This is a genomic window from Bacillus sp. CDB3 (assembly GCF_002081505.1).
GTDB classification, from domain to species: domain Bacteria; phylum Bacillota; class Bacilli; order Bacillales; family Bacillaceae_G; genus Bacillus_A; species Bacillus_A cereus_AT.
Genome location: NZ_ALBR01000015.1, coordinates 57,672 through 171,910, shown reverse-complemented (window position 1 = coordinate 171,910; position 114,239 = coordinate 57,672). Strand labels below are relative to the sequence as shown.

Sequence of the window (114,239 nt, the reverse complement as noted above, 5' to 3'; positions counted from 1 at the left end):
TAACACGGGTGCTACCGGTATAGGAGTTACCGGACCTACTGGACCTTCTGGTGGGCCTCCTGGACCTACCGGACCTACCGGACCTCAAGGTACTCAAGGTAACACTGGTGCTACCGGTGTCACCGGACCTCAAGGTACTCAAGGTAACACTGGTGCTACCGGTGTCACTGGACCTCAAGGCGCTCAAGGTAACACGGGCGCTACCGGCGCTACCGGTGCTACCGGACCTAGAGGTAACACGGGTGCTACTGGACCTCAAGGTGCTCAAGGACCAACGGGTGCTACTGGTATAGGAGTTACCGGACCTACTGGACCTAGCTTCCCAGTAGCGACAATTGTTGTAACAAATAACATTCAACAAACAGTACTCCAATTTAATAACTTTATTTTTAGTACTGCAATTAACGTAAACAATATTATCTTTAACGGCACAAATACAGTTACTGTTATTAACGCTGGTATTTATGTAATTAGCGTATCTATTTCTACAACTGCGCCAGGATGCGCTCCACTTGGAGTAGGAATTTCAATTAATGGAGCAGTTGCTACTGACAACTTCTCTTCAAATCTAATAGGCGACTCACTTTCATTTACTACAATCGAAACATTAGCTGCTAGAACAAACATTTCTGTCCAATCTACCTTAAGCGAAATTACAATCCCCCAAACAGGCAACACTAACATCCGACTTACTGTATTTAGAATCGCTTAAATTTCACCACTTATTGTTTATGACAAATAAAAAAAGAGCGAGAAATTCGCTCTTTTTTTGCTATGTACAATAATTCATTACTACTCTAGTTCAATCGAAACATTTTTTTGTGGTACAAATGTAGAAATTGCATGTTTATAAATAAGCTGTTGCTTACCTTCTGTCTCCAGTAGGACTGTAAAATTATCAAATCCTTTAATTAATCCACGAAGCTGGAAACCATTTAATAAGTACAGCGTAACGAACGTATTCTCTTTACGGAGTTGATTTAAAAACTGATCTTGAATATTGATTGATTGCTTCATGTCGAATCCTCCTCTTTTTCTCTACTTAAATATTATTCGACTTTAGTTGTAACTTTCCTTCTATGTATCGTAAAATTTCTGACGTTTTTTCACCATCTGTAACATCAAACCATGTGACATCCATTTTATTGCGGAACCATGTTAATTGACGTTTGGCATAACGGCGTGAATTCGTCTTTAATTGTGACACCGCTTCTTCTAAAGAGACACGATTCTCAAAATAACCATATATCTCCTTATACCCAATCGCTTGAATAGATTGACAATCTCGCATCCCTCTACTATACAGCCCTTCTACTTCCTCTAATAAACCTTGTTCCATCATTAAATCCACTCGCAAGTTAATGCGATCGTATAGCATTTCTCGATCCATTGTCAAGCCAATTAATGAAACATCATATAATAACTCGTTTTCTTGTTTTTCAAGTTGATCACTCATTTTTTCGCCCGTCGTATGGAAAATTTCTAACGCACGAATGACACGTCGCACGTTATTTGCATGAATACGCTCCGCGCTTTCTGGATCTACTTCTTGCAATTTTCCATGTACATATTCCACACCACGTTCTAAAGCTAACTTTTCCATTTGTTCTCGGTATGTAGCATCACCAGCATCATCTGTAAACTGATAATCGAATAAAACAGATTGTATATAAAGACCGGTTCCACCAACTATAATTGGTAATTTACCACGCTTTGTAATTTCTCGAATATGTTTACGAACACGTTCTTGAAATTCCGCAACGGAAAATGATTCTTCCGGATCTTTTATATCGACCATATAATGTGGAATTCCATCCATCTCTTCTGTTGTTACCTTTGCAGTTCCAATATTCATCGTGCGATAGATCTGCATGGAATCGCCACTTATAATTTCACCGTTCAACGCTTTTGCAAGATCGATACTTAACTTCGTCTTCCCAACAGCAGTGGGTCCAATTATGACAGCAACTTTTTCACGTTGCAATTCTCCCATATCATTCAACTCTCTTTATGTAATGTACTCCATCTATTGATTATACCCAATCTTACCAATTTTAACGACATGATTGCAAGTTCTTTCATTTCGGTAAATGAAATTATAAATAAAAAAAGAACATAGTTTGTCCAATTCTGCATATACATGATAAAAATCGCTCGGAGAGGATGGGTTGACTATGAAACAATCCACTATCAATTTTTCAACACTAACAAATGACCTCATTTTGGCTACAGCTACAAAAGAACAAAATTGTTCACAAGACGAATTGTACTTCGCCTTAAATTGTTTACTACGTTCTTTTCATTCTACTCTTCAAGAAACAACGTTACATTCGGAAAACACACATACAGAGTATATGCAAACTCAATTTTGCAGCGCATATAAAATTATTACAGGTAAAACAATTTATCCATTTCAATAACCATTTTTTGAGGCGATATTGTTATTACAAAATGATAAAAAGCGGTTGCTTACATATTTTCAAGCAACCGCTTTTTTACATTAATAAAGATAAATTATTTTATAACTTTCACTTTAACGGATTTACGACCCCAACTATCAGCATTGCTATTTGAACCAACTAAAACATCAATACGGTTTCCTTTGATCGCACCACCAGTATCTCCAGCAATCGCTTCTCCATATCCTTCCACCCACACTTTTGATCCAAGAGGGATTACTTTTGGATCCACAGCAATAACTTTCATATCGGGATTCGCTGTTAAATCATGCCCCATCGCAGTTAACACACGTCCACCATACGTACCATTCTCACCTGGATTCGCTGTATATGCTGTCGCTTCTACTGTTATTTCACGCCCACCAGCAGGTGCACTAGTTTCAGTAGATTTCGCAACTGGTTTCGCAGTTGACTTTGTTTTTTCTACAGGTTTACTTGAATCTACACTCTTAACAGCTTCTTTACTCTTAACTGTCGTATTATTTTTAACCGACGTTTTCACTCTAGCCGGTGCTTCTTCTTGAGTTACCACTTCTTTCGTTTCAATCACAGGTGCCGTTCCTGTTAAAAATGGAACGTGAGCATATGCTGTTTTCCCATTATATTCGAATTGTAACCATTCATTTTGAACTTGATTTGTCGTTTCAATCACATCATCTTTATTTAGTTTACCAATAATTTCAGAGTCAGTATTCGCTCCAGCACGAACATTTAATACGTTCGCCGCTACATAATAAGTACTTTTTGTAAATTCAGCACTTACAAATGCTTCTTTACCATTTAATTTAATTTTTGTCCATCCGTTTTCTGTATTTATAACATCTAATTTATTTCCACTTAACATTTTACCTACAAGCTTTGACTCGACAGTTGGGTTTTCTCTAACATTTAATACGTCCGTTGTTACAATCGTTTCCGCTTTCGCAGAACCTGCAAAAATCCCAAGACCAAAAACTGCTGCTGTTGCTATACCTAATAATTTTTTCATGAATAGCCTCCATTTGCTTTGTTTTCGTATTTTCATTATAGCAACAGATTTGGGGGATTTTTAGAAATCACACAATTACAAAGCATTCGTAATACACCATTAATGAGCTGTAACATAAATTTCCATATTCATAAAGTGCATTTCCAATAGAATCCCCAATAGTTTTCATATATTTTCCACATAGAAGCGTGAGAATTTTTTCCAGGAAAAATTACAGTATTACTGTTTTGTTACAAAAAAATCACGTTTCATTACATCTTTTACCAAAATTCATCATTCTCCAACTATTAACCTACTTTTTTGTAATAAAAAAGGAACAACTCCTATTAGCTGTCCCTTTTATCATTTATTTAACTTTCTTTTTCCAAACACCAATCATAACCGCTGAAACAATCGTTCCAATTAATATAGAGAAAATATATAGCAACGGTTTATTTACTAATGCTATAACAAATAACCCACCATGTGGTGCTGGTAATGTAATTTGGAATAACATCGATAACGCACCTGCAATACTTGAACCAACAACACAACTTACAATTACTCGAATCGGATCTGCAGCTGCAAATGGAATTGCACCTTCTGTAATAAACGATGCGCCCATAATATAATTTGTTAAACCTGATTTACGTTCCGCTTCAGTAAACTTCGATTTAAAGAATGTAGTTGCGAATGCAATTGCAAGTGGCGGTACCATACCACCAGCCATAACAGCAGAGTGCACTCCAAAGTTCTGCGCTTCTATTGCAGCAATACCAAATGTAAATGCAGCTTTATTAATTGGACCACCCATATCAATTGCCATCATACCACCTAAAATAAGACCTAGTAATATAGCATTTGTACCGTTCAAACCATTTAACCATCCTGTTAACATTTCATTCAATGCTACTACAGGCGGAATTACTACTTTTTGCATTACAACTCCTGTAATTAACAATCCAAAGACTGGATATAACAAAACAGGTTTAATCCCTTCTAACTGTGCTGGTAATCCTGAAAATAATCTTTTCAATCCTAAAACAACATATCCAGCTAAGAAACCAGCAATTAATCCACCTAAAAACCCAGCATTCGCATGTGCCGCTAAAAACCCACCTACGACACCAGGCATAAAACCAGGTCGATCAGCAATAGAACTCGCAATAAATCCAGCTAAGATTGGTACTAGGAATAAAAACGCACCTGTTTTTCCGCCTCCAATAGACATTAGCAATTCAGCGATAGGACCTTCCGCCTTAATACCACCAACCCAAAACGCTAGCGCAATTAAAATTCCGCCACCAACAACGAATGGAAGCATATTACTTACACCGTTCATTAAGTGCTTATAAATTCCTAACCCTTTTTCTTTCTCAACACTTTCTATCTTCCCATTCTCTTTGACACCTTTAAAGATTGGTGCATCTTGTTTTACAGCACGATTAAGAAGATTTTCAGTTTTTCTAATCCCATCAGCGACTGGCACTTGAATGACATGCTTCCCAGCAAAACGGTTCATTTCTACTTGTTTATCTGCCGCAACGATAATAGCCGTTGCACGTTCAATGTCCTCTTTCGTTAAACCGTTTTTTATACCTGTTGATCCATTCGTTTCAACTTTAATTGCTATTCCTAGCTCTGCTGCTTTTGCTTTTAAACTATCCGCAGCCATATATGTGTGAGCGATTCCAGTTGGACAAGCTGTAACAGCTAATACGTATGGTTCATTTCCTTCTGGTTTTGCAACTTCAATGTCAGCTTCTTCTTTTTCATTTTCTTTATCATCAAATAAACGAAGAAGTTCCTCTTCATCCTTCGCTTCTAATAATTGCTTGCGAAACCCTTCATCCATTAATAATGTAGAAAGACGAGACAACGTTTCTAAATGCGTATTATTCGCCCCTTCACTCGCAGCAATCATAAAGAATAAATGTGCAGACTGTCCGTCCAGCGATTCGTAGTTGATACCGCTTACACTTCTACCAAAACAAATCGCTGGTTGCTTAACAGCTTTCGTCTTCGCATGAGGTATAGCAATACCTTCACCAATTCCAGTTGTACTTTGTGATTCCCGCTTTAAAATAGCTTCTTTAAATTCAGCTTTACTATTTAAACGATTTGCCCCGCTTAACTTCTCAACTAATTCATCTATGACAGCTTCTTTATTTGAAGCTGTCAAATTCATAATGACTGTATCCCTTTTTAATAGTTCTGTAATTTTCATATGTTGCTTCCCCCTATCGCTTAACTACAATTACTTGCGACAATAATTCTTCTACTTTTTCCTTTTCACATAAATCAGCTGAAAATGCTGTTGCACTCCCTGTAGCAACACCATATTGAAATGCTTTTTCAATATCTTTTGTCTGTTCATATTTACCTACAAATCCAGCAACGAGAGAATCTCCTGCCCCAACCGAATTAATAACGACACCTTTCGGAACAGTTGCTTCATATATACCGTCTGCCGTAAATAATAACGCTCCATCTCCTGCCATTGAAACGATGACATGTCCTACACCTTGTTCAATTAATTTTCTTCCATACGGTAAAATGTCTTCTACGGTTGAAAGCTCCACTCCGAATAACTCACTAAGTTCGTGATGATTTGGTTTAATTAAAAATGGTTTATTTTTAATTACATGCTGCAGCGCACTACCACTTGCATCTACTACTACACGAATACCTTTTTCTGCTCCAAACGCTGCGATTGATTCATAAAAGGTAGTAGAAATAGAAGCTGGTACACTTCCAGCTAATACAACACAATCTCCAGGTTGCATACTTTCAATTTGTTTCATTAATTGTTCGAATTGCTCATTTGTCACAATAGGGCCTTTACCATTTAATTCTGTTTCTTCTTGCCCTTTTATTTTCACATTAATTCGAGAATCTCCGTCTACTTGGACGAAGTTTGTTGTTACACCTTCCGTCTGTAATACATCTTTAATAAATTGACCAGTAAATCCACCAGTAAATCCAAGCGCTACATTTTCAACACCTAAACGATGTAGAACACGAGAAACATTAATCCCTTTCCCCCCAGGAAACTTCATATCTTTCTCTGCTCGATTTACTGTTCCTAAATTGAAAGAATTAACTTGCACTACATAATCAATAGATGGGTTTAAAGTAACTGTATAGATCATTGTTTATCAGCCTCAATTACATTGGTTTGTCTTTTATATTTTTCTAAATCAATTTCTAAATGGTTTGTAATAATATTTGCATCTTCAACATTTGCAATTTTCGCAAACGCAACTTCTGAAAATTTACTTTCATCAATTAAAAAATATCCTTCATTCGCTAATGTTAATGCCATTTGTTTTAAAAGTGCCTCTTCTGGATCTGGCGTTGTAAAACCAAGCTGTTCATGTACACCATTCGCTCCTAAAAAACATTTATCAAAACGATATTTCCGCATACTTTCCTGCGCCATTGCACCAATTAAAGCTTTCGTCCTACTCTTCATCATCCCGCCTAGTAAATATGCACGAATATTATTTTCAACTAAAGCTTCAATATGCATAAGTCCATTCGTAACGACTGTAACATCTTTATTTATTAAAAATGGAATCATTTCAAATGTTGTACTTCCTGCATCTAAATAAATACAATCACCTTGTTCAACAATGCTAGCGGCATAGTTAGCAATTTGTTGTTTTATATGAATGTTTTTGGATGATTTTTCAACCATCGTTGGCTCTTGCCCTTTTCCTGTTAAAACAGCCGCACCACCATGAACTCTTTTTAATAACCTTTGTTTTTCCAATTGTGCTAAATCACGACGAATTGTTGATTCAGAGCTTTCTGTTCTTTCCACTAATTGTTGTAATTTAACAACCTTCTGCTCTTTTACAAGTTGCAATATCATTTGATGACGTTCAGGAGTTAACATTTTATTCACCTCTTCTTTGATTACAGTATAATGAACACGATCACAAAAATCAACCAAAAACATTCATTTATAATCACTAACAACCAAAAACAATTATAAATAACCAAAAAGAAACCTATTTGATACAATAATCAAATAGGTTTCTTCTTTCGATCCACTTTATAGAGAAGCTTTATATATATCTAGAACATCATCTTTATTTAGTTTTTTAAAGTTACCAAATTCCCCATAGGCCATCGCTTTATCCGCCATTAAATCAATTTCATTTTCTCCAATAGCGTAATCAGCTAATGTTACTGGCGCTTCAATCGAAGTCCAAAATTGACGTAACGCCTCAATTCCTTCTAATGCAACCTCTTTATCTGTCTTCCCATCTGTTTCTACATCGAATACACGAATAGCGAACTGTTTAAAGCGGCTTACATTCTCATCTACAACATGCTTCATCCAGTTCGGGAATAAAATCGCAAGGCCACCTCCATGCGGTATATCATGAACAGCAGAAACTGCATGCTCAATATTATGAGTTGCCCAGTCTCCTTTTACTCCCATCGCTAAAATGCCGTTTAACGCCATCGTGCCGCAATATAAAATTGTTTCCCTATGCTCATAATTTTCTAGATCACTTAAAAGCTTAGGAGCTGTTTCAATTACTGTTCTTAAAACAGATTCACAATAACGATCTTGTAGTTCTGTATTTGTTCCATGATGGAAATATTGTTCTAATACGTGTGACATAATATCTACCATACCGTAAATTGTTTGATCTTTCGGTACAGACGCAGTATGAACTGGATCTAAGATTGAAAACTGTGGGAAAGTAACTGGGCTACCCCAGCCATATTTTTCATTCGTTTCCCAGTTTGTAATTACAGATCCTGCATTCATTTCAGAGCCTGTCGCCGCAAGTGTAAGTACAGTACCAAATGGTAACGCCTCGCTAGCAAATACTTTTTTCGTTACAATGTCCCATACATCTCCATCGTACTTACTACCAGCGGCAATTGCTTTCGTACAGTCGATTACACTTCCTCCACCAACAGCTAAAATAAAGTCGACTCCATTATCTTTACAAATTTGAATCCCTTTCTTTACAGTTGATACACGAGGATTCGGTTCAACACCTGTCAACTCAAACACTTCTGCATTTATATCCTTTAAGATAGAAATTACATTATCATAAATACCGTTTCTTTTAATACTTCCTCCTCCATATACGAGAAGAACTTTTTTACCGAACTGTGGAATTTCAATTTTTAACTGCTCTAATTGTCCTTTACCAAAAATAAGTTTTGTTGGATTACGAAATACAAAATTTTGCATATCCCTTTACCATCCCTTCTATATGAAAAGCAACTATACTTTTATATACCATATTTTTTTCATATCACAAAAATATTTGCTTTACAAAAAAATCCCAGCCTAAAGGCTGAGACTTTTTATTGATAATAAGGTGATATCATTAAGTAAACAATAACACCAGATAAACTTACATATAACCAAATTGGCATCGTCCAACGTACAATTTTACGGTGACGTGTTAATTGATTTGTAAAACCAAATACAAGTGCGAACAATGCAAGTGGTACAATAATTGCTGCAAGGATAATATGTGTAATTAAAATGATGAAATACACATATTTAATGAATCCTTCTCCGCCAAAATGTGTTGCTGGCGCTAAGTAATGGTACGATAAATACGACACACAAAATAGTAAAGTCGTTGTAAATGCTGCCAGGATGAAGCCACGATGCATTTTTACATTCTTTTTAATAATAGAGAATAACGCTGCTAATAAGAATACGAACGTAAAGCTATTAAAAATTGCATTTAACATTGGTAAGATTGTTACATCAAAATGTACTTCTCCTTCATAGCCAACAGGTCCAAAGAACAAAAATAAAATAATCGCATTTACAATTACAGAAAGCGTTATCACAATAGGAGCATAGCTTTTCTGATTAGTTGATTGATCCACCAAAATGGTCACTCCTCTTCCTTCAAATATGTATACGTAACCTCACTATTTTAACATATTATTCACAGTGTAAATGTGACAATAGTTTGACACAGTAAGACAGAGCAAAGAAAAAAATCCTTCTTAATAAAACTTCTTAAGAAGGATTTTATCGCTTTATTATTTAAATAGCAATGTAATTAGTTTTTGTTGAAAAACGTATTGCTATATGCTTGAAAAATTTCAGACACTTGATATCCCATTAAAGAAATTGCTGTTAATGAAAAGAAACCAATCATAAGAAATCGAAACCACATATAAATCTCCTCCTTGTATTTAGCCTATAAAGCAGTTGCTATATTACAAGTTGAGTGGCACTCTTCATCGTCACTTTCCTTCTTCTTCACAATCGCTGTTATAAATCGAATCATAAAGAAAATAACAAAAGGAAATTGTTCGTAATTTACATTGGCATAGTTTTGCAACGGCTCATGTTGCAAATCGGACGGGGATGAGAAGGAATAGAACATACCTTGCTCTTCCATATATACAATTACAATTTTCATGCAAAATAATATCCCAAGAAACGAAACAATATCTTGCCATTCTGTCGTATATAACAGGTTATACAGCTCTAATACGTACTCTTCCATCATCATCCCCCCTTCCTTTTTTATCATTCTGCTCTCCTTCGTATAAAAAGTCAAGAAAAAAGTTTATATTCACTATGACAATAGTAATTACTCTTTTCTTTACTTATATATGAATCTTTTCTAGCAATGATTGGATATACCTTTCTTCGAAAACAAGAAATTAGAATTGAACGGGTTCTTTATCCTCACCTTTAGGATTCAAAACCGAACCATTTTTATTTTTATTTCTTAAATAACTATTTACAAGACTTAAAAGTAATTTCCCACCAACCAACATCGCACGTTCATCAAAATCGAATTGAGGATGATGATGTGGATATGTTGCTCCTATTTCTTCATTACCCGCACCTGTGAAGAAAAATGCTCCTGGAACATGTTCTAAGTAGTACGCAAAATCTTCTCCCCCCATAATCGGTGGTATTTCAATGACCCTTTCTCTTCCAAGATCTCGTTTCGCAATCTCCATAAAATGACTCGTTTCATCTAAATGATTTATTAATATCGGATAGCCGCGTTTATATTGAATATTAACTTCAGCATGAAGAGATTGACAAATCCCCTCAACAACTCTTTTAAATTCCTTCTCCATAAATTCTCTCACTTCAGGATCCATCGTCCGAATTGTCCCTGTAAATATAGCAGTATCCGCAATAATATTATCTGCTTGACCAGCATGGAATGTACCAACTGTTAAAACTGCTGATTGAAGTGGATCAACTTTTCTACTCACTAAAAGTTGCAACTGATTAATAACTTGTGTTGCAACGATAATGGCATCTACAGTATGATGCGGCATACCTCCGTGACCGCCTCGTCCTTGAATCTTCACTTCAAAAGTATCAGCTGCCGCCATCATTGCTCCCGCTTTCGCACCAACAATTCCTACAGGCATTTGAGAAGATAAATGTGTGCCAAAAACAACATCTACTTCCTCTAAACAACCATCCTCAATCATAGCAATTGCTCCGCCAGGCTCTTTCTCTTCTGCATGTTGATGAATAAGGACTATTTTTCCTGAAAGTTGGTCTCTGTTATCGCTTAATACTTTTGCAACTCCTAAAAGTGTTGCTGTATGGCCATCATGGCCACAAGCGTGCATTACGCCAGGAACCTTTGATTTATATGAAACTTTCTTTTCATCTTGAATAGGTAGTGCATCAAAATCAGCGCGCAACGCGATCGTCTTCCCAGGTCTTCCTCCTTCAATTACGCCGATTACCCCTCTTCCCCCGACATCTGTTTTCACATCAATATGAAAACTTTTTAAAATTCTAGCTATTTTTTTCGGTGTTTCTATTTCTTGAAACGATAGCTCTGGGTATTGATGAAAATCTCTTCGCCACAAAACCATTTGGTTATATAAACTTTCCAATTCTTTATGCCATGTTTCTATCATAGAAATGCCCCTTTCTTTTTTAACACTTTAAATAAAATTTATACAATATTCTGTGTTTAATCAATGAAAAAAGAGAACTTTCTCTGAAAGTCCTGCTACTATTCTAGTAATAGTCTAGTTACTATTTTGCTTCAATACAAATACTGAAAGTTCAGGTACACTCCAAAATCTAACAGGCATTCGGGTTGTCCCAATACCACGATTTACGTATAAATGTAATGGCTTACTCTTCCCTTCTAATTCATACATACCTTCAACATGACTCTCAGCTAGTTTTGTAGTAATTAATGGACCTATAAAAGGAATTTGAACTTGTCCTCCGTGACTATGGCCTGACATTTGAAAATCAACTGGGTAACGTGCTACTTTGTCTACAACATCCGGCTCATGTACTAAAAGCATATTGAATTCTTGTTGCCTTATATGTTTTAAAGTCGATTCTATTTGCGGCTTCCCTAATAAAAAATCATCCAAACCTGATATTGTAATATATTTACCGTTTTCCGCTTTAATTTTCTGCACTTCATTTACTAACACAGAAAAACCAGCTTCCTCCATGTACTTTTTGTAAAATAAACTACCGCCCCCACCTCTATCATGATTCCCAAACACAGCATATTTTCCTAGGGGAGCTTTAATTTTCTGCAAAATAACCTTTGCTTCTTCTCTTTCCGCACTATAGGATCCAAACTTATCTATTAAATCTCCTGTAAAAACTACTATATCTGGATGTAATTCATTCATCTTCTCCACCAAATTTTCTAGTTGTTTCAATGTAAAATCTGGTCCTAAATGTACATCTGAGAATTGCAATATTTTTTTATTATTAAACTCTTTAGGAATTGTAGGAGCTTCTATTTCATTCCACGTAACTGTTACTAGTCTTCTTTCTATTTCTGTCGCATAGAAATACAAACTTACTGGTATCATTAATATACTTATGAAACTAATAATAAATATCTTTACAATTGGTTTTTTCCGTTCTTTTTTTACATGATGCGTATTCATGTTTTCACCTCTAAAATCACTTTAAAGCCTTATTGTTACATTAATGTGACAACATGAACAATGTTCGTTATATCCAATTTTATCCCCACTACCTTTGACAAATTTATACAGAAGTCATAACATATTTTTATAATACATAGATTCTTTAAAATGTTTCTTCTATTCATTCCATCATTCTATTAAGGAGAGGTTATTCATGTCTGTATTTACACCAGAAGAAATTACGGAACTTGCTGCTAATTCTGGAAGAAAAAAAGCTCATTTATCATTGCTCCCTATGCTAATTCTCGGTTTTTTTGGTGGTGCTTTCATAGCATTAGGATATTTACTTGATATCCATGTTATCGGAACAATGCCAAAATCTTGGGGATCATTTTCTAGTTTTCTAGGTGCTGCCGTATTCCCTATCGGTCTTATACTCGTTATCCTTGCAGGCGGTGAATTAGTAACTGGCAACATGATGACCGTTTCAATGGCATGGCTTCACAAAAAAATCGACTTATTTCACTTCATACGAAATTTAGTTATTGTTACGTTTAGCAACTTCATAGGTGCTATATTCGTCGCTTATTTTTTTGGTCATATCGTCGGCTTAACGGAGGGAGCTTTTTTAGCAAAAACTGTTTCTATTGCACAAGCTAAACTACAAGATACACCACTGCAAGCCTTCATTTCTGCAATCGGGTGTAATTGGCTCGTTTGTTTAGCTGTTTGGCTCAGTATGGGAAGTAAAGAATTTATCGGAAAGATTGTCGGTATTTGGTTCCCTGTTATGACTTTTGTCGCGATTGGATTTCAACACGTTGTAGCCAATATGTTTGTCATCCCAGCTGCAATTTTTTCTGGTCATTTAACTTGGGTTGAATATTTTCCAAACTTCATTTTTGTTTTCTTCGGAAACTTAGTAGGGGGTATGTTATTTGTAGCATTACCTTATTTCATATCTTATAATAAAAAACTACCTTCCAATAAAGAGAAAACTACATTAAAGAAAAAATCTGTATCCGCTTAAATTGAATGTCTATAAAGTGGTCCTAAAAAATATTACAAATTTCATTTTTTTTGCGAATATATGTACGTACACTTGTTCTCGAATGTTTTATACGTTATAATAACAACTTAAATAGCATTATTTACATATGAGGTGAAAAACATGAATAAAACAGAATTAATTAAAAACGTAGCACAAAATGCTGAGATTTCTCAAAAAGAAGCTACTGTAGTTGTACAAACTGTAGTAGAATCAATCACTAACACTTTAGCTGCTGGTGAAAAAGTACAACTTATCGGATTCGGTACATTTGAAGTTCGTGAAAGAGCTGCTCGTACAGGACGTAACCCACAAACTGGTGAAGAAATGCAAATCGCAGCTTCTAAAGTACCTGCTTTCAAAGCTGGTAAAGAACTTAAAGAAGCTGTAAAATAATGAAAAAATAGCCTTCTCGTTTATGAGAAGGCTATTTTTTTCATTACATAATTAATAAAAATTTGACCATTATGCTGCTTTTTTTGTTCCTTTAAGCAAATATAACCGTTTCTTTCAAAGAAAGGTTTTGCTGTAATACTCGCCTCAGTATATATCTCCCTATGCTGCAATTTCACTGCTTCTTTTTCTAACTTTTGTAGTATATAAGAAGCTATGCCTTTTCCTTGATAACCTTTATGTGTAAATAAGCGATCTACGTAATGCTCATCATTATAATCCCCAAATCCCACTATTACTCCTTTATAATCGGCAACATAACAAATATTCTTTTCTAAAGACTCTAACCATCTTTCTCTATCTAGTCGATCTGGTGCCCATGCCTGTAGCTGTAACACGTTATAATCTTTTGCATTAACCGTATGAACTGTTTCATAGAACAACTGTAATACTTGCTCTAAATCCTCTTTCTGGAATGTTCTAATTATAATATCCTTCAACATATGTAAATCTCCTTATCAAACTAACACTTAGTTTTTCTACTATCTACAATTCAATATTTTTGCTTTATTATATCTTTTTATTTTCTATACGAACAAAAACAATACTTTGAATAAGTATTGTTTTTGTAATAATCATATGCAATTATTTAATGAGCTTTTTAAGATTTTAATTTAACTCTTTGTAATCGTAATGCATTTAATACGACTGATACAGAACTAAATGCCATCGCCGCTCCTGCAACCCAAGGCGCTAAGAAACCGAACGCCGCAATCGGGATTCCTAAGCCGTTATAAGCTAGTGCCCAGAATAAATTTTGCTTAATATTTCTTATCGTCATCTTACTCATAAAGATTGCATCAGCAATACTATTTAAATCACCACGGATTAACGTAATATCCGCTGCTTCCATCGCTACATCAGTTCCTGTTCCAATTGCCATACCGATATCCGCCGTAGCAAGAGCAGGAGCATCATTTATTCCATCCCCAACCATCGCTACTTTCTTACCTTTTGCTTGAAGTTTTTTCACTTCTTCTGCTTTTCCTTCTGGTAATACTTCTGCAATTACGTGATCAATACCAACTTGCTTAGCAATTACGTGAGCAGTTTGTGTATTATCCCCTGTAATCATAACAACGTCTAAATCCATTTTCTTAAGTCTTGCTATAGCTGCTTTTGAAGTATCTTTTACAGTATCCGCAACAGCAACAATTCCAGCATATTCCTTATCTATCGCAATAAGCATTGCTGTTTTTCCTTCTCGCTCTAGTTCTTCCATTGATTTAGAAACTTCTTCAATATCAATATTAAACTTCTTCATTAATCGGCGTGTACCAATTAATAATTGTTTTCCTTCGACAACCGATTCAATACCAAATCCCGGAATTGCTTCAAACGTTTCTGAACTTGGGATATCAATTCCCTTTTCTTTAATTCCTGCAACAATCGCTTCTGCAAGTGGATGTTCAGAATTTCTTTCTGCTGCACCGACTAATTTTAATATTTCCTTCTCTTCAAATCCGTCTGCTACAATAATATCTGTTAATACCGGTTTTCCATTTGTTACTGTACCCGTTTTGTCTAAAATAATCGTATCTAATCGATGCGTTGCTTCTAAATGCTCTCCACCTTTAAATAAAATACCATACTCAGCTGACCTTCCTGATCCAGCCATAATAGATGTAGGTGTCGCAAGACCTAAAGCACATGGACAAGCAATCACAAGTACTGCTATCATTTTCTCAAGCGCTCCGCCAAAATCACCAGGTGTAACAAATATCATCCACACCGCAAATGTAATAATAGCAATCACAACTACAACTGGTACGAAAATACCAGAAATTTGATCAGCTACCCTTTGAATAGGCGCTTTCGATCCTTGAGCTTCTTCTACTACTTTAATAATTTGAGCTAATGCAGTATCTCTACCTACCTTAGTAGCCTTAACTTTTAAAAATCCATTTTTATTCATTGTAGAACCGATTACTACATCCCCAATTGTTTTATCAACTGGAATACTTTCACCCGTTAACATCGATTCATCAATCGCTGACTTTCCTTCTACAATCTCACCATCTACTGGTATTTTTTCACCAGGCTTTACATAAACGATATCACCAGCTACTACTTCTTCGATTAAAATTTTCATTTCCGTTCCATCTCGCACAACTGTAGCTGTCTTCGCTTGTAAACCCATCAACTTTTTAATTGCTTCTGATGAACGTCCTTTTGCTTTTGCCTCAAATAATTTACCTAAAATAATTAATGTAATAAGTACTGCGCTCGTTTCAAAATATAAATCTGTCATATGTTCCGAAGAACCCATTGATTGAATGCTTAAATACACACTGTAGAAATACGCTGCAGAGGTTCCAAGTGCTACGAGAACATCCATGTTGGCACTTTTATTGCGTAACGCTTTATAAGCACCAATATAAAACTGGCCTCCAATTATAAACTGTACTGGAGTTGCAAGGGCTAGCTGCACCCAAGGGTTCATAAGCATATCAGGTAAATAGATAAACGATGTAAATGAGAAGTGGCTCACCATTGCCCATAATAATGGGAATGATAAAATAAACGAAATAATAAACTTCTTCTTTTGTCGTTCAATTTCTTGTAATCGATGATCCGTTGATGCATCTTGCTCATCTGATTTCACTTCTAATTGATATCCTAGCTTTGTAATCGCACTCTTCATTTCATTTACATTGACTTCATCAGGATTAAAGTCTACTGTTGCCGATTCTAAAGCGAAATTTACTGTCGCTTTATTCACACCCCCCAGCTTATTTAAACGTTTTTCTACTCTATTCGCACAAGCTGCACATGTCATTCCTGAAACAGTAAACTCAGCTTTATCACTTACAATTCCATATCCTAACGATTCAACCTTTTCTTTAAATTGTTGTGGATTTGTTTTTGTCGGATCGTACATTATTTTTGTTTTTTCCAGTGCAAAGTTTACATTTGCATCATGAACACCTTCTACTTTTTTCAGACCTTTTTCAATTCTATTTGCACATGCCGCACATGTCATTCCTGATATTTGAAGATTGGCCTCTTTTTGTTCATTCATGTCTCTCACCTCTATATACCCTTATGAGGTATAATTATTAGCAAAATAAATCGTACTTCGTTTAAAGTACGATTTATTTCCATATCTAAAAATAATTATTGAACATCGTATCCTTGATCTTCGATTACAGCAACGATATCTTTTAGTGTTACGGCAGACGAGTCGATAGTAACTTCAACAGTTCCTTCTGCTAATTGAACCTTCACTTGTTCAACACCGTTTAGCTCTTTCACACTGCTTTCGATAGAATTTACACAATGGCCACAAGACATACCTTCAACTTTTAATGTTAACTGTTCCATTTAAAATCCTCCTCTTGTTCATTCATTGTTTGTTAATCACAACCCTATCTTACCATACCCCCCTAAGGTAATCAATGGTTTTATATCATGATTTTTCAATTATTTTCTAAAAATTTATTTTATACACAATTTTTCACATCAATACACCTAAGTTCTATATGCGGATAAACAAAAAAACAAGCCAGTTAAATACTAGCTTGTTTTTACGCTTTTGAAAAACGTTCAAATACTGTCATTAATTCTTCAATTGCTTCGTCACCATTACCATCTTTAATAGCTCCTGAAACACAATGACTTGTATGATTTTTGAGAACACCCATTCCTACTTTTTTCATCGCTGCATTAATCGCTGAAATTTGCACTAAAATATCAACGCAGTACCGATCATTTTCAATCATGTTTTGAATACCACGGACTTGCCCTTCAATTCGCTTTAATCTATTTATAATTTGTTCTTTTTCTTTTTCTGATCTATGTGTTACTGATTCATGCTCTTTATGATCCATATTATCACCTTCTCAAAGTTTTTCTTCAACCAATAAAACAATTACTTTTACGAGTATACCAATTATAGCATCAAACATCTATGTATGATACCCCACACGAGTATATTTCCACTTTATGATTATTCTTAACAATTTATTGGCTTCTCAGTCCCCATTATCATTATACCCTGTCCTTTTTTTAAAAAAATCATTATATCTTCCATCAAAACTCAATAAAGAAAAACTTTAATCAGAGGGAGTTTTGTCCATCCCCCTCTGATTATTTTCCCTAACCAATCGGGCTTTTACGGGCAGTTAATGCGGGATAAAATGAAACATTAATAAGCGGGGATTGTCCATCCCCGCTTATTATTCGCCCACAAATGTAACAGTCTCAATCTTCACATATTTAAATTGAAACTTTTTTCTTCCTATATATAATTATTGTTGATCACATACTTTTGTATCCTTCACTACAGAAGTTCCTTCAACGGTTACCGTATGAAAACAATCATTTACTCGGACAGTAACAACATTGTCTTGTCGATCAATGATATGATATTCATTAAAATTTTTATTCAGAGCACTGCGAATTTGTTCTCCTTCATAAATTGGAATACCATGTGATAAAACCCAAATAAGCCCAGCGATAGCAAGAATAGTTTTCATACGATCTACCTCCTTGAGAATATAGTGAACTTTTAATCCGCATTTTTTTAGCTCTACTAATTATGAATTAAATTAACCAAGCTTTTTTGGAAATAAGTTCATTTCGTCTATATTATGTTTATGCTAATTGTGACTGAATTGTGACAACTTTTTGTCTCTTTAGACGAAAAGTTGAAACAAAACTTTCAAAAAGGACAATTCTACTTACAAAAACAAAAGGCTATGAGGAATTTCCCCATAGCCGTTTCTTTGCATTTTTTAAACAATCATTACATGGACGCTTAATGCATCTAATCCCGAAGTAATTGTCCCAATATGAAGATTATGTATATCGCGTACACCTTCTACACATGACTAATAAATCGTAACCCCTTACTTAAAGAAGTCGGCACAACAGATGCATGATTCTCCCCTTCAGCCTCATAGAATTTAAATTTAAACTGATCGTGTTTTACTAGGAGAAGGCGCTCTGATAATTCATTTGCCCCTACAACCATGTGCTCTCGTTCTAATGACCCTACTGTAAGGAATACGCCTGTTTCAAACTTAGCATTGTTTAATTCATTTATGAGGTTCTCTTCTTTTTCAAGCACAGATTGATTATTCCACCAAATAGATGGACTACTAATAAAATAATTTTGAAAAACATTTACGTTTGTAAACAGTATATGTAAAGCAAATAGACCACCTAAAGAATGTCCAAATAACGTTTGCTTTCCTTTATCGATCGCAAAACTTTTTTCAATTTGTGGTTTCAATTCTTCTTCAATAAAAGTAAAGAAGTTATGTGCTCCCCCCGTTTTAGGCCACGGTTTACCGTCCGGTTTTAAAGGAGCATCTTTTGAAATTACGGCAGGTGTAAAATCATAGCATCTTTCTTCTCCTGAAAATGCCCCTTCAATTGGATATCCAATACCAACTATAACAGCTGGTGAAACACCTGTTTTTTCTGCTCTAACTGATTGTATTTTAACCGCTTCGTGGAATGTTTGAAAAAAGGCATTGCCATCTAAGACATATATGACAGGATATCCTGACTGTGGTGCTGGTTGCTTCGGCTTTGAAATATGAATTTGATATTCCTTACCTTCTAATTTTGAATACATTTTCCACTGTTCTGTATTAGATGTAATAATCTGCTGTTTTTCAATAGTAGCATTCATTGTAGATCCCCCTTTTTAACTTGTTACATACATTTCTACTTTTTCTTCTTGCGATACAACGCTATCGTAGCCGAAACAAACCGGAGAGCCGTTATACGGATCAATCATGACACGCGCATCAATATGAAATACTTCTTTTAATACTTCATTTGTGATGATTTTTTCTGGGCTACCAATTGTAACGATTTCCCCTTCTTTCATTGCGATAATTTCATCTGAAAATCTCGCTGCATGGTTAATATCATGCAATACCATTACAACCGTACAATTATGTTCTTTATTTAATTTCTCTACAATTTGTAATACATCTAATTGGTGGGACATATCAAGGTATGTAGTCGGTTCATCTAATAGCAACACTTCTGTCTCTTGTGCTAAAGCCATCGCTAACCATACCTTTTGTCGTTGACCACCCGATAAATTTGCAATTTGTCTCGTTCGAAATTCAGAAGTTTTCGTTATATCTAGTGCCCAATCAATCATCTCTTTATCTTTTGAAGTTAACTTATTTACGTTATTTCGATGAGGATAACGTCCATAAGAAATTAATTCTTCTACTTTAAGCTCTCCTGGTGCAATTGGAGTTTGTGGAAGTAAAGCTAACTGCTTTGCAATTTCTTTCGTTGGAATTGTATTTAAATCTTGCCCTTGCAAATACACTTTACCGCTTTTTTGTTTTAAAATCCGTCCCATTGTTTTTAACAATGTCGATTTACCACACCCGTTTGGCCCTATAATTGTCGTTACTTTTCCTTCTTGTATTTCCACATTTAAATCGCGAAACACTGTAAGCTTTTCATAACTCGTTTCTAAATTTTTTGCACTTAAGATACTCACTTTTATTCCTCCTCTTACGCTTTCGCCTTATAAAGTAAATATAAGAAATACGGTACACCGACAATAGAAATAACAATTCCAACTGGTAACTCTACAGGTGTGAAAACTGTTTTTGCAATAAAGTCTGAAGCAATTACAAGGAACACTCCGATTACTCCGCACGTAGGAATGATATGCTTATGCTGAATACCGACAAGTCTTTTCGCTATATGCGGTGCCATTAGTCCAATAAAACCAATACTCCCTGAAACAGCAACACATGCGCTCACAAGTCCGATACTACTTAATAGTAAAATCGATTTCTCTCGTTCTACTGAAACACCTAAACTTGTAATACTCGTTTCTTCCAATTGAAATAAATCTAATAAATAAGCTTTCTTTTGTATAAGCGGAATTAATATGATAAGCCACGGTAACATAGCAACAATATACTTCCAGTTTGCACTATATATACTTCCGGACACCCAAACTGCAGCCATTTCAAAATCAGTCGACTTCATTTTAAGTGATAAATACATAGAAAAGGCTCCAAATCCTGATCCAATTGCAATCCCTGTTAATAAAAGTCGCTGCGGGTCTAACTTACCGTTTTTCCAAGAAAACAGATAAATTATTATCGCTGCACCTAACCCGCCGACTAGGCCAAACATCGGCATCATCATAATAGAAACCCAGTCTGTACTCTTTAATTGCCCTTGAAAGAAAAACATAAAAATTACGATTGCTGTTCCTGCTCCGGCATTCACTCCTAAAATACCCGGATCCGCCAATCCATTTCTTGTAATCCCTTGAATAACAGCACCCGCAACGCCGAGACCTAATCCTACTAATCCAGCAATTACAATGCGCGGAAGACGAAAATCAAAAATAACTAAATCATGCTCTGGTACTGGATCAATTCTAAAAAGCGTTTTAAATACATCTGTAATCGTAATATCAAACGTACCATTCGTTAAACTAATATAAATGGCACCAAAAATTAAAAGTATAATAATCCCCATCGTCATTCCAAAACGTTGACTTGAACTTTTAGGCATGTCTCTCTCCTCCTCTTGTACGGATTAAATAAAGGAAGAATGGAATTCCAATTAAAGAGGTAACGACTCCAATTGGTGTTTCAAATGGATAGTTTACCAATCTACTTAATACATCACATAACGCTAAGAAAACTCCACCAATAACGCCTGCACATGGCAAAATCCACTTATAATCTACCCCAATTATAAAGCGAGTAATGTGTGGAATAATTAAGCCTACAAAACCAACTTTCCCCACTAAAGCAACTGCTGTTCCTGTTAAAAAAATAACTGATAAAATTGCCATCGCTTTAACTAATTTTGTACGCTGCCCTAGATTAATAGAAACCTCTTCTCCTAAAGAAAGAATGGTAATAGATTTTGATATAAACAGTGCTAAAATTATCCCAATTATCCCAAAAGGTATCGTGATTTTAATTATATTAGGGTCTACTTGGTCTAACTTTGCATTAAACCAAAAACTAACATTTTGAGAGATTTGGAAATACGAAGCCATCGCAGCCGATACACTGCTTAAAAATGTTCCAATAACTGTCCCTATAATTGCTAACCTAACAGGGGATAAGCCATTTTGAAGGAGTGAGCCAAAACCAAACACGATACCGGCTCCTAGTGCCGAACCAATCATTGAGCATAAAACCATACCGATTGATGACATTCCCGGAAGAAAAATCATACTAAGTGTAATAACAAAGGCTGCACCATCCGTCACACCCATAATAGAAGGGGATGCAAGATAGTTTCTTGTCATCCCCTGCATAAGTGCTCCTGATATGGCTAGAAATGCTCCAACTAAAAGAGCTGCAACTACCCTTGGTAAACGTGAAGTAATAATAATATTATGATCCACATCGCTTGAATCAAAATGAAATAATGCATTCCACACTGTTTCAACATCAATACTTTTCGCCCCATACAAAATAGAAAGTATAACTGTAAATAAGATGAGTATGGGTGCTATACATAATATGGTTATTGGTACTGCATTCGTTTTCTGCATATCATTCAACGCACCTTACTTATTGTATTATTTAGATAAATTTTTCACTGCTTCTTTTAAGAATGCTGTTTTACTCCAAGCTGTACCACCTTGTGCCATTGGATCTACAACGTTTACAAATACTTTCTTTTCTTTCGCAGCATTCATACTTTGCCAAATTGGATTTTTTTCAATGTCTTCTAGCACTTTCGGTTTATTATTTTCGCTTGCTTCATATTGTAAGAAAACATAATCCGGATTAATTTCTGCTAGTTTTTCTAAGGAAATCTTTTCTTGTGCTTTTACAGTTTTAAGTTGTTCTGGAGCAGTTAGTCCAAGATCTTTATAAATTACAGGATTAAAGTACACTCCTTCTGGATATAGGAATAGGTCGTTTGCTCTTAATCTAATTACAAGTACTTTTTTATCTTTTAATTTATCTCCAAGTTTTGCTTTTGCTTTTTCAGCGTCCACATTGTAATCTTTAATAATTTTTTCTGCTTTATCTTTTTTACCAGTTAGTTCTCCCATTAACTTTAAGTTATCTTCCCAATTTGTTGAAACGTGTGATACTGGAAATGTCGGAGCTACTTTCGTAAATTTTTCAGCTGTTTCTGCTGGGAATTTCGTACTTGATGTAATAACATCTGGTTTTAATTGAAGTAATGTTTCGAAATTCGGTTCCATTTTCTCACCTACAGATTTTGCACCTTCTAAATCTTTTTCAAGATACTTTGGTAATTTACCACCTACAGTAATCGCCCCGACTGGCTTAATTCCAAGCACTGCCGCATCTTCCATTGACTCTAAACTAGCTGTCGCAATTTTATCTACTTTTGCTGGTACTGTATATTCTTTACCTAAATATGTAATTTTTCGCTTTTCATCTTTTTTCGTTTCTGTAGCTTTTGTCTGTTGTTTTTGCTCCCCAGAAGTTTTGTCTGCACTATTACATGCCACTAAACCTACACTTAAAACTGTAACCATCCCTAATGTAAATAATTTCTTGTTCATCTTTATATATCTCCTCTCGAAACCTTTAAAATATATTATTCCAACAATGAAATTTAATTATATGAAACATAATCCTCATCTATATTTCACATCATTAACAAATCTACGTAAAATGGAGAGCCATTCTCGTTCACTTCCCCTAGTATTAAATTCTTTTCAACCTTAATTTAACGATAATCATTATCAGTGATAATGATTATCGTTATTAAGTATATATTTAATATCAGATTATTTCAAGAATGATTTGAAAAATTTTAACAAACTGAATCAAAAAAAGAAGTATCCCCTAATGTTAGGGAGATACTTCTTTTTTTATAATTTTATATGTAATTCAACTGGGCAATGGTCTGATCCCATCACTTCACTGTTAATTTTCGCCTCTGTTATTTGCTCTTTCATTCTTTCCGAGAGAACAAAGTAATCTAAACGCCATCCAATATTTTTCGCTCTTGCTCCCATACGATAAGACCACCACGAGTATGCTCCTTCCTGATTAGGATAAAGATAGCGATACGTATCAACAAATCCTTCTTCTAAAATGCGTGTAAACTTCTCCCTTTCCTCATCAGAAAATCCAGGGTTTTTACGGTTACTTTTTGGATTTTTTAAATCTATTTCTTTATGAGCAACATTTAAATCGCCACAAAAAATAACTGGTTTCTTTTCATCTAATCGCTTAATATAGGCCCTGAAATCGTCTTCCCATTCCATTCTGTAATCTAAACGTTCTAATCCTCGTTTAGAATTTGGTGTATACAGCGTTATCATATAAAAAGCATCAAATTCTAACGTAATAACTCGTCCTTCTTGATCATGCTCTTCAATCCCTAAACCATATGTAACAGAAATCGGTTCTTTTTTCGTAAAAATAGCAGTTCCCGAATATCCTTTTTTCACAGCGTAATTCCAGTATGTATAGTATCCTTCTAAATCTAAATCGATTTGTCCACTTTGTAATTTAATTTCCTGTAAACAAAATATATCTGCATTAGATTCTTCTAGATACTCTAAAAATCCACCTTTTGCAATAACTGCTCGCAAACCATTTACATTCCATGAAATCAACTTCATTTATGTTCCTCCTCTTGATGTGCATTTTCAATTTTCATGCTAACACAAAATAGAAAAACAAGCATATTTCCATCTTTGTAATCTTGCTCTTACATCCGTAATTGCGTACATACGTACTTTATTCAGGTTATACTAATCTCAGAGGTGACATTCTATGAACAATGAGAAATTACAAAGATACGAATTAACAGATGAGTATTGGCAAGCAATTATTCATAATGACTCTTCCTATGATGAAAAATTCTTTTATGCTGTAAAATCGACTCGTATTTTTTGTCGTCCATCATGTAAATCACGAGTACCTAATAAAGATAATGTGAAAATATTTCTTAATGTACAACAAGCGTCACATGAAAATTTTCGTCCGTGCAAACGTTGTAAACCAAATGGAGTTACTTTACCTAATGAAGAGTGGATAGATCAAATTAAAGAATATATTCAAAAACATTATTGTGACGCATTAACTCTCAACTTACTCGCAGAAATGTGCCATGGTAGCCCTTATCATTTACAACGCACATTCAAGAAAATTGTAGGGATTAGTCCAATTGAATATATACAACAATTCAGAATTACAAAAGCGATAGAATACCTTTCGCATACAAATCAATCTATTATGGAAATTAGTATTGCTGTTGGGATAGAAAATCCAGAGTATTTTGCGACTTTATTTAAAAAGAAGACGGGATTTACCCCTACTGAATATCGAAAAAAGAACGGAACAAAAGAGGTATGAAATAATGAAACCATATGAAAATAAAGCTATATATTGGACATTGCTTATTCATAAACAATGGCGTATGCATATTGCAGCCACTTCAAATGGATTATGCTTTATCGGATCGCAAAATGAAACTTTTGAAGAACTAAATACGTGGGCTAGCAAAAAACTGCCACAACATACATTCATCCAAAATCCAGATTATCTACAAACATATACAAAAGAACTTATCGAGTATTTGGAAACCAAACTAGAAACCTTTACAATTCCTATCGATGTTTACGGAACTGCATTTCAATTAGCTGTTTGGAATACGGTACGTGAAATTCCTTATGGAGAGACACATTCTTATTCAGAGATTGCGGAAAGAATTCAAAAACCTAACGCTGTACGTGCCGTTGGGACTGCCGTTGGGGCAAACCCTCTGCTTATCACTATTCCTTGTCACCGCGTTATTGGGAAAAATGGTAAACTTACCGGTTTTAGAGGTGGTTTAGAAATGAAAAAAGAATTGCTCAAATTAGAAGCGCTTCGGGGGGAGTAAATATGACAGAGGGTTGTAATGAAATATTGTCTTTAGTCGTTCCAAAAGAATTTAGTTTTCAAGAAAACTTACGCTATCTATCGCGTTCTAAAAATGAATGTATGTTTCATATTGAAAACAATAAAATCTATAAAGTCATTCCTATTCAAGACGTAAATCCTTTCGTTGAAATTGGTTTGAATGCCGATAGTAATATTCAAATACGTTTTTTAGAAGAATCATACATCTCTGAAAAACGAGTCCGCGATGCTGTAGCTAACTATGTAAAAGAGTGGTTTGATTTAACTACTGATTTAGCACCTTTTTATCAATTAGCAAAACATGATCCGCTCCTTCAAAAACCCCTTGAAAAGTATTATGGGCTTCGCACTTTAGGTATTCCAGATTTATTTGAAGCACTGTGCTGGGGGATTCTAGGTCAACAAATCAACCTCACATATGCCTATACTCTAAAAAGAAGATTAGTCGAAAATTTTGGCGATTATGTAGATTGGAACGATAGAAAACATTGGATATTCCCCTCACCTGAAGTAATAGCAAATCTACGTGTAGAAGATCTCGCAATATTAAAAATGACTACAAGAAAATGTGAATACATAATTGACATCGCACAGCTCATTATAGAAGGTAAATTTTCAAAAGAATCTCTATTACAAATACAAGATGTGAAGCAAGCTGAAAAACAATTAACTAGCATTCGCGGTATAGGGCCATGGACGGCTCACTATGTTTTAATGCGCTGCTTACGATTCCCTTCAGCCTTTCCAATTGATGATGTCGGCCTGCATAATGCTATCAAATTTATTACAGGTGCCGAAAAGAAACCTACTAAAAACGAAATAAAAGAATTTGCAGCAAATTGGACAAGTTGGGAGTCTTACGCGACTTTTTATTTGTGGCGGGTGCTATATTAAAATTTCCTAATAAAAAATAGATAGGCAAACCTATCTATTTTTTCACATGTAAAAACTTCACACATACTGGTTCTGGAACATTTACGTCCGTCTGTACAAGCGTTAACTTACCTGTAGATTCATTCCTAGTAAATAAAGTCAATGTATTAGATTTTTCATTCGCTGCAATTAAAAATCTTTCTGTCGGATCTAAAGAAAAGTCCCGTGGCCAATCTCCTTCTGTCGATACCGTTTCAATAAAAATGAGCTTCCCATTATGCTCATTCACTTGAAAAACTACGATACTATTATGTCCTCTGTTTGCTGCATAAACGAATTTGCCATCAGAAGAAATATAAATTGCACTTCCATAACTATCTTCACTATACTCTTCAGGTAATGTCGAGATGTATTGTTTTTCTTTAAAACTGCCACTCTGTGCATCATACTGCAGTACAATAATTTCTGAACTGAATTCTGTCATAACATATGCATACTGCGCACTTGGATGAAATATAAGATGCCTTGGACCAATACCATGTTTTACAGATAACCGTGCAACTTCTATTAGTTCTCCATCACTTTCTTTATATGTAATCACCTTGTCTATTCCTAAATCAACTGCTACTACATGTTTTTCATCAGGAGTAAAATCCATATAATGAGCATGTGCCTTTTCTTGTCTTTCCTTATTTGGTCCTGACCCTTTATGTTCTACAATTACCGTAGCAGCATTTAAACTTCCATTTTCCTTTTTCACTAAATAGGACTCTACTGTTCCTTTATGATAATTAGCTGCTACTACTATACTATTCTCCCGATTCACACTTACATAGCACGGCGATGCCCCTTCTAACACTTGCATGTTAATCGAATTTAGATTACCCGATTTATTATGAATGGAAAAACTAGCAATTCCACCTAACCCATTATCTTTCGCAACAGAATAAAGGTACTCGTTGTTATGACTAATCGTTACATATGTCGGACTTCCTATATGAGCTACTAATTCAATCCCTTTAATTTCTCCGCTGTTCGTATCAAGTATAAATTTATAAATCCCCTTACTCTCTGCTTTTGTATATGTCCCTATATAACCATGAAACTGATTTTCACTCATAACATTTCCCCCTTTTACAAATGTCTTGTAAACAAGTTTCACCTTCTATTTTTTACTATGGAAAAGAACCAAGTAGTACTTCATTACTACTTGGTTCTTTTTTAAGCTTGTTCTTCAAATCGTCTTGCGATTTCTACGATAACTTGAACAGCTTTTTCCATCGTATCTACTGAAACATACTCAAATTTACCGTGATAGTTTTCACCACCAGTGAAAATATTCGGCGTTGGTAATCCCATATATGATAATTGTGATCCATCTGTTCCTCCGCGAATTGGATGAATATTTGGTTCAATGTCTAAACTTTTCATTGCTTCATAAGCAATATCAACAATTTCTCTCACCGGTTCGATTTTTTCAAGCATATTATAGTATTGATCATTCATTTCTAAAACGACTGCATCTTGTCCATACTTCTCTTGCATTTGTTTCACAATATTTTCAATGGTATTTTTACGTGTCTCAAAATTTTCACGATCAAAATCTCTAATAATATAATATGCTTTACTTTGCTCAACATCACCATTTAAAGAGAGTAAATGGTAGAACCCTTCGTATCCTTCAGTATACTCTGGTGCCTCTTCTACTGGTAAATGCCCATTAAACTCCATAGCAAGTTTAGTTGCATTACGCATTTTATTTTTCGCTGTCCCAGGATGTGTATTTGTTCCGTTAAACGTTAACTTAGCACCTGCAGCATTAAAGCTTTCATATTCTAAACCACCTAATGGACCTCCGTCCATCGTATAAGCAAACGATGCACCAAACGCTTCTACATCAAAATGAGCTGGCCCACGACCAATCTCTTCATCTGGTGTGAATGCTACTCTTATTTTTCCATGCTTAATTTGCGGATTATGTATTAAATAATTCATTGCGACCATTATTTCTGTAAGACCAGCTTTATCATCTGCTCCAAGAAGTGTTGTACCATCAGTTGTAATAATTGTATGTCCTTTATATGATGGTAATTCCGGGAACTGTTCAGGTGTTAACACAACATTTAATTCTTCATTTAACGTAATCGCATTACCATCAAAATTTTCATAAATTTGTGGTTTTACGTTTTTCCCTGTAAAATCTGTCGCTGTGTCTAAATGAGCTAAAAATCCTATTACAGGAACATCCTTATCTGTATTAGCAGGCAGTGTTGCCATTACGTAACCATTATCATCCATCGTCACTTCTGATAACCCAATCTCTTTTAACTCTTCCACTAATAACTTACCAAACTCAATTTGCCCTGGTGTTGTAGGCACTGTATGACTTTCTTCATTTGATTGTGTATCAATCTTTACATATCTCGTAAATCTTTCAATAAGTTCTTGTTTCAAATTCGTTCACTCCTTTTATAGTTCTCTCTCTATTATAATCCTTAAAACGAAATATTTTAACTTTTTTGACTGTAAAAATATATATCCATTTACATTTTTAATAAATCATAAAAAGACATAATATTTGTACATTTAAATTCAAACATGTAATATACATCATTATATATTGGGAGGTTTTAAAGATGAGGCTAACTCTCTTTCGCTATTTTCTTTTTTTCCTAGGATTAATTTTCTTTGGACTTGGAAATGCTCTTGCAGTCAAAGTTAAATTCCTCGGTTTACACCCTTGGGAAGTTTTAAATATGGCTCTCTACCAACGATTTGGGTGGACAATTGGTACTTGGAGTGTCATATGTGGATTATGTCTCGTTCTTATCTCTTTGCTAGTAGATCGAAAATATATAAACGTGGGCACATTTTTAAATGCACTACTTATCGGTCCTATTATGGACTTTTTCTTACAATCAAAAATCCTTCCAAACGCTAGTGATTATTTATGGATAAACTTACTCATTTTATTTTCTGGTATTGCAATTACAGGAATTGGGGGCGGCATGTACGTTGCGGCTGGCATTGGTGCTGGCCCCCGCGATGGATTCATGCTTACCATTTCTGACAAAACTGGGTTATCTATTAGCCGTGCTCGAATCATTGTAGAATGCTTTGTACTAGTCATTGGATACATGCTAGGAGGTCCTGTTTTTATCGTAACTTTTCTATACACTTTTATTCAAAGTCCAATATTCCAGCATTCATTTAATGTATTTCAAAAACTCTTACATACTTTAAATAACAAAAACAAAGAACATATTAGTGAAAATATTTAAAACTCAACTTAATACAAAAGAGTGTGTTTTAAAAGTAATTTTTAAAACACACTCCATATACCCCATTTCATTCTTCTTTCCATAATCTCTCTACATTCATTAATTGCTCTTCTTTAAATTCTAGCTTATATATATCCGGTTTGGATGTATTCATTAAAAATTCAAGTCCATATTGATTATCAAAAGAGTTCATCATTAGTGTCATTACAAGCCCATGTGTACCAATTACAATTTTATGTCCTTGAAAATTCATTAATATTTCTTTTAACACTCTCACTACCCTTCTCTGACAATCCGCATATGACTCTCCATCCGTCAGTGCATATTCTGGATTAAAAAACATCTCCTTTACAAGTGGGTACACTTCCTTATCCGATATAATTTTATCTTCATTTGAAAACTTACACTCTTTAAGATTTTCATATACTAATATTTCTTTTTCATGGAAATTCGCTGACTCTTCTATCGTTAACATAGCCCTCTTATACGGACTTGAAATGAAAGTATTAATTCCCTCTGTTTCTAATATCTCAGTTACTCTTTGAGCATCTAAAATTCCCTTCTCAGTTAATCCACGTGTTCTTTCATTTCCTTCTAATTTTGGCGATTCACCATGCCTAACCATATAGATATATGTATTCATAATTCCTCCTTAAAAATATTTATAAGTTAATTACTTTAATCTTTTCCATATCAAAACTTGAATACAATCAAAATATTAATTTATTCTTTTTTATGAACTTTGCTGAGCAGTTCGTCTAACCCACTCCGAAATTAAACTCTCAAATAATTCAGGCTGTTCAATTTGCAAATTATGTCCCGGCATATCATAAAAAAACCTCCCTATTTTTATATTCACCTTTAAAAACAACCCTCTCAAACTCAAAAGAATACACGTTCTCATTTTATATCTTTTCAGAAGTTAATTTCAAATCTTAATTTTCAGATTACAAACACAAAAAGCTTCCCTATGATTTATCTCCTCCAAGGAAACTCTTTTATATTTTCTTATACTCTATCAAAATTCGAGACTTCTCTAGCCTCATTCTTCTATTTGCATCAATACAATTCTCCAACCATCTGGGTCCTCTATAGTAATCCCCTTTTCTTTCCAATATGGATTTTCTGGTTCTACTTCATCGTATCCCATTGTATGCAGCCTTTTACTCACTTTTTCTATTTCATTATATTCTCTTATATAAAACACAAGTAAATTATCTTTTGTTGGGGCTGGACATGAGCTTCCATCTATATGTCTTGTAAATTCTAAATGATATTCTTCATCCGGTAGACCAAACATGACTCCATCATAGCCATCATGATCGCAAAACTCACCTATACGTTTTAAGCCTAATCCTTCTTCATAAAACGCTATAACTTCTTCAAACTTATCCGTTGGACGTGCTATTCTAAACTTCACCCATTTCATCATGATTTTCCCTCCATATTAAAAATTAATTACTGTATTACATATTATTGTATATAATTAACACGTTTATTTAATCCCTCATTAGTATGAGAATAGCTAAATACAAAGGTCTTAATTAATACTCTATAATAGTGAAAAACTTCCCTCATCTAGAGAGAAGTTCCCATCACTTTATATGCAATTTTACATCTCCTCTTGCAAATCACTAAAAAACCTTTAAAATCTAAAGGATGACTAAATATACAAATTCTATCTGCATTCCTTATAAACTAAAAATTATTGCACTCAATACTTTTTCAATTTTAAGAAGTATTACATTCTTCATTTTTTTCTCATAGGCATGCTTTTTATAAGGAAATCTGATACAATCCTTAAGTAATATTAATATGTATATATATTACGAATATAGCGAGCATTTTAAGAAGGTGATTTTATTGAAATTAAATAAAAATTTACAACTATGTATATTAATTACAACACTAATATGCTATTCAATCTATTTTATGTTTTTCTTTCTGTTCCCTACTCGTTTTTCAAATTTCAATGTACGCTTCGCTTCACTCATCGTTGAAGCCATTACATTTGTATCACTAATATACTCTATATATTCTAAAAAAGTTAGTTCAAATCCTTTTTGGATATGTATTACAATAGCAATTGGGAGTTTTTTATTAGGAAAAATAGTATATACGTATCAAGATAACTTTTTCGAATTTCCAATACATCGTTTTACTGTTTCTGATGTATTTTACATGTTTTTTCTATTCTTCTGCCTTATCGCTTTCTGCTATAAAATCTTAAAAGAGTGCAATAAATGGGAAAAAGCGTTCTTTATTTGTGATATATGTATAGTACTTACTTCCATATTCACATTAGAATGGTATTTATTTAATCAGCCAAATTTAAATATATTTTCCCTTTCACTGGGAGATATTTTTCTTTCCTTTCTTTATCCAATTGCAGACCTATTATTTCTTCTACTAGGTGTTAGTCTCTTTTTCCGTCCAACTGTTTTTAATTCCAAACGGAAAATTTATATTTTTATTTTTGTATTAATAAGCTCTGCAACTTTTAACTATATTTATTTTTACTTACATAACCATTTATCAACTGACACGATAACATTATTACGTCTTTTATATAGAATACCTATATTACTTATCGCAATAGCTGGGGCTATTTCCGAAGATTATAATAGTCATAAAAATTATTTCATTGTAAACCATATACTAGGAAAAAAAGTATTAGTCGTATTTCCATATCTTGCCGTTGCAATACTAATCGGGTTTACATTAAAAGAACAAACAGCATCTTCAACTCTCATTACAGGAAATTGTATTACTTTTGTTTTCGTACTCATTCGTCATTCTATTGTACGTATGCAAAACAATTCCCTAACAAAACGTCTACAAGCATTTAATGCTCAACTAGAAGAAAAAGTTACTTTAAGAACCTCTGATTTAGTCCAAAAATCAGATGCTTTATCTCAAAAACAACAAAAATTCAAATCTTTATATGAGTATCACCCTGATCCTATTTTTACGATTGATTTAAATGGAATATTCTTAAATGCAAATAAAGCAGGAAGTGTATTACTCGAAGCACCAGCGAACGAGTTACTCGGTGAAACATGTTTTTCGATTATTTTAGATGCAGATAAACATAAACTAGCATCTGCATTAGAAAAAGTTAAACAACAAGAATCAGCATCTTTACAACTTAGTTCTCAATATAAAGATGGCTTTACTTATTCCTTATACGTTACCATCGTTCCTATTATGATAGACGGACAAATTTCAGGAAGCTATATTATGGTAAAAGATATTACCGCATTAAAAAAACAACAAGAAGAAATAAAATATTTAGCATTCCACGATACTGTAACGAAAATTGGGAACCGATCCTTTTTCCATAAAAAATTAAGAAAAATTATAAAGAATGCTCAAACAACACAAAGTGAGTTTGCATTATTATATTTAGATTTAGATCGCTTTAAAGTAATTAACGATACACTTGGACATTCGTCAGGTGATTACATATTAGAAGAAGTAGCAAAACGTTTCCAATCATGTCTTCCATCACATACTCATCTGTCAAGAATCGGTGGCGATGAATTTACAATTTTAATCGAAAACTATACGGACCATGATTGCTTATTCAAGTTATGTAACCAATTATTTGAATGCATGAAAAAACCGTTTGTCATACATGAGCATAAATTAACTTTATCACTGAGTATCGGCATCGCTATTTATCCACATTCCGGAATCGATACCGCTACACTTTTGAAAAATGCTAATGTTGCAATGTATGATGCAAAGACAAAAGGGCTTAACTCTGTCTCTATTTATGACGATGTAATCGCTAAAAAAATTGAAAGACGATTACGATTAGAAAAAGATTTACCAAACGCAATACAAAATGAAGAATTGTTCCTTTTGTATCAACCTCAAGTTGATAGTGAATCTAATAAAATTATCGGTGCAGAAGCTCTAATCAGGTGGAATCATCCTGAATTAGGCGTTATTTCTCCATACGAGTTTATTCCGATTGCAGAAGAAACACTACAAATTATTCCAATAGGAAAATGGACATTACAGCAAGCCTGTCAGCAAATGAAGCACTGGCATGCATCTGGCTATTCTCATTTAAAAATAGGGGTAAATTTATCTGCTAAAGAATTTGAACAAAAAGACTTTGTAAAATCTATTTCTTCTACTTTAGCAACTACAGGCTTACAAGCAAGTTCCCTTGATCTAGAATTAACAGAACGAATTGCAATGATGGATGAGAGAGAAACATTGATAAAACTGCGCACACTAAAAAGTTTAGGGGTTCACATTTCAATCGACGACTTTGGTACAGGCTATTCTTCCCTAGCCTACTTACCTTTATATCCAATCGATACTTTAAAAATCCCGAGAGAATTTATTACAATGTCTGAAACGTGTGAAGATGGAATGGAAATCATTAAAACGATCATCACATTAGCAAATACATTAGGAATGTCTGTCATTGCTGAAGGTGTAGAAACGAAAGAACACGTAAATTTCCTTCAAAAAAATAAATGTCAGTTTATTCAAGGTTATTATTTCAGTAAGCCTATTCATGCCGATTCATTTTCTATTCTGCTGAAAAAGGGAATTCACACATAATAACTTTACATTATAGTTTCTAATACAAAAAAGGAAAGAAGAGTCCGCCTCATCTTTCCTTTTTTCTATACTTTGTAACTTTTCATTTCCCTCGCATATCATTTATTTAAGCAATTATTAATACATTTATGATAACAGACTTGAATAGGAGGGAATGATATGTACCAAGATAACCGAAATAATAAACTTTACAAAAACATCCCTCTGTCCCTCTTCTCTATAAAAACAGAACTAAAACAAAAATGTATTAACGCAAATAGCTCCCCTTATACTCTTTCTAAAGAGGAAGAAATATTAATCTCTACAATTAAAGAACGAACTAAATTATTAAATCAAAACAACGTTACAAGAACTCGTGCTTACTATCAATTTTACAAAAGATATCCTGAAATACATTGGGCACTACTTGGACATATGGTATCGCGTAACGGCGGTTGGAACATGACAGATTTAAAAGGTGACTTATATACGAAGTTATTATCTGAGAAAGATCAATTTACTTTCTTTTCTTTTTTAGAGCGAGGAAATTGGCTTATTTTTCAAGATGTGTATCCACAATTTTTGTTATACGAGCAAAGTTTAAAAATATCCCGAAACCTCTTTCACCTTCTACCGTCCCTTAATGTTTCAACATTTATGGAAACGATGTGGAACTTTTTTTGGAAAACTGGAAATAAAAAAATATTAGCAATTGCGACGATTATTAATGAACAAAACTACTTAGAAAAAAGAGTGATTCAAAATACACACTTCAAAAAAACAGTACTAAATAGTATTGGTTTCAAACTTTTTGATTTTTTTCAATTTAATCATATCCTTTTTCCTTTCTATGAAGAAAGTTCCAAACAGAAAGCAATATTAATTGGTGATACAATGACACATTTTACTTCCTTACACGAACGACTTTTGCTCGGAAAAAGATTATATGCATTATTATTTCATGATGAGCATGCGTTAGCTCGTATACTACAATGGGTTGATACTCATCCACACACTGGCTCACGAAAAGATTATTGGCCACATTTATTTTCAAGTGTAAATGAATCTTTCTCAAGAGAGTTTTATAAACGAAGAATAAAGAAATGCCAATTAAAAAATGATTCCTACCGTATATATAGCCCTGCACTTATGTACGCATGGAAAAATATAAAACATGAAGAAACAGAAAATGAGGATTGGTTTAACGACTGGCAAGTCATACATTATTTAACTGATAAGGAGGAAAGAATACATGGACAAATTACAGAAGAATACTGTAAAACACTCGAAAAAATTGAACTCGCAATTCTTGCAAAAAAAATGTTCTCCTTCGAGAAGAAGAATGATTTTCTAGTATTGGTAGTTACAATCTTTCTCTCTTCTATTATTGGAACTTGCTTAGATGCTTTCTTTATTCATAAACAAATATATTCCTTTCCAGCTAGGCCCTTTCCCTCCACATTTTCGGTTAATATAGCTTTTACATTGTTCGTACTGCCAATTTTAACAGCTACCTTTATACACATTTCAAAAAAATTATCTAAAGTCTCTAGAATTCTATTTATTATTTCAATAGGTATTTGCGCTAGTATTTTTGAACAAATCGCGGAAGGTTTAGGTTTATTTGTACATAGTGCAGATTGGAACCATATATATTCTTTATTTGGTTATATGATTTTCTTTTCTTTTATTTGGAAAGTGTATAATTTAATACAAAAATAAAGAGACCATTATAGGTCTCTTCTTAAGCATAATCTTCAGTTATGGCTAATGGTGCAAGAGTTTGAAGACTTTTAGAGCGCAAACGATAGGCAACGACTTTCTTCTTATATTGCTTTATTACATCAACATGTTCCTCATAGCTATATAGAGAAAATCTAATCTCTTTATTCCCTTTTTTCGTATCAATGACTATTGGTGTTCCTTCTCCGTGCGGCGGAAAATAATGTTTATCCAAAAATAAGGCCTCATTAAATTCGTTAATAACTTGTAGTTTCATTTCTCCCTCTACATTTTTTCCATCTATCGATATAGAGGTATTCTCCTCCTCAAGTTTTTGATGTAATTCAAATCTACTAATAATAGATTCTACAACAGAAGTTGGCATACTAGAAACTAGTACTTTAAGAGCACCAAAAATAAATAATGTAACTATAAACCATGTTGTCATTTTAATCATCTCCATTACACTCTAAAATGAGTAGTGTTATGCTCCTTATTACGATTCATTAATTTTCAAAATAAAAATTTCATTCCATAAGGTACTAATATGCTAATAAGTATCCCTGTTACAATCATCGTTACCGAACCGATAGTTGCTTCTTTCTCTCCTTCTTTCACTAGACGACTCACACCAATGATATGCGATGCGCAGCCCATCCCAACTCCTTTTCCAATTGTACTTGTTATACGGAAAAGTTTAAGTACTGTCGGTCCTATGATAGCACCTGTTATTCCCGCAACAACTACAAAACTAGCAGTCATAGATGGAATACCCCCAATTTGTTCGGCTAATGAAATTGCAATAGGCATCGTCGCTAATTGCGGGATAGTTGTTAATATAAGTTCCTTATCTATATTCAACATTTCCCCAATCACTACATTCAAACTTATTAAAGCCACTATACCGATTACTACCCCAACAAGTATCGATAAGAAGTTTTTCATAAGTATTTTTCGTTCCTTAAATAGTGGTATTGCTAAAGCTACAATCGCAGGGCTCAAGAAACTGGAAAGAATATCTCCCCCATTTTCCTTATAATCTTGATGAGAGATCCCGAAAATAAGGAATATGCAAATCATAATTGCCGTAACTGTTAACACCGGTAAAGTAAATGGAAACGTAAATTTTTTATATAGCTTTGTCGCCAATAAATAAATCACTACAGTAATAAAAATTAAGACCATTTGAATAGCGCACCTTATCAATTTTATTTTTTAGATGTTATTAATAATTGACTTACATAACCTGAAATAATCAATGTTACTAAAGTACTTACAACAACTAGAAAGAACATAATACTACCCTTACTTAAAAGAAATGAACCGTATTCCATTAGCCCCGTCGTTGAAGGAATTAAAAATAAAGGTAAAAATACTATTAGCTTTTCTGCACCTATCTCAAACCATTTTAATGGCAAAATGCGAGTAGAAAGAAGCAGAAAAAGAATTAACATTCCTATTAAACTTCCTGGCATAGATAGATGAAATACTTCCTGAATCCATACACCAACCAAACTAAACATATATAGGACTCCTACTTGAAGTAAAAGCTTCAAAAACTTCAATTGCTACTCCCCATTTCAATACCAAATCCCCACAATTTATTATTGAATCTGGTTTAATGTCTCTGCAAATCTTGTAATTCCAAGCTGAATTTGTTCGACATTCGCTCTGCCAAAAGTAAATCGTATATATTCACTTTTCGAACCTAGGACGCTTCCTGGGACAAATGCTACACCATTGCGTATAGATTCACCTAATAAATGGTATTCATCAAACGTTCCTTGCACTTTACACCATAAATGTATTCCGCCCTCTGGAACAAAAAATTCAACCTGGTCCCCTAATATTTCTTCAAGCTTTCTAATTAACTCATCTCTTCTTTGCTTCAGTTGTCCACGAAGCATCGTAATATGCGTATGAAAATCCTCAGATTCTAAAAATTGGTTCGCTACCCACTGTGTAAATACACTATGACCAAAATCAACTTGCTGCTTCGCATCTGCCAATCGCTCAATTACGCGCGTGGGGCCAATTACCCAACCAATACGTAATCCTGATGCAACAATTTTTGATAATGAGCTTACATAAAGAACATTCCCATTTTGATCCATCGATTTCAATGTTGGATTCACTTCTCCATTAAAAGAAGTCAAACTATACGGATCATCTTCTACAATCGGTATACCAAATTCAGAAGATAGTTCCAAAACTTTTTTACGTCTTGCCAACGAAAGTACCGTTCCAGTTGGATTTTGATAATCTGGATTTAAAAACACCATACGAATGCGATGCTTTTTGTGCAAATCGATTAAGTCATCGGGATTCATTCCATGCTCATCAACTGGTAAACGGAATATGTTTAAACCTGCTGATTTAAACATCGGAAGTGAATAACAATAGGAAGGGTCCTCAATTGCAATCGCATCGCCAGGCTTTAACAGACATTGAACGATAAGATTAAGTGCCTGCTGAGCTCCAGATGTAATAAGAATAGAACTTGCATCTGCTTCTATTTGTTTATATTGCTCGACATGTGCCGCAATTGTTTTTCGCAACATTTCATTTCCAAGTGGATGGTCATAACCGAGATTTTCCATAAATGTTTTCTCCGACAAAATTGTTCGAAATCTATCACTCGGAATTAATTCTGGTGACAATTCACCACTCGCTAAATTGATTAAATCATCTTTTTGTGTTTCCGTTCGAATTTGTTGAACAAGTGGTACATTAGGCAAGAACGATCCATCCTCAACGTACCTACCCCAGTTCGGTATTCGTTTATGTGACACACCCCATATGTCTGTATTCACCCGGGTGCCGCTTCCTTTTTGCCGTTCTACTACCCCAAGTGATTTTAATTCCTCATAAGCAGCTACTACCGTACTCCGGTTCACTTGTAACTCCTGTGCTAACATACGCTCAGAAGGTAATTTTCTATCAGAAGGGAATTCACCGGTAGAAATGCCTCTTTCAATGTAATCAGCAATTTGTTTATAAACTGGTATCTTATTTTCACGATTCGGTTGCCATTCCATTTAGTTCCCTCCTCTCCAAGCAGGTGTCCTGAATTCATTAATAATAGTATTCACTGTGAAAATGGTATTAATCAAGCGCATGATTTAAAAATGTCTCAACCGTCACATTAAAACTAGTAGGCTGTTCTAAATAAGGCAAGTGCCCACTATCTTTCAACTCAACGAAAGTCACGTTTCTCAGGTGTTTTTCAAATTCTCTCACATACTTTTCCGGAACAAAATAATCATTCTCTCCTCGTATTATTAATGCAGGACATGCAATGTTAGAGAGGTATGGTCTTTGATCGTAATCAACTAATTCAGCGAATAGCCTTTGAATATGCATTGGATTAATAGTTTGTAGGGATTGATGAAATCCTCGGACAATTGCATCATTATCTTCTACTCCCATTGCGCTCAATAACGTATCCGCCCAAGTTTTCCCTTTATCATGCAAGCTAAGTAAATCATATACTTCAAGTCGTTCTTTACGATCGGCCGGTTCTAAATAGGGAAATGCATTTACAACAATTAATCTAGAAACAAAACCTGGATATTGAATAGCAAAATCGATACCAACTCTAGCTCCCTTTGAAAGACCGCAAATTGTTACTGATTTTAGCTTTAAATGACTACATAACTCATATAAAACATTTGAATATTCTTTAAAGCTAATCTCCATCCCTTCAGATTTCCCATGCCCAGGTAAATCGAGTGAGATTACGCTCCATTTCTTCTTGAAGTATTTTCTTTGATATAACCAATTATTCGAATTCCCTCCAAGACCGTGCAAAAATAATATGACAGGACCCGATCCTTCTATATTGTAAAAAACCTTTCGATTCTTATATTCAAAATACATATTCATCACCTTCAGATGTAGCATCACATATTTTTATCTTTGAATGAATATATCCAAAACGGTTCTCTTTCTAACCACTCAACTGTGCCTGAAATACCGTCTTCATACTCTCTTTCCAGCTCATCCACTTTAGTTGTAAATTGTGATGCATGTGCTCGTAATGCCTCCAATTTTTTCGGAACATATTTTTTCACTCCATTTTTAAAATCTGGAGGTCCTATTTCGTCTTCATGATTTTTCGAAAAAGCTACAGCATAAAAGGCTGGTCGTTTACTTTCCGAAATATTAGCTAAGGCCTCTACTACTGCTTCCCCTGTTGCATCATGATCTGGATGAACTGCATAGCCAGGATAGAAGGAAATAACTACAGAAGGATTCAATTCTTCAATACAGTTTTGAATCAAGCTTCTTAATTTTCCAGGCTCTTCAAATTCAAGAGTTTTATCACGATATCCCATCATACGTAAATCTTCAATCCCTAAAATATTTGTAGCTCGCTTTAACTCTTTCTCTCTAATAGTATATAAAGATTCACGAGTTGCAAAAGGTGGATTCCCCATCGCTCTCCCCATTTCACCAAGTGTTAAGCAAACATAGGTAAGAGGGATTTTCTGCTCAGTATAAGCCAAAATTGTGCCAGCCACACAATACGACTCATCATCTGGATGCGGGAAAACAACTAAAACATGGCGCTCATTTTTCATCAATGCATTAACTCCTTCATCATATACAAACTCTATAAAATAACGACCGCATACCAAGTAACTCCCACAAGAAGCCCTAAAAGAAGAATGATATAGATAGCAGATAAGTTTTTTACATTCCTCTTTGTAGACTTACCGTAATTCTCTTCTACATTTCGTGCGACTAGTACGGTCCCAAACAGCGATACGATTACAATAATAACCACTAGTGAAATTGCAAAATTCATTGTCTTTTCACCTCTCTAAGGCCAGTCTATTTTTATTAAGAACTTCCTCTTTAAAACGTTAATAACATACTACCTTTCTTCTCTTATCATAATAGATGTTTGCCAAAAACGGACCAACCAATTTTGTATTTTTTTGCTCATCCACTTTGAAAATAAAAAGCAATTGATCTCCTAGGATCAGTTGCTTTTTACAAGGCTAATCATATTCAGCTTCACTTAAAATTAATGCGATTTAAAAGTTTAGTCTTTTCACAATGAAACATCGATTGAGATAACTCAAAAATGATTAAAGATTCCTCTTTTGCATCTTACATATCATATGAAAACAAACACATTTATCCTCTCAATCGACATAGCTAGTTCCTCCCTTCACTAATTTGTTATACACTAAGAAAATAACAAACAAACTATTCGTTAGCAGGTGAAAGAATATGTATGATGTTACAATTATCGGCGCTGGAGTAAGTAGCATTTTTATGGCTTATTCACTAGCTAAAAGTAACAAAAAGGTTTTAATTCTTGATAAAGGTAAAGCGCTAGAAGATCGCCATTGTCCTTTAGACGAAGGAAAAGCGTGTAATTGTACTACATGTGATAAATATTTTGGATTTGCTGGTTTAGGAAAATCTGAAGGGAAATTTAATTATACAAACGGATTTGGTGGAGAACTTGAGCAAAAAGTTGGTAAAGAAAGCTCTATACAACTCATGGCTGAAGTAGATGAAATTCTATGTCAGTTCGGAGGAAATTCAGTTTCAAAATATTCTACAGAAAATCCAAATCTCAATAAGAGAGCTGAATCGTGCGGTTTACAAATGCTAACAACCGAAGTAAGACATCTTGGTACTACACTTTCAAGTAACATTTTTCAGCAGCTCTATGAATTTTTACTTACGAAAATAGATATCCAATTTCATATAGATGTAGAGGATATCATGAAACAGAAAAATCATTTTAAAATAGAGACAAATCAAGGAATAGTTCAATCTAAGCAAATCGTATTTGCAACAGGACGTTCCGGGGCGGATTGGTTAAAAGAAATGTGCACTTCTCTAAATATTTCTCAAGAGCAAACTCGTGTAGATTTAGGTATTAGAGTAGAGATGAAAGAACACCAATTACGTTCTATATTAAAAGATACATTTGAGACGAAGCTTTCTTATGAGCATGAACTTTTCACAGCAACTACGTACTGTATGAATCCAAAAGGACGCATTATTCGAAAGTACGAAGACGGCTTGATTATGCCTGACGGTCAAAATTTCCGAGAGCAAGAAACTGGCACTTCTAACTTAAATTTCACTTTATTTATCCCGCGCTATTTTCCAACTCTCAAAGAAGCAAATGTATACGCAAGTTCAATTATTAAAAGCATTAACCAAGGACGAGATCGGATTGTTATACAGCGCTTAGAGGACTTAATAAAGAAACAACCTACTACAGAAAAAGATATGAAACATAATCGTATACAACCTACACTACACGGAGATTATGGAGACTTGAATAAAGAAATTCCTCCATTATATATTGAAGGACTCAAAAAATTTTTATTACGTTTAGAACAATTTATCCAAGAACCTATCGATCAAGATACTTTATTATATGGAATTGATGGCAAGTTCTACGCTCCTACAATAAAAATCAATAACCATTTTGAAACAAGTATGAATGGGCTATTTTTAATTGGAGATTGTTCAGGCGTCACTCATTCATTATCTCAAGCAGCCGCAAGCGGTCTGTATGTCGGAAAACACTTGTCTGACATTTAATCGCTATAATTTAAATACCAATCAAACATTTTGAGTTTCACCAGTACTCTACTTATGTAGTAATAGCATGAATAAAATACTTCCCGCGCTACTGATTAACCCACAAAGAATCGAGATTTTACAAGATACATATTTAATATAACCATGTATGTAAAACTATTGACATTTAATTCTAACAAATTGAATGTCAATAGTTTTAAAAGTCTCTATTCATTTTCACTTTTATTTGTTCGATATTTTGTAACATCGCCGTAGTGTTTAATATGTTAGGATGTCTATAAGTATTTTTTACTACAACTATGACTTTTTCTGCTCCGTTTCTAAAAAATTAGATTTATGTTACTTCGCTTTAAAATTCTCCATTGTATGTATATGAATACTTCAAATTATTACCTTTAGAAAAATATAATCTAAATGGTTCACCAAACTCTAATAGTTATAAAAATATAATATATAACCTCAGTTAAATAAACTCTATAAAGAAGGTGTAAAAATGAAGAATAAAATAAATTTACAAATGCAAAATATAAGCTTTGTTATAATAATTGCTTTAGCAGTATGGTTAAAAACATATCTTATTACGCGATTCAGTTTTGATTTAAAAATTGAGTCTTCTACACAAGAACTTATTTTGTTTATTAGCCCTCTCGCTGCATCGTTAGCATTTGTTGGATTAGCATTATTTGCAACCGGTGAAAAGAGAAATTATATAGCGCTATGTATTAATCTCTTATTAACAATCGTACTTGTTGGGAATGTAATGTTCTATGATTTTTATAATGATTTCGTTACGTTACCAGTACTTGGACAAACATCAAACTTTGGCCAATTAGGCGGCAGTATTATAGAAATATTGAACTACAAAATTATGCTCGCATTCGTAGACATTATTTTCTTCTTTATTTTATTAAAAAAGAAAGCAATAGTCTTTAAAACAGAACGTGTAACTCATTCTGCACGCTTATTATATTTTCTTTTAACGATTGGTGTATTTTTTGCGAATCTACATCTTGCAGAAAAAGAACGACCTGAATTATTAACGAGATCCTTCGACCGCGTAATGCTTGTGAAAAATTTAGGACTATACACTCATCAAGTATATGATTTAACACTCCAAGTAAAAGCAGGATCCCAAAAGGCACTTGCAGATAGTAGTAAATTACAAGAAACTGAAAACTACGTAAAAGCAAACCAAAGTGAACCAAATCCTAATATGTTTGGTGCAGCGAAAGGAAAAAACGTAATTGTCGTTACTCTTGAATCCTTGCAAACCTTTTTAATAGGTGCATCCGTCAATGGTCAAGAAGTTACACCGTTCTTGAATGAATTCATAAATGAAAGCTATTACTTTGATAACTTTTTCCACCAAACTGGGCAAGGAAAAACATCAGATTCTGAATTTCTAATAGATACATCGTTGTATCCATTAAATCGAGGAGCTGTATTCTTCACGCACGGTAACAACGATTATACTGCGACTCCAGAAATTTTACGTCAGCAAGGCTATTTCACTTCTGTATTCCATGCGAATAACGCAACATTTTGGAATCGTAATATCATGTACTCTGCTCTTGGTTATGATCGTTACTATAATGAACTTGATTACAAAATTACGCCCGAAACAAATTTAAATTGGGGATTAAAAGATATTGAATACTTTGATCAATCAGTAGATATATTAAAAACTGTTGATCAACCATTTTACGCTCGTTTCCTTACTTTAACAAACCATTATCCATTTACGTATGATGAAGATACAAAATTCATTGAACCATATAACTCTGGTAATGGCGTATTTGATCGTTACATCGTAACAGCTCGTTACTTAGACGAATCAATTAAAAAATTTATTGAGCGTTTAAAAGCTGAGGGGCTTTATGATGATTCTATTATTGTGTTATACGGTGATCATTATGGCATTTCCGAAAAACATAATCGCGCAATGGCGCAGTTTTTAGAAAAAGATCAAATAACAGAATTTGATACTTTAAATTTACAACGTACACCTTTATATATTCATGTCCCTGGACAAACAGAAGGTCAAACTATTTCAAAGCCTACGGGACAAATCGATATGAAACCTACTATTCTAAATTTATTAGGGATTGATACTACTAACGATATCCGTTTTGGCCATGATATGTTTTCAGATGAATATACCGGTTTTGTTGTTTTACGTGATGGTAGCTTTATTACAGACAAGTATGCATACAAAAACAACACTTTCTATGACCGCATAACAGGTGAAATTGTAGATTTACCAAAAAAAGAAGCACAAGCACTCATTAACCGTGCACAAAATGAGTTACGAATGTCTGACAAAATTATTGAAGGCGATTTATTACGTTTCTCAGAAAGTAATAAAATTAAAACTGGTGAAGTACAAACTAAAATTAAAGAGACTGAAAAATAATCTTAATATGAAAAGGGAGCAACTCATTACAGTTGCTCCCTTTTACTCTCTTATAACACATGATTCAATTTCATATAAAAAACCTCATATATTTTACTTTTATTCTGCGCTTGTTTCTAAAGTTACATCTGTATAGGTATTATCATCACCTATATTTAAAATTACTTCACATTGACGTAATCTCAATTCAAAGAGCTTTATAGGATCATGGTAAACTTCAGGGGTTGATTTCATTTTATGCAGTTTATCTTGTTTTTCTTTTATTTCTAAATGAGTGTTTTTTACAGCTTGTTCCAACGCGCCAAATGGATTTCTAAAGAACATATTAATATCCCGCTCTTGTGTATTTTCAAACAGCTCAAATTGCAAGAAAAACTTCTTCATAATAGAAGCCGTTACATCGGTATAATCTTCATTTTCTAAATACTGTTTGTATTTGTTATATAGCATAGCTTTATTTTTAGGAAGAACTCCAAATAATTTACCGGCACTTTTCAGTAAAAATTGCGCTGGTGTAAATCGACGTAAAATATTTACCTCTTCCATTTGTATTCTAGTTGTCATTCTATCAGTATCTCTGCGCCAGTCATCAATTACTTTAAAGTCACATTCTAACTGTATTCGATTTTCTCCAAATAAAGAATTAAGCCCTTCACTGGTTTCTTCTAAGTACAATTGACTTTGAAGGAGCTCGTTATTAGAAGTTGCAATCCAATTTTGCATAGAGCGAGTAATATTAGGTAATACAGTTTGTTCTAGATATTGTTGCACTCTTTCATTCATCGCTGTGTTTAGTTCAATATCAATGTGACCAAAATCGCTTTCTTCACTAATTAAATCGGAACAACTCTGCAATAGTTTCGGAATATGTTCTGTAAGATCATTAGTAATTTCGTTTTTCATCGTACGATATGATTCTGTAATTAAATGAATTTTTTCCTTCTCAAAAGCAGTAAGGTTATTAATACAACCATTAAGTTTAACTAACATATCTTCATTCCAATTAATAGAATCCACTAGATTATTTTCCCTCTCGACGCGTTTATCCAAAAGATATGTAATTGTTTTTCGAATGAAAAACAATAGCTTTTCAGTACGTTCTGCATCGATATTTTTATAGTTAAAGTTAAAATGAATAAACTCAGTTAAATCGTTTAATTGTTTACTATTTGTATATAACGAAGAATAAGGGAAAACTCTTGCATTAGGGAAATATGTATTTATTCTCACTTGCGTATCTTGTATAACTCTTTTTGCTTCTGCTTCATTGTAAATGTTATCGATTTTATTTAATAGGAAATGAACTTGTAGATTTGGTGTATGTTCTTGAATACTTAATAGAATGTCACGTTCTTTGTCAGTAAAAGGTGAATCCGCATTCAATACGAATAATAATTCATCTACAGAATTTAAATATTCAAACACCTCATCTCTCGCATCATTGTTCCTATTAAAGCTAGGTGTAACAACGAATGTAAGTTTGTTTTTACTTAAAAATCTGCATGGTAATTTAAATTCAACACATGCTCTATCTCTATATGTTTGACGGTGCACTGCCATCATGTTATGGAAATCAGAGAAATTCTCAGTTGTTGTAATTTCCGAATCTGTTATAGCGTTAATTTCTGTATAAGCGTCATTTTTAAAAACAACCACATTTGAGATTGAGTTTTCTAATATATTTTCTCCTAAAATAGAGTTAATAAACGACGCTTTTCCGTTTCCTGAAGTTCCAGTTACTAATAGGCGATTTGTTCTTAAATCTGCAAGCTCGCCAACTAACCAGCTAAATCGGTGACCCATTTCTAAATCATGTTCTTGTGCCCAGTGTGTAATAGATTCAAAAAGATGTAAACTATACTCTAAGCCATTCACATGATTAATAGAATATGACAGTAGGTTTTCCGCGTCTTTTATATCCGCTGAATCTATTTTAGAAGGAAAAATCTCATCCCATGCCAATACTGCTGCAGATGGAAATACAGCATGAGAGGGATTGACTACTTTTAACCAATTTGTTAACAGATTTGGAATGATATCGTGTAATTGTCTAAGCATATATTGACCTTGAATTAATTCAAAGTATGTTTCTTCGTAAAGTGAAGAAATTTTGTCCCATATATCGGACGAATGTATTTCGATATGTATAAAAAATTCATTTATTGTGTTAAGCCATAATAAGTAATTTTGTTCATCTTTATAGCTGCGCCAAAGTGATGAAACTATTTGCGTAAATTGTACTTGATCTACATTATTTAATGTTACTAATACTTTATAAAAATAATCTGGTGAAATATTTTTAGTAAATCCTTTATCGATATATTCTTTTAGAACCTCAAACCATGGATAAGATTCTGTTCGAATTAACTCGTTCACAGCCAGCTCTACTGCACTATCAAAATCTTGCTGTTCTTCATAAAAGGAACGTGCAATTGTTGTGACGTTTGGATAATCGGGATTTAAAGAAACCGCTTCTTTTATAACAGCGAAAGCTGAATCAAAATTATTTTGCTCGATGTAAAGAGACAGTAATTGCAGTACAATTTCGGTCATAAGTATTTTGTTATCAGTAGTAATGGAAGTATACACATTTTCAGCAACTGATAATTGGTTAAGTTCGAAGTAAGCATCCGCAATATTTTTTTGTGCCCATGGCGCTAATTCATTACTAACTTTCTCCCATTTAAAAATAGCTGCTTCAAAATCTTGATGGTGATAATAAAATTCACCTTGTGCAAAACGAATATAAGATCCATCAGAAATCTCATTTTTTTCTTCGTTTACATAAGCTTCTCCAAGTACTTGAAGAGGTGGATGTGTTTCGTTCTCCATTAGGAATGTTTCATAATACATCTTTTTTATTAATTGTTTTCTATTCTCATCTTTTCCCCCACTATATCTTAAAAATGCATTTTTAAGATATGTCAATACTTTTTTTATGTATGCTTTTTATCTTAACAAAGAATTTCTTTTGGAAAATTTCATTTTCCTTTCATTTTTCAAGTAAGATTGAATTTTTATGAGAAAAGTTTCAGTTCTTTTTCAATTCCCTTTCAGTTGTGAAACAACATTAAGTGTTCCTAATAACCTAATAACACTATAATATTCCGCATTATATTATCAGGAAAATCCTATATAAGTCACATTATAAAAACAATCTATAACGAATATATATGCATTGTTTGATTCGCTGACAAACAAAAAAACCTCACATAATAGTTGTTAAATGAACCTATATGCCACGTTTCTTCAGAATTTCAGATACATCACAAAAACTTAAAAAACAACAATATTAGTCAACGGCTTTTCATACAATATCTTTCTCGAATTGTTTTTCTATAAAATATTCCAGTAGTTATGTAATTAAATTCCATTAACCTATATAAATAACTAGTCCAAAAAAATATATATGCATATCATGTTATAGTAAAGAATTTAGGAAACCCTAAAAAGGAGGCATTTTCATGTTTGAAGATAAATCTAAAATAAATTACCCATATGAATTTACCGAAACTACAACAATTCCTCTAAAAAACCCCATTGATAAAAAATTCAAAAACGGTACAGATACACATAATTTCCCCATTAAGAAGCATTACAAAGAGCAAGTTCTATATACTGAAAAAATTAATAATAATAATAAAAATAAATAATCGTATAGATCCTTATTTCGCCCCAGCATAGTTACGTTTTTAGCAATGTATAGATCTTTATTATACAATTCACGTACCTTTTAAAAAGTGCTGATCTACAGCGCTTTTTTATACATAGATAAATTTAAGCTAACGTAGCCAAGAAATAAACTACTTACAATCTTAAGTATGATATGCTCAAATTTAAATAAACTGCAAAATTACTCCGCCATATTCTCGTTTAACAATTAATTCTACATATTAAAAGGGAGCAACAGTAAATGTTGCTCCCTTTTGAAACCTAGTTTTATTATCCCTACATAACCCTCTTAAACATCTTCTCCAATTCATAAGTAGAATGATGCACAAGAATCGGTCTCCCGTGCGGGCATGTGTAAGGATTTGTTGTTGTACGTAGTTCTTCAAGTAAAGCAAATATTTGATCGTTCGTTAAATATTGATTTGCTTTAATCGATGCTTTACAGCTCATCATGATGGCTGCTTCTTCACGTAACTTTTTAATATCAACTTTTTTTAGTTTGACGACTTGTTCCATCATTTCATCGATAATTTCTGTTTCTTGACCTTTCGGGAACCACGTTGGGTGCGAGCGGACGATAAAGGATTGATGGCCAAACTGCTCTAAAAATAGTCCAACTTTTTTTAATTCTTCTAACTGCTCTTCGACACGCAAAAATTCAGTAAGAGATAAATCAATGCGGTACGGTACAAGTAACTCTTGTACTTCTTGCGTAACTCGTCCCACTTTATCACGGAAATATTCATAATTGATGCGTTCCTGCGCTGCGTGCTGATCAATCATATATAAGCCTTTATCATTTTGAGCGAAAATATAGGTTCCGTGCATTTGTCCAATTGGATAAAGCGGTGGTAAGTCATTACCGTTCATTTCAATCTCTTTTATTTCGTAAACTTCTTCTTCCAATTCCTCTAATTCAAAATCGTCATCGTTGCTGTTCCATGATTTCTCTTCTCGAATTGGTTCTTCAATTATCGGTTTAGTAGATGGCTGCCAACTTTGTTCTTCTCTTATGAGCGATTGTGGTGGCTGCCATTCTTGTTTCGGAGGTTGCCAAAGTTTTGCTGGCTGTTTCACAGTTGTTGGTTCTTCTTGTTTCTCATCCATGCCAGTCGGTAAAACGATGTTTGGCATGGATGGTTCTTTCGGCTTCGTATGCTCAAACTGGAATTGTCCTTGCACACTTTCATCTTTTTCTTTTTTCTTCGTTGTTACACCTGCATCTGGAATGAGCTGTATTTTTTTGAATGCAGCTTGCAGTGTTTCTTCGATGAGCTTTAGCAATTCTTGTTCTTTACTAAAACGAACTTCTAATTTCGCTGGATGTACGTTAACGTCAACAAGCATTGGGTCCATTTCAATCGATAAGAAGCCGATTGGGTATCGTCCAACTGGCAGTAATGTATGGTATCCTTGCTGAACTGCTTTCATTAATACGAAATTTCGAACGTAACGACCATTTACGATCGTTGACATATAATTACGAGACGCTCTCGTTACTTCTGGTAATGTTACATACCCTTTAATTGTGAAGTCTAAAGATTCGGCTTCAATTGGAATAAGCTTCTTCGCAACTTGAATGCTGTAAATCGATGCAAGTACTTGTCTTACATCACCATTTCCTGACGTATGAAGCAATTTCTTTTCATTATGAAACAGTTTTAGCGATACTTCTGGATGAGACATTGCAATGCGATATACAATATCTGTAATATTCCCAAGCTCTGTATGAATCGTTTTCATATATTTAAGACGTGCTGGTGTATTAAAGAATAAGTTTTGAACTGTAATATCCGTTCCTTTTCGGCTCGCTGTTTTCTCTTGTTTTATAATGTCTCCACCTTTAATAATAAGGTGTGTACCAGGCGCATCACCTGTGCTTGTAATTAATTCCAATTCACTTACAGAGGCAATACTCGGTAGGGCCTCTCCGCGGAAACCGAGCGTTCTTATACGAAATAGATCATTTTCATCTTTAATTTTGCTCGTTGCGTGGCGTTCAAATGCAACGATACAATCTTCTTCTGCAATGCCATCTCCATTATCAATGATGCGAATTTTCGATAACCCAGCTTCTTCTAAGTGGATTTCAATAGATGTACTATTCGCATCGATGGAATTTTCCACGAGTTCTTTTACAACTGAGGCAGGGCGCTCTACTACTTCCCCTGCCGCAATTAAGTTAGAGAGTTGATCATCGAGTTTGCGAATTTTCCCCATCTACTTACTCATCCTTTCTTTAACTTTTTTTGTAAACGATACAGTTCGTTCATCGCTTCTAAAGGTGTCATATCGAGTAAATCAATTTTTTTAATTTGTGCAAGTACTGCCGTTTCTTTTTGATCTAACACAAGCTTGTCTTGTTTCTTCGAAGACTGTTCTCCTCCAAAGAAAGATAGTTGCGATTCTTCTTCAGTCTCTTCTTGCTTTTCTTGTATTTCTGCTTGTTCTTCTTTTACAACTACAGGTTCTGGAGCAACTTCTTGCACTTGAACGTTCACTTCTGTGCGCTTTGGAATAATAGTTTCTTCCTGTCCTTCTAGTTGTGCTAACACTTCTTTCGCGCGAGCGATTAAGCTATCTGGAAGCTCAGCAAGTTGAGCAACGTGAATTCCGTAACTTTTATCAGCCGCTCCATCTTGAATTTTATGAAGGAAAACTACTTTTCCATTCTCTTCAATTGCTGAAACATGTACATTTTTTAGTTGGTCTAAACTTTCTTCTAACACCGTTAATTCATGATAATGTGTAGAGAATAATGTTTTCGCACCAATTTGGTCATGAATATGTTCAATGATTGCTTGTGCAAGTGCCATACCATCATACGTAGATGTACCGCGTCCAATTTCATCGAATAAAATTAAACTTCTTTCTGATGCATTTGCAATTGCATTTTTCGCTTCTAACATTTCAACCATAAATGTACTTTGACCTGAGATTAAATCATCCGCTGCACCAATTCTCGTAAAGATTTGATCGAATACAGGTAATACCGCTTCTGTTGCTGGTACGAAACAACCGATTTGCGACATAACAGTTACAAGTGCTAATTGTCTCATATACGTACTTTTACCAGACATGTTCGGTCCTGTAATTAAAAAGACATCCATCTTCTCCGGCATAATACAATCATTCGGTACATACAATTTCCCGTTCAATACTTTTTCAACGACAGGATGACGGCCATCTTTAATAAAGATTTCGCGCTTAGTTGTTAAAACAGGTTTTACAAACTGCTCTTCTTCACTAACTGTCGCAAAACTTTGCAGTACGTCTAGTTCACTAATTACTTTCGCTAAATGCTGTAATTTCGGAATGAATACTTTGACTTCTTCGCGAAGTGCTGTAAATAAATCGTATTCTAATTGTACAATTTTCTCTTCTGCTTCTAAGATTAATGTTTCTTTTTCTTTTAATTCATCTGTTATGAAACGCTCTGCATTTGCAAGTGTTTGTTTTCGCTCATAGCGCCCTTCTGGAAGTGCTGCAAGATTCGCCTTCGTCACTTCAATGTAGTAGCCGAAAATACGGTTGTACCCGATTTTTAACGATTTAACCCCTGTAATATCACGTTCTCGTTTTTCAAGCTCAGCGATCCACGTTTTCCCGTTTTTACTAACGTAACGATATTGATCAAGCTTGTCATTATAACCGTCTTTAATAATATCTCCATCTTTAATAGAAAGCGGTGGGTTTTCTTGAATACTTCTTCCTAGCAATTCTGTTAAGCTCTCACATGGATCTGCACCTTGAATTAATCTAGCTGCATAAGCATTATCTAACAGACTAATCGCTTCTAAAATAGCTGGCACTTGAAGTAAAGAGCGTCTTAACTGTAATAAGTCCCGTGCATTTACATTACCAAATGCAACTTTCCCTGCTAAACGTTCTAAATCATATACTTCTTTTAACTTTTCTTTTAAATCTTCACGTAAGAAGTAATCATTTACAAACGTTTCAACCATTTCTAAACGCTCTTCAACTTTTTCTTTCTGAATAAGTGGGCGTTCCATCCACTGTTTTAACATCCGACCACCCATAGCTGTTTTCGTTTTATCTAATAGCCATAATAATGATCCTGTTTTTTCTTTTGTTCGAAGTGTTTCTGTCAGTTCTAAATTTCGCTTTGAATGCACATCAATTTTCATAAACTGGTTCGTATAATAAATTTCCACTGGTTGCAAGTGATCTAATGAACGTTTTTGTGTTCTTATCACATAGTTAAATAAGCGTCCAATTGCTTTAATTAACTTTGCTTGTGAAACATTTTTCACAAGGTGTTCTAATCCTTCAGGAATAGTTGTTGCATCTTCATACGAAATCGTCATTTTTAATGTTTCAGTTAATTTATTTAATTCATCTTTTGAAAATGTAGAGTCTACAACAATTTCTTTTGAACCAGTTGCATACACTTCTAATAAAATATCTTCTACTGAACCTGTTAACAACGTCACTGTATTTTGTCCAGTCGTTAAGTCATTACAAGCTAGCGCATAAGATCCATCTTCGAAATGTGTTAATGCTGCTAAGAAGTTATTCTCTTTCTCGTCTATTGTACGCCCTTCCATCATCGTTCCTGGCGTAATTAGTTGTACTACTTCACGACGTACTACACCTTTAGCTGTTTTTGGATCTTCCACTTGCTCACAAACAGCTACTTTATATCCTTTTTCAACAAGTTGTTCAATATAATTTTTAGCTGCATGATGCGGTACACCGCACATTGGTATACGATCACTACTACCACCATCTCGGCTCGTTAATGTAATTTCAAGTTCATGAGCTGCTTTAACCGCATCTTCAAAGAACATTTCATAAAAATCACCTAATCGGAAAAATAAAAAGGCATCTTGATAGTCTGCCTTAACCTTTAAGTATTGCTGTATCATAGGGGTATATTGCGTCATGTCTTTCCTCCATAATTCTTACATAATAATCTATATTCATATATGTCACACTTCACGGACACCCATATCTCCTATTTCAGGAGTCTTTCCTCATTATAGCACATTTCATAAGAAATCATGTTCATTCAGCACCACTTATGTAATGTAAAAAGCTAGGAAGAACTTCTCCCTAGCTTTCTATTACTCTTCTTCTGCATCGACGATAAAGTTCGGATCTAATTCTTCAAACTCATCATCATCGATTTGAAAATCCTCGTCTGATTCTACGCAACCTTCAGGATTTACACTTACACAAATTTTCGTTTCTCCAACTACTTCTGTTACAAATTCACGTTCTACCGTCACAACAATTTTATTACCATTTGGTGATACAAGAGCTTCTAAACAATTTGGCGGTTGAATTACACGAGCAATAATTTCTAAATCGTCACCCGAGAAGTTTTTATCACGATACCCAATGCTTACTTCGTCAGTGTAGTTAACACGTTCTGTTACAACTTCGGTCTTTGTGTTTCCATCAAATGAATACCAAGTGTTTACATCATAGAAACCTTCAATTTCCACATGTTTTCCATTCTTTCTCGCTTCGTACGAATGGTTAATTACCCAGCACCCTAAAATACTTGTTGGCTCATTATTCGATTCACATGTATGCGTTGACTTTGTATACTTACGTCCTTTTCCAACCACTGCTTTTGTAATAATCTCTCTAAATTCGGACATTCGTAACCCTCCTCAATCACTATTCACTTAATCATATGCGTGACAATAGCGGAATGTGTCATTCTTTTTTTGAGAAGAATTTACGTTATAACCCATAAAAAAAAGAGATGTCAATAAGACATCTCTTTAACAACCACAATTTCCTTTTTTACTTTCTACTGCTGCACCAGTTTCACCCTTCAACACATCGCCACCAGTTGAAGCTAATACTTCATCTGTTACATTGTTAGAAATCGTACTAGCAACTAGCTGCAGTAAATCATTTACATATGTTTGTGAAGATTTAAACTCCTGTACAACTGGGATACTATCTAAATTATCTTGAAGCGCATCAATTTCAGCTTCTACTTTTTTCAAAGCTTCCCATTTCCCATAATGTTGCAAGTTTACTGCTTGTTTTTGCAAAGCTTTAATTTCATCAATTGCTCGCTTTACATTTTCATTTTTATGAATTTGTGCTTCTGCTCGCTTAAAGAAGTCGACTTCTTCTGTTTCAGAGATCATTTTCGCTAATTCTTTCGCTTGCTCAACAATTTCATCTTTCGTATATACTTTCATCTATTATTTCACCTCAATCGGCTCCTTAACCAATTCCCCGTTAAGTGACCAAGTTTTTGCTTCTGTTATTTTTACTTTCACAAGCTGACCAATTAAAGATTTTGAAGCAACGAAGTTTACAAGTTTATTCGTACGTGTATACCCCGCAAGTACTTCAGGATTATTTTTACTTTCTCCATCAACTAATACTTCTACAATTTGCCCTATATAACGCTTATTCTTATTAACAGCATATTCATTCACTAGTGTATTTAAGCGTTGTAATCGCTCTTTCTTCACTTCCATCGGCACATTATCTTTCATTTTTGCAGCTGGTGTACCCTCGCGCGGGGAATAAATAAATGTAAATGCCGTATCAAATCCTACTTCACGATATAGCGACATCGTTTCTTCAAATTGCTCATCCGTTTCATTTGGGAAACCAACGATAATATCCGTTGTTAGGACTGCATTCGGAATCGTTTCTTTAATTTTTCGTACAAGCTCTAAATAATGCTCACGCGAATATTTACGCGCCATAATTTTAAGCATATCTGTACTACCAGATTGAACTGGTAAGTGGATATGTTCTACGAGGTTACCACCTTTTCCAAGAACATCAATTAAATGATCGTCAAAATCACGTGGATGACTTGTTGTAAAACGAATACGTGCGATATCGATTTTACGAAGTTCATCCATTAAATCGCCAAGACCATATTGTATATCTTCAAAGTCTTTACCGTATGCGTTTACGTTTTGTCCAAGTAACGTAATTTCTTTATAACCGTTCGCTGCTAAATGGCGAATTTCTTTAATAATATCTTCTGGACGTCTGCTGCGCTCTTTTCCGCGTGTATACGGTACAATACAATATGTACAGAACTTATCACAGCCATACATAATATTTACCCAAGCTTTAATATCACCACGACGTACTTTCGGAAGGTTTTCAATTACGTCCCCTTCTTTTGACCAAACTTCAACCACCGTCTCTTTTGAGAACATTGCGTCCTTTAAGATATACGGTAATCTATGAATATTATGTGTACCAAACACCATATCTACATGCTGATTTTTTTGCATAATTTTATTTACAACAGATTCCTCTTGAGACATACAACCACATACACCAATTAAAAGATCCGGGTTTCTTCGCTTTAATGATTTTAAATGACCAAGTTCACCGAACACTTTATTTTCAGCATTTTCACGGATTGCACAAGTATTTAATAAAATGATATCGGCCTCTTCAGTTGAAAAAGTTGGCTCATATCCAAGTGTTGTAAAAATCCCCGCCATTACTTCAGTATCATGCTCATTCATTTGGCAGCCATATGTACGAATGTAAAACTTTCTTCCTGCGCCAAAATTGCGGAACTCTTCAGGTAAGCCAAAATCTCGTTCAATTTTAACTTCTTCTTTCCCACGCTTTTTTGCATCTTTCAAGGAAGGTGGTTGGTATACACTTTCAAAGTATTTACTATAATCTTTCTCTTCTTTTTTCGTAGAGGAATTTGCTTGTCGACTTGCTAATCGTTGTTGCTCGTTCATCGGTAATCTCCTTTCACCCTTAACTATACACACTCTGTAGTCCATTTTAATGCGCTTAGACCCATCTCAATGATGTTAGATAGCTTGAGAGATAACTTGCCCTTTGAAACTTGAGTAATCGATCTAATCATCCGTAAGAATGAAGTCTTCCCCACACCAATAGACATTCCCTTTTTAGTATTTCATCTTGTCCTACCCAAAAGCATATTGCTTTATCCCTATACACATTATCATAGTATAGAGCCTTTAGCCAATTTTAACGAAGAAGCACTCTTATCCTATTTTACATTCTACAGTTAATGAACATGCTATTTCTATACAACGATTTATATATTATTTTATCATTCTGAATTTTCTAAGTAAACAAATCTATTCATTATTTTTATTCACTCAAAAAAGGTTGCCAAGTGGCAACCTTTTCTTTTAGCATTACATAAATTCAGCAACAAGCTCATCAAACATTTTCTGATCCATATTCAAATCAGCTTGCACTAAAGGCTTTTCGCTATAGTCTTTTACAAGCTCTTGGTAAGAAGGCTGCTTTGTATTTTGATAAATTAAACCAGTTACTAACCCGTTCTTTTCCATTAATGTTTGCATAGCCATCATGCGGTTAGATGGATCATATCCTTCTACTGTACTTAGTTTCGTTAAATTCTCTTTAAACCAATCATAAGTATTTACTTTATTGTAAGTAACACATGGACTAAATACGTTAATTAATGAAAATCCTTTATGATTAATACCAGCTTCAATAATTTGTGTTAATTCTTTTAAATCACTTGAAAAACTTTGCGCCACAAATGTCGCACCAGCTGTTAAAGCCATTTCCATAACATTTAGTGATGGTTCAATTGAACCTTGTGGTGTACTTTTCGTTTTAAATCCAGCTTCACTACGTGGTGAAGTTTGACCTTTTGTCAATCCGTAAATTTGGTTATCCATTACGATATACGTAATGTCAATGTTACGACGGATAGAATGGATTGTATGTCCCATACCAATCGCAAAACCATCACCGTCACCACCTGATGCGATAACTGTTAAATCACGATTTGCCATCTTCACACCTTGTGCGATTGGAAGAGCACGTCCATGAATACTATGCAAACCGTATGAATTAATATAACCTGAAATACGACCTGAACAGCCGATACCAGAAATAACAGCTAGTTCATCTGGATTTAAACCAACGTTAGCTGCCGCACGCTGAATCGCAGCTTGTACTGAGAAGTCTCCGCAACCTGGGCACCAGTTCGGTTTTACACTGTTACGAAAGTCCTTAAATGTTGCCATTTAATACAACCCCTTTTTTGCATTCGTTGTAAATCTCTTTCGGTAAGAATGGGTTTCCGTCATATTTTAAAAGACTAGAAATTTTCTCACCATTACCAAGATTCATTTTCATAATGTTAGCAAGCTGACCAGTTGCATTATTTTCTACTACCACTACACGCTTCGCTTTTTTCACAAGTGGATCGATTTCAGCTGTTGGGAAAGGATGAATTAAACGTACATGAGCATGGTTTACTTTCATTCCTTCTTGTTCTAAACGCTGCATTGCCTCTTCGATCGCACCACGTGTTGAGTTAAAACCAACTAGCAATACGTCTGCGTCATCATGCTTAACATTTTTATAAACAGGGGTATTAAACTTTAAGTTCGCCATTTTACGGAAACGTTTGTCCATTTGATCTTTACGGTTTATTGCTGATTCAGATGGTTTACCCGTTTCATCATGTTCTACACCTGTAACATGGTGAATACCATTTTTCATACCAGGTAAAACACGTGGTGAAACGCCGTCTTCTGTTACTTCATAACGTTTGAAGTATGCTTTATTCTCACGTTCTGGTAATTCTACTTCTAAATCAAGCTTACCACGACGAATTTCCACTTTATCTAACGTAAGTGGTTCTACAGTTTGTTTCCCTAAGGAAAGCTGTAAATCTGTTAAGAAAATAACAGGTACTTGGTATTCTTCAGCTAAGTTAAACGCTTCTACAATATCATAGAAAGCCTCTTCAACTGTGCTTGGCGCCATTACGATTTTTGGAATTTCACCATGCGTTCCGTAAATCATAGCCATTAAGTCAGACTGCTCTTGTTTTGTTGGTAAGCCCGTACTTGGACCACCACGTTGTGTATCAATGATAACTAGCGGTGTTTCAGTAATACCTGCTAAACCTATTGCTTCCATCATTAAAGAAAGACCAGGACCAGCAGATGCAGTTAATGTACGAACACCAGCGTAGTTTGCACCGATTGCCATTGTACAAGCTGCGATTTCATCCTCAGTTTGGATTACTGTCCCGCCGACTTTCGGTAACTTTTTAATTAAGTATTCCATAATTTCAGATGCAGGTGTGATTGGATATGCAGACATAAAGCGAGCACCACCAGCTACTGCACCAAATGCGATTGCGTCGTTTCCAATCATAAACATGCGTTTCTTACCGTCAGCTTTTTCAAGCTGCATCATATTTACTTTTTCACCAAGCAATTCTTTCATATATTGAGAGCCGCGTTTAATGGCTTCCATATTCTTTTGAACGACTTGCTCTCCTTTACGACCAAAGATTTCTTCAACAACCTCTAAATACGCTGTTTCGTCTAATCCTAATACCGCACTAGATGCCCCAACAGCAACCATGTTTTTCATTAATGATGTGCCTAATTCTGAAGCAATATCTGTAAACGGTATCACATATAGATTTACATCTGTATTATCAGGTATTGTTGGATTAAATTTCGCATCCGCAACTACAATTCCGCCCGGACGTAGTTCGTGGAAGTTAAAATCAATTGTTTCTTGATCAAAAGCAATTAAAATATCTAAATCATCTGAGATCGCGCGTACTTCTGTTGTACTTACACGAATTTTATTATTTGTATGGCCGCCTTTAATACGTGATGAGAAGTGGCGGTAACCGTATAGGTAATATCCTAATCGGTTTAATGCAATACAGAAGATTTCCCCTGTACTTTCAATTCCTTCACCTTGTTGGCCTCCAACTTTCCATGAAAGTTGACTAATCATCTCCTACACCCCTTTTGGCTGCATTCATTGTAGTGTATTTTTTTACAGTATTAGTTTAGCATTTTTTATACAAATAAACTACAATGGACGCAAATTATGCCTCTTCTGATTTCCCTGAATCTTTAGTATAAAGCTATTTCGTTTACCATTCTAGTATTAGGTCTTAAAAAAATCAATAAATTCAAGTGAATTTATTTTAATTTTTCTGAATTTTTAAAACACAATCTTTAGAACGTTACACCGTCAACAAAATTTTTATACAAAAATCGATCTACAGTTGATTCACTATACTTTTTACACAGGTGATTAATTATATTTTCATAATCCCTATATGCTTCTACACCTACAACAGTTTCTAAAATCCCATCAAAATCAGAACCGAATCCTATATTTTTTTCTCCACCTAATGAACAAATATATTCCACATGTCTTAATATATCTGCTATATTCGCTTGTCTTTCATTCGTTAAAAACTGCGGTACGAATGTAATACCAATAATGCTATTTTTCTTTATGAGAGCTCTTATTTGTTCATCGGTTAAATTGCGTGGATGCCCACAAAGTTGATAACAGTTTGAGTGAGATGCAATTGGCTTTTTAGCTATTTCTATAACATCCCAAAAGCTTCTTTCATTTAAATGAGACACATCGGTCCATAAATCTAACATATTAAGTTCTTGTACAACTTGTCTACCAAATGTAGTTAAGCCTGCACCACGTGTCTCTAGCGCCCCATCAGCTAATAAATTAGCATAGTTCCATGTTAATCCAAAGGAACGTACACCTAAGCGATAAAACAAACGTAATCTCATCGCTTCTTTTCCAATCGCTTCGCATCCTTCTAATGTTAATAACGCTCCAATCTCGTCCTGTTTTAGCATGTTAATATCGTTTTTTGTCTGAATAAACTTCATTCCTGGTAGCGATAGAATTTCACTATGAAAAATATCTATCATTTGCAGTGCAACTTCAAAGCGCTTTTCATACGCTACTGTTTCTGGTACATATATCGCAAAGCATTGTATACTTCCTTTTCTTTTCTTTAATTGTTCAAATGTAATATGTAATTGTGAATCGTTTTGAAAGTCTTTTTTTCCCTTTGCACTCCATAACTGAAAGAGTACATCGCAATGAGCATCAAAAATTTTCATATTCATTCCTCCACTATAAAAACAACCTGTTTGCATAAATGCAAACAGGTTGTTTCAACTTAACGAGGTTCTACAATTAATTTTATTGCTGTACGCTCTTCGCCATCGATCATAATATCTGTAAACGCTGGGATACAAATCAGATCCAAACCACTAGGCGCTACAAATCCTCTTGCAATTGCTACTGCCTTTACCGCTTGATTCAATGCACCTGCACCAATAGCTTGAATTTCTGCTGTTCCGCGTTCGCGAATAACACCTGCAAGTGCACCAGCTACAGAATTAGGGACCGACGTTGCTTTAACTTTTAATATTTCCATTCCGCGTTTCCTCCTCGTTTTTATAAAAAGTAATAGCAATTATTTCACTTTAACTTATATTCACGAGGAATGGCACGTATTCCTGCTAAATTTCTGTAATTTTTCTAAAAAATTAAAATATAATGACTTCTCTAACTTTTCGTTAAAAATTACTCAAAAAACGGCTGATCATCATTAATTAAAATGCGTTCAATTTTCTTCGCTTTCCCTGTATTTGGATCCACATCGATTAAAACTGCACTTAATTGCGTTCTGCCATTCGTTACTTCAAAACGTACTGGTAAGTTCGTTAAAAACTTCTTCAATACCGCTTCGCGATCCATACCTAAAATACCATCATACGGTCCTGTCATACCAACATCTGTAATATAAGCTGTTCCGCTTGGTAATATACGATTATCAGCTGTAGGAACGTGTGTATGTGTACCTACTACAGCTGTAGCACGACCATCTACGTACCAACCTAACGCCTGCTTCTCACTTGTTGTTTCAGCATGAAAATCAACAAAGATAATATTAGTACGTTTTTTTGCAATATTGATTAATTCATCCACTTTACGGAATGGACAATCAATTGGAGGAAGGAAAGTACGTCCTTGTAAGTTAATTACCGCAACTTCTGTTCCGTTACAGTTCACAAAGATAAGACCTTTTCCTGGCGTTCCTTCTGGGAAATTAGCTGGTCTTGCAAGATATTTAGCATCATCAATAAATTCAAATACTTCACGATTATCCCAAGCATGGTTTCCAAGCGTAACTGCCTGTGCCCCGCACTCCAAAAAGTTTCGATATATTTTTTCCGTAATTCCACGTCCACCCGCAGCATTTTCTCCATTAATGATTGTTACTGTAGGTGTATATTTTTTCTTTAATGCCGGTACGTACTGTTGAATCATGTCTCTACCAGGAGATCCTACTACATCCCCAACAAATAATATTCTCATATGTCTTACCCTTTCTATGTACTGCATTTTTTATTACCTTACTCTACAAGCAATTTCCTTATAATATTAAAAGTTTCTTTCACTTGCATATTTCTCATAAATAATTTTCTTTATTTTACCCAATTCCAACACAAAAAAATAAAGTGGTGTTTCACCACTTTATTTTGCGTATTCCACTGCACGTGTTTCACGAATAACAGTAACTTTAATATGTCCTGGATAATCCAGTTCATTTTCGATACGTTTTCGAATATCACGAGCTAAACGATGAGCTTCTAAATCATCAATTGTATCCGGTTTTACCAGAATACGAACTTCACGTCCTGCTTGAATTGCGAAAGATTTTTCTACGCCTTCATAAGACTCTGAAATTTCTTCTAACTTTTCAAGACGACGAATGTAGTTCTCAAGTGTTTCACTACGAGCTCCCGGTCTTGCAGCTGATAATGCATCTGCTGCTGCAACTAGAACTGCAATGATAGAAGTTGGTTCTGTGTCACCATGGTGAGATGCGATACTGTTTATTACAACAGGGTGCTCTTTATATTTCGTTGCGAGTTCAACACCAATTTCAACGTGGCTACCTTCTACTTCATGATCAATTGCTTTTCCAATATCATGTAATAGACCAGCACGTCTTGCTAGTTTTTCATCCTCACCAAGCTCCGCTGCCATAAGTCCAGTTAAATATGCAACTTCCATAGAGTGCTTTAAGACGTTTTGTCCGTAACTTGTACGGTATTTTAAACGACCTAAAATCTTAATTAAATCTGGATGTAAGCCATGAACACCCACTTCAAACGTTGTTTGCTCTCCGACTTCACGAATATACTCGTCCACTTCACGTCTTGATTTTTCGACCATCTCTTCAATACGCGCTGGGTGAATACGTCCGTCCTGTACTAGTTTATCAAGAGCGATACGAGCTGTTTCACGACGAATCGGGTCGAATCCAGATAGAATTACCGCTTCTGGTGTATCATCGATAATAAGGTCAATACCTGTTAACGTTTCTAGCGTACGAATATTACGACCTTCACGTCCGATAATACGTCCCTTCATTTCGTCGTTTGGAAGATTTACAACCGAAACGGTTGTTTCAGCAACATGATCAGCTGCACATCTTTGCATTGCAAGAGATAAAATCTCTTTTGCTTTCTTATCCGCTTCTTCTTTCGCACGAACTTCACTTTCTTTTACCATAACGGCAATTTCATGAGAAACTTCACTTTCTACTTTACCAAGAATAATTGCTTTCGCTTGTTCGCGTGTCAGATTGGAAATGCGCTCTAATTCTGTTTGTTGCTTTTGAACTAACTCTCCCACTTTGCTTTCCAACTCTTCAATCTGTTGTTGTTTCGCTACAAGAGAATCCTCTTTCTTTTCCAACTGTTGCTCGCGCTTATCGAGCGTTTCGTCTTTACGATCAAGGTTCTCTTCTCTTTGCATTAAACGATTTTCTTGTTTTTGTAATTCGCTTCTACGGTCACGAATTTCTAATTCAGCTTCTGTACGAAGTGTATGAATTTCATCCTTTGCTTCTAAAAGCGCTTCTTTTTTAAGTGCTTCTGCCTCACGATTCGCTTCGTCTAGAATACGTTTCGCTTCATTAGTTGCACCATTAATCTTCGCTTCAGCAATAGACTTTCGAACAAAAAAGCCAACAACTGCACCGACTGTTGCAAGCAAAATGGAGATGAGTATCCAAACTGTACTACTCATGATTTCACCTCCCCTTGCTATGAATGAAAAAAGACTGTCGGCATGTACATTGAATTTCAACGTACAGCAAAGACCGTCGTCCCGCTTTTTTAAGGGACTTTCTTCATTTCACAATTAAAATGTCATATTATTATTTCGGCAAGATTTAAGTCTTACTCCGAATATTACTTCTCTTCTTGAGAAGAGTGTATCGTATATAAGAAAAAATATACATTCTCATTGTATCTATCGCAATTTTCATTGTCAAGCGTTGTCTACTTTTACTTTCTTTACCTTCAGCTCTGAATCTTATATGGATTAAAAAAACAGACGGCATATTATCCTGGAAAACCTTAGCAAATCCCAATTTATCCCCTTAAAATATATGAATATTCCCTTATACACATTGCCTTTTGAATAGAATAAATATTTTATCTCCAGCTATATACAACGCTTTCATAAGACATTAAAAATAAAGACACGGGAGCGTGTCTTTATTTTTTAATCTTGAATAGTTGAACCTTCCGTGTCTTCAACACCAGAGTCTTCACCAATTCCGTGATGTTCACGAACAAAGAAGGCAATCTCTTCTCTTAAATCCGTATTCTCTTTTAAGAATTGCTTCGAATTTTCACGACCTTGTCCTAAGCGTTCTTCATTATAAGAGTACCAAGCACCGCTCTTTTGAACGATATCAAGTTCAGAAGCCATATCTAAGATTTCACCTTCTCTTGAAATACCTTCTCCGTACATAATATCAACTTCAGCAACACGGAATGGTGGTGCTACTTTATTTTTAACTACTTTTACCTTCGTTTTATTACCAACGATGTCGTTACCTTGTTTTAACTGCTCAGCACGACGCACTTCAAGACGGACAGTTGAATAGAATTTCAACGCGCGACCACCTGGAGTTGTTTCTGGGTTCCCGAACATAACCCCAACTTTTTCACGAATTTGGTTGATAAAGATTGCGATTGTTTTTGATTTGTTGATTGCACCTGAAAGTTTACGAAGTGCTTGTGACATTAAACGTGCTTGTAAACCAACGTGAGAGTCACCCATGTCTCCTTCGATCTCAGCTTTCGGTACAAGAGCTGCTACAGAGTCAATTACGATAATATCAACCGCGCCACTTCGTACAAGTGCTTCTGCGATTTCTAATCCTTGCTCCCCTGTATCAGGCTGTGATAATAATAATTCATCGATGTTAACACCTAATTTTTGTGCATATACAGGATCCATCGCATGCTCCGCATCAATGAACGCCGCTTGTCCACCTTGACGCTGCACTTCCGCGATTGCGTGTAGTGAAACTGTTGTTTTACCTGAACTTTCAGGTCCATAAATTTCAATAATACGTCCACGTGGGTATCCGCCTACCCCTAGTGCCACATCAAGTGCTAAAGAACCACTTGAAATTGTAGAAATTCTACGCTCTGCTTGTTCTCCTAATTTCATAATTGAACCTTTACCGAATTGCTTCTCTATTTGTTTTAACGCCATATCTAATGCCGCTTGACGATCACTCATTCAAAATTCCTCCTTAGCTGAATTGCTAATCTTATTATACCTATTTTCAATTCAATTTGCCAACAAAAATCGAACATTTATTCGATTTTTTTATTTTCCATCAAATAAAACTCGATTTCCCCACAAAAAAAACTAGAAGAAATTTATATCTCTTCTAGCTTTTTATATAAATGATAAAATCCATATTTTGCAGAGCGTTCTCTAATTTGTTGACGACTTCCACTTAAATTAAGAGAGAAGACTTCAGTCGGTTCATCCTTAATCGCCAATCCAACAAATACTGTTCCTGGTTCTTTATACTCTGAAGCATCAGGTCCTGCCACCCCAGTAAAACTAATTCCGATATCTGCTTTTAACAGTTTCTTTACATTTTCAGCAAGATAACGAGCACACCGCTTACTAACCGCGCCGTCAGTACGTAACACTTCTTCAGGTACATGTAAAATTTGTTGCTTTACTTCATTTTGATAACAAATGACACCGCCTTTAAACACAGACGAAACACCCGCATTTTCTGTTACTTGATTTCCAAAGAGACCGCCTGTTAAACTTTCTGCACATGCTAAAGTTAACCCTTTTTGCTTCAATAACTCTATTGCCTTGTACTGAAGAAAATCTTGGTTATATCCGTAGAAAAATTCTCCTACTCTTTCTAAAATCAAATTTTCCACATGTTGAATTAGTTTCTCCGCCTCATTCGCATCATGATGTTTTGCAGTTAAACGTAATGTCACTTCTCCATCATTTGCGAGTGGTGCAATGGTCGGGTTCGTTTGTCCATCAATTAAATCTTGAACTTTTACCTCTAATTGAGATTCCCCAATACCGAAAAAGCGAAGAACGCGAGAATAAATATTTTCCCCTGTTGTAAAGTTACGTAAAAAAGGCTCTACGTAACTTACATACATCGGCTTCATTTCTTTTGGTGGCCCTGGTAATAAAATATAAACTTTTCCGTTTTTATTTAACCCCATGCCAGGCGCCATACCGTGATCATTCGCAAACACAGTCGATCCACTTAGAACGAGCGCCTGCTTTTTATTATTTTCCGTAAATTCACGGCCTGTACGCTTAAAATAATCGCTTATAGATGTTAATGCTGTTTCATCATACACAAGCTCTTCACCTAAGCTAGACGCTATTGTTTCTTTCGTCAAATCGTCTTTTGTCGGCCCTAATCCGCCTGTAAAAATAAGCATATCAGCGCGCTCTTCAGCCAATTCAATTGCCTTTTGTAATCGCTTGTTATTATCACCCACAACAGTATGATAGTACACATTTATTCCAATTGAAGCTAACTTTTCAGATAAAAACTGGGCATTTGTATTTGCAATTTGTCCAAGTAACAATTCAGTTCCAACCGCAATAATCTCAGCATTCATCCCAATTCCCCCATAAAACTTCTATTTTGAGTTTACAAAAGCAGCCCTATTTTTCCAGAAATAATCCCATCCTGAAATAACAGTAAAGATTAATGCAATCCATATGAAAATATCAGCAACTGGGATATGGATTAAATTTAAAGGTACATCGTGTAATAAATACGCTGCAATCGCAATAATTTGTGTCCATGTCTTAATTTTCCCTAACTGATTTGCTGCCACTACTTCCCCTGTCCCAGCAAGTACAAGGCGTAAACCTGTTACTGCAAACTCACGGCTTATAATTACAATAACGATCCAAGCAGGTACATATTGCATTTCTACCAATGTGATAAGTGCTGCCGAAACAAGTAATTTATCTGCTAACGGGTCAAGGAATTTCCCTAAATTCGTTACAAGATTATACTTTCTTGCATAATGTCCATCAATCCAATCTGTAGCCGAAGCAATAATAAAGATAAGTGCCCCTACTAAATGTTGAATTGGTAACTCTACATCACCAATTATAAATGAGCCCCACTCAAAGGGCGCTAACATAATTACCATAAAAATTGGAATTAAGAAGATTCTAGATATTGTAATTTTATTTGGTAAATTCACAGCTATTCCTCCATCATATCAAAAACATTTGTTCATTGAAAAAAGTCATCGAAGCGATGACTGTTATTGTGCAGGTTGCCCTATCCCTTGGTTTTTTATCACCAATCTTTGGTGAAGTTCTTTTTCTGGATCCAATGGGAAAGCAACCACTTGACCATTCAGTTTAACTTCAACATTCGTTGCATTTCCAATATTAAGTCGCACTTCTTTTACTGTTGATAAATCACGTTTTTCTATTTGGCCACCTTGTACTGTAGTGTTTAGAATTTCGTTCCCAGCATCATCTTTAACATCTACATAACTCGCACCTTTACCCGATATTTCCAGTTCTAATGTTTTATTATTATGAATTTCCAAAGTAGATACCTTACCAGTTGTTCCAACTACTTTAATTTCTTGTTGTCCCGTTGGTTGTTCCTCTTTCTTTGGTTCTTCTTTCTTTGGCTCTTCTTTCTTTGGTTCTTCTTTTTTTGGCTCTTCCGCTTTCTCTTCATCTTTCTTCGTATCTAGCGGAGAATTTTTTGCTTTTTGAACTTCAATTTTCTCACTTTGAGCATTTGGAACTTGCCTATCATCTTTTCCAGTTAACGCTTGAATAACAAACCAGACTACCACTCCAAATGCAATTACTAATAACGCAATCAAAATTTTTGGCATATGATCTGCAATTGGCCATGATGAAGATTTTTGCATTGTTTCTTGTGTTTTCTGTCCAGTTGATACTTGTGGAACATCGTGTTTTTCAGATTGTGGTATCGTACTCTGATATTCTACAAGCAGTTCCTCTCCATTTAATCCAACCGCATCTGCGTATTGTTTAATGAATGCACGCGCATAAAAAGCCCCTGGCAATACATCATAATTGCCTTCTTCAATCGCTACTAAATGGCGTTTTTGAATTTTTGTAATTTCATGCAGCTGATCAATAGACAAGCCTTTCGCTTCTCTTGCTCCTGTCAGCTTTTGTCCTAATTCCGTCACTACTAACACCTCAATATTTCTTTAAAAGTCAAACATAGAGAAATTATTTTGCGTACCTTGCTCAATTTCATCTACTAAATTATATTGAATTTCTTCATCATAATCGTTACGCAATTCGATAATATAATCAAAATCATCCAATGTGTATTCCGACTGACTCACAAATACATCTGGATGTTCCACAACTTTCGTTGCAGGTAACCTCATGATTTCACGAACAAGCTGCCAATGTCTTTCATTTGCACGCTTTGTTGATACAATTCCATCTAATATGAAAATATTATCGTCGCTATACTCATCTTCAATCAATTGGCTACGAACAGTTTGCTTAATAAGAGTCGATGATACGAATAGCCATCTCTTATTTGCACAAACACTTGCGGCAACAATGGATTCTGTTTTTCCGACACGAGGCATTCCTCGTATCCCAATTAGCTTATGACCTTCTTTTTTCATTATCTCCGCCATAAAGTCTACAAGTAATCCTAATTCATCACGTACAAATCGAAATGTCTTCTTATCATCTGCATCTCGTTGTATATACCTACCATGTCTAACTGCTAGCTTATCTCTAAGCTTTGGCGGACGATATTTCGTTACCGTTATATTATCCATCGTATTTAGAATTGATTCAAGTCTAGAGATTTGCTCTTGATTATCACACATAAGTAGAAGTCCACGTCGTGCATTATCTACACCATTAATTGTGACAATATTGATGCCAAGCATACCGATTAACGAAGAAACGTCACCAAGTAAGCCAGGTCGGTTTTTATGTATTTCATATTCAAAATACCATTCAATCATCCAAGATCACTCCCCCACGCTTACTTTACACCTACGTACTATATTATATGATTTCACCTTAATAGGGAAGCTAAATGTATAATCTATCCCTCTTAATTATTATACAAAAAAAGTAGAGAGGAGTTTCTCCTCTCTACTTTTACTTATGTTGTACAAACTTCACCATTAAATTTGCGATTGTATGTTGCTCTTGTTCATCAGCAACTTTCCAAAGCTCAGACAATAATTTTTCTTGATCGTTGCGTGCTTCTACTTCATTTGCTAAATAATCACCAACACGAAATGCCATATCTGATACGGCACCACCATCAAGCCCTTTTCCTCCCGCTTGTTCTAAACGTTCTCCTAAAAAGCTCTTCCACTGATCAAAATTATCTAACACTGACATGTTTAAGCACCTCACTACTTAGTAATAGAATCATGCTTAATTTGTACATTTTTTTATTTTTTATGTAAGAAATTTTTAACAATGCCAACCGCCATTCACTCCGATAATTTGTCCAGTTATGTAAGATGCTCCTGGTGATACGAGGAATGATACCGTTTTTGCTACCTCTTCTGGTAATCCCAATCTACCTAATGGAATCTCTTCAGCAATTTCATTCTTATCCTCTTCTGAAAATACACTTAACATTTCCGTTTCAATTGCTCCTGGTGATACTGCATTAACACGTAATCCACTTAATGAAACTTCTTTTGCTAAAGCTTTTACATAAGAATTTTGCGCACCTTTTACCATTGAGTAAAGCACTTCACATGATGCGCCAATTTGTCCCCATATAGACGAAATAAGTACAATGTTACCGCTTTTTCGCTGAATCATTGGCGGAAGTGCCATTGATAGTAGTTTATAGATGCTCTTCACTTGAAGTTCCACCATATAATCCAATTCATCGTTTGTTACATCTGTTACTAGCCCAAAGATACTCTTCCCAGCTGCGTATACGATAACATCAATGGGATGTTTAATTTGTCCCCACAACTGCTCTGCTCCATCACTAGAAGCTAAATTTGCTTGAACAGGAATCACTTCAGCCCATTCCTTCTGTAACTCATTTACCTTCTCTTCACTGTTATTGTAATGAACATATACTGTATATCCATCCTGAATTAATTGTTTTGAAATAGCAGAGCCGATTCCTCCGCTCCCTCCAGTTACTAATGCATACTTTTTCATAATTTCCCTCTCTTATCTCTACAAGCTCATTTTTCATACAACTAAATAATACCCTCATCTTATAATTTATCAATGATAAGATGAGGGTATTATTATGAAACCTTTTATTTTTTCGGTAAAACTTGACAAACACTCATTTTTTCTTCTGATAATAATAATTTTGCTACTTCTTGTAAATCTTGAACAGTTAGACCTTCTAATACAGTCAATGCATCAAACAAGCTAGATTCATTAAACGCATATCGTGTAAATTGATTTGCAATATATTCCGGTGAATTCAACGACCGTAAAAAACCACCAATTTTCTTTTTCTTTACTCGTTCTAATGCTGCCTCATCTAATTGATCATAATTTGTGTTTAATAAAATACCTTTCAAACGCTCTTCCAATTCATCAGGTTGCTTCGTATCACCGCCAACCATTGCAAAACCGAAGTTATTCTCTTCCGTATAGTCATATGAGAACGAATCATCAATAAGCCCTTCATTATATAAAGCTTCGTAATGAACAGAACTTTTTCCAAATAAATAATCTAAAAGTAACGTAAGCGCAATTTCTTGTTTTAAAAGGGCTTTCCCTTTTTCTTTTAAATTCGTCGCTTTAATACCAACTAAACATTTCGGTGTTTGTACAGGCATTGAAATGATTTTCTTCTTTTCATTTACTTCATCTGGTTCTTCTTCAAATGAACGTACAATTTCTGGCTGGTTTTTATAATCTTTTTTCGCTTGATTTTCACGTACTAAATCCATTGTTTTCTCTGGATCGATTGCACCCACAACAAATAATAACATATTGCTCGGATGATAAAACGTTTCGTAACATTCATATAATAGGTCTTTCGTAATTTTACTAATAGACTCGATTGTCCCTGCAATATCAATTTTAATTGGATGCTTTACAAACAAGCTATCAATTAATCCAAAGTATAAGCGCCAATCTGGATTATCTTGATACATTTGAATTTCTTGCCCGATAATCCCCTTCTCTTTTTCAACTGTTTTTTCAGAGAAGTAAGGCTCTTGTACGAAGTTTAACAATGTATTTAAATTTCGTTCTACATTTGATGTACATGAAAAAAGGTAAGCTGTTCGTGTGAAGGATGTGAAAGCATTTGCTGATGCTCCTTGTTTACTAAACAATTGGAAAGCATCGTGATCTTCTTTTTCAAATAATTTATGCTCAAGAAAATGAGCAATCCCATCAGGCACACGAATCATTTCTTCTTTACCTAATGGTACAAATGTATTGTCCACAGAACCATATTTTGTCGTAAACGTTGCAAATGTTTTATTAAATCCTTGCTTCGGTAAAATATATACATCTAATCCATTAGGAAGTTTTTCATAATATAGTGTCTCTTTTAATTGCTCATACACAATTTTCTCCATCTATTCTCCCTCCGTTCCATGTAAAAAGTAAATTGTATCTAGTTCAATATTTTTAGCAACTTTCACAATCTCTTCTTTCGTCACACTTTCTATACCCGTAAGCCATTCTTCAACTGGACGTGTACGATCTGAAATAACGCCATGATATAGCATTTCCACAAATCCACGCGGTGTATCAATTGCCTCTAATACTTGATTTTGAATGACACTTTTTGTTTGATGCATCTCTTCTTCAGAAAAATCACCATTTTGCATCGCTAGCATTTGTTCTTTTATAATTTCAACTGCTTTTTCATAATTTTTCGCTTCGATTCCTGACATAACAAACAACAAGCCTTTATGACTTTCAAAGCGTGATGCTGCATAGTACGCTAAACTATTTTTTTCACGCACATTTACGAATAGCTTCGAATGAGAAAAGCCTCCAAATAACCCATTGAACAATTGCAGTGCGAAATAATCTTCATCTTTATATGTGACAAACGTACGATAACCGATGTGTAATTTACTTTGTTTTAATTCTTGTTTTTCAACAACTTCTTTTTCTTCATTATTTCGCTTATGAAGGAGTACATTTCTTTCTCTCACAGGACGCGCTGAAATAGAAAAATACTTACTTACAAGATCAACTGCACTTTCTGAAATATCACCAATAATATATAGATCCATTTCATCTTCTGCTAACACTTTTTGATAATATTGATACAGACTTTCATTTGTAATAGAAGCAACACTCTCTTTTTTTCCATTTGCACTTAATCGATACGGTTCTACTTTGCACATTTCTTCGATTAAACGCTCGTTTGCATAGCGCATTTTATCATCATAAGTAGCTTCAATTCGCTGCAAGAGCGCTCTTTTTTCACTTTCTACGATAGAAGGTAGGAAACTATTCCCCTCTGTTGCTGGATGTAAAACAATATCTGATAACATAGAAAGCGCTTTTTCAAATAACGGTGGTGCATCATGTAAATATACTTCATTTGCGATATCTACATAAATAGAGATGATATGGTCTTCCCCTTTTTTACTTACATCTACCGCTAAAGAAGATCCATATAATTCTTCTAAATATTGACGAAGACGAATTACAGAAGGCAGTTTTTCTGTCGCACTTTGCAATACGTATGGCAATAGGGCACGCTCTGTCACCGTCTCCTCATTTAAAGGTGCTTTAAAACGAAATACAAATGTATTTGTTTTATATTTATCAGTCGGAATAATATGTACCCGCAAGCCACCTAATTCATGTAGTTGCTGTTCCATTAGTTTCATTAATAGCCCTCCTTTACGTATATAGGAATATTCCTCTTCAATATACAGTTTTTAGAAATAAAAAATCAACTTTTCTTCCTTATTATGCTTACATTTAAGCCTTTCTAAAAACTTTAATATGTAAGGAACAGAGTAAATTTCCGTATTAAATATATTCTATGTAGAAAAGCCCGCACTAATGTGCGAGCTTTTCTTATACTTTCTAAATACTCATCGTTTCCCTTTTTCATAAGGCGTTCCTAATGCTTTCGGAGCTTCAGATCGGCCTACAAAACCAACAAGTGCTAATATTGTAAATACATACGGTAATATCGTTAATAAAACACTTGGAATCTGGTCTAATACAGGAATTGTTCCGCCAGTTACACTTAGAGACTGAGCAAAACCAAAGAATAGAGCTGCACCTAGTGCGCCTAGTGGATTCCACTTCCCAAAAATCATAGCAGCTAAAGCTAAAAAACCTTGTCCTGTAATAGTTGCCCCTGAGAAGTTATTAGAAATTGACATTGCAAAGATTGCCCCACCAATTCCAGCAAACACCCCTGATATACAAACGCCGATATAGCGCATTTTATATACATTAATCCCCATCGTATCCGCTGCCATTGGGTGTTCACCAACAGCACGTAATCGAAGACCGAACGGTGTTTTATAAATCACATACCAAACAACGAATGCTAAAATAATGGCAATATACGACGTTATTGGTACGTTCGAGAAGAATATCTTCCCTAAAACCGGAATATCCGAAAGGCCTGGAATATCAATCTTTTCAATACGGTACTGAATAAAGTCAGTTTGCCCTTTATCAAAAATCTTCTTAATTGCAAATACTGTTAAACCAAGGGATAAGAAGTTAATCGCTACACCACTTACAACTTGATCCGCTCGGAATGTAATAGATGCTACCGCATGAAGCAATGCAAATAACCCACTACCAATTGCCGCAAATAATAGCGCAATCCACGGAGTCATCGTTCCCCAAGTATCACCCATTAATAAATTTGTAACTACTCCAATAAATGCACCAAATAGCATTAGTCCTTCTAATCCGATATTTACAACACCCGATCGTTCACTAAATACACCACCTAGTGCTGTGAAAATTATAGGTGCTGATGTATATAACGTACCCGTCACAAGAATGGCTAATATATCTAAAAAGCTCATTTATTTCCCCTCCTTGCTCATGCGTGTAAGCGCCCATCTTAACACATAACTACATGCAACAAAGAAGATGATACATGCAATAATTACGTTTATAAGCTCTGATGGCACATCTGCCTCAAAGTTCATTTGAGGGGAAGCGCTTTTCAAACCACCAAATAATAAAGCTGAAAGGATAATGCCAAACGGATTATTTCCACCAAGTAACGCTACGGCAATCCCATCAAATCCTACCCCTGTAAACGAAGACATCGCTGTCATGCTTTGGAATGTTCCTAACCCTTCCATCGCTCCACCAATCCCTGCAAATGCACCAGCAATTGTCATGGAAAATACTACATTACGAGAAACTTTCATACCTGCATATTGAGAAGCATGTTGATTAAATCCTACCGACTTTAATTCATAACCTAAAGTTGTTCGATCTAATAAGAACCACATTAAAATAGCGATTAAAATTGCTACAATAATTCCCCAATGAAGGCGTGAACCGTCAGTAATGGAAGCAAGCCAGTCTGAAGATAATGACGCACTCTCTTTAATGTCGTACGTTTTATCATTGCCCTCGTGTAAGAAACGCTTAATAATGTCGTATGTTACATATAACGCGATATAGTTCATCATAATTGTTACAATAACTTCATTAACTTGAAACTTCCCCTTTAAATATCCAGGGATGAAACCCCAAATTCCGCCTACCAATGCTGCGAATAAAATAGATAATGGAATGTGAAGAACAGCTGGTAGTGAGACTGCATAACCAAACCAAACCGCTGCAAGCCAACCAACTAACAATTGACCCTCTACCCCGATATTAAATAAACCTGTACGAAATGCAAACGCCACCGATAAACCAGCAAGAATAAGCGGTATCATTGTACGAAGCGTTTCACCAATCGCACTTGGGCTACCAAACATTCCTGTCCAAAGTGCACTATAACCAACAATTGGGTCATAGCCACTAACTAGCATTACAATTGCTCCTACAAGTAAGCCGAAAATAACGGATAGTACTGGGACTAAAATATTTATCGTTCGTTCTGTTAAAAGTTTTTTAGCCATTTGTACCCACCTGCTCTTTCTTTGTTCCTCCAGCCATTAACAATCCAAGCTGTTGTTCATTCGTTTCTTTCGCATCAACAATTGCTACAATTTTCCCTTCATAAATAACAGCAATTCGATCGCTAACATTTAAGATTTCCTCTAACTCTAGTGATAAAAGTAATACACCTTTTCCTTTATCTCTTTGCTCTATTAATCTCTTATGAATAAATTCAATTGCCCCTACATCTAAGCCACGTGTTGGCTGTGCTGCAATTAATAAATCTGGATCACGGTCTACTTCACGTGCAATAATTGCCTTTTGCTGGTTTCCCCCAGATAGTGCACGAGCTAACGTTTGTTCACTAGGTGTACGTACATCAAACTGTTCAATAAGTGCCTTTGCTTTTTCTGTAATTTTGCTGAAATTTAAAATCCCTTTCTTTGAAAACGGATTTTTATAGTACGTTTGCAAAACTATATTATCTCTAACAGAAAAATCAAGAACGAGTCCGTGTTTATGACGATCTTCTGGAATATGACCAATTCCTTCTTCTGTGATTCTTCTAACAGGCCAATTCGTTATTTCTTTCCCTCTAATTGCAATAGAACCTGACTCAACTTTTCGTAAACCAGTAATTGCTTCTATTAATTCACTTTGTCCGTTTCCATCAATCCCTGCAATCCCAACAATTTCCCCCGCACGAACAGTTAAGTCAAGGCCTTTTACAGCAGGTAGTTGACGCGCATCGTGAGCAACAAGGTTTGCAATAGAAAGCACCTCTTCTTTTGGCGTAGCGTCTATTTTTTCTGTTTTAAAATTCACTTGACGTCCGACCATTAATTCTGCAAGTTTATTTTCATCCGTATTTGCAACGTCAACCGTTCCAATCCCTTTTCCTTTACGAATAATCGTACAACGATCGCAAACTTCCATAATTTCTTTCAACTTATGTGTAATAAGAATAATAGATTTACCTTCTTGCACAAGCTTTTTCATAATTTGAATTAGCTCATGAATTTCTTGTGGTGTTAACACAGCTGTCGGTTCATCAAATATTAAAATTTCTGCCCCGCGGTAAAGTGTTTTTAAAATTTCAACACGCTGTTGCATACCGACAGAAATATCTTGTATTTTTGCATATGGATCTACAGCTAAACCGTATTGTTCAGACAGTTTTTGAATTTCTTTAGCAGCTTCCTCCACAGCAATTTTCCCTTTTTTCTTCGGTTCGTTTCCGAGAATAATATTCTCTGTAACTGTAAAATTATGAACAAGCATAAAGTGCTGATGGACCATTCCAATACCAAGGTCATTTGCTATATTCGGATTTGTAATTTTTACAGGTTTTCCTTTAATTTTAATTTCGCCTTGTTCTGGCTGGTACAAACCAAATAGTACATTCATCAATGTGGATTTCCCTGCACCATTTTCTCCAAGTAAAGCATGTATTTCTCCCTGCTTTACTTGCAGCGTAATATCATCATTCGCTACAATGCCTGGGAATACTTTCGTAATGTTATTCATCTCAATTACGTATTCCATTGTGTTCCTCCTTTTAACAGGGAACATTCCCCTATTACACTATTAACTTATTAAGCAATTCGGAAGTTTTATACATACAAAGGTTAGTTCTATGAACTAACCTTTGCTATTTCTCTATTTATTTTTTAGAGAAGCTTCATATTCTTTATACTCTTTATCTGTAGCTGGTACTTTAATTGCACCATCTGTAATTTTCTTTTCAAACTCTTCTACTTTTGTTAAAATTTCAGGGTTAACTTTTTTCACGTTGTCAGTTGTTTTTGCAATACCAACACCGTCATCTTTTAAACCAAATGCTTCTACTTTACCGCCTTTTAATTTACCATCTTTTGCTTCTTGTGCTACTTTTTCAACAGCGATATCGACACGTTTTACCATTGAAGTTAATGTTACGTTTTCAGGCATACCTTCTTGGTTTTGGTCACGGTCAACACCGATTACCCAAACGTTCTCACCTTTTTTCTTACGGTTTTTCGCTTCAGTGAACACGCCGTTACCTGTACCACCAGCAGCATGATAAATTACATCTACGCCTTGACCATACATTGCTGAAGCAAGAACTGTACCTTTTTCAGGTTTATCAAATGCTTCTGCATATTCAGATACGATTTCAATGTTTGGATTTACTGCTTTTGCACCAGCTTTAAATCCATTTTCGAATTTACTAATTAAATCACTCTTCATTCCACCAACAAATCCTACTTTATTCGTTTTTGTTGACATAGCTGCTACTGCACCTACAAGGAATGATCCTTCATGATCTTTAAATGTAATGCTTGTTACGTTTGGTGCATCTACAACAGTATCAACGATTGCGAATTGTTGTTTTGGAGTTTCTTTTGCAACTTCTTTAATTGCACCTTCTAATTTATAACCAATTCCGAAAGTTAAATCATATTTATCTTTTGAGAACTTTTTCAAATTCGGAATATAATCAGCTTCTTTTTCAGACTGTAGATAACGATAATTTGTCTTTTCTTTTAATCCATTCTCTTTACCAAAATTTTGTAATCCTTCCCAAGAAGATTGGTTAAATGACTTATCATCAACGCCCCCAACGTCTGTTACCAAACCAACTTTGAAGTCTTTATTGTCTTTCGTGTCTTTCTTGTCACTGCTCGCCTTATCCGAGTTACCACATGCACCTAACACTGTACTTGCTGCTAACGTTAACGATAATAAAAGACCTGTTTTTTTCTTCATACTAGAAACCCCTCCTGAAATGTTTTGTCTAATGATTCATACGCTGCTGTCCCCTACTTCTTGCTGTCACCTCCCTAAAAAGGAACTTACCTACATACGTTTTCTTAATACGTGGAAGCTAAACTTGTCAGCTCTAAAGTAATTAATAGAATATAAGATTGGCTCATCATTTTGGTCATAGTGCATTTGTTTTAAAACTAGCAATGCTGTCTCAGGTTCACATTCTAAAATCGGTGAAATTTTCGGATGATAACCTATCGGCTCAATGTGAGCAACTGCGTATGTGATTCGCTTGTGCGTATTATTATGTATTACAGTAAGCAGCGATTCCTCATTGTATCCCGATAAATCTGGTAATATCTCTTTTGCCAGTTTATCAATGCAATATACAACTGGTTCCCCATCCGCTGTACGAACACGCTCGATCATTACTGCACTAAAGCCATCTTCACAATTAAACTTCTCTTTTTCTTCTTCTGTTAAAGTTGTTGTAGATGATGATAAAAAGATTGTTCCTGGTGTTTTCCCCACACTAGAAATCATATCTGTAATACTAGAAAGCTGCTCTATTCCAGAAGAAAATAACGGTTTCGCATTTACAAATGTCCCTACACCATGTCTACGAATGACAACATTTTCTTCTTCTAAAATACGCAGTGCTTCCCTTAAAGTTGCCCTACTTACACCAAGCTCTTTCGCTAGATCAAACTCTGAAGGTAACTTTTGCTTTTCTTTATAAGCCCCATCTTTAATTTTTCCTTTGATGTGATCAATCACCCGCAAATATAGGTGACGACTATCGGATTTTACTGACATAAGACTCCCCCGCATTTCAATTATTCGACCTCTGATGTAAGACTTCTTTTCTCTTTTTTCAACTTACAACACAGCATAATTACTAAATACTAAAAATAAGTGTAATTATCGAACAAATATTAATAATTTTTCAAGATGAAATTTTCACTCTTTATTCCATAAAAAAAACTTTGCACCATAAACATTCCTCATATCGAGAAAAAGTTCGGCACAAAGATCCCTTACATCCTTTGTTACACACTTTTCCCCCATAGTCTAGCAATTCATGGTTGCCAGGTAGAAACTTATGGACCTTATCTCCAAGATTATATGAGGCAGTGATTCTTTTCGAAGTAATCTTACCACTTGCTCCCATATGTGTCAACAGAATTCAACATTTTTCTACATTAAATATCGAACGTTTCGAAAACCAAAACAATAAGCATTCGTATTCTAAAGAGCACCCGGTTATGTAAGCCCTTTCTTTTATATTGACTATAGTATATAACAAAAACAGCATATAAAAAAGCCTAATCGTAAAACAATTAGGCTTTTTTCAAGAACTTTTTCTTGCACATCTTTAATGAGTACTTCCCTCGGTTTACTACCTTCATAAGGACCTACTACACCATTCATTTCCATAGCATCGATTAAACGAGCCGCTCGCGTATATCCTACTCTAAATCTACGTTGTAACATAGACACAGATGCTGTTTGCATTTCTACTACAAGTTGAATCGCTTCATCGTATAATTCATCTTCTACTTCCTGCTTTGTTTCAGGAACATCTTGCGGAATCATATCCTCTTGATATTGCGCTTTTTGTTGCGCAACAACATATTCTACGACTCTCTCAACTTCATCATCTGATAAAAATGCTCCTTGTACACGAACAGGTTTCGATGCACCAATTGGTATGAACAACATATCTCCACGCCCCAGCAACTTCTCTGCACCACCACCGTCAAGAATCGTTCGAGAGTCTGTTTGGGAAGATACAGCAAATGCAATACGCGATGGAATATTCGCTTTAATAACACCTGTAATTACATCAACTGACGGACGCTGAGTCGCAATAATTAAATGAATACCAGCAGCACGTGCCATTTGAGCTAAACGCATAATCGCATCTTCTACATCAGAAGATGCAACCATCATTAAATCAGCTAACTCGTCCACAATTACTACAATATATGGTAATTCAGGTTGTTTCGCTTCCGATTGGCTATTATGCTCTTTAATATGATCGTTATACCCTTCAATGTTACGCGTACCGCTATGCGCGAATAATTCATAACGACGCTCCATTTCACTCACAACTTTCTTCAAAGCCTGTGACGCTTTTTTCGGATCAGTTACAACTGGCGTTAATAAATGCGGAACACCGTTATATACATTTAACTCTACCATTTTCGGATCAATCATCATTAATTTTACTTCATGCGGTTTCGCACGCATTAAAATACTTACAATAATTCCATTAATACATACACTCTTTCCGCTACCAGTCGCACCAGCTACTAATAAATGGGGCATTTTATTTAAACGTGCCAATACAGCCTCTCCTGTAATATCACGTCCAAGACCAATTAATAACTTCTCTTCTGGGTGGTTATTCGCCTTTGAATCAAGAACTTCTCTAAGCGTTACCATAGAAACTTCTGAATTCGGAACCTCAATCCCAACAGCTGATTTCCCGGGAATAGGTGCTTCAATACGAATGTCTTTCGCTGCTAAAGCAAGCGCTAAATCATCACTTAAACTAACAATTTTGCTTACTTTTACTCCCATATCAGGATACACTTCATACTTCGTAACTGCGGGACCTCTATGTACTTTTGTTACTTTCGCTTTCACACCAAAACTTTGGAATGTACGTTCCAATTTACGAGCATTTTCATAAATTTCCGCATTTTCATTTGTAACTTGCTTATTTTTTGGAAACTTTAATATATCAAGCGAAGGAAGCTTATAATCTTTATTTTCCACATTAGAAAATTGCATAGGAGGCGCTTTCGTTTCACCTTCTAGCGATTCAACGATTTTTTCTCCTCGTTTCTTTTGAGGGTGCTCTTCTGGTGTAGCCGGAACTGCCTCTTCAATAAACGGAGGAGTGATTAAATCATTTTCATTTTCTTCTATCCGCTTTTCCGTCTCTTCACTTACTGGATAATTCTCAGTAAAATTTGAAATAATTGGCGGTCCGATTTCTATCTCTTCTACTGGCTCAATAGCCTCTTCTTGTTCGGCAACTCGTTCACGCCTCTTACTTCTTGTTGTTTTTTTCTTTTCAGTTTGCTCAGCGACCCTTTTAGATCTCCAATCTTTATAATCCCCTTGCATTACTTCGAATTGACTTCTAAGAATTCGCCCTACAGGAGCAAGTACTTCTCCAATATGCTTATTTGTTATACACAGTATTCCGAGTATAACTAAAATAATTCCAATGATATATGCTCCTACTTCGTCAAATAAGAAATAACACGTTGCGAACATAAGCGCACCGAACATACCACCACCTAAATGAACACTATCCGGGCCCTTTTTCATTTCAAGGAAGAAGTAATCTTTTGTACTAACAATTACAGAAGTATTTTGCACAGCTCCATCTTTCGTAAGAAGATTAAATAATGTAATATGACTAAACATTAATATTGCTAATACAATTAAATAAACACCTATTAGCCGTTTATTTAAAAGGTTTGGCCATCCACGCTTTATAACAAACGCAACAGATAAAGCTATTACACCTAACACACCAATTATGTACCACTCACCAAAGAAGAAGCGAAAAAATAACACAAACGATTTCCCTACTACACCTAGCTGTAAAATCGTAATAATCGAAAGTGCAAAAAGAGTCAACCCGACGATTTCATAATACAAAGTTGGCTTTATCGTACGCCTTGCTTTTGCCTTCGTCCCTCTTTGCTTTTGTTTTGCCATTTCTTCACCTCGTGTTCTAAAAATTAAGTACAACTTCCTAAAAAAGCTCTACTTATATGTCTTTCTCTCTATTTTTCTGGTCTTTATATCTTCTATTTTTACACTTCTTGTAAAATGTTAAATAAACAGAAGAAAGCAGCCTACTCATGGCTGCTCAACCGTCTTGTTTTTTATATTATACCATAGCTTCTAAACAAAATCCTTCTTTTTGCTAAAAGGTAATTTTCTGTCCAGGCTCAAACTCTAGGTAGTGAGACGGATTCGTACTTAACACACGTACAATCGAGTAACATTGATTATCCTCCTCAGAGACCATTAATTCCACGCCATTTACATTCACAACTTTTTGACTTTCGCATTGTGAATAATCGGCCGGATATACAAGTTGCTCTGGCATAATTGTATATAAAATCATTGTAGCATTGTCCCTTCTGTCTGATTGTCCCCACGCGTATCAATTAATTCGTTTAACTTCCGTAGCGCGCTACCAATACCGCCGACATCATCTATAAGACCATACTTCACTGCATCTCCACCTATTACATTCGTCCCAATATCTCGCGTCAAATTCCCTTTTGCAAACATAAGCTCTTTAAAACGATCTTCCGTTACTTTCGAATGCTTTGTCACAAATCGAATGACTCTTTCTTGCATTTTATCCAAATACTCAAATGTTTGCGGCACACCTATAACAAGACCTGTTAAACGAATCGGATGAATTGTCATCGTCGCTGTTTCGGCAATAAATGAATAATCAGTTGAGACCGCAATCGGTACACCAATTGAATGCCCTCCTCCTAAAACAAGAGAGACAGTTGGTTTTGAAAGTGAAGCCACCATTTCAGAAATTGCTAACCCAGCTTCAACGTCACCTCCAACTGTATTTAATATTAAAAGTAAGCCTTCAATTTTCGGATTTTGTTCGATCGCGACAATTTGCGGAATGATGTGCTCATATTTTGTTGTTTTATTTTGTGGCGGCAACTGAATATGACCTTCCACCTGCCCAACAATTGTTAAACAATGAATACGCGATTCATTCATTTGCGGGACATTCGTCTGTCCAAGTTGTTGAATTTTCTCCACTATAGAAGCTTCTTTCGGAATTTCTTTCGGCTCAGCTTCTTTTTCTTCATTTGTATAACGATCACGTTCTGTCATATCGTATCCCCTTTCACTCGTATATAACTATTATTTCTTAAGTTATAAATTTCATTCGATAGGGTTAAAAAAGAAAAAGATCACCTGTAAAGGTGATCTTTTTTCAGGCTGTGGAGAAAGTCTTCTCCACAGCCTGTTTTTGTGTCTGAACCTCTTTTTATGTGTCAACACTGATAAAAAAGAGGAAAAGGAGAGATTTCTTATGATGGGTGCTTTAAAAAATCATCGCGATGAACGTGTATCTGTTTCTGTAGAAGAGTTAGTTCCACAAGATCATTTCCTTCGTGCGATTGAAGCGACAATTCGTTTTGATTTTATTGAGGAGAAGTTACGCCCTTATTACTGTGAAAACAATGGACGTCCGTCAATCCATCCTATCGTTTTATTCAAAATGATGTTTATTGGATATTTTTATGGTATTCGTTCTGAGCGTCAATTGGAAAAGGAGATTAAAACGAATATCGCCTACCGTTGGTTTTTAGGGTTTTCTCTATCAGATACTATTCCAGATCATTCTACAATCAGTTGGAATCGCCGTACCCGTTTTATTCATACAAATATTTTCGAAGAAATTTTTGATGAGATTGTGAGGCAAGCGACGGAGAACCGGATGGTGGGAGGACGTGCACTGATGACAGATTCTACACATATTAAGGCCAATGCTAATAAAAATAAATTTGTACATAAATATAAAAAAGAAAAGGCAAAGTTTTATATAGATGAACTAGAAGCTGCGGTAATCGAAGATCGTGAGGTACACGGAAAAAAGAATTAAAACCTAGAAAGGAAAGTGATACCCCTACTAAAAAAACTCGTATAAGCACTACGGATCCAGATAGTGGATTTTTAATGAGAGATGGAAAACCGAACGGTTTTCATTTCTTAGATCATCGTACAACTGATGCGAAGTACAATATCATTACAGATACCTATATAACGGCTGGAAATATGGCAGATTCCGAGCCGTATTTAGCACGTCTACAAGCTCAAATTAATAAATTCGGATTTAAGGTGGAAGCTGTAGCTCTTGATGCAGGCTATTTTACAGGTTATATCTGTAAGAAATTATCAGAAAGAAATATATTTATGGTGATGGGGTATCGCCGATTTGGAAAGCGAAATAAAGAAGTACCGAAAAGCCAATTTAAATATGTAGAAGAAATGAATGCATTTGCTTGTCCGATGGGATGTATTTTAGAGTATGCGACAACGGATCGCGAAGGATATCGTCAATATAAATCGAATCCAGAAGACTGCGCTGTTTGTCCGCTACGTGAGGTGTGCTTTTCAAAGAAACAGAAACAAAAGTTATCACTCATCATGTATGGGAGAAATATAAAGATATCGCTAGAAAAAACAAGCTAACAGTTACAGGGAAAAAGTTGTATAAAGTACGCTGTTCAACTATAGAGCGAAGCTTTGCGGACGCCAAAGAACTCCATGGCTATCGATATGCTCGGTTTCGGGGGCTGAAGTCTGTCCAAATGCAGGCTTATCTCACCTCAGCTTGTCAAAATATGAAAAAAATAGCCCTCCATCTGACCAAAAAGGGTCTGGTGGAGGGCTATTTTTCTAAATTCTATTATTTTATGTTGTTTTCATTTGCTAAAATCAAAAAGATTTCAGAGTGTTGGGAACCCTAAAGGGTTTCCCAACACTCTGGAAAAAGATCACCTGTAAAGGTGATCTTTTTTATACTTCCATAATAATCGGTAAAATCATTGGCTTTCTCTTCGTTTCTTCGTACAAGAACTGCCCTAATAATTCACGAATATTTTGTTTTAACATAGACCATTCAATTGAATATTCTTTAATAGATTGTTCAACAATCATACGTACAATATCTGTAGATCGTTCGATCAATGCTTCTGATTCACGTACATATACGAAACCGCGTGAAATAATTTCTGGACCAGAGATGATTTTCTTTTCATCTTTACCAAGTGTCACAACAACAACTAAAATTCCATCTTGAGATAACATCTTTCTATCTCGAAGAACAATATTACCAACGTCGCCAACACCTAATCCATCAATTAAAACATTGCCAGCTTGCACTTTACCAACTAAGTTTGCTTCTTCATCGCCAAAAGCAATTACATCGCCTTTTTCTACAATAAAGATATTTTCTCTCGCAATACCTACATCTTCCGCTAAATATGCATGTGCTTTTTGCATACGGAACTCACCATGTACGGGTACAAAATATTTCGGCTTCATTAAATTCAACATCAGTTTTAATTCTTCTTGGCTACCATGACCTGAAACGTGAACTTTTCTTTCACCGTAATAAATAACTTCAGCTCCAGCTCTAAATAACAAATCAATAATTTTCGATACAGATATTTCATTCCCTGGAATAGGAGAAGCTGCAATAATAACCGTATCACCTTTACGAATTGAAATTTGTTTATGAACTTGCTTCGCCATTCTAGAAAGGGCTGCCATTGGCTCACCTTGACTACCTGTTGTTAAAATAGCTACCTTTTTCTCTGGGAAATTGTCCACTTCTTGTAATGAAATAATCATACCTTCTGGAACCTCTAAATAACCAAGACGTCTTGCAATGTCTACCACTTTTACCATACTGCGTCCTACTACCGCTACTTTTCGTCCTGTTTCACCAGCTGCATCAAATACTTGTTGGATACGATGTACATTCGATGCAAATGAAGCAACAATAATACGACCTTCTGCACTATAGAACACTTTTGAAATCTCTATACCAACTTCTTTTTCTGAACCTGTATAACCAGGACGTTCAGCGTTTGTACTATCAGATAGTAAGCAAAGCACGCCTTCGTTTCCGATTTGCGCCATTTTCCCAAGATCTGCTCCATTATTTCCAATTGGAGTTTGATCAAATTTAAAGTCTCCTGTATACACTACAGCACCTTTTGATGTATGGAAACAAACACCAACAGAATCCGGAATACTATGTGTCGTTCCAAAGAATGACACAGTTGTTGAATTAAACTCTACAGTTGAATTCGAGTCAATTGTTTTTAAGTCTACACGGCCTAACATCCCCGCTTCGCCAAGCTTTTCTTGTATAAGCCCTACCGTTAATTTCGTCGCGTATACTGGAATAGATAATTTGCGAAGCACATAAACAATTCCACCAATATGATCTTCATGACCGTGAGTAATAAATAATCCTTTTACTCGCTCTTGATTTTCTACTAAATATGTAATGTCAGGAATAACAATATCAATCCCAAACATTTCATCTCCCGGGAACATCAATCCTGCATCTACAATAAAGATTTCAGAATCAATTTCAACACAGTACATGTTTTTTCCGATTTCACCTACTCCACCAAGAGCAAATACTTTAACAGACTCATTCTCTTTTCTCTTCATGTTGTTGCCTGGTTTAAAAATCTTGCAAACACTGATTTCACCAAAATTGCAGAGACACCAGGGGAAACTCTGCAACCACCATATATTCACCGTCCAAGACGAATGTCCTTACCGTTATGCGATATCATGTTCTTGTTTATTTTTTAAACCAGGTTTCACCTCTCTTTCATTATATAAATCAAATATCTTATTCGATATGATATGAAAATTTCATTAAATCATAATTTTTTCCAATTTTGCTAAGCATACCCGTACTAAGCTACTTAGCCATATTATACCTGATACAAGAAATAGAACACAAGTTAAATTATGCGAAAGACAAGAGAAGACACTAAAATGAGGTTATAATTTACGAGGGCGAAATTCATATCATCTTTATTATTTTTCCTACTCCATAAGAGTCTAATGGAAAAATATTCATGCAATTTCTTTGCATGAATATTAAACTCTATGCACTAAAATGTTTCATAATATATTAACTCTGCAATCAGTTTATAACAAATTAAATGTTATTTCTGCTTCCCCTACAACCTATTAACTCTAGGTGAATTTACTTCACATAATTAAAAAAATAAAAATGACCTAGTTTCACACTAGGTCATTTTTATTAACGAGGAATAGATTGCATTACAGATTGTAACGTTACTCTTTCTTCTTCTGTTAATGGAAGAAGTGGTAAACGTACCGAGCCTACATCTAATCCAACCATTTGCATTGCTGTTTTTACTGGTGTTGGGCTTGGCGCCATAAATAGTGCATCTGTTACTCTTACTAGTAATTGATGTAATTTCTGCGCTTTTTTGAACTCTCCAGCTTGGAATGCAGCAATCATTTCTTGCATTTCATTGCCGATAACATGAGATGCTACAGAAACAATACCTTTTGCTCCAATTGCCATAGCTGGTAACGTTAAACCATCATCACCGCTGTATACTGCAAAGTCGTCCGCTGTTTTTTCAATGATTTCTGTCATTGTTAGCACATCGCCGCCTGCATCTTTAATCGCAACAATGTTTTCTATTTCTGATAAACGAACAACTGTATCAACGGAGATTTGTACAATAGATCGTCCTGGAACGTTATATAGCATAACCGGAAGCGGAGTGCTTTCAGCAATTGTTTTAAAGTGCTGATACATCCCTTCTTGGCTCGGTTTGTTATAATACGGTGCCACTAGCATTACTGCATCAACACCAACTTCAGTTGCCTTTTTTGTTAACTCAACAGAAGCATGCGTATTATTGCTACCTGTTCCAGCGATTACGGGCACCCTTTTATCGACAACAGATACGACATGGCGATATAACGCTACTTTTTCTTCTGAAGTTAATGTAGGAGATTCACCTGTCGTTCCTCCTACCACGATTGCTGTTGTACCGTTATCAATTAAATAATTTACCAATTTCGTTGTCTTTGCAAAATCGATATTCCCGTTTATATCAAACGGTGTTACCATCGCGGTTGCAATTGTCCCAAAATCTATCATGGTCTCACTCCTTATTGTTCCAGTTGCTTTTCTTTTGAAAGCTCAAACGCACTATGTAATGCATTTACAGCCTCCACTAAATCGGTTTCTTTTACAAGAACCCAAATTGTCGTATGACTATCTGCTGATTGCAGAATTTGAATACCTTTTTCCGCTAAAGCTGTAACGATTTTCGCAGTAACCCCTGGGTATCCTGCCATTCCAGCTCCTACAATAGATACTTTTGCACAATGCTCTGTCACAATTGGCTCATATCCAAGATTCTTTAATAATTCAACTGCACGACTTGATACATTATCACTCACCGTATAAGCTACTCCAGTAGGTGAAATGTTAATTAAATCGACACTTATTCCTTCATTCGCCATTTCTTTAAACACATGCTGTTGCAAATCATATGCCGTTTCTTTTGCAAGCACTTTAATTTGCGTCACATTTGATACGTGAGCGATACCTGTAACAGGCCGTTCTTCTACATCACGGCCTTTTGTAGCACCGTCAGATGCTGAAATAAGCGTACCTTCGCTATCAGAATACGTAGAACGTACACGAAGCGGTACTTTTGCATGCATCGCAATTTCAACCGCACGTGGATGAACGACTTTTGCACCTTGATATGCCATGTTACAAATTTCATTGTACGTTACAGTTTGAAGATGACGTGCATCTTTCACAATACGAGGATCCGCAGTCATAACACCTTCTACATCTGTGAAGATATCGATATATTCAGCATGAAGCGCAACACCTAACGCTGAAGCTGAAGTATCGCTACCTCCGCGTCCAAGTGTTGTCGTATCACCTTTTTTCGTTTGTCCTTGGAATCCTGTAACGACGATTACATCTACATTTTCTAACTCTTCATGTACGCGATCACAATTCATTTCAATAATCTTAGCATTCGTAAAATCATCATTTGTTACAAAACCAGCTTGTGCACCATTTAACGCTGCTGCTTTTATACCGTTCTCATTTAACATATTAGAGAAGACGATTGCTGAGATTAATTCTCCGCATGATAATAATAAATCTTGCTCACGATTAGAAATATTAGATTCCTCTTTATTTACAAGACTTAACAAAGTATCCGTTGCATACGGTTCACCTTTACGGCCCATAGCAGATACAACAGTAACTACTTTATAACCAGCAGCTAACGATTTTTTTATATGATGAAGCGCATGCTTACGTCCATTTTCATCACGTACTGATGTGCCACCAAATTTTTGAACAATTATTTTCATATTTTGCACCTTCTCTTAGCCGTTTACACTAATTGTAATTTTACTAAGCGCTCTGCAATTTGAACCGAATTCCATGCAGCGCCTTTTAATAAGTTATCAGATACGACCCAAAGATGGAATCCTTTATCGTTATTTAAATCTTTACGGATTCTTCCAACGAATACTTCGTTTTTACCTACTGCAGTAGCTGGCATTGGGTATAATTGTTCTGCTGGATTATCTTGCAGTACAATCCCTTCTGCATTTGCAAGTAAGTTCTTTAATTCTTCTACTGTAACGCCTTCTTTTTCCACTTCAATGTACACAGATTCCGAATGACCTGATACAACTGGTAAACGTACACATGTCGCAGCTACTTCTAGTTCTGGCATATGCATAATTTTTTTCGTTTCATTAATCATTTTCATTTCTTCAAATGTAAATCCATTATCTTGGAATTTATCAATCTGTGGAATAGCATTAAAAGCGATTTGGAAATGTTTCTCATCACCTGATACAGGTAAAACATTCGCTTTAACTTCTTCTCCATTTAAGATTGCTTGTGATTGTTCATGAAGTTCTTCAATCGCTGCCGCACCAGCACCTGATACAGCTTGATATGTGGAAACGATTACTCGTTTTAAACCATATTGCTGACGAACTGGCTCAAGAGCGACTACCATTTGAATTGTAGAACAGTTTGGATTTGCAATAATTCCATTATGTTCTTTTAAGTCGTTTTCATTTACTTCAGGTACAACAAGTGGCACGTTTTCTGTCATACGGAATGCACTTGTATTATCAACAACAATTGCACCGCGCTTTGCTGCTTCTGGCGCTAATTGTTTCGATACAGATCCACCTGCACTAAATAGTGCAATATCTACTCCTTCAAAACTTTCAGGAGTTGCCTCTTGAACTGTAAATTCTTCGCCTTTAAATACAAGTTTCTTACCTGCAGATCGTTTAGATGAAAGTAACGTTAACTTCCCAATTGGAAATTCTCGTTTCTCTAAAGTATTTAACATTTGTTCACCAACTGCGCCGGTTGCTCCAACTACAGCGACATGAAAAGTTTTTTGCTTTTCCATCACTATGCCCCTTTCTAGATACCAATCCTTCTATAACTTAGAATTAGAAGGAGCTAAAAATGCCCCTCCCAATCTTAATAACGTTAATTTTATCATATTCTACAGTAAGAATGATGGTTTCATCAAAAATTGTCCGTTTTTTTTCGTTTTTTAATTCATATATCTGAATTTTTCTACAACAACAGGTTGCAATTGTTTCCCTTGCAGTGCTTCTAATACTGTATCTTCAAGTAACTCCATACGAGCTACCATTGAGTTCGGTTTTTTCTCTGGTGCATCTTGGCCGAATGGGACGAAGTAGATGTTTTTTGTAGCCATTAGGCGCATGAGGTTCACCCCATTAAGCCCTAAAGCATCATTCGTCGAAACAGCTAACACAACAGGCTTTCCATTTCTTAGCGTCGCTTTTGCTGCCATTAGTACTGGAGAGTCTGTCATTGCATTTGCAAATTTACTCATAGAATTTCCTGTTAGTGGTGCAATTACCATGCAGTCTAGTGGAATTTTAGGTCCTAGCGGTTCTGCGCCAACGATTGAATTAATTGCCTTAAAACCTGTTATTTCTTCAATCTTTTTAATCCACTCTTCTCCTTCTCCAAATCTAGTATTTGTTGATTGAACAGTGTAAGAAACAACGGGACGTACTTCTGCTCCCTCAGCAATTAATTTTTCTAAATGAGGCATCACTTCCTCATACGTACAATGTGAACCTGTAAAACCAAATCCTATTCTTTTCCCTTTTAAATTCATTCCCCATTCTCCTTTCTTGCTATTGCACCTTCTGCTAGTAACTGAGAAAGAACGTTCGCTAAAATTTGTCCGGCTGTTTTCGGAGCAACAATACCCGGCAAACCAGGTGCTAACAACGCCTTGACTCCTCTTTTTTCCGCATATCTAAAGTCGGTACCGCCTGGTTTAGAAGCTAAATCAATTACTAACGTATGAGCTGGCATTTTTGAAATAACATTCGCTGTCACAACGAGATGCGGAATTGTGTTAATCACAATATCGATATTACCTACTTCTTTTTCTATGTCTTGCATATGAAAAGGAGAAAACATCATTTCTGTAATACGAGCAATATGTTCCGATCGTCTCGCTCCTACTTTGACATGTGCTCCTAATGATTGAAAGGCTCGTGCTACACTCATACCAGTTCTACCAAACCCTAAAACCATTACATTCGATCCATGGATTGTGTAATCAGTATGTTGAATAACCATCATTAGTGTACCTTCTACAGTCGGAATAGAATTATAAATTGCAACATCATCACGATCAAATAATTTTACAAGTTTTCGATTCGTAGTAGATACAAGATTCTCCAAATAAGGCGTTCCGATACCTGAATATATAGTAAAGTGTTCTGGTGTCTTTTCAATTTGCTCTTGCGTTATAGAAACTTTTTCATTTGAAAAAATAGTATCTACTTCTCCTTTGGCATTCGTCCCTGCAACTGGCAAAATAATGGCATCTAAAGCAGCGAAATTTAAATCTTGTATACTTTCTTTTGCTGCCCCAGTGAAGCCATGATCTAGCTGTTCAAACCCTATTAATGAAAGTTTCGCATCTAGTTCAACTAACTTGCGAATTACTTCTAGCTGCCGTGCATCTCCTCCTATGACAGCGATATGCATCTCAGTCAACATTCCCTAATTCACCTTCTTTTTCTTTCATTTATAAGAAAAATGCCTACTTTTTCTTTTTCCTCCACATCATATGTAATGTACGAGTTTGAGGTGATTGAAAAACAAAAAGCACACATGATTTATCTTCTTTATATAAAGATAAAAAAAAGACAACCAAAATGGTCATCTTTCACTCTGATTTTGAATGGTTTGTAAAATCACAAAGTATCATATCATGTCCCACTTTCTTAATTTGGTTCCATTCGACCCTCACTTCTTGCTGTTCTCTTTTAAAACCTCCCCACTTCCCAGCAGGTATAATAAGAGCTTGTATTCGTCCATCTCGTTCATTAATTTCTAAATCTGTGTGGCCTAAAACTCCCATTTTTTCCGCTCTTTCTAAATCCACAATCTCTTTACCACTTAATTCACTTAAACGCATGAAATCTCCCCCTTATCTTTTTTATCAAAGCCTCCCTATAATAAGTACCTATTCTGCATATATAAAAAAAATAACCATATCTCCTTTAAAAGAGATACGGTTATTTCTGAAAACAAATGAATCACAACACCAATTAAAGTTTCATTCCTTTTGGGAGTTTTCCATCTGGACTAATAAGTGCTGCAGAGAATTCATCAGTAAACATGTTGCGAATTAACTCGTCTACATTTTGTTTTGTTACAGTGTTTACACTTTCAATAATCTCATCAAGAGAACGATGTTTACGAAGAAGTAGTTCGTTTTTACCGTTACGGCTCATACGACTATTCGTACTTTCTAAACTTAACATTAAGTTTCCTTTTAATTGTTCTTTACTATTAACAAGCTCTTTTTCTGTAATACCTGTATTTTTCAACGTATTTAACGTCTCTTGCATTGTTTCATACAGTGTATCTAATTGTTGGCTACCTGTTCCACCGTAAAGCGTTAACATCCCTGTATCTTCATAAGAAGAGTGATACGAGAATACTGAGTACGCCAATCCACGTTGCTCACGTACTTCTTGGAATAAACGGCTACTCATACTACCGCCTAAAACATTATTTAATACAATTAAGTTATAAATATCTTCGTGTCCCATTTGCAAGCCTTTATATCCTAAACATAAATGAGCTTGCTCTGTTTCCTTCTTACGTGCTACTTTATTAAAGTGGAAAATTGGACTATGTACTTGTTCACGATTTGTTGTGCCTTCGTAATTACCGAAATATTGCTCTACAATTTGTAAAAATGATTCATCAATATTACCTGCAATTGATACAACTACATTTTCAGGTGTGTAATGATCTTTTATATATTGACGTAACGTATCACCTGTAAATGTTTCAAGTGTTTCTTCTGTTCCTAAAATAGGATATCCAAGCGGATGCGTTTCATATGTCGCTTTCGTTAACATATCATGCACAATATCATCTGGCGCATCTTCGTACATTTTTATTTCTTCACATACAACATTCTTCTCTTTTTTCAGTTCTTCCTCATCAAATGTTGAATTAAAGAACATATCTGCTAAAACGTCTAACGCGTATTTAGCGTGCTCATCTAACACCTTTGCATAGTAACATGTATATTCTTTTGAAGTAAAAGCATTTACTTGTCCGCCAATGCTATCAAATGATTCTGCAATTTCTCTCGCGCTACGTGTTTCTGTCCCTTTAAAGAACATGTGCTCTAAAAAGTGCGAAACCCCATTGTTTTTTTCATTTTCATTTCTTGAACCTGCATGGATCCATATACCAATCGCAACTGAGCGTACAGTTGGAATATTCTCCATAACAATTCTTACACCATTTTTACACGTATATTTTTTAATCAAAAACTTTCCTCCTAATGCCAGTTTCTCTAAATAATTGCTATTATTTAATGATAACAAGTTTAAGGATGAATGTCATGCAAATGTATTTAATCTACACGTTTTTCATCCAGTAATTCTGTTATATTCCCCACTTTATATCCTTGTTCCTTCAAATTTTTAATCATAGTTTCTAATGCTTCCGTTGTAGATGAAGTAGGATGCATCAGCACGATAGCACCTGGATGTATTTTCCGCATTACTCTCTGCAATAGTACGCCTGGTTCTGGTCGCTTCCAATCAATTGTATCTACCGTCCACATAATCGTACCCATTTGAAAATCATCTGCTATCTTTACTACCTCATCCCGAAAACTTCCACTTGGAGGAGCAAACCATCTGACCTTTTGATTCGTAGCTACTTCTATCATTTGATTCGTTTTTTGCAATTGCTCTCGTATTTCCTCCGAAGATAACGTTTTCATATTCGGGTGTGTGTAAGAATGATTTCCTACTTCTTGATTCGCATCTACAATCATTTTTGCAAACCTCAAATTTTCTTTCACCCAACGTCCTTCTAAAAAGAAAGTCGCCTTCACATCATGTTTTTTCAATATCTCTAATATACGAGGCAAATACTCATTGCCCCATGCCACATTAATTGTTAATCCCACCATTTTTTTATTTGGGTGCCCTCGATAAATGGGAGCTGGTGGTAAATCTTTTAGATGGACACTCGGTGATACTTCCTTGAATTTAAGTTGCTGTTGATCAAACTTCTTGAGCGTCTTCATATTATTGTAGGATGCTTCTACATCCACTTGTCTTCCATTATATCCTGGTGTCGCTTTCCAAATCTTATCAATCGCCGCATTTTGCGGGACAACCTCATACTGTTTTGCATGTTTTTGAATTTCTTCATACAAACTATCTTGAGCAAAAACGGAATAAGAGCCTACACCAACATATAAAGAAAATATTAATATGTATGCAAATATACGAACTTTCATATAAACCCTCCCATTAACTATATAAAAAGAAAACCATTTTCTTCTTATCTTTGTTAATTTGAGCGTTATGATGAAAACTATACCTATACTGACATAAAAATATATGCAAATCATGTTTTTTACATAACAAAAAAAGCCAGTTTAACTGGCTTTTACTTATTGCTGCTCTTGTTTATTTTCTTCTTTCGCAGCTTCTTTTTCTTGCTCTTCTTTTAGCAATACTTTTCTAGATAGGTTCACACGACCTTGCTTGTCAATCTCGATAACTTTAACTGTAATTACATCACCGATTTTCACAACGTCTTCTACTTTACCTACACGCTCAAGTGCCAGTTCAGAAATGTGGACTAATCCATCTTTACCGCTGAATAATTCAACGAAAGCACCGAATTTCTCAACACGTTTCACTTTTCCTTCGTAGATTTCGCCTACTTGTACTTCACGAACGATATCTTCGATAATTTTCTTAGCTTTGTCATTCATTTCTTGATTTATTGAAGAAATGAATACTGTACCATCTTGCTCGATGTCAATTTTAACGCCAGTTTCTTCAATAATTTTATTAATTTGTTTACCGCTCGGTCCAATAACGTCACGGATTTTATCTGGGTTAATTGTCATTGTAATAATCTTTGGAGCATACGCTGATAATTCAGTACGTGGCTCTGCAATAACAGATAACATATGATTTAGAATGTGCACACGACCAACTTTCGCTTGTTGTAATGCCTCTTCTAAAATTTCACGAGATAGACCATCGATTTTAATGTCCATTTGCAGTGCAGTTACACCTTTTGCTGTACCTGCTACTTTAAAGTCCATATCACCTAAATGATCTTCCATACCTTGAATATCAGATAAAATTGTGTAATGCTCACCAGATTTAACTAGACCCATTGCAATACCAGCAACTGGAGCTTTCAGTGGAACACCCGCATCCATCATTGCTAAAGTACTACCACAAATACTTGCTTGTGAAGTAGAACCATTTGATTCTAAAACTTCAGATACAAGACGTACTGTATATGGGAAATCTTTTTCAGATGGAATTACAGGCTCAAGAGCACGTTCTCCTAGTGCACCGTGACCAATTTCACGACGACCTGGTCCACGCATCGGTCTTGTTTCACCAACACTAAATGATGGGAAATTGTAATGGTGCATAAAGCGTTTTGATTCTTCTACACCAAGACCATCTAAAATTTGTACATCGCCTAATGCACCTAATGTACAAATACTTAATGCTTGTGTTTGTCCACGTGTGAACAGACCAGAACCGTGTGTACGAGATAAAATGCCAACCTCTGATGCTAATGGACGGATTTCGTCACCTTTACGGCCATCTGGGCGGATTTTTTCAACTGTAATAAGACGACGTACTTCTTCTTTTACAATTTTATATAAAATCTCATTTACTTGTCCTAATGTGTCAGCGTCAGCTTCCTGCGCTTCGTAATGTTCAATTACACGCTTTTTCACTTCGTTAATTGCATCTTCACGTGCATGCTTTTCATGTACTTGAATCGCTGAATGCATATCTTTCTCAGCCATTTCACGTACAGCTTGATTAAGATCAGCATCAACTTCATAAAGTTTTACTGCTAATTTCTCTTTACCTACAGCTTGTACAATCTCTTCTTGGAATGCAATTAGACGTTTAATTTCGTCATGACCAAACATAATTGCTTCTAACATTGTTTCTTCAGGCACTTGATCTGCTCCTGCTTCAACCATGTTAATTGCATCTTTCGTACCAGCTACAACTAGGTGAATATCACTTTGTTCTTGCTGTTCTACTGTTGGATTAATAACGAACTCGCCATTAATACGACCAACTGTTGCACCAGCGATTGGGCCTTCAAATGGAATATCTGAAATCGATAACGCTAATGAAGAACCAAACATAGCTGCCATTTCAGAAGAACAATCTTGATCAACACTCATTACAATGCTGACAACTTGTACTTCGTTACGGAAACCATCTGCGAAAAGTGGACGAATTGGACGGTCGATTAAACGACTTGCCAAAATTGCTTTTTCACTTGGACGGCCTTCACGCTTAATAAAGCCGCCTGGAATTTTTCCGACTGCATATAAACGCTCTTCATAGTTTACTGTAAGCGGGAAGAAATCTACATTTTTTGGCTCTTTTGATGCAGTTGCTGTAGATAGAACTGCTGTGTCGCCATATCTTACTAATACTGCTCCGTTCGCTTGTTTTGCAAGCTGACTTGTTTCAATTGTTAGCTGACGACCAGCTAAATCTATCGAGAAGACTTGCTTTTCCTGACTCATTTAAGTACCCCTCTCAATTTAAAATATTCAATTCTTCTATGTAAATGGATAGTATATCACAATATTCTTTCCTCTAGTATTGCCGAAAATTTAATAAGCTATAAAGAGTAGAAGATATATTTTTACCTAACAAAAAAGCGGGAATATTCCCGCTTCTCTGACTATCGACGTAAGCCAAGCTTTGTGATTAATTCACGGTAACGTGTGATATCGCTATTACGAAGGTAAGTAAGTAAGTTACGACGTTTACCAACCATCTTTAATAGACCACGACGTGAATGATGATCCTTCTTGTGAGTACGTAAGTGCTCGTTTAGAGTGTTAATTTGCTCCGTTAGGACAGCAATTTGAACCTCTGGAGAACCAGTATCAGTCTCATGAGTTCTAAATTGTGCAATGATTTCATTTTTACGCTCTTGTGTTAAAGCCATCCTATTTCACCTCCTAATAATTAAACCCCCAGTTACCTAGCAAGCGTCGGTGAGTCGCAATGCCAAGCAATGGTTGTCATAAAGTACATAACATAGAATACTACTTTTCATTTGAAAAAGCAAGTATATTCTTTGCGCTTGAAAAATATTCTTGGGCGATTTTCTTATCTTTCGCGATTTGTGCAACTAACTCATCAATACCATTAAACTTTTTTTCTTCTCTTATACGCATATGCCACTCCACCGTGACACTTTGATCGTATATATCTTTATTAAATTCAAATAGATGTACTTCAATAGATAATTGGCGCTCATTCTCTTTAAAAGTTGGTTTATATCCAATATTACATACGCCATCGTGCCATTCATCGTGAACTTTTAATCTCACTGCATATACACCTACAGGTGGGAGTAGATATTCATCACTTAAACCTACATTTGCAGTTGGAAAGCCAATTTGGCGTCCACGCTTATCACCGTGCACAACTGTTCCTTCTACCGTATAAGCTCTCCCTAAAATAGATGGAATCTGCTCCATTTCTCCATTTCGAATTAACTTTCGTAATGAGGTAGAACTTACTTTTTCTTCTTGATATTCAACTTTTTCGATCACGGTCTGTGTAAACTCCCCTCTTGCATGAAATGGTAAAGTCTCCATCTTCCCTTTCCCTAAACGTCCATATGAATAATCAAAGCCTGCTACTACATGCTTTACGTTTAAATCAATAATATAATCATCTACAAATTGTTGTGGTAATAATCCTGCAAATGATTCATCAAATTTAATAACATATAATATATCGATTCCTAAACTTTCGACTATTTTTTCTTTATCACGCATTGGTGTAATATACTCCACATGCGCTTCCTTTTTTCCTAAAACAACAGATGGATGAGGATAAAATGTCATAACTGCACTTTTATATCCCCGTTCATCCGCTATTTGCTTCGCAGTTCGAATCACACATTGATGTCCTAAATGAATGCCATCAAAAAATCCTAATGCCATTACAGTAGGTGGTAATTCTAATTTATTTTGTTCATGTGGATGAGTTAAATGAATAAGTTTCACGCTTGAATTCACCTTTTTCTGTAATAATCCTTCCGATAATTCATTATAGCTTTAGTTCTTGATTATTCACAAGTACTTTCATTGGCTTTAGCATACCAGGGTGTTTTGGATGATGCTCATAAATCGCTAAGCAACAATCATTTTTATCAAATACTGTAATAAATGGTGCTGTTATTTCTAATTCATTCTTTAAGAACATACCATTTTTTATTTTTTCTGCCTGCTTTTCATCTACAACCATTTTTGGAAACTTACTTAACGCTTCATCAATTGAAATGAAGATAGACTCTACTGTTCCATTTTGCACGTTTTCTTCAATTTCTTCAAATGATATGCAATCTTCTAGTAAAAATTCACCAGATGCTGTTCTTACAAGATGGGACATGTGTGATGGAAAACCAAGTTTTTCACCAATCATTACTGCTAGCGTTCTTACATATGTTCCTTTACTACACGTTACACGGAAACGGAATGAAATGTTTTCCCCTTCAAAAACTTCACGTTCATCAAGTAATACAAATTCGTGAATTGTAATTGTACGAACTGGACGTTCAACCTCTTGACCTGCTCTAGCATATTCGTATAGTTTTTTCCCGTTTACTTTTACAGCTGAAAACATCGGTGGCATTTGTTCAATTGTTCCTGTTAACTTTGCAAGAACATTTTCTACTTCTTTTCGTGTAATAACACGATCCACATTTTTCGTTTCTACAACTTCACCCGAAGCATCTTCAGTCGTCGTAGAAAATCCTAATGTTACTTCACCTTCATACGTTTTCGTCTCACTTGTTAAAAATTGTGCAATTTTCGTTGCTTTACCAACACAAATCGGTAATACACCCGTTACATCTGGATCTAATGTTCCCGTATGACCAATTCGTTTCTCACGTAAAATCTTTCTTAATTTAAATACACAATCATGTGACGTCATGCCTTTTGGCTTATGTAATAATACTACACCTTCCATATATGTTCACCTCATCATAATTCTTTCATAATAAATATCCAAAACTTATTTTGCATTGAAAAAATGGATAGACATATGTCTATCCATTATTCTTCACGTTTACCTTCTTTATTAATTTCATGTAAAAGTGTATCAATTCGATGACCATATCCAATAGACTCATCAAATTCAAAGGAAATTTCCGGTGTTTTACGAAGACGAATACGTTGGCCAATTTCTGAACGAATGAAGCCTTTCGCCTTCGCTAAACCTTTTAATGTACTTTCTTTCTGTTCTTCATCACCTAAAACAGAAATATATACTGTAGCAATTTGTAAATCTCCACTCACTTGTACATCTGTTACTGTAACAAATCCGACACGTGGATCTTTAATTTTACGACTGATTATGTCGCCTAATTCTTTTTTCATTTGCTCGCCTACACGGTTTGCACGTAATTTCATAATTCTTCACCTCATTCAGTACCATTCCAATTGTGTTATCGTACGTTCAATTTCAGGAAATGAATCGATGTACTCGAGTACACGATTCATTTCTTTTTCACAGATAACACGATTTGAGGATACGGAAACAATTGCAATTTCTGTACGTTGCCATACATCTTGATGCCCTACTTCTGAAACAGCTACGTTATAACGCTGCTTCACACGAGTTAGCACCCTTTGCAAAATTGCTCGTTTCTCTTTTAAAGAATGCACATCGTAAATCATACACTCGAATGAGAGTGAAGCGATAATCATCGCTTCACTTCTTCCATAATGTACGCTTCAATGATGTCCCCTTCTTTAAGATCATTATATCTCTCAATTGTAATACCACACTCATAGTTTTGTGCAACTTCTTTTACGTCGTCTTTGAAACGTTTTAACGTATCAAGTTGTCCTTCGAAAACTACTACGCCATCACGGATAATACGAACGCCACTATCACGTGTAATTTTACCGTCGATTACGTAACAACCTGCGATTGTTCCAACTTTTGTTACTTTGAACGTTTGACGTACTTCCGCTTGACCGATTACTTTTTCTTCGAATTCTGGATCCAGCATACCTTGCATTGCTGATTCGATTTCTTCGATTACTTTATAGATAATACGGTGTAAACGAACATCAACGTTCTCTAATTCAGCTGTACGCTTCGCATTCACATCAGGGCGTACGTTAAATCCAATTATAATTGCATTAGATGCAGAAGCTAAAATAACATCAGATTCTGTAATCGCACCTACGCCTGTATGGATAATTTTCACTTTTACGCCTTCAACATCAATTTTACGAAGTGATGCTGCCATTGCTTCAACAGAACCTTGTACGTCTGCTTTCACAATTAAGTTAATTTCTTTTACATCGCCCTCTTGGATTTGTTGGAATAAATCTTCAAGGCTTAATTTAGATTTCTCACCGCGTTGAGCAAGTAACGCTTCTTGTGCACGTGATTCACCGATTTGACGAGCTTTCTTCTCATCAGCGAATGCCATGAAACGATCTCCCGCTTGTGGTACTTCATTTAAACCTGTAATTTCAACAGGAGTTGATGGACCAGCAACTTTTACACGACGACCAATATCACTTACCATCGCACGAACACGACCGAATGATGTTCCAACAACAATTGGATCTCCAACTCGAAGTGTACCGTTTTGAACAAGTAATGTCGCGATAGTTCCTTTACCTTTATCAAGCTGCGCTTCAATTACAGTACCAGCTGCATAGCGATTTGGATTTGCTTTATATTCTTCTACTTCACTCACAAGAAGAATCATTTCTAGCAAGTTGTCAATTCCCTCGCCTTGAATTGCAGAAATTGGTACGAAAATTGTGTCTCCGCCCCAAGCTTCTGGAACTAATTCATATTCTGTTAATTCTTGCATTACACGATCAGGATTTGCCGCTGGTTTATCCATTTTATTCACTGCAACAATAATTGGTACTCCAGCTGCTTTCGCATGGCTAATCGCTTCAACTGTTTGTGGCATAACACCATCATCAGCTGCAACAACAAGAATTGTAATATCCGTTACTTGCGCACCACGAGCACGCATCGTTGTAAATGCTGCGTGACCAGGCGTATCTAAGAATGTAATTTTTTTATCATTTACATCAACTTGGTATGCACCGATATGCTGAGTAATTCCACCAGCTTCGCCAGCAGTTACTTTTGAATTACGGATAGAGTCAAGCAATGTTGTTTTACCATGGTCAACGTGTCCCATAATTGTAACAACAGCTGGACGCTCTTTTAAGTTTTCTTCATCATCTTGCTCATCGATGAATGTTTCAAATTCAGTTTCACTTACAACTACTTCTTCTTCTACTTCAATACCGTAATCAGTAGCAATTAACTCAATTGTATCTTTATCTAAATCTTGGTTAATTGTTGCCATAATTCCTATCATGAAGAGCTTTTTAATAATTTCAGATGGCTCTTTGCTTAACTTTTTAGCAAGTTCACCTACTGTAAGGCTTCCAGAGAAAGTAATTTTATCTGGTGTTTCTACTATTTGTGTTTGTTGTCTTCCAGCAAAGTTTTCTTGACGTTTGTCTTCATTTCCTTTGCCTTTTTTCTTCTTCTTATTGCTGTTCTTTTTACTGCGAACAACTTTCTCTTCTACTTCAAACTCATCTGCAACAGAAGGTTTTTCTGCCCCAGTGTTATATTGATTATCTAATTTGTTTACTACTTCGTCTTCTAACATTGTCATATGATTCGAAACCTCGATATTCATCTCTTTTAGTTTTGTCATAAGATCTTTACTTGAGATATTATTTTTTTTTGCATATTCATGTACTCGAATTTTACTCATACCTTCACCCCCGGTAATTTGTATCGAGCATGCTACGTAGCTTTTTCGCAAAGCCTTCATCTAACACAGCTACAACGACTCGCTCGTCTCTCCCAATCGCATGCCCTAATTGTTGTCGATTTTCGACTTTTCTCATTGGTATGTTGTAGTACGTGGTTTTATCAATGATACGTTTTGTAGTGTTCGCTGACGCATCTTCAGAAAGCAATACTAGCTTTGCTTTGCCACTTCGTACTTCTTTTAAAACGAGTTCTTCACCCGAAATAATTTTTCGAGCGCGGTTTGCTAGTCCTAAAAACGATTTCCAATCGGACACTTACTTCGACTCCTTCTCAACAAGCTCAAGAAGCTCTTCGTACAGAGAACTGTCGATTTTCGCTTTTAGATGATGTTCCAAAATATTTTTCTTTTGGGCTTGAATAATGCATTCTTTATCTTTTGACAAATATGCACCTCGTCCTGATTTTTTTTCCTGATAAATCAATAGACACTTCGCCCTCTTTGGAACGAACAATGCGAACGAGCTCTCGTTTTGATTTCATCTCTTGCGTCGCAATACATTTTCGTAACGGAACTTTTCGATTGCTCATACTCATCACCTCTATTCGATTTCGTCTTCAACTGAATCGAATCCGAATGCGATTACGCTATCTTCTTCTGTTACAATACCAAGTTGTTTCGCATCAGACTCACTTTTAATATCAATTTTCCAGCCTGTTAATTTAGCTGCAAGACGTGCATTTTGTCCACGCTTACCAATTGCTAATGAAAGCTGGTGGTCTGGAACAACAACAGTTGTTGCTTTTTCTTCTTCATCTACAAGTACTTTAACAACTTGTGATGGACTTAAAGCATTTGCAACATATTCAACTGGATCATTTGACCAGCGAACGATGTCAATTTTTTCGCCTTTTAGTTCATCTACAATGCGTTGTACACGTTGTCCTTTCGGTCCTACACAAGAACCTACTGGATCAACATCGATATTCTCTGCATACACAGAAATTTTCGAACGATCGCCTGCTTCACGCGCTACAGAGCGAATTTCTACAGTTCCATCATAAATTTCTGGAACTTCCATTTCGAATAAACGTTTTAAAAGACCAGGATGTGTACGTGATACGTAAATTTGTGGTCCTTTCGTTGTTTTTTCTACTTTTGTAATAAATACGCGAATACGGTCATGTGGTTTATATTGCTCATTTGGCATTTGCTCACTTACAGGTAATAAAGCTTCTACTTTCCCTAAGCTTACATAGATGAAACGAGCATCTTGGCGCTGTACAATACCAACCATAATGTCTTCTTCACGATCACTAAATTCTGAATAAATAACACCACGTTCCGCCTCACGAACTCGTTGTGTTACAACTTGTTTTGCAGTTTGTGCTGCAATACGACCAAAATCTTTTGGCGTTACTTCAATTTCTAGTACGTCGCCATCTTGGTAGTTTGGATTAATTTGTCTTGCCTCTTCTACAGAGATTTCAAGACGTGGATCAAACACATTATCAACAACGTCTTTACGTGCTAAAACTTGAATTGTTCCCACTTCTGGGTTAAAGCTCACACGAACGTTTTGTGCTTGGTTAAAATTGCGTTTATAAGCAGAGATTAATGCTGCTTCAATCGCATCAATAATAATATCTTTGCTAATACCTTTTTCTGACTCTAAAACGAGCAAAGCATCTAACAACTCAGTGCTCATGAAGATCCCCCTTCTTACTAAAACGTAACAGCAAGTCGCGCATTGGCAACTTTATCCATTGGAATTTGGATTTCTTTTTTACGTGTTTTAATTGTTAATAGTAGTGTAATTGTAGTACCGTCGTAGGAAAGTAGCTTTCCTTCAAACATCTTTTCACCATCAATCGGCTCATATGTTTTAATTGCCACTTGTTTCCCTACCGCTTGCTGGAAGTCTTTCTCTTTCTTTAATGGGCGTTCCGCTCCAGGAGATGATACATCCAAAAAGTAAAGATGAGGAATTGGATCCTCTTTATCTAAAGCTTCGCTTAAACGTTCACTTACCGCACCGCATTCTTCAATGTCGACTCCCTTTTCAGAATCGATGAATACGCGTAAGAACCAGTCTTGTCCTTCTTGCACATACTCCACATCTACAAGTTCAAGATTTAACTCTTCAACGATCGGCTGCGCAAATGCTTCTACAACTTCTGTGACTTTCTTATCCATAAACAGCCTCCTTCCTGCCGCCATGTACCATTTACAAGAAAAGATCCCGTTCATTAAGACGGTCTATCTTATTCTTTCTCGTTAGCTAACAAAAGCCCCTGCTGTTAAGCAGGGAATATCTGTCTTAGTATTACCAAATTTAAGAAGTAAAACTTGTAACAAAATATGTATATACGACAGAAATATCTTTACTATCCACATAGATAAAATGTAGATAGTAACACGAAAGAGTGGGTTTCCCCACTCTCTTTTTCACAAAATATACATGACATGGTTATCTCGGTTTATAGTATACCATAGCAAATATTGATTTGCAAAGACTTTTCCTACCTGTTAGAACAGTGATAATTGGTTTTGATCCGGTAAATCTCCTAGACAACCTTGACTATCTAAATACTCAATAATTGTTTTTGAAACCTTACTGCGCTGCTGTAAGTCTTCTTTTGATAGGAAGTCTCCATTTTTACGTGCTTCTACAATACTTAAAGCTGCGTTTGTACCAAGACCAGGCACTGCATTAAATGGAGGAATTAATGAGTCTCCATCAATAATAAATTCTGTTGCATGTGAGCGGTATAAATCAACCTTTTGGAATGAGTATCCACGCTCACACATTTCAAGTGTCATTTCTAGTACAGTTAATAAACTCTTCTCTTTCGGCGCTGCATCCAACCCTTTTTGAGCAATTTCGTCAATTTTTACGCGTATGGATGCTGAACCTTTCGCCATGGCTTCTACATCAAAATCATCTGCACGAACTGTAAAATATGCCGCATAGAATAAAAGTGCAAAATGCACTTTAAAGTACGCGATACGTACAGCCATAAGTACGTAAGCAGCCGCATGGGCTTTAGGGAACATGTATTTAATCTTCTTACATGAATCAATATACCAACCTGGTACATTATTATTTTTCATGTCCTCTTCCCATTCTTCCGGTACACCTTTACCTTTACGAACTGACTCCATGATTTTGAAGGCTAATGATGGATCTAAACCTTGATAAATTAAATATACCATGATGTCATCACGACAACCAATAACCTCACTCAGTGTACATGTACCATTATAAATTAACTCGTTTGCATTACCGAGCCATACGTCAGTACCATGTGATAGTCCAGAGATTTGGACTAACTCTGAGAATGTCGTTGGTTTTGTCTCTTCTAACATTTGTCTTACGAATTTCGTACCAAACTCTGGTATACCAAGTGTACCTGTTTTACAGTTGATTTGTTCTTCTGTTACGCCTAACGATTCTGGACCTGAGAAAATTTTCATCACTTCTGGATCATCCGTTGGTATTGTTTTTGGATCAATACCACTTAAATCTTGTAACATACGAATAACGGTCGGATCATCGTGTCCAAGTATATCAAGTTTTAATAAATTATCATGAATCGAGTGGAAATCAAAGTGCGTTGTTCTCCACTCAGCCCCTATTGAATCCGCCGGAAACTGTATTGGTGAGAAATCAAAGATGTCCATGTAATCTGGTACTACAATAATACCGCCTGGATGCTGTCCAGTTGTACGTTTTACCCCTGTACAACCTGCAACTAACCGATCTATCTCTGCATTTCGAATCGTTAAATTATGATCATTCGCATATCCTTTTACATACCCATAAGCGGTTTTTTCCGCAACTGTACCTATCGTTCCCGCACGGTATACATAATCTTCACCGAACAGTATTTTCGTATAGTTATGGGCACGTGGTTGATATTCCCCGGAGAAGTTCAAATCGATATCGGGCACCTTATCTCCTTTAAATCCAAGGAACGTTTCGAACGGAATATCATGTCCATCTTTTACGTATGACACATTACACGTTGGACATTCTTTATCTGGTAAATCAAAACCAGAACCTACAGAACCGTCATTAAAGAATTCTGATTGCTTACACTTTGGACATACGTAATGCGGTGGTAATGGATTTACTTCTGTAATTTCCATCATTGTTGCAACAAATGATGACCCTACCGATCCACGCGAACCTACTAAATATCCGTCTACTAACGATTTTTTCACAAGCTTATGTGAAATTAAATAAATAACGGCGAATCCATGTCCAATAATACTTTTCAATTCTTTTTCTAAACGAGCCTCTACAATTTCTGGTAGCTCTTCCCCATAAATGCTACGTGCCATTTTATAACTCATATCACGCGTTTCATCATCGGCACCCTCAATTTTCGGTGTGTATAGATCATCTTTTACTGGATGAACATCACCAATTAATGACGCAACCTTTTGTGTATTCGTTACTACAATCTCTTTCGCTTTGTCTTCACCTAAAAATGAAAAACACTCTAACATCTCATCTGTTGTACGGAAATGTACAGGCGGTAAAGAATGTCGATTTAACGGATTTGCTCCGCCCTGCGAACTTACTAAAATTTTACGATACATTGCATCCTCTGGCTCTAAATAATGCACGTTCCCTGTAGCAACAACTGGTTTATCTAACGTCTCGCCTAGTTTAACTAAATTAGAAATAATTGTTTTTAATTGACCTTCATCTCTAACGAGTTCACGTTCTACTAAATGACGTAACACCTCTGGAGGCATAACCTCAATATAGTCATAAAACTGTGCAATTTCTTCTACTTCTTCAGGTGCTTTTTGCATCATCGCTTCAAACACTTCACCTTTATCACAAGCCGTTCCTACTATAATGCCTTCACGATATTTTTTTAATAGAGACCTTGGCACTCGTGGTACACGGTAAAAGTAATTCAGATGAGAATATGAAACAAGTTTATATAAATTTTTTAATCCAACGTCTGATGTGGCAAGTAATGTCATATGACTTGGACGCCCACGTTTATATGCATCCCCTTGCCCCATACTATCGTTTAGTTGATCATGATATTCAAATCCCTTTTCAATCACATCTTTTAACATTTTCACAAGTAAATATCCCGTTGCTTCTGTATCATAAATCGCACGGTGATGTTGCGTTAATTCAATATCAAGCTTTTTACACATTGTATTTAATCGATGATTTTTCATTTCTGGGAATAAGAACCGTGCAAGTTCTAACGTATCAATAACTGGGTTTTTCGTTTTTTCTAGCCCGGCCTTTTTAAAACCTACGTTAATAAAGCCCATATCAAAGCTTGCGTTATGGGCAACAAGTGTATGGTCACCCATCCATTCCTCAAACTTTTTGAACACTTCGTCCACTTCTGGAGCATCAGTTAACATATCATCTGTAATACCTGTTAATTCAATAATTGTTGCAGATAATGGTTGATGTGGATTTGCGAAAGATTCAAAGCGATCAATGATTTCGCCGCCTTTTATCTTTACGGCAGCTAACTCAATTACTGTATCGTATACAGCTGATAAACCTGTCGTCTCAACGTCGAAAACAACATATGTTTCCTCTGCAAGTAAACGATGTGCTTCGTTATATGCTATTGGTACACCATCATTAACTAAATTTGCCTCCACACCGTATATAACTTTAACCCCAGCCTTTTTACCCGCAGAATATGCTTCTGGGAAAGACTGAGCAACAGCATGGTCTGTAACCGCAATAGCCTCATGCCCCCATTTACCAGCTTGGGCAACAAGCCTAGAAACAGGAGTAACAGCATCCATTTGACTCATTGGCGTGTGAAGGTGCAGCTCTACACGTTTTTCACCTTCTGGCGCTTTATCTTTACGAGACGGTCCTGTTATTTCATTAATATCATTTGCAATCATTACTAAATCCCGAACGAATGTATCGTTTTGGACAGAACCGCGTGCCTTCACCCACATTCCTTTTTTCAAGGATTGCAGCATTGGAATATCTTCTTTGTCACGTGAGAACATTTTGATCATAATAGAATCTGTATAATCCGTTATTTTTAAAGTTAATAACGTACGTCCACTACGAAGTTCTTTCGTTTCTACGTGAAAGACATATCCTTGAACCGTTTTTCTTCTTTCTTCATCTTGAATTTCTCGCATCGGTGTAATCTCTTCATCTGGCTTAATAAGATACCCGAGTGTAATCGGTCCTTCATGCACAACGCTGCTTTCTTCAGCTTGCTTCTTCGCCATTTCTTCCATAGCTTGTATAACACGCTCGCGGTCTTCTTGCTGCGTTTGCTCACGGAACTTTTGCATTTCTTCTACATTTTGTTTTATATGTGTGTCTAACTGAAAACGTGGAAATCCAAAAGCTTCATATTGTTCACCTACTGGTTTCGCAACGTTTTTCTTTAGAGCAGTAGATTCTAGCTCATTATTCACATTTATTAGCAACTTCACGCCATTCACTTGCGGAAGTTGTTTTTTTAAGTACGCAAACATAGGTGAAAATGTAATTCGTTCCGTACAAAGTGGCCAATACGCCCTCACTTCTTCTTCTGTAAATTGTTTATTCTCTGTTTCTAATGCAAATGTTGTTGTTGCAATATGAGAAAATGATTGCTTAAGCTTTGTTTCTAGCAATTCATATAATTCTGTTGGCAAAATACGTGGCACTTGTAAATCAAAATGCCAACTTTTATTTGCTTTATCGATAACTAGCTTTTCAATACCACCGCCATGTAAATATTGATTTATAAGGTCTTCTGGTATTTGCAACTGCTGGAGCAAAATTTGAAATCGCTCTTGTTGTTCATTTGTTAATGACATATGCACTCTCCTTCCATTTGCTATTATAAATTGAATCGTACTACAAAGAAAGATTTCTCCCTTCTTCTTTTACGAAATACGTTTACAAAGAAAGAGAAGGTACCTCATAACGAGGTACCTCTTCTTATTTTAAAATATTAGCAATATATGTTTGAAGTTCTTCTACTTTCACTTCTACAGACTCGCCTGTAGCACGTACTTTCACTTCTACAATACCTTCATCCGCTTTTTTACCAACTGTAACACGAACTGGAAGGCCGAATAAATCTGCATCAGCAAATTTAACACCTGCACGTTCTGCACGATCATCTAATAACACTTCGTACCCTTGCTCTTGTAATGAGTTGTAGATGTTTTCACCCATTTCACGTTGTGCATCAGATTTCATGTTTACTGGAATTACATGCACATGGAACGGTGCGACAGCTTTAGGCCAAACTAAACCGCTCTCATCATTAAACTGCTCTGCAATTGCTGCCACTGTACGAGATACACCGATACCGTAACAACCCATAATAAGTGGTTGTGTTTTCCCGTTTTCATCTAGGAATGTTGCATTCATTGCTTCGCTATAACGAGTTCCTAATTTGAATACGTGACCTACTTCAATTCCGCGTGCGAAAAGAATTGTTCCGTTTCCGTCTGGAGATTGGTCTCCTTCTTGAATGAAGCGTAAATCTGTATATTGACTTACTTTAAAGTCACGTTCTGGATTTACATTTACATAATGGAATCCTTCTTCGTTCGCTCCTGAACATCCGTTGACAATTGTTGCTACAGCATGGTCAGCAATAATTTCGATATCACCTGTTACACCAATCGGTCCTAAAGAACCAACTTCACAGTTTAATAACTCTTTTACTTCTTCATGCGAAGCAAGCTCAACGACTGAAGCTCCGTATAGATTCTTCACTTTTACATCATTGACTTCATGATCGCCACGAACAAGTACAACTACTAGTTTCTCATCTACTTTAAACACCATAGATTTAATGCATTTTTCCGCTGCAATATTTAAGAATGCAGATACTTCTTCAATAGCCTTTTGATCCGGTGTTGCTACCTTTTCAAGTGCTTGTTCAGCATCATCACTTTTCGTATACGTAGCAACAACAGGAGCCATTTCAATATTTGCCGCATAATTAGATGTATCAGAATACGCAATTGTATCTTCACCTACATCAGATAATACCATAAATTCATGTGTATCTTTTCCACCCATTGCTCCCGAGTCAGCAATAACAGCACGGAAGTTCAAGCCACAACGAGCAAAAATGTTAGAGTATGCATTGTATAAGCGATCATACACTTCATCTAAGCTCTCTTGCGTAGCATGGAAAGAATATGCATCTTTCATTAGAAACTCTCTTCCACGTAATAGACCAAAACGAGGTCTTTGTTCGTCACGAAACTTTGTTTGGATTTGGTATAATGTTAACGGTAATTTTTTATATGATTTCACTTCATCACGTACAAGATCAGTAATTACTTCTTCGTGTGTAGCTCCTAATGCAAATTCACGAGCGTTACGATCTTTCATACGCATTAATTCAGATCCGTAAGAATACCAACGCCCTGACTCTTGCCATAATTCCGCAGCTTGCATAGCTGGCATTAATAATTCTACAGCTCCTGCACGCTCCATTTCTTCACGAACAATACGTTCTACTTTGTGTAATACTTTTAAACCAAATGGTAGAAAACTATAAATACCAGAAGCATTTTGACGCATAAACCCTGCGCGAAGTAATAATTGATGACTTTTAATTTCAGCATCAGCTGGAACTTCACGTAATGTAGGACTGAATACCATACTTTGTTTCATTTATTCGCACCTCTTCATTTTACTCTTACACGCAACAAAACCCCTCACCTCGAGTTAGGTGAGGGATTTTATTGTACGAGCTCTATTTCATTATAAACTTCTTCTTATTTTACAAGAAAAACTTACGGATGTCATTCCATGTTACAACTAACATAAGCAACATTAATAATGCAAATCCAATAAAGTGAACCATTCCTTCTTTTTGACGATCAATCGGTTTCCCTCTTAATGCCTCAATTAAGAAGAAGAACAAACGTCCACCGTCTAAAGCTGGAACTGGTAATAAATTAAATAAACCAAGGTTAATACTTAAAACTGCCGCTAAACTTAGTACACGCGTAAATCCATAATCTACAACTTGATCTGTTAGATTATAAATTCCTACTGGACCTGACAACTCATTAATAGAAAATTGACCAGTTACTAATTTCACAAGAGAATCAAAAATTAGTTTCGTCCATTCGTACGTTTGTTCAAAACCTGATTTAATAGAACCCATCACTGTTTTCTCTACAGGAGAGTAAACACCAATTCTACCAACTTCTTCTTTTCCTTCTTTATCAACCGTTGGCGTTACTTTCACATTAATCTGTTCACTATCACGCTTTACTTGTAACGTAATTTCTTTATTCGGGTTTTCACGTACAATGTTAACAACATCTTTCCATGCACTTGTGTTTTTCCCATCAATAGCTTGAATTGTATCATTTTCTTTTAATCCAGCTTGCTGTGCTGCACTATTATCCATTACTTTTCCGACCATTGGTTTATCAACGGGAACCCCTTGTACAAATCCAAGAATCACAAAAATAACAAATGCTAGAATAAAGTTCATTGCAGGACCTGCAAAAATTGTTAACGCGCGTTGACCCAATTTTTTAGAGCCAAACTGTCTGTTAAACGGAGCGATTTGGATTTCTTCTCCCGCAGATATGATACGAGCTTTTTCATTCACTCGGAATGTTTGCAGCTCTTCCTCGTACTCTTCATATCCCGAAATTGTAAGATTATGCTCCAAATCAGCTTGTTCGACTTCAATAACACGAACATTTGGATATTTTTCATATCCATCAAAAACTAATTTCACAGCTTCGTCTTTTTCATTTAGCACAAGGCCAACCTTTTTCCCTGGCTTTAATTCAACTGTGTCCGCATCCTCGCCAGCCATTCTTACATAGCCACCAAGGGGCAGTAATCGAATCGTATACACCGTTTCATTCTTTTCAAATGAGAATATTTTTGGACCAAAACCAATCGCAAACTCGCGGCATAAAATACCCGCTCTTTTTGCGAAATATAGATGCCCTAGCTCATGGAAAAATACGAGTGCACCGAAAATTAATATAAAGGCAATCGCTGTATTCAATTCCATAACCACCTTTGCTAAATTTGTTCCATCACAAACCGTCTTGTGGCTGCATCAATTTCCAGAATTTCCTCTAAGCTCGGACGTGCAATGACATTGTGATGGTTCATTGCTTTTTCAATGAGGTCTTCCACTGTTAAGAAACCAATTCTCTTTTGTAAAAAAGCTTCAACAGCTACTTCATTTGCAGCGTTCATTACAGCTGGCATACTTCCACCTGTTTTCCCAGCTTCATACGCAAAACGTAGACAACGGAAACGTTCTTGGTTCATTTTTTCAAAATGCAATGTTCCCATTTCCCATAAGTTTAACTGTTTTGTGTCTGAAAGAGGTAATCTATCAGGATATGTAAGCGCGTATTGAATTGGTACTCGCATATCAGGTGAGCCAAGCTGTGCCATTACACTACGATCTTCAAATTCAACCATAGAATGAATAATACTTTCTTTATGTAAAACAACATCAATTTGCTCATAAGGGATACCAAAAAGCCAATGTGCTTCAATTACTTCTAGTCCCTTATTCATCATTGTAGCAGAATCAATTGTAATTTTCGAACCCATTGACCAGTTTGGATGTCGAAGCGCATCTTCTACGGTCACATGATGCAATTCATCTCTCGTTTTATCACGGAAACTTCCGCCAGAAGCCGTTATAATGAGTCGAGAAATTCTTTTTTCATTTTCACCATTCAAGCATTGAAAAATAGCTGAATGTTCACTATCTACTGGAAGTAACGAAACATTATGTTTTCGTGCCGCTTCCATTACTAGATGCCCTGCAGTTACTAACGTTTCTTTATTTGCAATTCCAATTGTTTTTTCGCCTCAATTGCACGAAGTGTTGGTAACAACCCTACGCTACCTACAACGGCATTTACTAAAATCTCCGCATCTGGATGTAATGCTACTTCTAAAAGACCTTCACTACCATATACAATTTTTGTATTACCAGAAACAGCTTGTAATTTTATAACATCTTCTGCTCTTTGCACAGAAACAATTTGCGGAGAAAATTCTTGAATTACTTTTACTGCGTAGTCAATATTTTTCCCTACAGAAAAAGCAACGAGACGGAATTGGTCTGGGTGCGAGCGTAACACATCTAAAGTTTGTGTACCAATTGATCCGCTTGCACCTAATAAACTAATATTTTTCATGACTCCAACCCCTCGTTCATTTATTAATTGTATTGTAATAAGAAGTAGAGAATTGGTAACACAAATAACCAACTATCTGTTCGATCTAATATACCACCATGTCCAGGTAAAATTGTACCTGAATCCTTTACGCCATAATGACGTTTAAATGCAGACTGTACTAAATCACCAATTTGTCCAAAAATAGAAATGATAATCGTCAGCACAATTAAAATCCCTACATTTGCTTCAACTGGGAAGAACATATTGTAAACAAGTGCAACAACAACTCCACAAACAATACCGCCTAATGAACCTTCAATTGTTTTATTTGGACTAATTTCTGGCCACAACTTTCTTTTTCCTAATGCTTTTCCTACGAAATATGCGCCTGAATCAGTAGCCCATATAACAAATAATGCGCAAAACACATATTTAATTCCTAATATTCTCGTTTCATTTAAATATAAGAATCCCATTGCAACATATGTCGTTGCCATAAGTAAAAATGAAGCATTATCAAAAGTAAATGTATTCTTAGAAAGGACTGTATATGATAAAAGTAATAAAACAATCACAAACGTAATTTCTAATTTACCTAATCCAATCCACCTAAACAGTTCTGATGCACTACTTGGAACTAAAATAATCCATAATAATACCGCAGCTAAAACTGTTGGTACCGAAATAAGCGTAAGCTTGTTCATACGAATTAATTCATATAAACCTATAGAAGCAAGTGCATACACTAAAACCGTAAAAGGCACGCCACCGTAAATTACGATGGGAATGAATAGCGCGGCAGCAACCACTCCAGTAATAATTCTCTGTTTCACTACCAAACCCTCTCTTTCTACACGCCTCCGAATCTGCGCCCTCTATGTTGAAAGTCTGTAATCGCATTAAGCAAATGTTCTTCCGTAAAGTCTGGCCAATACACATCCGTAAACCAAAATTCCGAATATGCAATTTGCCATAACATGAAATTACTAATACGTAGCTCTCCGCTTGTACGAATTAACAACTCTGGATCAGGTAAAGAACTCGTCATTAAGTAGGAAGAAATCATTTCTTCACTTATCTCTTCAGCACGAATTTTTCCTTCCTCACTATCTTTCATCATATGTTGCACAGCAGAAACGATTTCATCTCGACTTCCATAGTTTAACGCGAAATTAAGAATTAATCCCGTATTCTCTTGCGTATCTTCCATGGCTTTTTCCATCGCTCTGCGTGTATGCGT

Annotated in this window: 98 protein-coding genes, 7 pseudogenes and 1 riboswitch (1 of these 106 only partly in view); of the genes and pseudogenes, 15 read left to right on the top strand and 90 right to left on the bottom strand. The window is 35.6% G+C overall.

Annotation, left to right across the window (positions count from 1 at the left end; genetic code table 11):
- Positions 1-712 (top strand): Gly-Xaa-Xaa repeat protein (locus tag CDB3_RS05930; RefSeq protein ID WP_142263474.1); only part of this gene is annotated, 712 nt, incomplete at its 5' end.
- Between the two features lie 80 nt (positions 713-792).
- Here CDB3_RS05930 and hfq read toward each other — a convergent pair.
- A complete protein-coding gene (gene hfq / locus CDB3_RS05925; RefSeq protein WP_000813896.1) occupies positions 793-1,017 on the bottom strand; it encodes an RNA chaperone Hfq in 225 nt (74 codons plus the stop codon).
- Positions 1,018-1,042: 25 nt separating this feature from the next.
- Positions 1,043-1,993, bottom strand: coding sequence for a tRNA (adenosine(37)-N6)-dimethylallyltransferase MiaA (gene miaA / locus CDB3_RS05920; protein ID WP_128853746.1), 951 nt, complete (start codon positions 1,991-1,993; stop codon positions 1,043-1,045).
- 181 nt (positions 1,994-2,174) lie between these two features.
- On the opposite strand from miaA, the gene CDB3_RS05915 reads away from it, so the two are divergent.
- Positions 2,175-2,420, top strand: a complete 246-nt coding sequence (locus CDB3_RS05915) for a hypothetical protein (protein WP_071771467.1) — start codon at positions 2,175-2,177, stop codon at positions 2,418-2,420.
- A gap of 94 nt (positions 2,421-2,514) precedes the next feature.
- Here the strand turns inward: CDB3_RS05915 and entD are convergent, their stop codons facing one another.
- The 9 genes from entD to CDB3_RS05870 all read right to left on the bottom strand — a co-directional run bounded on the left by entD (position 2,515) and on the right by CDB3_RS05870 (position 12,342).
- A complete protein-coding gene (gene entD / locus CDB3_RS05910; protein WP_128853745.1) occupies positions 2,515-3,447 on the bottom strand; it encodes a cell wall-binding protein EntD in 933 nt (310 codons plus the stop codon).
- 346 nt (positions 3,448-3,793) lie between these two features.
- Entirely contained in the window at positions 3,794-5,653 is a 1,860-nt protein-coding gene (locus CDB3_RS05905) for a PTS fructose transporter subunit IIABC (RefSeq protein WP_128853744.1), read from the bottom strand.
- Between the two features lie 13 nt (positions 5,654-5,666).
- On the bottom strand, positions 5,667-6,578 hold the full coding sequence (gene pfkB, locus CDB3_RS05900; protein ID WP_128853743.1) for a 1-phosphofructokinase: 912 nt from the start codon (positions 6,576-6,578) through the stop codon (positions 5,667-5,669).
- The gene (locus CDB3_RS05895; protein WP_128853742.1) at positions 6,575-7,327 is read right to left on the bottom strand and encodes a DeoR/GlpR family DNA-binding transcription regulator; all 753 of its coding nucleotides are present in this window, start codon (positions 7,325-7,327) and stop codon (positions 6,575-6,577) included. Before CDB3_RS05895 ends, pfkB begins: the two co-directional genes overlap by 4 nt.
- Positions 7,328-7,486: 159 nt before the next feature.
- Entirely contained in the window at positions 7,487-8,650 is a 1,164-nt protein-coding gene (locus tag CDB3_RS05890) for an iron-containing alcohol dehydrogenase (RefSeq protein WP_128853741.1), read from the bottom strand.
- Between the two features lie 116 nt (positions 8,651-8,766).
- Positions 8,767-9,309: a DUF420 domain-containing protein gene (locus CDB3_RS05885; protein WP_000228315.1), complete on the bottom strand. Its 543-nt coding sequence runs from the start codon at positions 9,307-9,309 to the stop codon at positions 8,767-8,769.
- A gap of 317 nt (positions 9,310-9,626) precedes the next feature.
- Positions 9,627-9,965 carry a hypothetical protein gene (locus CDB3_RS05880; RefSeq protein ID WP_128853740.1) on the bottom strand — a complete coding sequence of 113 codons (339 nt, stop codon included), beginning with the start codon at positions 9,963-9,965 and terminating at the stop codon, positions 9,627-9,629.
- Positions 9,966-10,098: 133 nt separating this feature from the next.
- Positions 10,099-11,334, bottom strand: coding sequence for a M20 metallopeptidase family protein (locus tag CDB3_RS05875; RefSeq protein ID WP_128853739.1), 1,236 nt, complete (start codon positions 11,332-11,334; stop codon positions 10,099-10,101).
- Positions 11,335-11,448: 114 nt separating this feature from the next.
- On the bottom strand, positions 11,449-12,342 hold the full coding sequence (locus tag CDB3_RS05870) for a metallophosphoesterase (RefSeq protein WP_128853738.1): 894 nt from the start codon (positions 12,340-12,342) through the stop codon (positions 11,449-11,451).
- A gap of 196 nt (positions 12,343-12,538) precedes the next feature.
- On the opposite strand from CDB3_RS05870, the gene CDB3_RS05865 reads away from it, so the two are divergent.
- Together CDB3_RS05865 and CDB3_RS05860 are read left to right on the top strand one after the other, a co-directional pair.
- The gene (locus CDB3_RS05865) at positions 12,539-13,354 is read left to right on the top strand and encodes a formate/nitrite transporter family protein (protein WP_128853737.1); all 816 of its coding nucleotides are present in this window, start codon (positions 12,539-12,541) and stop codon (positions 13,352-13,354) included.
- A 141-nt stretch (positions 13,355-13,495) separates the two neighbouring features.
- Positions 13,496-13,768: an HU family DNA-binding protein gene (locus CDB3_RS05860; protein WP_001043904.1), complete on the top strand. Its 273-nt coding sequence runs from the start codon at positions 13,496-13,498 to the stop codon at positions 13,766-13,768.
- Positions 13,769-13,788: 20 nt separating this feature from the next.
- On the opposite strand, the gene CDB3_RS05855 is transcribed toward CDB3_RS05860, so the two are convergent.
- From CDB3_RS05855 to CDB3_RS05800, 11 genes are all read right to left on the bottom strand, one after another.
- Positions 13,789-14,268: a GNAT family N-acetyltransferase gene (locus tag CDB3_RS05855; protein WP_128853736.1), complete on the bottom strand. Its 480-nt coding sequence runs from the start codon at positions 14,266-14,268 to the stop codon at positions 13,789-13,791.
- Between the two features lie 158 nt (positions 14,269-14,426).
- Entirely contained in the window at positions 14,427-16,847 is a 2,421-nt protein-coding gene (locus CDB3_RS05850; RefSeq protein ID WP_128853735.1) for a heavy metal translocating P-type ATPase, read from the bottom strand.
- A gap of 95 nt (positions 16,848-16,942) precedes the next feature.
- A complete protein-coding gene (copZ, locus tag CDB3_RS05845; RefSeq protein ID WP_002014669.1) occupies positions 16,943-17,149 on the bottom strand; it encodes a copper chaperone CopZ in 207 nt (68 codons plus the stop codon).
- 203 nt (positions 17,150-17,352) lie between these two features.
- Positions 17,353-17,655 (bottom strand): metal-sensing transcriptional repressor, encoded by a 303-nt coding sequence (locus CDB3_RS05840; protein WP_000349641.1) that lies wholly within the window; start codon positions 17,653-17,655, stop codon positions 17,353-17,355.
- A 420-nt stretch (positions 17,656-18,075) separates the two neighbouring features.
- The gene (locus tag CDB3_RS05835; RefSeq protein ID WP_128853734.1) at positions 18,076-18,303 is read right to left on the bottom strand and encodes a hypothetical protein; all 228 of its coding nucleotides are present in this window, start codon (positions 18,301-18,303) and stop codon (positions 18,076-18,078) included.
- Between the two features lie 344 nt (positions 18,304-18,647).
- Positions 18,648-19,466: an alpha/beta hydrolase gene (locus CDB3_RS05830; RefSeq protein WP_128853733.1), complete on the bottom strand. Its 819-nt coding sequence runs from the start codon at positions 19,464-19,466 to the stop codon at positions 18,648-18,650.
- A gap of 15 nt (positions 19,467-19,481) precedes the next feature.
- Positions 19,482-20,303: an ABC transporter ATP-binding protein gene (locus CDB3_RS05825; protein WP_128853732.1), complete on the bottom strand. Its 822-nt coding sequence runs from the start codon at positions 20,301-20,303 to the stop codon at positions 19,482-19,484.
- Positions 20,304-20,317: 14 nt separating this feature from the next.
- The gene (locus CDB3_RS05820) at positions 20,318-21,340 is read right to left on the bottom strand and encodes a FecCD family ABC transporter permease (RefSeq protein WP_128853731.1); all 1,023 of its coding nucleotides are present in this window, start codon (positions 21,338-21,340) and stop codon (positions 20,318-20,320) included.
- Positions 21,333-22,340, bottom strand: a complete 1,008-nt coding sequence (locus CDB3_RS05815) for a FecCD family ABC transporter permease (RefSeq protein ID WP_128853730.1) — start codon at positions 22,338-22,340, stop codon at positions 21,333-21,335. Before CDB3_RS05815 ends, CDB3_RS05820 begins: the two co-directional genes overlap by 8 nt.
- Before the next feature lie 27 nt (positions 22,341-22,367).
- Complete coding sequence (locus tag CDB3_RS05810; protein ID WP_128853729.1) at positions 22,368-23,333, bottom strand: iron-hydroxamate ABC transporter substrate-binding protein; 966 nt, start codon at positions 23,331-23,333, stop codon at positions 22,368-22,370.
- 312 nt (positions 23,334-23,645) lie between these two features.
- On the bottom strand, positions 23,646-24,404 hold the full coding sequence (locus CDB3_RS05800) for an exodeoxyribonuclease III (RefSeq protein WP_128853728.1): 759 nt from the start codon (positions 24,402-24,404) through the stop codon (positions 23,646-23,648).
- A 154-nt stretch (positions 24,405-24,558) separates the two neighbouring features.
- Here CDB3_RS05800 and CDB3_RS05795 point away from each other — a divergent pair, with 154 nt between their 5' ends.
- The 3 genes from CDB3_RS05795 to CDB3_RS05785 are packed head-to-tail and all read left to right on the top strand — an operon-like array spanning position 24,559 to position 26,583.
- The gene (locus tag CDB3_RS05795) at positions 24,559-25,140 is read left to right on the top strand and encodes a bifunctional transcriptional activator/DNA repair enzyme AdaA (RefSeq protein ID WP_128853727.1); all 582 of its coding nucleotides are present in this window, start codon (positions 24,559-24,561) and stop codon (positions 25,138-25,140) included.
- A 4-nt stretch (positions 25,141-25,144) separates the two neighbouring features.
- The gene (locus CDB3_RS05790; protein WP_128853726.1) at positions 25,145-25,669 is read left to right on the top strand and encodes a methylated-DNA--[protein]-cysteine S-methyltransferase; all 525 of its coding nucleotides are present in this window, start codon (positions 25,145-25,147) and stop codon (positions 25,667-25,669) included.
- Positions 25,670-25,671: 2 nt separating this feature from the next.
- The gene (locus CDB3_RS05785) at positions 25,672-26,583 is read left to right on the top strand and encodes a DNA-3-methyladenine glycosylase family protein (RefSeq protein ID WP_128853725.1); all 912 of its coding nucleotides are present in this window, start codon (positions 25,672-25,674) and stop codon (positions 26,581-26,583) included.
- A gap of 34 nt (positions 26,584-26,617) precedes the next feature.
- Here the strand turns inward: CDB3_RS05785 and CDB3_RS05780 are convergent, their stop codons facing one another.
- Together CDB3_RS05780 and pepT are read right to left on the bottom strand one after the other, a co-directional pair.
- The gene (locus CDB3_RS05780) at positions 26,618-27,682 is read right to left on the bottom strand and encodes a lactonase family protein (protein WP_128853724.1); all 1,065 of its coding nucleotides are present in this window, start codon (positions 27,680-27,682) and stop codon (positions 26,618-26,620) included.
- 101 nt (positions 27,683-27,783) lie between these two features.
- A complete protein-coding gene (gene pepT / locus CDB3_RS05775; RefSeq protein ID WP_128853723.1) occupies positions 27,784-29,016 on the bottom strand; it encodes a peptidase T in 1,233 nt (410 codons plus the stop codon).
- Positions 29,017-29,198: 182 nt separating this feature from the next.
- Here pepT and CDB3_RS05770 point away from each other — a divergent pair, with 182 nt between their 5' ends.
- Complete coding sequence (locus tag CDB3_RS05770) at positions 29,199-29,843, top strand: YczE/YyaS/YitT family protein (RefSeq protein ID WP_128853722.1); 645 nt, start codon at positions 29,199-29,201, stop codon at positions 29,841-29,843.
- Positions 29,844-29,910: 67 nt separating this feature from the next.
- On the opposite strand, the gene CDB3_RS05765 is transcribed toward CDB3_RS05770, so the two are convergent.
- The 3 genes and pseudogenes from CDB3_RS05765 to CDB3_RS05755 form a co-directional block, all read right to left on the bottom strand.
- The gene (locus CDB3_RS05765; protein WP_128853721.1) at positions 29,911-30,486 is read right to left on the bottom strand and encodes a histidine phosphatase family protein; all 576 of its coding nucleotides are present in this window, start codon (positions 30,484-30,486) and stop codon (positions 29,911-29,913) included.
- A 90-nt stretch (positions 30,487-30,576) separates the two neighbouring features.
- A pseudogene (locus CDB3_RS05760) lies at positions 30,577-30,672 on the bottom strand (alpha/beta fold hydrolase); the annotation flags it as partial.
- A 213-nt stretch (positions 30,673-30,885) separates the two neighbouring features.
- Complete coding sequence (locus tag CDB3_RS05755) at positions 30,886-31,275, bottom strand: VOC family protein (RefSeq protein ID WP_128853720.1); 390 nt, start codon at positions 31,273-31,275, stop codon at positions 30,886-30,888.
- Positions 31,276-31,706: 431 nt separating this feature from the next.
- On the opposite strand from CDB3_RS05755, the gene CDB3_RS05750 reads away from it, so the two are divergent.
- The 3 genes and pseudogenes from CDB3_RS05750 (at position 31,707) to CDB3_RS32925 (ending at position 36,128) form a co-directional block, all read left to right on the top strand.
- Entirely contained in the window at positions 31,707-34,427 is a 2,721-nt protein-coding gene (locus tag CDB3_RS05750; RefSeq protein ID WP_128853719.1) for a putative bifunctional diguanylate cyclase/phosphodiesterase, read from the top strand.
- Positions 34,428-34,586: 159 nt separating this feature from the next.
- Positions 34,587-35,752 (top strand): annotated as a pseudogene (locus CDB3_RS05745) (DUF2515 domain-containing protein).
- The gene (locus tag CDB3_RS32925; RefSeq protein WP_306295545.1) at positions 35,727-36,128 is read left to right on the top strand and encodes a CBO0543 family protein; all 402 of its coding nucleotides are present in this window, start codon (positions 35,727-35,729) and stop codon (positions 36,126-36,128) included. The pseudogene CDB3_RS05745 and the gene CDB3_RS32925 overlap by 26 nt, the downstream one beginning before the upstream one ends.
- Before the next feature lie 22 nt (positions 36,129-36,150).
- Here CDB3_RS32925 and CDB3_RS05740 read toward each other — a convergent pair whose 3' ends face one another.
- The 8 genes and pseudogenes from CDB3_RS05740 to CDB3_RS32025 form a co-directional block, all read right to left on the bottom strand.
- Positions 36,151-36,576: a YfmQ family protein gene (locus CDB3_RS05740; protein ID WP_128853717.1), complete on the bottom strand. Its 426-nt coding sequence runs from the start codon at positions 36,574-36,576 to the stop codon at positions 36,151-36,153.
- A 65-nt stretch (positions 36,577-36,641) separates the two neighbouring features.
- Positions 36,642-37,313, bottom strand: a complete 672-nt coding sequence (locus CDB3_RS05735) for an LrgB family protein (protein ID WP_098988356.1) — start codon at positions 37,311-37,313, stop codon at positions 36,642-36,644.
- A gap of 23 nt (positions 37,314-37,336) precedes the next feature.
- Positions 37,337-37,693 carry a CidA/LrgA family holin-like protein gene (locus CDB3_RS05730; RefSeq protein ID WP_033710841.1) on the bottom strand — a complete coding sequence of 119 codons (357 nt, stop codon included), beginning with the start codon at positions 37,691-37,693 and terminating at the stop codon, positions 37,337-37,339.
- Positions 37,694-37,732: 39 nt separating this feature from the next.
- Entirely contained in the window at positions 37,733-39,166 is a 1,434-nt protein-coding gene (gene pdxR / locus CDB3_RS05725; RefSeq protein ID WP_128853716.1) for a MocR-like pyridoxine biosynthesis transcription factor PdxR, read from the bottom strand.
- A 67-nt stretch (positions 39,167-39,233) separates the two neighbouring features.
- Positions 39,234-40,031 carry an alpha/beta fold hydrolase gene (locus CDB3_RS05720; RefSeq protein ID WP_128853752.1) on the bottom strand — a complete coding sequence of 266 codons (798 nt, stop codon included), beginning with the start codon at positions 40,029-40,031 and terminating at the stop codon, positions 39,234-39,236.
- Positions 40,031-40,711 carry a bacillithiol biosynthesis deacetylase BshB2 gene (gene bshB2, locus CDB3_RS05715; protein WP_128853751.1) on the bottom strand — a complete coding sequence of 227 codons (681 nt, stop codon included), beginning with the start codon at positions 40,709-40,711 and terminating at the stop codon, positions 40,031-40,033. The genes CDB3_RS05720 and bshB2 overlap by 1 nt, the downstream gene beginning before the upstream one ends.
- Positions 40,712-40,743: 32 nt before the next feature.
- Positions 40,744-40,938 (bottom strand): hypothetical protein, encoded by a 195-nt coding sequence (locus CDB3_RS05710; protein ID WP_128853715.1) that lies wholly within the window; start codon positions 40,936-40,938, stop codon positions 40,744-40,746.
- A gap of 212 nt (positions 40,939-41,150) precedes the next feature.
- Positions 41,151-41,222: pseudogene (locus tag CDB3_RS32025) on the bottom strand (GntR family transcriptional regulator); the annotation flags it as partial.
- 147 nt (positions 41,223-41,369) lie between these two features.
- Between CDB3_RS32025 and CDB3_RS05705 the strand changes: the two are divergent.
- Positions 41,370-42,707 carry an NAD(P)/FAD-dependent oxidoreductase gene (locus tag CDB3_RS05705; RefSeq protein ID WP_128853714.1) on the top strand — a complete coding sequence of 446 codons (1,338 nt, stop codon included), beginning with the start codon at positions 41,370-41,372 and terminating at the stop codon, positions 42,705-42,707.
- Positions 42,708-43,200: 493 nt separating this feature from the next.
- Entirely contained in the window at positions 43,201-45,120 is a 1,920-nt protein-coding gene (locus CDB3_RS05700) for an LTA synthase family protein (RefSeq protein ID WP_128853713.1), read from the top strand.
- A 99-nt stretch (positions 45,121-45,219) separates the two neighbouring features.
- Here the strand turns inward: CDB3_RS05700 and CDB3_RS05695 are convergent, their stop codons facing one another.
- Positions 45,220-47,952: a dynamin family protein gene (locus CDB3_RS05695; protein ID WP_256869630.1), complete on the bottom strand. Its 2,733-nt coding sequence runs from the start codon at positions 47,950-47,952 to the stop codon at positions 45,220-45,222.
- Positions 47,953-48,584: 632 nt separating this feature from the next.
- Between CDB3_RS05695 and CDB3_RS05690 the strand changes: the two genes are divergently transcribed.
- Entirely contained in the window at positions 48,585-48,773 is a 189-nt protein-coding gene (locus CDB3_RS05690) for a hypothetical protein (RefSeq protein WP_128853712.1), read from the top strand.
- A 295-nt stretch (positions 48,774-49,068) separates the two neighbouring features.
- On the opposite strand, the gene mutL is transcribed toward CDB3_RS05690, so the two are convergent.
- The 28 genes from mutL to tepA all read right to left on the bottom strand — a co-directional run bounded on the left by mutL (position 49,069) and on the right by tepA (position 82,674).
- Positions 49,069-51,012 carry a DNA mismatch repair endonuclease MutL gene (gene mutL, locus CDB3_RS05685; RefSeq protein ID WP_128853711.1) on the bottom strand — a complete coding sequence of 648 codons (1,944 nt, stop codon included), beginning with the start codon at positions 51,010-51,012 and terminating at the stop codon, positions 49,069-49,071.
- A gap of 8 nt (positions 51,013-51,020) precedes the next feature.
- A complete protein-coding gene (gene mutS / locus CDB3_RS05680) occupies positions 51,021-53,699 on the bottom strand; it encodes a DNA mismatch repair protein MutS (protein WP_128853710.1) in 2,679 nt (892 codons plus the stop codon).
- 180 nt (positions 53,700-53,879) lie between these two features.
- Positions 53,880-54,422: an outer spore coat protein CotE gene (cotE, locus tag CDB3_RS05675; protein WP_001288800.1), complete on the bottom strand. Its 543-nt coding sequence runs from the start codon at positions 54,420-54,422 to the stop codon at positions 53,880-53,882.
- Between the two features lie 126 nt (positions 54,423-54,548).
- Positions 54,549-54,980 carry a YlbF/YmcA family competence regulator gene (locus CDB3_RS05670; RefSeq protein ID WP_071746750.1) on the bottom strand — a complete coding sequence of 144 codons (432 nt, stop codon included), beginning with the start codon at positions 54,978-54,980 and terminating at the stop codon, positions 54,549-54,551.
- Positions 54,981-54,983: 3 nt separating this feature from the next.
- The gene (gene miaB / locus CDB3_RS05665; protein WP_128853709.1) at positions 54,984-56,513 is read right to left on the bottom strand and encodes a tRNA (N6-isopentenyl adenosine(37)-C2)-methylthiotransferase MiaB; all 1,530 of its coding nucleotides are present in this window, start codon (positions 56,511-56,513) and stop codon (positions 54,984-54,986) included.
- 429 nt (positions 56,514-56,942) lie between these two features.
- Complete coding sequence (locus CDB3_RS05660) at positions 56,943-57,809, bottom strand: 2-oxoacid:ferredoxin oxidoreductase subunit beta (protein WP_002088040.1); 867 nt, start codon at positions 57,807-57,809, stop codon at positions 56,943-56,945.
- Positions 57,796-59,553 carry a 2-oxoacid:acceptor oxidoreductase subunit alpha gene (locus tag CDB3_RS05655; RefSeq protein WP_128853708.1) on the bottom strand — a complete coding sequence of 586 codons (1,758 nt, stop codon included), beginning with the start codon at positions 59,551-59,553 and terminating at the stop codon, positions 57,796-57,798. The genes CDB3_RS05660 and CDB3_RS05655 overlap by 14 nt, the downstream gene beginning before the upstream one ends.
- Before the next feature lie 227 nt (positions 59,554-59,780).
- Entirely contained in the window at positions 59,781-60,704 is a 924-nt protein-coding gene (locus CDB3_RS05650; protein ID WP_128853707.1) for a dipeptidase, read from the bottom strand.
- 59 nt (positions 60,705-60,763) lie between these two features.
- Positions 60,764-61,024: a stage V sporulation protein SpoVS gene (spoVS, locus tag CDB3_RS05645; RefSeq protein ID WP_000404341.1), complete on the bottom strand. Its 261-nt coding sequence runs from the start codon at positions 61,022-61,024 to the stop codon at positions 60,764-60,766.
- 149 nt (positions 61,025-61,173) lie between these two features.
- Entirely contained in the window at positions 61,174-61,968 is a 795-nt protein-coding gene (locus CDB3_RS05640; protein WP_001221088.1) for a TIGR00282 family metallophosphoesterase, read from the bottom strand.
- Positions 61,969-62,127: 159 nt separating this feature from the next.
- Positions 62,128-63,690 carry a ribonuclease Y gene (gene rny, locus CDB3_RS05635; RefSeq protein WP_000099777.1) on the bottom strand — a complete coding sequence of 521 codons (1,563 nt, stop codon included), beginning with the start codon at positions 63,688-63,690 and terminating at the stop codon, positions 62,128-62,130.
- Between the two features lie 480 nt (positions 63,691-64,170).
- Positions 64,171-65,202 (bottom strand): recombinase RecA, encoded by a 1,032-nt coding sequence (recA, locus tag CDB3_RS05630; protein ID WP_128853706.1) that lies wholly within the window; start codon positions 65,200-65,202, stop codon positions 64,171-64,173.
- Positions 65,203-65,345: 143 nt separating this feature from the next.
- On the bottom strand, positions 65,346-66,584 hold the full coding sequence (locus CDB3_RS05625; RefSeq protein ID WP_128853705.1) for a competence/damage-inducible protein A: 1,239 nt from the start codon (positions 66,582-66,584) through the stop codon (positions 65,346-65,348).
- Positions 66,585-66,605: 21 nt separating this feature from the next.
- On the bottom strand, positions 66,606-67,184 hold the full coding sequence (pgsA, locus tag CDB3_RS05620) for a CDP-diacylglycerol--glycerol-3-phosphate 3-phosphatidyltransferase (protein WP_071746757.1): 579 nt from the start codon (positions 67,182-67,184) through the stop codon (positions 66,606-66,608).
- Positions 67,185-67,247: 63 nt separating this feature from the next.
- Complete coding sequence (locus CDB3_RS05615) at positions 67,248-68,165, bottom strand: helix-turn-helix domain-containing protein (protein ID WP_128853749.1); 918 nt, start codon at positions 68,163-68,165, stop codon at positions 67,248-67,250.
- A 21-nt stretch (positions 68,166-68,186) separates the two neighbouring features.
- On the bottom strand, positions 68,187-68,972 hold the full coding sequence (locus CDB3_RS05610) for a DUF3388 domain-containing protein (RefSeq protein WP_000574107.1): 786 nt from the start codon (positions 68,970-68,972) through the stop codon (positions 68,187-68,189).
- Between the two features lie 139 nt (positions 68,973-69,111).
- Positions 69,112-69,360 (bottom strand): DUF3243 domain-containing protein, encoded by a 249-nt coding sequence (locus tag CDB3_RS05605; protein ID WP_000114449.1) that lies wholly within the window; start codon positions 69,358-69,360, stop codon positions 69,112-69,114.
- Between the two features lie 75 nt (positions 69,361-69,435).
- A complete protein-coding gene (gene ymfI, locus CDB3_RS05600) occupies positions 69,436-70,149 on the bottom strand; it encodes an elongation factor P 5-aminopentanone reductase (RefSeq protein WP_097830987.1) in 714 nt (237 codons plus the stop codon).
- A 104-nt stretch (positions 70,150-70,253) separates the two neighbouring features.
- Positions 70,254-71,540, bottom strand: coding sequence for an EF-P 5-aminopentanol modification-associated protein YfmH (gene yfmH, locus CDB3_RS05595; RefSeq protein ID WP_128853704.1), 1,287 nt, complete (start codon positions 71,538-71,540; stop codon positions 70,254-70,256).
- Entirely contained in the window at positions 71,541-72,815 is a 1,275-nt protein-coding gene (gene yfmF, locus CDB3_RS05590) for an EF-P 5-aminopentanol modification-associated protein YfmF (RefSeq protein WP_097830985.1), read from the bottom strand. It lies immediately after the preceding gene.
- Between the two features lie 210 nt (positions 72,816-73,025).
- On the bottom strand, positions 73,026-73,985 hold the full coding sequence (locus tag CDB3_RS05585; RefSeq protein WP_000008857.1) for an ABC transporter permease: 960 nt from the start codon (positions 73,983-73,985) through the stop codon (positions 73,026-73,028).
- Complete coding sequence (locus CDB3_RS05580) at positions 73,986-75,044, bottom strand: ABC transporter permease (RefSeq protein WP_001085263.1); 1,059 nt, start codon at positions 75,042-75,044, stop codon at positions 73,986-73,988.
- Positions 75,037-76,569: an ABC transporter ATP-binding protein gene (locus CDB3_RS05575; RefSeq protein WP_128853703.1), complete on the bottom strand. Its 1,533-nt coding sequence runs from the start codon at positions 76,567-76,569 to the stop codon at positions 75,037-75,039. Before CDB3_RS05575 ends, CDB3_RS05580 begins: the two co-directional genes overlap by 8 nt.
- Positions 76,570-76,683: 114 nt before the next feature.
- Positions 76,684-77,772, bottom strand: coding sequence for a BMP family lipoprotein (locus CDB3_RS05570; protein WP_128853702.1), 1,089 nt, complete (start codon positions 77,770-77,772; stop codon positions 76,684-76,686).
- A 90-nt stretch (positions 77,773-77,862) separates the two neighbouring features.
- Complete coding sequence (locus CDB3_RS05565) at positions 77,863-78,588, bottom strand: GntR family transcriptional regulator (protein ID WP_002121705.1); 726 nt, start codon at positions 78,586-78,588, stop codon at positions 77,863-77,865.
- A 231-nt stretch (positions 78,589-78,819) separates the two neighbouring features.
- Positions 78,820-78,921, bottom strand: a riboswitch (purine riboswitch).
- Between the two features lie 141 nt (positions 78,922-79,062).
- The gene (locus CDB3_RS05555) at positions 79,063-81,513 is read right to left on the bottom strand and encodes a DNA translocase FtsK (protein ID WP_256869623.1); all 2,451 of its coding nucleotides are present in this window, start codon (positions 81,511-81,513) and stop codon (positions 79,063-79,065) included.
- Positions 81,514-81,724: 211 nt separating this feature from the next.
- Entirely contained in the window at positions 81,725-81,928 is a 204-nt protein-coding gene (locus CDB3_RS05550) for a YlzJ-like family protein (RefSeq protein WP_000605032.1), read from the bottom strand.
- Entirely contained in the window at positions 81,925-82,674 is a 750-nt protein-coding gene (tepA, locus tag CDB3_RS05545; RefSeq protein WP_128853701.1) for a translocation-enhancing protein TepA, read from the bottom strand. Before tepA ends, CDB3_RS05550 begins: the two co-directional genes overlap by 4 nt.
- A gap of 202 nt (positions 82,675-82,876) precedes the next feature.
- On the opposite strand from tepA, the pseudogene CDB3_RS05540 reads away from it, so the two are divergent.
- Positions 82,877-84,317 (top strand): annotated as a pseudogene (locus CDB3_RS05540) (IS1182 family transposase).
- A 49-nt stretch (positions 84,318-84,366) separates the two neighbouring features.
- Here CDB3_RS05540 and CDB3_RS05535 read toward each other — a convergent pair.
- The 26 genes and pseudogenes from CDB3_RS05535 to uppS all read right to left on the bottom strand — a co-directional run.
- Positions 84,367-86,037: a ribonuclease J gene (locus CDB3_RS05535; RefSeq protein ID WP_128853700.1), complete on the bottom strand. Its 1,671-nt coding sequence runs from the start codon at positions 86,035-86,037 to the stop codon at positions 84,367-84,369.
- A gap of 607 nt (positions 86,038-86,644) precedes the next feature.
- Positions 86,645-87,523 (bottom strand): 4-hydroxy-tetrahydrodipicolinate synthase, encoded by an 879-nt coding sequence (dapA, locus tag CDB3_RS05530; protein WP_097830979.1) that lies wholly within the window; start codon positions 87,521-87,523, stop codon positions 86,645-86,647.
- An 11-nt stretch (positions 87,524-87,534) separates the two neighbouring features.
- Complete coding sequence (gene dapG, locus CDB3_RS05525; protein WP_128853699.1) at positions 87,535-88,767, bottom strand: aspartate kinase; 1,233 nt, start codon at positions 88,765-88,767, stop codon at positions 87,535-87,537.
- Positions 88,768-88,790: 23 nt separating this feature from the next.
- Entirely contained in the window at positions 88,791-89,837 is a 1,047-nt protein-coding gene (gene asd, locus CDB3_RS05520; protein ID WP_097830977.1) for an aspartate-semialdehyde dehydrogenase, read from the bottom strand.
- A gap of 150 nt (positions 89,838-89,987) precedes the next feature.
- The gene (dpaB, locus tag CDB3_RS05515) at positions 89,988-90,587 is read right to left on the bottom strand and encodes a dipicolinate synthase subunit B (protein WP_001049482.1); all 600 of its coding nucleotides are present in this window, start codon (positions 90,585-90,587) and stop codon (positions 89,988-89,990) included.
- Entirely contained in the window at positions 90,584-91,486 is a 903-nt protein-coding gene (gene dpaA, locus CDB3_RS05510) for a dipicolinic acid synthetase subunit A (protein WP_016130177.1), read from the bottom strand. The genes dpaB and dpaA overlap by 4 nt, the downstream gene beginning before the upstream one ends.
- Before the next feature lie 169 nt (positions 91,487-91,655).
- Positions 91,656-91,907 carry a YlmC/YmxH family sporulation protein gene (locus CDB3_RS05505; RefSeq protein ID WP_128853698.1) on the bottom strand — a complete coding sequence of 84 codons (252 nt, stop codon included), beginning with the start codon at positions 91,905-91,907 and terminating at the stop codon, positions 91,656-91,658.
- A 133-nt stretch (positions 91,908-92,040) separates the two neighbouring features.
- Entirely contained in the window at positions 92,041-93,282 is a 1,242-nt protein-coding gene (locus CDB3_RS05500; protein ID WP_071746773.1) for a M16 family metallopeptidase, read from the bottom strand.
- An 86-nt stretch (positions 93,283-93,368) separates the two neighbouring features.
- The gene (locus tag CDB3_RS05495) at positions 93,369-94,268 is read right to left on the bottom strand and encodes a polysaccharide deacetylase family protein (RefSeq protein WP_128853697.1); all 900 of its coding nucleotides are present in this window, start codon (positions 94,266-94,268) and stop codon (positions 93,369-93,371) included.
- A 156-nt stretch (positions 94,269-94,424) separates the two neighbouring features.
- A complete protein-coding gene (pnp, locus tag CDB3_RS05490) occupies positions 94,425-96,563 on the bottom strand; it encodes a polyribonucleotide nucleotidyltransferase (RefSeq protein WP_128853696.1) in 2,139 nt (712 codons plus the stop codon).
- Between the two features lie 161 nt (positions 96,564-96,724).
- The gene (gene rpsO / locus CDB3_RS05485) at positions 96,725-96,994 is read right to left on the bottom strand and encodes a 30S ribosomal protein S15 (RefSeq protein WP_001229392.1); all 270 of its coding nucleotides are present in this window, start codon (positions 96,992-96,994) and stop codon (positions 96,725-96,727) included.
- Between the two features lie 100 nt (positions 96,995-97,094).
- Positions 97,095-98,066, bottom strand: a complete 972-nt coding sequence (gene ribF, locus CDB3_RS05480; RefSeq protein WP_000766725.1) for a bifunctional riboflavin kinase/FAD synthetase — start codon at positions 98,064-98,066, stop codon at positions 97,095-97,097.
- Positions 98,067-98,109: 43 nt separating this feature from the next.
- The gene (truB, locus tag CDB3_RS05475) at positions 98,110-99,033 is read right to left on the bottom strand and encodes a tRNA pseudouridine(55) synthase TruB (RefSeq protein ID WP_071746777.1); all 924 of its coding nucleotides are present in this window, start codon (positions 99,031-99,033) and stop codon (positions 98,110-98,112) included.
- Between the two features lie 86 nt (positions 99,034-99,119).
- On the bottom strand, positions 99,120-99,476 hold the full coding sequence (gene rbfA, locus CDB3_RS05470; RefSeq protein WP_000776443.1) for a 30S ribosome-binding factor RbfA: 357 nt from the start codon (positions 99,474-99,476) through the stop codon (positions 99,120-99,122).
- Between the two features lie 15 nt (positions 99,477-99,491).
- A complete protein-coding gene (locus CDB3_RS05465) occupies positions 99,492-99,773 on the bottom strand; it encodes a DUF503 domain-containing protein (protein WP_000582364.1) in 282 nt (93 codons plus the stop codon).
- Entirely contained in the window at positions 99,770-101,836 is a 2,067-nt protein-coding gene (infB, locus tag CDB3_RS05460; RefSeq protein ID WP_128853695.1) for a translation initiation factor IF-2, read from the bottom strand. Before infB ends, CDB3_RS05465 begins: the two co-directional genes overlap by 4 nt.
- A 4-nt stretch (positions 101,837-101,840) precedes the next feature.
- Positions 101,841-102,152 (bottom strand): YlxQ family RNA-binding protein, encoded by a 312-nt coding sequence (locus CDB3_RS05455; protein ID WP_001286519.1) that lies wholly within the window; start codon positions 102,150-102,152, stop codon positions 101,841-101,843.
- A pseudogene (gene rnpM, locus CDB3_RS05450) lies at positions 102,153-102,426 on the bottom strand (RNase P modulator RnpM).
- An 11-nt stretch (positions 102,427-102,437) separates the two neighbouring features.
- Complete coding sequence (gene nusA, locus CDB3_RS05445) at positions 102,438-103,544, bottom strand: transcription termination factor NusA (protein WP_000102601.1); 1,107 nt, start codon at positions 103,542-103,544, stop codon at positions 102,438-102,440.
- A 17-nt stretch (positions 103,545-103,561) separates the two neighbouring features.
- Positions 103,562-104,032 (bottom strand): ribosome maturation factor RimP, encoded by a 471-nt coding sequence (gene rimP / locus CDB3_RS05440; protein WP_000359098.1) that lies wholly within the window; start codon positions 104,030-104,032, stop codon positions 103,562-103,564.
- 333 nt (positions 104,033-104,365) lie between these two features.
- The gene (locus CDB3_RS05435) at positions 104,366-108,667 is read right to left on the bottom strand and encodes a PolC-type DNA polymerase III (protein WP_128853694.1); all 4,302 of its coding nucleotides are present in this window, start codon (positions 108,665-108,667) and stop codon (positions 104,366-104,368) included.
- 124 nt (positions 108,668-108,791) lie between these two features.
- Positions 108,792-110,492 (bottom strand): proline--tRNA ligase, encoded by a 1,701-nt coding sequence (locus CDB3_RS05430; RefSeq protein ID WP_128853693.1) that lies wholly within the window; start codon positions 110,490-110,492, stop codon positions 108,792-108,794.
- Between the two features lie 109 nt (positions 110,493-110,601).
- Entirely contained in the window at positions 110,602-111,858 is a 1,257-nt protein-coding gene (gene rseP / locus CDB3_RS05425) for an RIP metalloprotease RseP (RefSeq protein ID WP_128853748.1), read from the bottom strand.
- Between the two features lie 17 nt (positions 111,859-111,875).
- Positions 111,876-113,017, bottom strand: a pseudogene (gene dxr / locus CDB3_RS05420) (1-deoxy-D-xylulose-5-phosphate reductoisomerase).
- Positions 113,018-113,040: 23 nt separating this feature from the next.
- On the bottom strand, positions 113,041-113,832 hold the full coding sequence (gene cdsA, locus CDB3_RS05415) for a phosphatidate cytidylyltransferase (RefSeq protein ID WP_128853692.1): 792 nt from the start codon (positions 113,830-113,832) through the stop codon (positions 113,041-113,043).
- 17 nt (positions 113,833-113,849) lie between these two features.
- Positions 113,850-114,239 (bottom strand): annotated as a pseudogene (uppS, locus tag CDB3_RS05410) (isoprenyl transferase) (it continues 386 nt past the right edge of the window).

Excerpts from the sequence above, each read along its gene's own strand:
- CDB3_RS05830 (WP_128853733.1), bottom strand. The coding sequence starts at position 19,466 with ATGAATGCTACTATTGAAAAACAGCAGATTATTACATCTAATACAGAA.
- dapA (WP_097830979.1), bottom strand. The coding sequence starts at position 87,523 with ATGATAGATTTTGGGACAATTGCAACCGCGATGGTAACACCGTTTGAT.
- CDB3_RS05640 (WP_001221088.1), bottom strand. The coding sequence starts at position 61,968 with ATGAGAATATTATTTGTTGGGGATGTAGTAGGATCTCCTGGTAGAGAC.
- CDB3_RS05780 (WP_128853724.1), bottom strand. The coding sequence starts at position 27,682 with ATGAGTGAAAATCAGTTTCATGGTTATATAGGGACATATACAAAAGCA.
- CDB3_RS05735 (WP_098988356.1), bottom strand. The coding sequence starts at position 37,313 with ATGGTCTTAATTTTTATTACTGTAGTGATTTATTTATTGGCGACAAAG.
- CDB3_RS05660 (WP_002088040.1), bottom strand. The coding sequence starts at position 57,809 with ATGGCAACATTTAAGGACTTTCGTAACAGTGTAAAACCGAACTGGTGC.
- CDB3_RS05800 (WP_128853728.1), bottom strand. The coding sequence starts at position 24,404 with ATGAAGTTGATTTCATGGAATGTAAATGGTTTGCGAGCAGTTATTGCA.
- CDB3_RS05875 (WP_128853739.1), bottom strand. The coding sequence starts at position 11,334 with ATGATAGAAACATGGCATAAAGAATTGGAAAGTTTATATAACCAAATG.
- CDB3_RS05915 (WP_071771467.1), top strand. The coding sequence starts at position 2,175 with ATGAAACAATCCACTATCAATTTTTCAACACTAACAAATGACCTCATT.
- CDB3_RS05755 (WP_128853720.1), bottom strand. The coding sequence starts at position 31,275 with ATGATGAAATGGGTGAAGTTTAGAATAGCACGTCCAACGGATAAGTTT.
- CDB3_RS05870 (WP_128853738.1), bottom strand. The coding sequence starts at position 12,342 with ATGAATACGCATCATGTAAAAAAAGAACGGAAAAAACCAATTGTAAAG.
- nusA (WP_000102601.1), bottom strand. The coding sequence starts at position 103,544 with ATGAGCACTGAGTTGTTAGATGCTTTGCTCGTTTTAGAGTCAGAAAAA.
- CDB3_RS05585 (WP_000008857.1), bottom strand. The coding sequence starts at position 73,985 with ATGAGCTTTTTAGATATATTAGCCATTCTTGTGACGGGTACGTTATAT.
- infB (WP_128853695.1), bottom strand. The coding sequence starts at position 101,836 with ATGAGTAAAATTCGAGTACATGAATATGCAAAAAAAAATAATATCTCA.
- bshB2 (WP_128853751.1), bottom strand. The coding sequence starts at position 40,711 with ATGAAAAATGAGCGCCATGTTTTAGTTGTTTTCCCGCATCCAGATGAT.
- CDB3_RS05580 (WP_001085263.1), bottom strand. The coding sequence starts at position 75,044 with ATGGCTAAAAAACTTTTAACAGAACGAACGATAAATATTTTAGTCCCA.
- mutS (WP_128853710.1), bottom strand. The coding sequence starts at position 53,699 with ATGACGCAATATACCCCTATGATACAGCAATACTTAAAGGTTAAGGCA.
- CDB3_RS05505 (WP_128853698.1), bottom strand. The coding sequence starts at position 91,907 with ATGCGTTTAAGTGAATTAAGTGGTAAAGAGATTGTGGATTTAGAAAGA.
- CDB3_RS05695 (WP_256869630.1), bottom strand. The coding sequence starts at position 47,952 with ATGGAGAACGAAACACATCCACCTCTTCAAGTACTTGGAGAAGCTTAT.
- mutL (WP_128853711.1), bottom strand. The coding sequence starts at position 51,012 with ATGGGGAAAATTCGCAAACTCGATGATCAACTCTCTAACTTAATTGCG.
- CDB3_RS05810 (WP_128853729.1), bottom strand. The coding sequence starts at position 23,333 with ATGAACAAGAAATTATTTACATTAGGGATGGTTACAGTTTTAAGTGTA.
- CDB3_RS05575 (WP_128853703.1), bottom strand. The coding sequence starts at position 76,569 with ATGGAATACGTAATTGAGATGAATAACATTACGAAAGTATTCCCAGGC.
- CDB3_RS05790 (WP_128853726.1), top strand. The coding sequence starts at position 25,145 with ATGAAACCATATGAAAATAAAGCTATATATTGGACATTGCTTATTCAT.
- entD (WP_128853745.1), bottom strand. The coding sequence starts at position 3,447 with ATGAAAAAATTATTAGGTATAGCAACAGCAGCAGTTTTTGGTCTTGGG.
- CDB3_RS05795 (WP_128853727.1), top strand. The coding sequence starts at position 24,559 with ATGAACAATGAGAAATTACAAAGATACGAATTAACAGATGAGTATTGG.
- CDB3_RS05535 (WP_128853700.1), bottom strand. The coding sequence starts at position 86,037 with ATGAAGAGAAAAGAGAATGAGTCTGTTAAAGTATTTGCTCTTGGTGGA.
- CDB3_RS05890 (WP_128853741.1), bottom strand. The coding sequence starts at position 8,650 with ATGCAAAATTTTGTATTTCGTAATCCAACAAAACTTATTTTTGGTAAA.
- CDB3_RS05815 (WP_128853730.1), bottom strand. The coding sequence starts at position 22,340 with ATGCAGAAAACGAATGCAGTACCAATAACCATATTATGTATAGCACCC.
- CDB3_RS05765 (WP_128853721.1), bottom strand. The coding sequence starts at position 30,486 with ATGAATACATATATCTATATGGTTAGGCATGGTGAATCGCCAAAATTA.
- CDB3_RS05550 (WP_000605032.1), bottom strand. The coding sequence starts at position 81,928 with ATGATTTTATATACAATTATGCCAGAGCAACTTGTATATCCGGCCGAT.
- CDB3_RS05605 (WP_000114449.1), bottom strand. The coding sequence starts at position 69,360 with ATGTCAGTGTTAGATAATTTTGATCAGTGGAAGAGCTTTTTAGGAGAA.
- rimP (WP_000359098.1), bottom strand. The coding sequence starts at position 104,032 with ATGGATAAGAAAGTCACAGAAGTTGTAGAAGCATTTGCGCAGCCGATC.
- rbfA (WP_000776443.1), bottom strand. The coding sequence starts at position 99,476 with ATGAAATTACGTGCAAACCGTGTAGGCGAGCAAATGAAAAAAGAATTA.
- yfmF (WP_097830985.1), bottom strand. The coding sequence starts at position 72,815 with ATGAAACTAATGGAACAGCAACTACATGAATTAGGTGGCTTGCGGGTA.
- recA (WP_128853706.1), bottom strand. The coding sequence starts at position 65,202 with ATGAGTGATCGTCAAGCGGCATTAGATATGGCGTTAAAACAAATAGAG.
- CDB3_RS05835 (WP_128853734.1), bottom strand. The coding sequence starts at position 18,303 with ATGAAAACTATTCTTGCTATCGCTGGGCTTATTTGGGTTTTATCACAT.
- cotE (WP_001288800.1), bottom strand. The coding sequence starts at position 54,422 with ATGTCCGAATTTAGAGAGATTATTACAAAAGCAGTGGTTGGAAAAGGA.
- tepA (WP_128853701.1), bottom strand. The coding sequence starts at position 82,674 with ATGACAGAACGTGATCGTTATACAAATGAAGAAAAAGAAGCTGAGCCG.
- hfq (WP_000813896.1), bottom strand. The coding sequence starts at position 1,017 with ATGAAGCAATCAATCAATATTCAAGATCAGTTTTTAAATCAACTCCGT.
- CDB3_RS05710 (WP_128853715.1), bottom strand. The coding sequence starts at position 40,938 with ATGAATTTTGCAATTTCACTAGTGGTTATTATTGTAATCGTATCGCTG.
- CDB3_RS05570 (WP_128853702.1), bottom strand. The coding sequence starts at position 77,772 with ATGAAGAAAAAAACAGGTCTTTTATTATCGTTAACGTTAGCAGCAAGT.
- CDB3_RS05840 (WP_000349641.1), bottom strand. The coding sequence starts at position 17,655 with ATGGATCATAAAGAGCATGAATCAGTAACACATAGATCAGAAAAAGAA.
- pfkB (WP_128853743.1), bottom strand. The coding sequence starts at position 6,578 with ATGATCTATACAGTTACTTTAAACCCATCTATTGATTATGTAGTGCAA.
- asd (WP_097830977.1), bottom strand. The coding sequence starts at position 89,837 with ATGGAAAAGCAAAAAACTTTTCATGTCGCTGTAGTTGGAGCAACCGGC.
- CDB3_RS05690 (WP_128853712.1), top strand. The coding sequence starts at position 48,585 with ATGTTTGAAGATAAATCTAAAATAAATTACCCATATGAATTTACCGAA.
- CDB3_RS05770 (WP_128853722.1), top strand. The coding sequence starts at position 29,199 with ATGAGGCTAACTCTCTTTCGCTATTTTCTTTTTTTCCTAGGATTAATT.
- CDB3_RS05850 (WP_128853735.1), bottom strand. The coding sequence starts at position 16,847 with ATGAATGAACAAAAAGAGGCCAATCTTCAAATATCAGGAATGACATGT.
- rny (WP_000099777.1), bottom strand. The coding sequence starts at position 63,690 with ATGAGTAGTACAGTTTGGATACTCATCTCCATTTTGCTTGCAACAGTC.
- dpaA (WP_016130177.1), bottom strand. The coding sequence starts at position 91,486 with ATGTTGACTGAGATGCATATCGCTGTCATAGGAGGAGATGCACGGCAG.
- pdxR (WP_128853716.1), bottom strand. The coding sequence starts at position 39,166 with ATGGAATGGCAACCGAATCGTGAAAATAAGATACCAGTTTATAAACAA.
- dpaB (WP_001049482.1), bottom strand. The coding sequence starts at position 90,587 with ATGAATTTAAAAGGGAAAAGAATAGGATTTGGTTTTACAGGTTCACAT.
- CDB3_RS05740 (WP_128853717.1), bottom strand. The coding sequence starts at position 36,576 with ATGACAACATGGTTTATAGTTACATTATTTATTTTTGGTGCTCTTAAA.
- CDB3_RS05435 (WP_128853694.1), bottom strand. The coding sequence starts at position 108,667 with ATGTCATTAACAAATGAACAACAAGAGCGATTTCAAATTTTGCTCCAG.
- spoVS (WP_000404341.1), bottom strand. The coding sequence starts at position 61,024 with ATGGAAATATTAAAAGTTAAAGCAACGTCGGTCCCTAATTCTGTAGCT.
- pnp (WP_128853696.1), bottom strand. The coding sequence starts at position 96,563 with ATGAGTCAGGAAAAGCAAGTCTTCTCGATAGATTTAGCTGGTCGTCAG.
- CDB3_RS05670 (WP_071746750.1), bottom strand. The coding sequence starts at position 54,980 with ATGAAAGTATATACGAAAGATGAAATTGTTGAGCAAGCGAAAGAATTA.
- CDB3_RS05555 (WP_256869623.1), bottom strand. The coding sequence starts at position 81,513 with ATGGCAAAACAAAAGCAAAGAGGGACGAAGGCAAAAGCAAGGCGTACG.
- CDB3_RS32925 (WP_306295545.1), top strand. The coding sequence starts at position 35,727 with ATGTTCTCCTTCGAGAAGAAGAATGATTTTCTAGTATTGGTAGTTACA.
- CDB3_RS05785 (WP_128853725.1), top strand. The coding sequence starts at position 25,672 with ATGACAGAGGGTTGTAATGAAATATTGTCTTTAGTCGTTCCAAAAGAA.
- CDB3_RS05430 (WP_128853693.1), bottom strand. The coding sequence starts at position 110,492 with ATGAAACAAAGTATGGTATTCAGTCCTACATTACGTGAAGTTCCAGCT.
- CDB3_RS05865 (WP_128853737.1), top strand. The coding sequence starts at position 12,539 with ATGTCTGTATTTACACCAGAAGAAATTACGGAACTTGCTGCTAATTCT.
- CDB3_RS05860 (WP_001043904.1), top strand. The coding sequence starts at position 13,496 with ATGAATAAAACAGAATTAATTAAAAACGTAGCACAAAATGCTGAGATT.
- CDB3_RS05655 (WP_128853708.1), bottom strand. The coding sequence starts at position 59,553 with ATGATTAGTCAACTTTCATGGAAAGTTGGAGGCCAACAAGGTGAAGGA.
- CDB3_RS05705 (WP_128853714.1), top strand. The coding sequence starts at position 41,370 with ATGTATGATGTTACAATTATCGGCGCTGGAGTAAGTAGCATTTTTATG.
- CDB3_RS05495 (WP_128853697.1), bottom strand. The coding sequence starts at position 94,268 with ATGAAAGTTCGTATATTTGCATACATATTAATATTTTCTTTATATGTT.
- CDB3_RS05650 (WP_128853707.1), bottom strand. The coding sequence starts at position 60,704 with ATGAAAATTTTTGATGCTCATTGCGATGTACTCTTTCAGTTATGGAGT.
- CDB3_RS05855 (WP_128853736.1), bottom strand. The coding sequence starts at position 14,268 with ATGTTGAAGGATATTATAATTAGAACATTCCAGAAAGAGGATTTAGAG.
- yfmH (WP_128853704.1), bottom strand. The coding sequence starts at position 71,540 with ATGGAGAAAATTGTGTATGAGCAATTAAAAGAGACACTATATTATGAA.
- truB (WP_071746777.1), bottom strand. The coding sequence starts at position 99,033 with ATGGAAGGTGTAGTATTATTACATAAGCCAAAAGGCATGACGTCACAT.
- rpsO (WP_001229392.1), bottom strand. The coding sequence starts at position 96,994 with ATGGCTTTAACACAAGAGCGTAAAAATGAAATCATTGCACAATTTAGA.
- miaA (WP_128853746.1), bottom strand. The coding sequence starts at position 1,993 with ATGGGAGAATTGCAACGTGAAAAAGTTGCTGTCATAATTGGACCCACT.
- dapG (WP_128853699.1), bottom strand. The coding sequence starts at position 88,767 with ATGAAAATAATTGTTCAAAAATTTGGTGGCACATCAGTACGTGATGAA.
- miaB (WP_128853709.1), bottom strand. The coding sequence starts at position 56,513 with ATGAACGAGCAACAACGATTAGCAAGTCGACAAGCAAATTCCTCTACG.
- CDB3_RS05625 (WP_128853705.1), bottom strand. The coding sequence starts at position 66,584 with ATGAATGCTGAGATTATTGCGGTTGGAACTGAATTGTTACTTGGACAA.
- copZ (WP_002014669.1), bottom strand. The coding sequence starts at position 17,149 with ATGGAACAGTTAACATTAAAAGTTGAAGGTATGTCTTGTGGCCATTGT.
- CDB3_RS05700 (WP_128853713.1), top strand. The coding sequence starts at position 43,201 with ATGAAGAATAAAATAAATTTACAAATGCAAAATATAAGCTTTGTTATA.
- CDB3_RS05880 (WP_128853740.1), bottom strand. The coding sequence starts at position 9,965 with ATGATAAAAAAGGAAGGGGGGATGATGATGGAAGAGTACGTATTAGAG.
- CDB3_RS05820 (WP_128853731.1), bottom strand. The coding sequence starts at position 21,340 with ATGCCTAAAAGTTCAAGTCAACGTTTTGGAATGACGATGGGGATTATT.
- CDB3_RS05895 (WP_128853742.1), bottom strand. The coding sequence starts at position 7,327 with ATGTTAACTCCTGAACGTCATCAAATGATATTGCAACTTGTAAAAGAG.
- CDB3_RS05610 (WP_000574107.1), bottom strand. The coding sequence starts at position 68,972 with ATGATTGAATGGTATTTTGAATATGAAATACATAAAAACCGACCTGGC.
- CDB3_RS05465 (WP_000582364.1), bottom strand. The coding sequence starts at position 99,773 with ATGATTATCGCTTCACTCTCATTCGAGTGTATGATTTACGATGTGCAT.
- CDB3_RS05905 (WP_128853744.1), bottom strand. The coding sequence starts at position 5,653 with ATGAAAATTACAGAACTATTAAAAAGGGATACAGTCATTATGAATTTG.
- CDB3_RS05565 (WP_002121705.1), bottom strand. The coding sequence starts at position 78,588 with ATGTCAGTAAAATCCGATAGTCGTCACCTATATTTGCGGGTGATTGAT.
- CDB3_RS05720 (WP_128853752.1), bottom strand. The coding sequence starts at position 40,031 with ATGCTACATCTGAAGGTGATGAATATGTATTTTGAATATAAGAATCGA.
- ymfI (WP_097830987.1), bottom strand. The coding sequence starts at position 70,149 with ATGAAAAAGTATGCATTAGTAACTGGAGGGAGCGGAGGAATCGGCTCT.